92 protein-coding genes, 4 pseudogenes and 1 riboswitch (2 of these 97 only partly in view) are annotated in these 115,343 nt (G+C 37.4%); of the genes and pseudogenes, 20 read left to right on the top strand and 76 right to left on the bottom strand.

What is annotated here, in order from left to right:
- The 6 genes from BN6559_RS18375 to BN6559_RS18350 form a co-directional block, all read right to left on the bottom strand.
- Positions 1-194, bottom strand: partial view of an alpha/beta hydrolase gene (locus BN6559_RS18375; RefSeq protein ID WP_110956084.1) — the 5' portion only. 514 nt of this gene lie to the left of the window's left edge; 194 of the gene's 708 nt are visible here — the first part of the coding sequence; the start codon lies at positions 192-194; its stop codon lies off the left edge, out of view.
- 203 nt (positions 195-397) lie between these two features.
- Positions 398-1,072 (bottom strand): ABC transporter permease, encoded by a 675-nt coding sequence (locus BN6559_RS18370; RefSeq protein WP_110956083.1) that lies wholly within the window; start codon positions 1,070-1,072, stop codon positions 398-400.
- A gap of 20 nt (positions 1,073-1,092) precedes the next feature.
- Positions 1,093-1,839 (bottom strand): ABC transporter ATP-binding protein, encoded by a 747-nt coding sequence (locus BN6559_RS18365; protein WP_110956082.1) that lies wholly within the window; start codon positions 1,837-1,839, stop codon positions 1,093-1,095.
- Between the two features lie 20 nt (positions 1,840-1,859).
- Positions 1,860-2,765, bottom strand: a complete 906-nt coding sequence (locus BN6559_RS18360) for a glycine betaine ABC transporter substrate-binding protein (protein WP_199884143.1) — start codon at positions 2,763-2,765, stop codon at positions 1,860-1,862.
- 8 nt (positions 2,766-2,773) lie between these two features.
- Positions 2,774-3,430, bottom strand: coding sequence for an ABC transporter permease (locus tag BN6559_RS18355; protein ID WP_110956081.1), 657 nt, complete (start codon positions 3,428-3,430; stop codon positions 2,774-2,776).
- A gap of 208 nt (positions 3,431-3,638) precedes the next feature.
- The gene (locus BN6559_RS18350; RefSeq protein WP_110956080.1) at positions 3,639-4,007 is read right to left on the bottom strand and encodes a MerR family transcriptional regulator; all 369 of its coding nucleotides are present in this window, start codon (positions 4,005-4,007) and stop codon (positions 3,639-3,641) included.
- A 610-nt stretch (positions 4,008-4,617) separates the two neighbouring features.
- Between BN6559_RS18350 and BN6559_RS18340 the strand changes: the two genes are divergently transcribed.
- Positions 4,618-5,586 carry a DUF362 domain-containing protein gene (locus tag BN6559_RS18340; protein ID WP_110956468.1) on the top strand — a complete coding sequence of 323 codons (969 nt, stop codon included), beginning with the start codon at positions 4,618-4,620 and terminating at the stop codon, positions 5,584-5,586.
- A 185-nt stretch (positions 5,587-5,771) separates the two neighbouring features.
- Here the strand turns inward: BN6559_RS18340 and BN6559_RS18335 are convergent, their stop codons facing one another.
- The 19 genes and pseudogenes from BN6559_RS18335 to BN6559_RS18250 form a co-directional block, all read right to left on the bottom strand.
- Complete coding sequence (locus BN6559_RS18335) at positions 5,772-6,086, bottom strand: hypothetical protein (protein ID WP_110956078.1); 315 nt, start codon at positions 6,084-6,086, stop codon at positions 5,772-5,774.
- 113 nt (positions 6,087-6,199) lie between these two features.
- Positions 6,200-6,820 carry a DedA family protein gene (locus BN6559_RS18330; RefSeq protein WP_110956077.1) on the bottom strand — a complete coding sequence of 207 codons (621 nt, stop codon included), beginning with the start codon at positions 6,818-6,820 and terminating at the stop codon, positions 6,200-6,202.
- A gap of 54 nt (positions 6,821-6,874) precedes the next feature.
- Positions 6,875-7,307, bottom strand: a pseudogene (locus BN6559_RS18325) (EamA family transporter).
- Positions 7,308-7,337: 30 nt separating this feature from the next.
- On the bottom strand, positions 7,338-8,633 hold the full coding sequence (locus tag BN6559_RS18320) for a sensor histidine kinase (RefSeq protein ID WP_110956076.1): 1,296 nt from the start codon (positions 8,631-8,633) through the stop codon (positions 7,338-7,340).
- 126 nt (positions 8,634-8,759) lie between these two features.
- Positions 8,760-9,905 (bottom strand): phosphatase PAP2 family protein, encoded by a 1,146-nt coding sequence (locus BN6559_RS18315; protein WP_110956075.1) that lies wholly within the window; start codon positions 9,903-9,905, stop codon positions 8,760-8,762.
- 158 nt (positions 9,906-10,063) lie between these two features.
- Positions 10,064-10,756 carry a response regulator transcription factor gene (locus tag BN6559_RS18310; RefSeq protein WP_110956074.1) on the bottom strand — a complete coding sequence of 231 codons (693 nt, stop codon included), beginning with the start codon at positions 10,754-10,756 and terminating at the stop codon, positions 10,064-10,066.
- A 32-nt stretch (positions 10,757-10,788) separates the two neighbouring features.
- Positions 10,789-10,902 (bottom strand): annotated as a pseudogene (locus tag BN6559_RS19885) (DedA family protein); the annotation flags it as partial.
- A 69-nt stretch (positions 10,903-10,971) separates the two neighbouring features.
- A complete protein-coding gene (locus BN6559_RS18305) occupies positions 10,972-12,267 on the bottom strand; it encodes a sensor histidine kinase (protein WP_110956073.1) in 1,296 nt (431 codons plus the stop codon).
- Between the two features lie 307 nt (positions 12,268-12,574).
- Positions 12,575-14,227: an ArnT family glycosyltransferase gene (locus BN6559_RS18300; protein WP_110956072.1), complete on the bottom strand. Its 1,653-nt coding sequence runs from the start codon at positions 14,225-14,227 to the stop codon at positions 12,575-12,577.
- Positions 14,228-14,229: 2 nt separating this feature from the next.
- The gene (locus tag BN6559_RS18295) at positions 14,230-15,747 is read right to left on the bottom strand and encodes an ArnT family glycosyltransferase (protein WP_199884141.1); all 1,518 of its coding nucleotides are present in this window, start codon (positions 15,745-15,747) and stop codon (positions 14,230-14,232) included.
- A gap of 114 nt (positions 15,748-15,861) precedes the next feature.
- Positions 15,862-16,821 carry an NAD-dependent epimerase/dehydratase family protein gene (locus BN6559_RS18290; protein ID WP_199884140.1) on the bottom strand — a complete coding sequence of 320 codons (960 nt, stop codon included), beginning with the start codon at positions 16,819-16,821 and terminating at the stop codon, positions 15,862-15,864.
- 2 nt (positions 16,822-16,823) lie between these two features.
- Entirely contained in the window at positions 16,824-17,801 is a 978-nt protein-coding gene (locus BN6559_RS18285) for a glycosyltransferase family 2 protein (RefSeq protein ID WP_110956070.1), read from the bottom strand.
- Positions 17,802-18,007: 206 nt separating this feature from the next.
- A complete protein-coding gene (locus BN6559_RS18280) occupies positions 18,008-18,865 on the bottom strand; it encodes a ChbG/HpnK family deacetylase (RefSeq protein ID WP_110956069.1) in 858 nt (285 codons plus the stop codon).
- Between the two features lie 301 nt (positions 18,866-19,166).
- On the bottom strand, positions 19,167-19,631 hold the full coding sequence (locus tag BN6559_RS18275) for an HD domain-containing protein (RefSeq protein ID WP_199884139.1): 465 nt from the start codon (positions 19,629-19,631) through the stop codon (positions 19,167-19,169).
- Between the two features lie 2 nt (positions 19,632-19,633).
- Positions 19,634-20,872 carry an IS256 family transposase gene (locus BN6559_RS18270; protein ID WP_110954966.1) on the bottom strand — a complete coding sequence of 413 codons (1,239 nt, stop codon included), beginning with the start codon at positions 20,870-20,872 and terminating at the stop codon, positions 19,634-19,636.
- A gap of 328 nt (positions 20,873-21,200) precedes the next feature.
- Positions 21,201-21,665: a pyridoxamine 5'-phosphate oxidase family protein gene (locus BN6559_RS18265; RefSeq protein ID WP_110956067.1), complete on the bottom strand. Its 465-nt coding sequence runs from the start codon at positions 21,663-21,665 to the stop codon at positions 21,201-21,203.
- A gap of 106 nt (positions 21,666-21,771) precedes the next feature.
- On the bottom strand, positions 21,772-22,458 hold the full coding sequence (locus BN6559_RS18260; RefSeq protein ID WP_110956066.1) for a radical SAM protein: 687 nt from the start codon (positions 22,456-22,458) through the stop codon (positions 21,772-21,774).
- Between the two features lie 100 nt (positions 22,459-22,558).
- Positions 22,559-22,656, bottom strand: a riboswitch (guanidine-I (ykkC/yxkD leader).
- Between the two features lie 160 nt (positions 22,657-22,816).
- On the bottom strand, positions 22,817-23,599 hold the full coding sequence (locus tag BN6559_RS18255) for an enoyl-CoA hydratase/isomerase family protein (RefSeq protein WP_199884138.1): 783 nt from the start codon (positions 23,597-23,599) through the stop codon (positions 22,817-22,819).
- 183 nt (positions 23,600-23,782) lie between these two features.
- Positions 23,783-24,754 carry a hypothetical protein gene (locus BN6559_RS18250; protein WP_110956064.1) on the bottom strand — a complete coding sequence of 324 codons (972 nt, stop codon included), beginning with the start codon at positions 24,752-24,754 and terminating at the stop codon, positions 23,783-23,785.
- Positions 24,755-25,295: 541 nt separating this feature from the next.
- Between BN6559_RS18250 and BN6559_RS18245 the strand changes: the two genes are divergently transcribed.
- The 5 genes from BN6559_RS18245 (at position 25,296) to BN6559_RS18225 (ending at position 32,514) form a co-directional block, all read left to right on the top strand.
- The gene (locus tag BN6559_RS18245; protein ID WP_110956063.1) at positions 25,296-25,910 is read left to right on the top strand and encodes a TetR/AcrR family transcriptional regulator; all 615 of its coding nucleotides are present in this window, start codon (positions 25,296-25,298) and stop codon (positions 25,908-25,910) included.
- Between the two features lie 148 nt (positions 25,911-26,058).
- Entirely contained in the window at positions 26,059-27,180 is a 1,122-nt protein-coding gene (locus tag BN6559_RS18240) for an efflux RND transporter periplasmic adaptor subunit (protein ID WP_110956062.1), read from the top strand.
- Complete coding sequence (locus BN6559_RS18235; RefSeq protein WP_110956061.1) at positions 27,177-30,260, top strand: efflux RND transporter permease subunit; 3,084 nt, start codon at positions 27,177-27,179, stop codon at positions 30,258-30,260. The genes BN6559_RS18240 and BN6559_RS18235 overlap by 4 nt, the downstream gene beginning before the upstream one ends.
- Before the next feature lie 225 nt (positions 30,261-30,485).
- Entirely contained in the window at positions 30,486-31,949 is a 1,464-nt protein-coding gene (locus BN6559_RS18230; protein ID WP_110956060.1) for an AlkA N-terminal domain-containing protein, read from the top strand.
- Complete coding sequence (locus BN6559_RS18225; protein WP_456060911.1) at positions 31,918-32,514, top strand: methylated-DNA--[protein]-cysteine S-methyltransferase; 597 nt, start codon at positions 31,918-31,920, stop codon at positions 32,512-32,514. The genes BN6559_RS18230 and BN6559_RS18225 overlap by 32 nt, the downstream gene beginning before the upstream one ends.
- Before the next feature lie 157 nt (positions 32,515-32,671).
- Here the strand turns inward: BN6559_RS18225 and BN6559_RS18220 are convergent, their stop codons facing one another.
- From BN6559_RS18220 to BN6559_RS18205, 3 genes are all read right to left on the bottom strand, one after another.
- Complete coding sequence (locus BN6559_RS18220; protein WP_110956058.1) at positions 32,672-33,100, bottom strand: cupin domain-containing protein; 429 nt, start codon at positions 33,098-33,100, stop codon at positions 32,672-32,674.
- 534 nt (positions 33,101-33,634) lie between these two features.
- Positions 33,635-34,261 carry a GTP-binding protein gene (locus BN6559_RS18210; protein ID WP_110956057.1) on the bottom strand — a complete coding sequence of 209 codons (627 nt, stop codon included), beginning with the start codon at positions 34,259-34,261 and terminating at the stop codon, positions 33,635-33,637.
- Positions 34,245-35,240 carry a CobW family GTP-binding protein gene (locus BN6559_RS18205; RefSeq protein ID WP_110956056.1) on the bottom strand — a complete coding sequence of 332 codons (996 nt, stop codon included), beginning with the start codon at positions 35,238-35,240 and terminating at the stop codon, positions 34,245-34,247. Before BN6559_RS18205 ends, BN6559_RS18210 begins: the two co-directional genes overlap by 17 nt.
- Positions 35,241-35,651: 411 nt before the next feature.
- Between BN6559_RS18205 and splB the strand changes: the two genes are divergently transcribed.
- Positions 35,652-36,653, top strand: a complete 1,002-nt coding sequence (gene splB, locus BN6559_RS18200) for a spore photoproduct lyase (RefSeq protein ID WP_110956055.1) — start codon at positions 35,652-35,654, stop codon at positions 36,651-36,653.
- A gap of 123 nt (positions 36,654-36,776) precedes the next feature.
- Here splB and BN6559_RS18195 read toward each other — a convergent pair whose 3' ends face one another.
- Positions 36,777-37,568: a GGDEF domain-containing protein gene (locus tag BN6559_RS18195; protein WP_199884137.1), complete on the bottom strand. Its 792-nt coding sequence runs from the start codon at positions 37,566-37,568 to the stop codon at positions 36,777-36,779.
- Between the two features lie 401 nt (positions 37,569-37,969).
- Between BN6559_RS18195 and BN6559_RS18190 the strand changes: the two genes are divergently transcribed.
- Positions 37,970-38,176 (top strand): helix-turn-helix domain-containing protein, encoded by a 207-nt coding sequence (locus BN6559_RS18190; RefSeq protein WP_110956053.1) that lies wholly within the window; start codon positions 37,970-37,972, stop codon positions 38,174-38,176.
- 137 nt (positions 38,177-38,313) lie between these two features.
- Here BN6559_RS18190 and BN6559_RS18185 read toward each other — a convergent pair whose 3' ends face one another.
- Positions 38,314-39,153, bottom strand: coding sequence for a 4Fe-4S binding protein (locus BN6559_RS18185; RefSeq protein ID WP_199884136.1), 840 nt, complete (start codon positions 39,151-39,153; stop codon positions 38,314-38,316).
- Positions 39,154-39,290: 137 nt separating this feature from the next.
- Between BN6559_RS18185 and BN6559_RS18180 the strand changes: the two genes are divergently transcribed.
- Positions 39,291-40,190: a LysR family transcriptional regulator gene (locus BN6559_RS18180; protein ID WP_110956051.1), complete on the top strand. Its 900-nt coding sequence runs from the start codon at positions 39,291-39,293 to the stop codon at positions 40,188-40,190.
- An 18-nt stretch (positions 40,191-40,208) separates the two neighbouring features.
- Here BN6559_RS18180 and BN6559_RS18175 read toward each other — a convergent pair whose 3' ends face one another.
- From BN6559_RS18175 to BN6559_RS18165, 3 genes are all read right to left on the bottom strand, one after another.
- Positions 40,209-40,862 carry an NAD(P)H-binding protein gene (locus BN6559_RS18175; protein ID WP_110956050.1) on the bottom strand — a complete coding sequence of 218 codons (654 nt, stop codon included), beginning with the start codon at positions 40,860-40,862 and terminating at the stop codon, positions 40,209-40,211.
- 392 nt (positions 40,863-41,254) lie between these two features.
- Positions 41,255-41,455, bottom strand: coding sequence for a 2-hydroxymuconate tautomerase family protein (locus BN6559_RS18170; protein WP_110956049.1), 201 nt, complete (start codon positions 41,453-41,455; stop codon positions 41,255-41,257).
- Positions 41,456-41,465: 10 nt separating this feature from the next.
- Complete coding sequence (locus BN6559_RS18165) at positions 41,466-42,566, bottom strand: YbfB/YjiJ family MFS transporter (protein WP_199884135.1); 1,101 nt, start codon at positions 42,564-42,566, stop codon at positions 41,466-41,468.
- Positions 42,567-42,958: 392 nt separating this feature from the next.
- Here BN6559_RS18165 and BN6559_RS18160 point away from each other — a divergent pair, with 392 nt between their 5' ends.
- A complete protein-coding gene (locus BN6559_RS18160) occupies positions 42,959-43,825 on the top strand; it encodes a LysR family transcriptional regulator (RefSeq protein ID WP_110956048.1) in 867 nt (288 codons plus the stop codon).
- Positions 43,826-43,905: 80 nt separating this feature from the next.
- Here the strand turns inward: BN6559_RS18160 and BN6559_RS18155 are convergent, their stop codons facing one another.
- The 5 genes from BN6559_RS18155 to BN6559_RS18135 form a co-directional block, all read right to left on the bottom strand.
- Positions 43,906-46,569 (bottom strand): cation-translocating P-type ATPase, encoded by a 2,664-nt coding sequence (locus tag BN6559_RS18155; RefSeq protein ID WP_110956047.1) that lies wholly within the window; start codon positions 46,567-46,569, stop codon positions 43,906-43,908.
- A 185-nt stretch (positions 46,570-46,754) separates the two neighbouring features.
- A complete protein-coding gene (locus BN6559_RS18150; RefSeq protein WP_199884134.1) occupies positions 46,755-47,117 on the bottom strand; it encodes an MmcQ/YjbR family DNA-binding protein in 363 nt (120 codons plus the stop codon).
- Positions 47,118-47,440: 323 nt separating this feature from the next.
- The gene (locus tag BN6559_RS18145; RefSeq protein ID WP_110956046.1) at positions 47,441-48,166 is read right to left on the bottom strand and encodes an SAM-dependent methyltransferase; all 726 of its coding nucleotides are present in this window, start codon (positions 48,164-48,166) and stop codon (positions 47,441-47,443) included.
- A 133-nt stretch (positions 48,167-48,299) separates the two neighbouring features.
- Positions 48,300-48,575 carry a CD3324 family protein gene (locus BN6559_RS18140; protein WP_110956045.1) on the bottom strand — a complete coding sequence of 92 codons (276 nt, stop codon included), beginning with the start codon at positions 48,573-48,575 and terminating at the stop codon, positions 48,300-48,302.
- A gap of 355 nt (positions 48,576-48,930) precedes the next feature.
- A complete protein-coding gene (locus BN6559_RS18135) occupies positions 48,931-50,100 on the bottom strand; it encodes an SAM-dependent methyltransferase (RefSeq protein WP_110956044.1) in 1,170 nt (389 codons plus the stop codon).
- A 478-nt stretch (positions 50,101-50,578) separates the two neighbouring features.
- Here BN6559_RS18135 and ftsH point away from each other — a divergent pair, with 478 nt between their 5' ends.
- A complete protein-coding gene (gene ftsH, locus BN6559_RS18130) occupies positions 50,579-52,387 on the top strand; it encodes an ATP-dependent zinc metalloprotease FtsH (RefSeq protein ID WP_110956043.1) in 1,809 nt (602 codons plus the stop codon).
- Positions 52,388-52,947: 560 nt separating this feature from the next.
- On the opposite strand, the gene BN6559_RS18125 is transcribed toward ftsH, so the two are convergent.
- The 3 genes from BN6559_RS18125 to BN6559_RS18120 all read right to left on the bottom strand — a co-directional run bounded on the left by BN6559_RS18125 (position 52,948) and on the right by BN6559_RS18120 (position 56,760).
- Positions 52,948-54,027, bottom strand: coding sequence for a plasmid pRiA4b ORF-3 family protein (locus BN6559_RS18125; RefSeq protein WP_110956042.1), 1,080 nt, complete (start codon positions 54,025-54,027; stop codon positions 52,948-52,950).
- Positions 54,028-55,312: 1,285 nt separating this feature from the next.
- Entirely contained in the window at positions 55,313-55,486 is a 174-nt protein-coding gene (locus BN6559_RS19435; RefSeq protein WP_199884133.1) for a hypothetical protein, read from the bottom strand.
- A gap of 68 nt (positions 55,487-55,554) precedes the next feature.
- Entirely contained in the window at positions 55,555-56,760 is a 1,206-nt protein-coding gene (locus BN6559_RS18120; RefSeq protein ID WP_110956041.1) for an MFS transporter, read from the bottom strand.
- Positions 56,761-57,034: 274 nt separating this feature from the next.
- Here BN6559_RS18120 and BN6559_RS18115 point away from each other — a divergent pair, with 274 nt between their 5' ends.
- Positions 57,035-57,970, top strand: coding sequence for an AraC family transcriptional regulator (locus BN6559_RS18115; RefSeq protein ID WP_199884132.1), 936 nt, complete (start codon positions 57,035-57,037; stop codon positions 57,968-57,970).
- Between the two features lie 759 nt (positions 57,971-58,729).
- On the opposite strand, the gene BN6559_RS18105 is transcribed toward BN6559_RS18115, so the two are convergent.
- Positions 58,730-60,709, bottom strand: coding sequence for a methyl-accepting chemotaxis protein (locus tag BN6559_RS18105; protein WP_110956040.1), 1,980 nt, complete (start codon positions 60,707-60,709; stop codon positions 58,730-58,732).
- A 204-nt stretch (positions 60,710-60,913) separates the two neighbouring features.
- Here BN6559_RS18105 and BN6559_RS19845 point away from each other — a divergent pair, with 204 nt between their 5' ends.
- Positions 60,914-61,183: an AraC family transcriptional regulator N-terminal domain-containing protein gene (locus tag BN6559_RS19845; RefSeq protein ID WP_110956039.1), complete on the top strand. Its 270-nt coding sequence runs from the start codon at positions 60,914-60,916 to the stop codon at positions 61,181-61,183.
- A 94-nt stretch (positions 61,184-61,277) separates the two neighbouring features.
- A complete protein-coding gene (locus BN6559_RS19840) occupies positions 61,278-61,529 on the top strand; it encodes a helix-turn-helix domain-containing protein (protein ID WP_110956038.1) in 252 nt (83 codons plus the stop codon).
- Positions 61,530-62,164: 635 nt separating this feature from the next.
- On the opposite strand, the gene rhuM is transcribed toward BN6559_RS19840, so the two are convergent.
- A complete protein-coding gene (rhuM, locus tag BN6559_RS18090; RefSeq protein ID WP_110956037.1) occupies positions 62,165-62,494 on the bottom strand; it encodes a RhuM family protein in 330 nt (109 codons plus the stop codon).
- 135 nt (positions 62,495-62,629) lie between these two features.
- Positions 62,630-62,923 (bottom strand): DUF6809 family protein, encoded by a 294-nt coding sequence (locus tag BN6559_RS18085; RefSeq protein WP_110956036.1) that lies wholly within the window; start codon positions 62,921-62,923, stop codon positions 62,630-62,632.
- 1,019 nt (positions 62,924-63,942) lie between these two features.
- Between BN6559_RS18085 and BN6559_RS18080 the strand changes: the two genes are divergently transcribed.
- Positions 63,943-64,542 carry a hypothetical protein gene (locus BN6559_RS18080; protein ID WP_110956035.1) on the top strand — a complete coding sequence of 200 codons (600 nt, stop codon included), beginning with the start codon at positions 63,943-63,945 and terminating at the stop codon, positions 64,540-64,542.
- Positions 64,543-64,827: 285 nt separating this feature from the next.
- Here the strand turns inward: BN6559_RS18080 and BN6559_RS18075 are convergent, their stop codons facing one another.
- From BN6559_RS18075 to rlmD (BN6559_RS18055), 5 genes and pseudogenes are all read right to left on the bottom strand, one after another.
- On the bottom strand, positions 64,828-66,738 hold the full coding sequence (locus BN6559_RS18075) for a UvrD-helicase domain-containing protein (protein ID WP_110956034.1): 1,911 nt from the start codon (positions 66,736-66,738) through the stop codon (positions 64,828-64,830).
- 2 nt (positions 66,739-66,740) lie between these two features.
- Complete coding sequence (locus tag BN6559_RS18070; protein WP_110956033.1) at positions 66,741-68,765, bottom strand: ATP-dependent nuclease; 2,025 nt, start codon at positions 68,763-68,765, stop codon at positions 66,741-66,743.
- Positions 68,766-68,892: 127 nt separating this feature from the next.
- Positions 68,893-70,275: a hypothetical protein gene (locus BN6559_RS18065; protein WP_110956032.1), complete on the bottom strand. Its 1,383-nt coding sequence runs from the start codon at positions 70,273-70,275 to the stop codon at positions 68,893-68,895.
- Between the two features lie 11 nt (positions 70,276-70,286).
- Positions 70,287-73,520: an AAA domain-containing protein gene (locus BN6559_RS18060; RefSeq protein ID WP_110956031.1), complete on the bottom strand. Its 3,234-nt coding sequence runs from the start codon at positions 73,518-73,520 to the stop codon at positions 70,287-70,289.
- A gap of 738 nt (positions 73,521-74,258) precedes the next feature.
- A pseudogene (gene rlmD / locus BN6559_RS18055) lies at positions 74,259-74,699 on the bottom strand (23S rRNA (uracil(1939)-C(5))-methyltransferase RlmD); the annotation flags it as partial.
- A gap of 133 nt (positions 74,700-74,832) precedes the next feature.
- Here rlmD (BN6559_RS18055) and BN6559_RS18050 point away from each other — a divergent pair.
- Positions 74,833-76,296 (top strand): IS1182 family transposase, encoded by a 1,464-nt coding sequence (locus BN6559_RS18050; RefSeq protein ID WP_199884130.1) that lies wholly within the window; start codon positions 74,833-74,835, stop codon positions 76,294-76,296.
- A 74-nt stretch (positions 76,297-76,370) separates the two neighbouring features.
- Here the strand turns inward: BN6559_RS18050 and BN6559_RS18045 are convergent.
- From BN6559_RS18045 to BN6559_RS17990, 11 genes and pseudogenes are all read right to left on the bottom strand, one after another.
- Positions 76,371-77,608, bottom strand: a pseudogene (locus tag BN6559_RS18045) (IS256 family transposase).
- A 383-nt stretch (positions 77,609-77,991) separates the two neighbouring features.
- On the bottom strand, positions 77,992-79,710 hold the full coding sequence (locus BN6559_RS18040; protein WP_110956028.1) for a DUF262 domain-containing protein: 1,719 nt from the start codon (positions 79,708-79,710) through the stop codon (positions 77,992-77,994).
- A 323-nt stretch (positions 79,711-80,033) separates the two neighbouring features.
- A complete protein-coding gene (rlmD, locus tag BN6559_RS18030; RefSeq protein ID WP_110956027.1) occupies positions 80,034-81,401 on the bottom strand; it encodes a 23S rRNA (uracil(1939)-C(5))-methyltransferase RlmD in 1,368 nt (455 codons plus the stop codon).
- 385 nt (positions 81,402-81,786) lie between these two features.
- Entirely contained in the window at positions 81,787-82,857 is a 1,071-nt protein-coding gene (gene mobB / locus BN6559_RS18025; protein ID WP_110956026.1) for a molybdopterin-guanine dinucleotide biosynthesis protein B, read from the bottom strand.
- A gap of 24 nt (positions 82,858-82,881) precedes the next feature.
- Positions 82,882-83,847 (bottom strand): type I phosphomannose isomerase catalytic subunit, encoded by a 966-nt coding sequence (locus BN6559_RS18020; protein ID WP_110956025.1) that lies wholly within the window; start codon positions 83,845-83,847, stop codon positions 82,882-82,884.
- Between the two features lie 577 nt (positions 83,848-84,424).
- A complete protein-coding gene (gene gatB / locus BN6559_RS18015; RefSeq protein ID WP_110956024.1) occupies positions 84,425-85,867 on the bottom strand; it encodes an Asp-tRNA(Asn)/Glu-tRNA(Gln) amidotransferase subunit GatB in 1,443 nt (480 codons plus the stop codon).
- Positions 85,864-87,336 (bottom strand): Asp-tRNA(Asn)/Glu-tRNA(Gln) amidotransferase subunit GatA, encoded by a 1,473-nt coding sequence (gene gatA / locus BN6559_RS18010; protein ID WP_110956023.1) that lies wholly within the window; start codon positions 87,334-87,336, stop codon positions 85,864-85,866. Before gatA ends, gatB begins: the two co-directional genes overlap by 4 nt.
- 11 nt (positions 87,337-87,347) lie before the next feature.
- On the bottom strand, positions 87,348-87,638 hold the full coding sequence (gatC, locus tag BN6559_RS18005) for an Asp-tRNA(Asn)/Glu-tRNA(Gln) amidotransferase subunit GatC (RefSeq protein ID WP_110956022.1): 291 nt from the start codon (positions 87,636-87,638) through the stop codon (positions 87,348-87,350).
- A 136-nt stretch (positions 87,639-87,774) separates the two neighbouring features.
- The gene (gene ligA / locus BN6559_RS18000) at positions 87,775-89,811 is read right to left on the bottom strand and encodes an NAD-dependent DNA ligase LigA (protein WP_110956021.1); all 2,037 of its coding nucleotides are present in this window, start codon (positions 89,809-89,811) and stop codon (positions 87,775-87,777) included.
- Between the two features lie 61 nt (positions 89,812-89,872).
- The gene (gene pcrA, locus BN6559_RS17995) at positions 89,873-92,095 is read right to left on the bottom strand and encodes a DNA helicase PcrA (RefSeq protein ID WP_110956020.1); all 2,223 of its coding nucleotides are present in this window, start codon (positions 92,093-92,095) and stop codon (positions 89,873-89,875) included.
- Between the two features lie 144 nt (positions 92,096-92,239).
- Positions 92,240-93,877 carry a putative manganese-dependent inorganic diphosphatase gene (locus BN6559_RS17990; protein ID WP_110956019.1) on the bottom strand — a complete coding sequence of 546 codons (1,638 nt, stop codon included), beginning with the start codon at positions 93,875-93,877 and terminating at the stop codon, positions 92,240-92,242.
- Between the two features lie 229 nt (positions 93,878-94,106).
- On the opposite strand from BN6559_RS17990, the gene BN6559_RS17985 reads away from it, so the two are divergent.
- Complete coding sequence (locus BN6559_RS17985; protein ID WP_110956018.1) at positions 94,107-94,898, top strand: tRNA 2-thiocytidine biosynthesis TtcA family protein; 792 nt, start codon at positions 94,107-94,109, stop codon at positions 94,896-94,898.
- Between the two features lie 157 nt (positions 94,899-95,055).
- Positions 95,056-97,059 (top strand): methyl-accepting chemotaxis protein, encoded by a 2,004-nt coding sequence (locus tag BN6559_RS17980; protein WP_199884129.1) that lies wholly within the window; start codon positions 95,056-95,058, stop codon positions 97,057-97,059.
- A 33-nt stretch (positions 97,060-97,092) separates the two neighbouring features.
- Here the strand turns inward: BN6559_RS17980 and BN6559_RS17975 are convergent, their stop codons facing one another.
- The 4 genes from BN6559_RS17975 to BN6559_RS17960 form a co-directional block, all read right to left on the bottom strand.
- Complete coding sequence (locus BN6559_RS17975) at positions 97,093-98,367, bottom strand: divergent polysaccharide deacetylase family protein (RefSeq protein WP_110956016.1); 1,275 nt, start codon at positions 98,365-98,367, stop codon at positions 97,093-97,095.
- 100 nt (positions 98,368-98,467) lie between these two features.
- Positions 98,468-99,463 (bottom strand): asparaginase, encoded by a 996-nt coding sequence (locus BN6559_RS17970; RefSeq protein WP_110956463.1) that lies wholly within the window; start codon positions 99,461-99,463, stop codon positions 98,468-98,470.
- 349 nt (positions 99,464-99,812) lie between these two features.
- Complete coding sequence (locus BN6559_RS17965; protein WP_110956015.1) at positions 99,813-100,076, bottom strand: metal-sensing transcriptional repressor; 264 nt, start codon at positions 100,074-100,076, stop codon at positions 99,813-99,815.
- Positions 100,077-100,094: 18 nt separating this feature from the next.
- Positions 100,095-102,650 (bottom strand): heavy metal translocating P-type ATPase, encoded by a 2,556-nt coding sequence (locus BN6559_RS17960; RefSeq protein WP_110956014.1) that lies wholly within the window; start codon positions 102,648-102,650, stop codon positions 100,095-100,097.
- 197 nt (positions 102,651-102,847) lie between these two features.
- Here BN6559_RS17960 and BN6559_RS17955 point away from each other — a divergent pair, with 197 nt between their 5' ends.
- The gene (locus BN6559_RS17955) at positions 102,848-103,594 is read left to right on the top strand and encodes an IS3 family transposase (RefSeq protein WP_110956013.1); all 747 of its coding nucleotides are present in this window, start codon (positions 102,848-102,850) and stop codon (positions 103,592-103,594) included.
- Between the two features lie 187 nt (positions 103,595-103,781).
- On the opposite strand, the gene BN6559_RS17950 is transcribed toward BN6559_RS17955, so the two are convergent.
- From BN6559_RS17950 to hisG, 10 genes are all read right to left on the bottom strand, one after another.
- Positions 103,782-105,482, bottom strand: a complete 1,701-nt coding sequence (locus BN6559_RS17950; RefSeq protein ID WP_110956462.1) for a phosphoethanolamine transferase — start codon at positions 105,480-105,482, stop codon at positions 103,782-103,784.
- A gap of 201 nt (positions 105,483-105,683) precedes the next feature.
- Positions 105,684-106,421, bottom strand: a complete 738-nt coding sequence (locus tag BN6559_RS17945; RefSeq protein WP_110956012.1) for a SagB/ThcOx family dehydrogenase — start codon at positions 106,419-106,421, stop codon at positions 105,684-105,686.
- A gap of 14 nt (positions 106,422-106,435) precedes the next feature.
- Positions 106,436-107,119, bottom strand: coding sequence for a bifunctional phosphoribosyl-AMP cyclohydrolase/phosphoribosyl-ATP diphosphatase HisIE (gene hisIE, locus BN6559_RS17940; RefSeq protein ID WP_110956011.1), 684 nt, complete (start codon positions 107,117-107,119; stop codon positions 106,436-106,438).
- Entirely contained in the window at positions 107,116-107,874 is a 759-nt protein-coding gene (gene hisF, locus BN6559_RS17935) for an imidazole glycerol phosphate synthase subunit HisF (RefSeq protein ID WP_110956010.1), read from the bottom strand. Before hisF ends, hisIE begins: the two co-directional genes overlap by 4 nt.
- Positions 107,843-108,604: a 1-(5-phosphoribosyl)-5-[(5-phosphoribosylamino)methylideneamino]imidazole-4-carboxamide isomerase gene (hisA, locus tag BN6559_RS17930; protein ID WP_110956009.1), complete on the bottom strand. Its 762-nt coding sequence runs from the start codon at positions 108,602-108,604 to the stop codon at positions 107,843-107,845. Before hisA ends, hisF begins: the two co-directional genes overlap by 32 nt.
- Positions 108,605-108,628: 24 nt before the next feature.
- Positions 108,629-109,231: an imidazole glycerol phosphate synthase subunit HisH gene (gene hisH, locus BN6559_RS17925; protein ID WP_110956008.1), complete on the bottom strand. Its 603-nt coding sequence runs from the start codon at positions 109,229-109,231 to the stop codon at positions 108,629-108,631.
- A gap of 62 nt (positions 109,232-109,293) precedes the next feature.
- A complete protein-coding gene (hisB, locus tag BN6559_RS17920) occupies positions 109,294-109,881 on the bottom strand; it encodes an imidazoleglycerol-phosphate dehydratase HisB (RefSeq protein ID WP_110956007.1) in 588 nt (195 codons plus the stop codon).
- A gap of 5 nt (positions 109,882-109,886) precedes the next feature.
- Entirely contained in the window at positions 109,887-110,942 is a 1,056-nt protein-coding gene (gene hisC, locus BN6559_RS17915) for a histidinol-phosphate transaminase (protein ID WP_110956006.1), read from the bottom strand.
- Between the two features lie 4 nt (positions 110,943-110,946).
- Positions 110,947-112,284 carry a histidinol dehydrogenase gene (hisD, locus tag BN6559_RS17910; protein ID WP_110956005.1) on the bottom strand — a complete coding sequence of 446 codons (1,338 nt, stop codon included), beginning with the start codon at positions 112,282-112,284 and terminating at the stop codon, positions 110,947-110,949.
- A complete protein-coding gene (gene hisG, locus BN6559_RS17905; RefSeq protein ID WP_110956004.1) occupies positions 112,281-112,946 on the bottom strand; it encodes an ATP phosphoribosyltransferase in 666 nt (221 codons plus the stop codon). The genes hisD and hisG overlap by 4 nt, the downstream gene beginning before the upstream one ends.
- 184 nt (positions 112,947-113,130) lie before the next feature.
- Between hisG and BN6559_RS17900 the strand changes: the two genes are divergently transcribed.
- The gene (locus BN6559_RS17900) at positions 113,131-114,084 is read left to right on the top strand and encodes a D-2-hydroxyacid dehydrogenase (protein ID WP_110956003.1); all 954 of its coding nucleotides are present in this window, start codon (positions 113,131-113,133) and stop codon (positions 114,082-114,084) included.
- On the opposite strand, the gene BN6559_RS17895 is transcribed toward BN6559_RS17900, so the two are convergent.
- Both BN6559_RS17895 and hisZ read right to left on the bottom strand, forming a co-directional pair.
- The gene (locus BN6559_RS17895) at positions 114,081-114,605 is read right to left on the bottom strand and encodes an HD domain-containing protein (RefSeq protein WP_110956002.1); all 525 of its coding nucleotides are present in this window, start codon (positions 114,603-114,605) and stop codon (positions 114,081-114,083) included. The genes BN6559_RS17900 and BN6559_RS17895 overlap by 4 nt on opposite strands.
- Before the next feature lie 5 nt (positions 114,606-114,610).
- Positions 114,611-115,343 carry the 3' portion of an ATP phosphoribosyltransferase regulatory subunit gene (hisZ, locus tag BN6559_RS17890; protein WP_110956001.1) on the bottom strand. 452 nt of this gene lie beyond the right edge of the window, so only the last 733 of its 1,185 coding nucleotides appear in the window; the start codon falls outside the window, past its right edge; it ends in the stop codon at positions 114,611-114,613.

Raw genomic sequence — 115,343 nt, 5'->3', positions numbered from 1 at the left:
TTTCTATCACCATGCTGCGGCAAATCGAAACTAAGCACCTGATAGCCTAATGCAACAGCCTCTTCAGCGAGAATAACAATTGGGATATCTGACTTACTTGACATATTTCCATGTACGGCGATCATTACTTTTTCACTTTTTTCACCCCAAAGAAGTGCAGGTATATCTCCAATAAGCAAACTTTGTTTTATCATATTTCCTCCATCTGTTACAAAGGAAAAACCCTCCGTAAACAGCCTAAATATTTATCACTTATCATAAATTATTTTCCTCCTTTCTGCTGTATCGTGCATAAAACAATAAATCAAACTACGATTGACAACTTTTAATTTTATCATAATACAAAGATAAAATGGAAATATTCTCTATACGAAATTCAAATTATTGTTTGATTCTTTTATTTATCGGCTCCGAGAACAGGTTCCCCATTTTTCTTACAAACTTTATGCCAAATCATTTTTCGGCAACATAATTTTTCAACTTTGCTCAGAAACAAATTCATCCCAATCGCTAACGCTGCTGATAATATACTTCCCCACATAATTTTATTAATATTAAAACTCCGAAGACCATCAAATAAAATATTTCCTAACCCGCCCGCATTTATAAATGCAGCAATCGTCGCTATACCTATTGTTGAAATAATCGATAAACGTATTCCTGTAAATAAAGCATTTCGTGCTAGGGGAACCTGTATCTTAAGCAAAATCTGACGATCTGTCATTCCCATTCCTCTTGCAGCTTCAATTACAGAGGGATCTACTTCATGCAATCCTGAAACAAAATTACGCAATAATATATACTGGCTGTACATAACCATAACGATAATCGCTGTTATCTTTCCTAACCCCGTCAGCGGTATCAATATCGCAAAAAAAGCCAGACTTGGTATGGAATAGATAACCGAAAATAAATGTATAAATATTTTTTCTACAAACTTTGAATGTAAAGCAACTACTGTAAGAAAAGCAGCTAAAGGCAACGAAATCATCGTTGTAATTATAACGATTTCTAAGTGTTCCAATATAGCCATTCCTAATTTATCCGGATAATTTAACAAATACACCAACACTAGCATCACCTCACAAAACATTACCGTCTTTTTGACGAATCAATAAGTGATGATACAAAATCATCCGCTGGATCTCGCTTAATATTTTCAGGTGTGTCAATCTGACGTATTTTTCCTTCGTGCATAATCACCGTACGATCCCCCAATGCAAATGCCTCATGAATATCATGCGTAACCAGCACAAATGTATTATGTAATTTCTCATGAATACGTAAAAGTTCATTTTGTAGATTTATACGGGTAATTGCATCGACCGCACCAAAAGGTTCATCTAACAACATAATTTTAGGATCTGCAGCCATCGCTCTAGCAAGTCCGACCCTTTGCTGCTGTCCTCCTGATAACTGCACTGGATATCGCTGCATAAATATATCCGGTTTTAGTTCCACAAGTGATAACAGCTCTCTAACTCTATTCTCTATTTTCTCTTTATCCCATTTGAGAAGTTTTGGTACAGTGGCAATATTCTCGGCGATTGTCATATGGGGAAATAAGCCGACTTGCTGTATCACATACCCGATATGCCGTCTAAGATCAATCACATTTACAGTCGCAACATCTTCACCATATAGCTGAATTTCTCCTTCATTTGGTTCATATAAGCGGTTAATCATCTTCAAAAGTGTCGTCTTTCCACATCCGGATGACCCTAAAATCGTAACAAATTCACCTTCTTGTATCGATAAACTTACATGATCTACCGCATTATAACCAGCATTATTAAATTTTTTAACTACACTTTTAAATTCTATTGCCGTTTCAATCATATGATCCTCTTTTCAGTTATCTATTTTATCGAATCATAAAACTCTCTTGCTACCTTTTCAAATTCTTTCTTATCAACATCCACCTTTGCATTTAGTGCAGTAACCGTCTTTGTGTCCAATCGACTGTTTACCTTATTTAAAATCTCTGCAATATCAGGATGCTCTTTAATTACATTATCACGAACCACTGGAGCTAAATTATATGGCGGCCATACATGCTTATCATCCTCCAATAACTGGAATTTATCACTATTGACCAATTGTCCTTCTGTCGTATATGCAGGTCCAACATCGGCTTCCGCATTTTCAAGAACCTGATACTTTAGTCCATTGTCATATATTTTCGAAGACTTCCATTGAAACGTACCATATACTTTTTCCAGCGCAGGCATTCCATCTTCCCTTTGGTCAAACTCCCCCTGTGAGGCAAACCTAATTTCTTTCGCATACTTCTGTAAATCCGAGATCGTCACAATGCCAAACTTTCTAGCAACCTCTGTCCGAATCACCAAACCTTGCCCGTCATTTGCTTTTGCATATTGTAACCATATGAGATTAAACTGCTTTTGATATTCTTCTTTGACCGTCTGATAAACTACTTCCGGATCTGTCTTTAAATTTAATTTCAGTACAGATAACAACCCTGTTCCTGTATATTCCGGGTATAGATCTATTTCATTATGAATTAACGAGGTGTGAATGATCGAACCTGCAATATTTTGAACTCGTTTAACTTTATATCCAGCATTCTCCAATGCCAAAGCATACAATTCTCCTACTACCAAATTTTCCGTGAAATCTTTCGAACCTATACGGATTGTATTTATCTCACGCGCTTCGTTTGCACTATGATTCATTCCACATGCCGTTATAGACAAAAGTAGTACAGCCAATCCTACTGCAAACAACAATAGTTTTGATTTCAATGCACTCCCTACCTCCCTGCATACTTATACTTGCCCCATAATTTATCGATCATATCCAGTACTGTGCCTGCTGCAATCGATAACACCGCAACAGAAACTCCCCCGATCAAAAGCAGCTCTATTTTAAATAGACCTAACCCAGTAAAGATAATATCTCCCAACCCACCGGCTCCAATTTTCGATGCCAGTGTAGCACTTGCTATAATCTCAACCATCGCCGTCTTAATTCCTGTTAAAAGGAGCGGCATGGCCAAAGGAAAACGAACTTTGAACAATACCTGCCACTTTGTCATGCCCATTCCGTAAGCCGTTTCCAGTATGAAATCAGGAACTTCTCGTAATCCAGCAACGGTATTCATGAGAATTGGTGGTACTGCCAGTAATACCAACGCACACATTGCAGATTTAAAACCTACGCCCAAAACAGGCAATAGCATTACAAGAATAGCCAAACTCGGTATAATTCGCAGTACTTGAAAGATAGGAATCATTATTTTTTCGCACTTTCGATATTTATCGCAAATATACCCACAAAAAACTCCAACGATACTCGCAATCATCAGTGCCAGAAAGCTGATACTTATATGCCCCTTGACTAATACCAGATATGAAATGGTATTACTTCCAAAATAATTTATAATCTCTGTCCATACATTTTCATTCAAAATAAACTCCTTATACCTCTTGGATAAACTCCTTCTGCATTTATCTATATTCATTTAAGCAAAACTGTATAACAAAAATTCGCCCGGAAAACACTCTCCAGACGAATTTTTAATCTACTACTTTTATTATTTTAGTACTCTATTTTTAAAGCAACTTTCTTATTCACGCAGCTACTCGTTTTTCTTTATAAAAGGATCAACTTTCATTTTATAATCTTTCCGTAACTTCATTAAGATTCTCATAGCGTGCAATTTTAAAATCCAGTCTTTCTCTTATTGCTTTCATTTCTAAAATACGTTCATCAAGGCGTCGCCGTTCCTCTATTAAAAGTTGTTTTCTAGCTTCTTTTGTTTCATCACCTTTTTGTGAAAGCCTCACATATTCAATCAAAACTTCAACAGGCAAACCTGCGCTTCGCATACAACGAACAAATTCCACCCAACCACAACTGTGCTCGTCATAATCTCGAATACCACTTGATCTACGCGGAACAGGCGGAATAAGCCCCACCCGTTCATAATAACGCAAGGTATCTTGCGTCATACCATATTTTTCACTCACTTCTGAAATTGTCATTCTTCCTTCCTCCTATTGCACACTAATTGAACAAACCTATTTTTATTCCACCAAAGTAGACTATCCTTTTGCACATATTGTCATAAATTTAATCCTTTCTTTCTCTTACTGCTTAATATTCTGACTTTGACACTGTTTCACCTCTGTATTTGTGCCCTGGTCAACAATTTCTTGTGCCATGCGGGCATAATCTTCTCTAGATACACTATTATGAACCCCAATACAAACGAAACATATTAAAAAGTAGACCATCCCTATTAACAATAATGCAGTTACCATGCCCAATAATTTTCTCATAAAATCACCCTTAAACAAAAGCAATAATTTATGTCTCACTATAGAGGCTATCACTTAGAGTTAACTCTAAGTCAATACTTTTTTGAAACATTATGTACTATCTTTAGTTAACTGCCTCATATTTTACCATAAAACATTTAATTTAGGAAAATTATGCAAAACCTATTGACCTTGACTTAACTCAAAGTGTTAAACTTAAAGTTGAATAAATACTTCTCAAAATTAAATAAAAGGAGAAATTTTCATGGATTGGATTAACAACGCTTTAACACGTCGTAACTTTATTCGACTCGCAAGCGGTGCCGTCATCAGTATGACCGCCTTTACTACTGGTTGTTCAGCTGATAAGCTGAATCAAACTATGGGGAATGATAATCTGAATGGAAATAGAGGCAATTCTGGCAATGCAAAAGTTTTCTTTACAAACGACATGAGTGCTAAAGGTTTAATTAGCATCTACTCGCATATTAACCAAGGGATCACAGGAAATGTAGCAATTAAACTTCATACAGGTGAACCACATGGACCAAATCTTTTACCGATCGATCTTATTAAAGGTCTGCAGGCGACAATTCCCAATAGCACCATTGTAGAATGTAACGTACTCTATTCAAGCCCACGTCAAGTGACCGAAACGCACCGCAAAGTTATCAATACGAATGGATTCACTTTCTGTCCAGTAGATATTATGGATGCTGAAAAAGATATCATGTTATCAGTTCCAGTAATAAAAGAACGTATCAGCAAAGGACTCATAGAAAATCCTGAGAAACATATTACAGAAGTCCCTGTTGGCAGTCATCTGTTAAACTATGATTCTATGCTCGTTTATACACATTTCAAAGGACATGCTATGGGAGGATTCGGCGGCTCACTCAAAAACATTGGCATCGGAGTCGCTTCCAAAGAAGGAAAACATGTCATTCATGGTGATGGTTGGCCCATTGGCAAAGAATTTCTGGAGCGTATGGTTGAATCTGGCTTTGCTATAACAGATCATTTTGGCCAACATATTACCTATATTAACGTACTAAAAAATATGTCTGTTGACTGTGATTGCGATGCGCATGGTGCACCGCCAACTTGTAATGACATCGGAATTCTAGCCTCAACAGATATTCTTGCAATAGATCAGGCTTCTATTGACCTCGTTTACAAGCTACCCAAAGATCAACGCCATGATCTCGTAGAACGTATTGAATCACGCGAAGGATTACACCAGCTTGCATACATGGAATCACTCGGCATGGGATCAAGAAAATATGACTTAATTCAAATTTAAATTTTTATACCAAAAGGAAGTATCTCGCAAAACAGATACCTCCTTTTTGTTTATGTAAAAATTTTTGAAATAATATTTGCTCATAAAAATTGGGCTGTTATGAATTTCTTTGCTCATAACAGCCCAATTGCGATCACATTCACACTAAGTTTAGCAGTGTAAATAATTTATACAGAAATAACCTACTAGCTCGCTTTATCTAAAAGACCTCTATTTTGCATTTCTTCTCTGTACAGCTGATATGTACCTTCCTGAAGTTGTGCATAAGATTTATAAAAAATCCCAAAAAAGAGAATTGCCATCCACTTATTGTTATTCCGCTTCTTCTCTGCAATATTATAGAATTTAATCAATTGCTCATCAGTAACCTTACCTTTAGCAATTCTTGATTTAATCGCTTTTTGTGAAATTTTTCCTAACAAACGAACATATAAGCTAAAAATAAACATCACCACTGCGACAATAATAATGAGCAAAATAATTTGCTTCAATGTATCCATACCTATCCTCCTAGCTTATCTAAAATATGGTATATTTATACCATATTTTAGATAAGCAGTAAAGCAATTTAAGGCAATTAGGTATTAATATCTATAATAAAGAAATAAATTTTCTATAAATCCCCCTCCTCGTGTTCTTTCCGGCGTCGCCTATGTCGCATATACAGAATAAGAAGAACTACGGCAACTACTCCAAGAAACACAATGCTGAGTTCATGTCCAATCTGTGTTAGAAATCGCCAGCTCTCACCTAGCATCACACCTGCACCTAGCATTAATATTGTCCAAGGCAGCGATCCAAGAAAGGTATAAAAGATAAATTTCTTTAAATCCACATGCGCGAAACCTGCTGGCAGAGAAATAAAGGTGCGTACGATCGGCAGCATACGACTGAAAAATACTGCTTTTATCCCATATTTATCAAACCACCGTTGCGCAACATCGACATGAGATTTTTTCACTAATAAAAACTTACCATACCTGATAACAAAGGAATGCCCACCATAATGACCCACAGAATAAGCAAAAATTGATCCCGCCATTCCGCCAACCATACCAGCAACAAGTGCTCCTGTAAAATCCATCTGTCCTATAAATATCAGATACCCGGCAAACCCCAGAATGAGTTCACTTGGAATTGGAACACAAGCATTTTCAAGTCCCATTAAAGCAGCAACTGCTATATAACCCCATGCGTTAATAAAATTAATAAATATTTCTGTAAATTGTTCCATATGTTTATCCTTTCAATCGATTGCTTAATCACTTTATTCTGTACAGTTATTTCATCATCCCAACGCTACAAGTATCGCTCCAAGCGCAATCAAAGCTATGCCAAAGCCTCCTAAAACGCTGATTTTTTTCCCCTAATAAGATCACAGCAATAATCGTGGCAATTACAACACTTAACTTATCTATAGGTGCAACCTGCGATACATTACCAAATTTAAGAGCTAAAAAATAAAATAACCACGACAATGCGCCAGCAATGCCACTGAGCGCTATATACGTAATAGCTTTTCTATCAGCAATGATTTCGGGAATTTCCTTCAACGTTCCCTGGAAAACAACGACTAGAATCAAAAACGTCGCCATTATAACTGCTCTAATTGCTGTAGCAGCATTTGCATCGACTGATTGCAAACCAATTTTACCAAATACCGCCACAAGTGCCGCCGTGATAGCAGATAGCAACCCAAATACTAACCAAAGATTTTCCATATAAATCACCCCTATCAAGTACTATAATCATCAGATTGGCAAACGAATAATAAATGAACTACCTCGCCCCGAAGTACTTTCCACTTTTATTGTTCCACCATGAACATCTACAATCCACTTGGCAATAGATAATCCAAGCCCAGTACCACCTTCTTCACGCGATCTTGTCTTATCTACTCGGTAAAACCGTTCAAAAATCAATATTTTATCTTTCTCCGAAATTCCTTCTCCTGTATCATTTACAACAATTGTAACAAATGGTTTAGGACTCGTTGTTCGTGTAATCAGAACAGCAACTTCACCACCAGCAGGCGTATACTTAATTGCATTATCAATCAAAATCAAAAGTAGTTGGCTTATCCTTTCTCGATCAGCCATAATAAACACAACTTCTTCACTTTGCATTTTCAATTTAACTTCATTCACTGCCGCGAGTGGCTGCACTGAGCGAATAAGATCCTCCGCCATAGCAATCAGATCAAATTTTTCTTTTAGAATATTTTTTGTTCCCGCATCAGCACGTGCCAAAGTTAATAAATCTGTTACGAGTTTTGTCATTCTGCGAATCTCAACATTCATATCATCCAAAACTTGCGTAGAAAATGATGATAGCATTTGATCATCATCATTTCTCACTGCCTCCAAAGAAAGCTGGAGAACACTCAGGGGTGTACGCAATTCATGAGAAGCATCGGCGGCAAATTCACGCTGTCGAAAAAAAGCCTGTTTAATTGGTATGATCGCCTTTCCCGCTAATAAATGTCCAGCTAGAGCAGCAATAATTAAAAAAATTAAAGATACAAAAACCATGACAGCTAGTAACACTTTTAGCATTTGATAATAATCGCTAATATCTTCCCCCATAAAAACAGTGCCTAGTTCTTGATCTCCATCATATATCTTCATACTGCATAACATAACAACGACTCTATCGTCATTCGCAAGACGAAATTTTTTCAAGGCAACTTCTCCGTTAGCTTCCTTCCACTCATCTATAATACGCAACACACCACTTCGAATTGCATAAGCCGGCTCTTCAGCTGCAGCCATCTGTTGATCGGTATCAAAAACATAATAAAAAATCTTAGCACCATGATCATTACTCTCAGATTCCTTTGTCGGTAATTGAAAAAAAGCATCTTTTTCCTTGTATATCCCAACTTGTTCTCTAGCCTCTTCTTCTGTAAAGGATCGTAAATCATGCTTTTCTTCTTCATAAAGAACCCAAAGTAAACCTGCGGCACTCGTAATAATAAAAGCTATCATTAATAACATCATAACCATCGCATAACGCAGAGTTAATTGATTACGAATTTTTGCAAACATTTTTAACCTCCAACCTACAGCCAATATCCCTAAAACATTTATGCGGCAGTCAGCTCTTCAAATGCGTTAGTTTTCTCTGCGATAATTTTACGCCTCACAGTTCTGTCGATAGGGTGCTATGCAATTTTATTGTTTTAAGAGTAACTGCTCCCTCTTCTTTTCCCACCACATTACCAATGAAATAGAAAAACTTAACCAAGTCGCACCAGCAGCATATCCTGCTACGATATCACTAGGGTAATGAACCCCTAAGTAAATTCTGCTTATACCTATAGATGCTATAAGTATAACTGCCGCAACAGTCCCTACAATAATCCAGTGCCGCGATCGATTCCGAACAAGAAAAAAAGTCACCATTCCATAAAAACATAAAGATGTCATCGCATGGCCACTCGGAAAGCTAAACCCTGATGCAGCCACTATATGAAAAACTTCCGGTCGAGTACGTTCAAACGTATGTTTCAATATTTCATTTAAAACAGTTCCGCCTAGTAGACAAACAGCCAATCCTTTAAGCTCAATCCAACGTCGAAGAAACGCCAATACGGAAACTGTAATAAAAACTATACTTCCATAAAAGAAGCTGAAACCAAGGTTGGTTATTCTAATCATAATTAGATCTAACTCACTGGATGCAAAATAACGAATGCACCAAATAAATACGCTATCAAATACACCTGTCGATTGACGAAATATGGTTTGCCATGCCACTGCCATGAACAGACTTAACATCAATGCACTAAAAATAAGTGTTATTGCAATATAAAGGAATGGCCACTGATCTCTTATTTTCAATAGTCGGTCTTTAAAGCGTATAAAAAAAGGAAACCGACTTAGTATTCGAATAAACGTCCACAATAAATACGGTACCACAATAAGACCGCCAACAGAAAAAAGTATGACTCCAATAAGAACGACCGCCGTAAAAGAAAATTTTACAGGCGCAATAATCCATGGAGTCTTCGCCATGACATTCCCTGATTGATTTTTCAATTGCCCACCTAATATAATAATCTTCCCACGAATTTTCGCACTAGGCAAAACAGTCAAATCACCATCGACAATGATGACTTCCTCCGCAATTTCTCCTGCAACGACAGCATTAGCACTTGATACCAAAAGTCGTTCAATATACTGCTGTGGATTAATTTGAATATCTTGATGAGAAAAAACACTTGGTTGATCACGCTCTTTGCTATCGTCATCTGCAAGCGCCTGCATACTTGGCAAAAATATGAACACTAGGGCCATGATTAAGATTTTTATTCGCAAGAGCTCACCTCTTTTTCCTTACTACGATCATAATCATACCGCTCGACATATGAAAAACTTTCCACATAAATCACTCCATCATCTTACAACCTTTTTTACTATGACGTCAATGCGAGCAATTCAGAGTATGTGAACAATTTCATACAAAACATACTCCTTTATAAATTGTTACATAGATTTTGAACACTCAATTTATACCCAACCCCACGAACTGTCTGTATAATAACCACATTCTTAAAGGGCGTAAGTTTTCGCCTCAACAACCGGACGTAAGCATCCAAATTATTGGAAGATACTTCTGTTTCTAATCCCCATATTCGATCCAAAATAATTTCTCGAGGAATTACACTGTCCTGATTACGAACCAATAAATTAAGCAATTGAAACTCTCGACTAGTCAGTTGCACCTCAGTAGCTCCCTGTCTAATACAATGTGTCAGTCCATCAAAAATCAAATTACCAAATTGCATAATATCTTCTGTTAATTTTATATTACTGCGTCTAGCCAGAGCTCGAAGCCTAGCCAACAGCTCTGCAAACTCAAATGGCTTGACAATATAATCATCTGCACCAGTGTCTAAACCTAGCACTCGATCATCAACAGCATCTTTTGCAGTCAGCATTAAAACAGCCCCATTATAACCTTGTTTACGTAGCTGGTTGCAAACAGCAATGCCTGTTTGTCCTGGCATCATCCAATCTAAAATCACTACATCATAAGGATCGTAAAGCGCATATTCCAACGCCAAGTCTCCATTCACTACCCAATCAATTCGTATATCAGATTTCTCCAACATATGCTTGATCAACTTCCCCAGCTTAGTATCATCCTCGGCAAGCAACACTCTCATAAAGCCATCCTCCTTCCTCACTCTCTATAATATAGTGCTCCTGTAAAATCCATCTGACCTGTAAATATCAGATATCCAGAAATACCCAGAATAAATTCGCTTGGAATTGGTACACAAGCATTTTCAAGTCCCATTAATACCCCTATACGTCAATAAAATCAATGAAGGTTTCTGTAAGTGTCCCTATAAATCGCCTCGATCAAATATTATAATGATCAGATTGGCAAGCAAATAATAAATGAACTACCTCTCCCCAAAGTACTTTCCACTTTTATTGTTCCACCATGAACATCTACAATCCACTTGGCAATAGATAACCCAAGCCCAGTACCACCTTCTTCACGCGATCTTGACTTATCTACTCGGTAAAACCGTTCAAAAATCAATGTTTTATCTTTCTCCGAAATTCCTTCTCCTGTATCATTTACAACAATTGTAACAAATGGTTTAGGACTCGTTGTTCTTGTGATCAGAACAGTAACTTCACCACCAGCAGGAGTATACTTAATTGCATTATCAATCAAAATCAAAAGTAGTTGGTTTATCCTTTCTCGATCGGCCATAATAAACGCTACTTCTTCACCTTGCATTTTTAGTTTGACTTCATTCACTACTGCGAGTGGCTGTACTGAACGAATAAGAACCTCTGCCATAGCAATCAGATCAAATTTCTCTTTTAAAATATTCGTTGTGCCCGCATCCGCGCGTGCCAAAGTTAATAAGTCTGTTATGAGTTTTGTCATTCTGTGAATCTCACCATTCATATCCTCTAGAACTTGTGTAGAAAATGATGATAGCATCTGATCATCATCATTTCTCACTGCTTCCAAAGAAAGCTGGAGAACACTCAGAGGTGTACGCAATTCATGAGAAGCATCGGCGGTGAATTCACGCTGACGGGAAAAAGCCTGCTTAATCGGAGTCATTGCCTTCCTGGCCAACAAATGCTCGGCAAAAGCAGCGACGATCAGAAAAATAATTGAGACTAAAACCATAACGAAGAACAACATCTTTAATATTAGATATTCAACACTGACGTCTTCACCCATAAAAACGGCGCCTAGTTCTTGATCTCCATCATACATTTTTGTACTACACAACAGCACTACAGCTTGATCACCATTATCAAGACGAATTTTTCTAAAAGCAACGTCTCCGTCGTCTACATCCCAATCGCTTATAATACCTAATGCACCACTTCGAATTACATAGGCTGGCTCTTTAGCTGCAGTCATCTGTTGTTTGGTATCAAACACATAATAGAAAACATCCTCGTCATCCACGTTATTTTTAGTTTTCTTCGTCAACGACTCAAAATAAGTATCTTTTTCTTTGTACATTCTCACTTGCTCTCGGGCCTCTTCCTCCGCCAAAGAAAGTAGATCATGCTTTTCTTCTTGATACAATATCCAAAATACGCCTACCGAGCTCATGACAATAAAAGCCGCCATGAGCAGCATCATAACCGTCACATAATGCAAAGTTAATCGTTTACGGGTTTTCGTAAACATTTTTAAATCCCACCTTATAACCCAATCCCCTACTAAATTTCGTGTTGTATACTAACTTCTTCTCAATGATTATAAGCAAATTCTCTGATTGAAAGCAGCAATGCCAGTTTGTCCAGACAGCATCCAATCTAAATTTACTATATCATAAGGATTGTAAAGCGCATATTCCAATCCAAGTCTCCATTCAATACTCATTCAACGCAAACATTAGATTTCTCCGACACTGATCAACTTTCTCAGTTCAGTATCACCCTCGGCAAACAAGACTCTAATAAAGGCCTCTCCTGCCTCACGCTCTATAATATTATCATTTTATTATTGAATAATAAGACACACCCTCTATACGCTTTAGCAACTGATATCTATACGGATCTGCATTCAGCAGAAAATTTTCTCTTTGTTTATCAGGTACGACAACCAAACTATTAGAAGATTGCCATTGTTCTCCAAAATCAGTAAGTTCTTGTATTGGCATAGTATATTTGCTTGACCAGTCGAGTTCTTTTGACTGTGTTGAATCCACGACCTCCGACGAGGTGAGCTTAACTGCAATCTCGTCACTATAAAAAACTGCTGAAGTACTGTAAAACTGATACATTCCTATTTTTTCCGCACCAAGATAAATCATACTCTCTGCGATTTTTTTTCCTGAGCGATTTTCTGCTATAACAGGATATATAAAAACACAAAGTATAATATATATTCCCAGTTGCCACAAACAGATCAACTTGAAAATATCATCCGTGTTTTTTTTCCTCGCTTTCCACATACTAAATACCAAAAATGTTAACAAACTAATCATAACCATTTGAAAATTTGCCCCAGATAAATATCGGTAAGCGGCAAATACATAAACCACCCCAAGCAATAATACCGGAATTCCGATCCAATAGCAAATCGTCGCCACTCGCTCACTCTTTAGTATTTGCTCCAGGTGAACAGCAGTCAAAATTGCTATCGGAAAAAGAATGGGAAATGTATAAGTCAGATACTTGGTTGCCATCAGCGAATAAAAACCAAAGTAAGCAGCAATCCAAACAAAAAAGAATACATATAATGAAGAAGTTTGATGGAGCAATTTTTTTCCGCCCTGAATCAAAGATTTTATCGCTAAAGCAGACCAAGGCAACAAGCTGATTACAAATACAGCAAAATAATAATAGCTCACATTATCCTTAGGATGTTCGGAAACTGTTGCGCGAAGATAGTTATGCACACCGAAAAAAGTATCGATGAACGCAGTACCATGTAGGGCATACATAGTAACATACCACGGCAGAGCTACAACAGCAAATAAAAAGACTCCAGTTGGCAAAAACATTGCTTTGAGCTCTGCCCAATTACGCTGTGTCGCAATGAAAACAATGATTACCAAACCAGGCAGCAAAACACCAATCGGGCCCTTAGTCAATACAGCAAAAGCCATGCTAACATAAGCTGCAAGATACCACCACTTGCAACCATCCATTCTTACATATCCTAGATAAAAAAAGCCTAAAGCAGCGCAGTTAAATAAAAAAAACACCATATCCGTAATAATCAATTTTGCTAAAATCATATATTCAAAGGATGTTCCCATAATGATTACAGCTAAAATTGCTGTCTTCCGCGATGCAATTTTGCTCGTAAACCAATACAGCAGAACCAAACCTACAGAGGCAAAAAAAGCTGGCACTAACCGCGCTGCCCACGCGGAAAAACCAAAGAACTTAAAAGTTAAGGCTGTAAGCCAATAAAAAAATACAGGTTTATCAAACCATACATTACCATAAATTCTTGGTGATATCCAGTCCGCTGTCAATACCATCTCTTTCGCTGTCAACGCATAATTCGATTCTACCGGATCTGTAATAGGCATTGCCTGATTAAAAAACATATAAGCAAAAAACGAAAATAAAAATATACGCACATACATTTTGTTGGCACGCATAAACGAATTTACATTACTAAATACTTTCATTGTCATAGTCCCTTTCTGAGAGAATGTTCATTGTTTTCATAAAATAAAAGCATTACATCTTCTTGATCAACAAGTAGCCGAAGTTGACTCTGTATCGACGAGGGTAAACTTTCAAAGCTTGTCTTTTTCATAACAAAGTATGCTCTGCCTTTTTCACTAGAAAGAGCTGTTCTCAGCTGTTCCTCGCTAAATTCAAAACCTGCAATTCCCGTGTAATACATAAAGCCCGGTCGATAAAATTTTTCGATATATACTGGGGCTTGCCCACTGTATTGCTGTTGAAATTGATCAGCAAATGCTTTCACCGAAAAAGCAGGAGCAAGTATGGGCATACCCCACTTCATTAAAAACACTAGAAATATGATCATTCCTAATACCGTCGTAGTAAATACAGCACGGAAATTATGACGAAAGCTCTGAAATAGAACTAAAATCGCTACCCCACTTAAAATTATCGTTACCCCCTTGACAACGGATATCAAATTTACCGTTGTCCCTATTCCGGTAAATGACATGACAATACTCAAAACAGCAACAATGAGTCCCAAAAATCCTGCAAAAGAAATTAACGCCTTATATCGCTTTTCCGTCCATATTTTGTCAAAATAATAACCAATCAGTAATGCCAATGGAGGATATATTGGTAAGATATATGAAACGAGTTTTGTCTGTGATATCGAAAAAAATAAAAATATAACGAATATCCATATCTCTAAAAATATACAGACATTACGATACTGCCCCTTTTCTTTCATTGCTGAAAGAAAAGCCTGTACTAGACAGGCTGACCACGGGAAAAAACCTAGAAGTAATACAGGAATATAATAATACCAAACTGCACCAGACACGTGCTCTGGCTGCAAAAAACGAGTTACATTGTGAAAGCCCAAAAAAGTCTCAATAAACGTCATTCCATGAAGATAATACATTACGCCATACCAGGGCAAAGCAATCAAAGCAAAAACTACACTGCCACGAATAATTTTTATTGTCTTTATGCTATTGAAACTACCTGTTACCCCTAGATATAAACTAATAATTAGACCACAGAAAAAAATAGCGACCGGCCCTTTAGTCACGACTGCAAGTGCGGCTAATACGTACAGCAGATTATATTTTTGATGCAAAAACGATAACAAAGCCGCTGTCATAAAAAAGGTTAACGTCATATCAGTAACGGCTGCATTACCAAGATAAAAATATTCAAAACTAGTGACCAAAACCAATGCGCTAAGCAATCCAGCTCGTTCATTAAAAAGTTTTCGTCCTGATAAATAGACGAGAACAGCTCCACTTACAGCGAAAAAAGCCGATGGAACTCTAGCCGCAAACTCCCCTTGACCAAAAATAGAAAATGCCGCTGCCACGAGCCAATAATACATCGGAGGCTTATCATACCAAAACTCACCATAAATGCGCGGAGAAATAAAATCCTGAAATTGCAACATTTCTCTGGCCGTCTCAGCATATACAGGTTCATCAGGATCCAACAAGGGATGAATTCCCAAAAATGTAAACATGAGCATGCCACCTATACATAGAATCAATGAAATCGAGAGCCAAGTCTTTTTATTTTTCATTGTACCAATAGTCCCTTTCTATTCTATTTTCATTCTCATTACTCAAACGAAAATTTAGTGTTGATATGCTCTCAGCATCGAATAAAGACCTTCTTCTAACGTATACGTCGGATGCCAGTTCAGGTTACTAACTGCAGACTGATTATCTAATACCGAATGACGTATATCATTCTCACGCGGTGCCATGTTTGTCACTTCTGGCTGTTTTCCACAGACCCGGGATAACGTTTCAATCAGATCCCGAAGGCTAGTTTCTTGCACCGTGCTAATATTGCAACTCCGATTTGCTTCACGCGTAAATAATGCCTGATAATTTGCCATAGCAACATCCTTAACATAGATAAAATCCCGTGTCTGTTTTCCATCACCATATACAGTCAATCTCTGATCATGCATGAGTCTATTTAAAAATGTACTGATGACACCCCCTTCACCACTGTCACCTTGACGTTCTCCATAGACATTTGCATACCGCAGTGCGACATACTCTAACCCAAAGTTTTTCTGATATAAATTTAAATAATGTTCCCCAGTCAACTTACTCTCTGCATAGAAAGATACTGGATCCTTTTCACCTTCTTCAGTAATCGGCAATATTGGTGTATCACCATAAATAGCCGCACTTGATGCAAAAATGATCCTCTTTACGCCTGTCCATCGACTTGCTTCTAAAAGATTAACCAATCCACGAATATTTACATCACAGTCGTAATAAGGATTCTTTAAAGAATTTGAAACCATCGTTTGGGCAGCTTGATGAATAACATAATTAAACCCTGTGCACTCCATTAATTTTCTAAGATCTTTATCCCGGATATCCTTTTTTACAAAACTCGCTTTGGGATTGATATTTCTAAGAGATCCAGTACTCAAATTATCTAAAATAGTTACCTGTATATCAGATTGAACTAATAAATCTACAATGTGTGAGCCAATAAAGCCCGCGCCTCCTGTTACAAGAACTTTCATTTCACCTTCTCCTTCCATCATTACGCGCCCAAAAAATTCTGTCATATCTAATACTTCAAGCTATTTTCATCGTTATTTTTTTGAGAAATCACTTCAGTCCGACTATTCAGCTCAGACCGCACCCAATAGAGAGGTCTTTCCTTGACTTCCTCAAAAATACGACCGATATATTCACCAATGATACCCAAGCCCACCAATTGAATGCCCCCTAAGAGTAATATACTAGCGGCTATTGTAGCCCATCCTGGAACAGCATCGTTCGTAAACACTCTTGTATAAACTACATCCAAGGTTAATCCAAAACTTAAAATCCCGAAAATTAACCCTAGATAAAAAGCAAAGCGCAAAGGCAGCTTTGAATACGCTGTGATTCCGTCTAACGCAAAAGAAAACATTTTTTTAGGAGAAAATTTAGATCTGCCTGCAAAGCGCTCAGATGCCACAAATTCAATCTGCACTTGCCTATATCCCATGTCACCAATAATCCCCCGAATGAAACGAGCTTTTTCCTTAAAACAATGAAACGTCTGTACCACTTTCTTATCTATCAACCGAAAATCTGAGCCACCCGCTATAATATCAACACTGGACATAATATTGATTAAGCGATAAAACATAGCTGAAGTAAATTTCTTTAATCTAGAAACACCGATAGTATCAATTCGGACAGTCTGTACTATATCGAATCCTTCTTCCCATTTTTCCAGTAAATCTGGTAGTAATTCCGGCGGATGCTGCAAATCACCATCCATAGTAATTACTGCATCCCCTCTGGCATAATCAAGTCCGCAAGTTAATGCTACTTGGTGTCCAAAATTCCGGGCTAAAAAAATTGCTTTAACCTTTCCATCCTGTTGTGCCAATCGTTTAAGGATCATAGCAGTATCATCTTTTGAACCATCATCAATAAAAATCAGTTCGTATTCATACCTCAAAGAATCCATATATTTATTTACTTCCTGATAAAACATCTTCACATTCTCCTGTTCATTAAAAACAGGTACAACGATTGAGATCAGTTTCATTTTTTCTCTCCACCTTATCTACATGATTGCTAAACACATCAATTTCGACTTATTTTAATGAATCCAATCTCCCTTACAACGTATAAAAACCCGAATTTTTACAAACTTATCTATAAAAACAAACCATATGCTTGTCCCACAACATTTTTTTCTAACTGAGCTTAACAAGTTATTCTGAAAATACGATGAAAAAATCTACAGCCGATTTATTCACACCGCTTTTCCAAATCACCATAATTGATCATCTGTATTTCATTCCTTTTGATACAATCTAAAACTTTTTCATCTTTTAATGCCATCAGTTCTTCTCCCCAATGGTAGCTCCAAGGGAACAACTGCCCTAACGTAGCTGTTTCCTTCCCTGGATGTACCATGATTTCAGATATTCCATTTGGCAGCTCTTGCAAAATATGCGATAAAGATAATTGCGTCATAGCTCCACCTTCCAGCATTCCAAAAAAATGTTGTGGAAACACGAAACCCTCTCTTGCATAAACTCTTTGCGCCAAGAATGAACATCCAGTAAGAGCTGCTCTCGCAAAAAATCGATTTATATTATAGTCTCCCATTCCTATAAACCCTACAGGCTCCGCTGGTATTCTCATTCTGTCAACGCCAAACTCTCTGGCGACCCTGCAAATAATTTTTTGTATTCCCGGCAGGACATGCAAGTGTTGGTGGCTATCAATATGCGTTATTTTAATTCCTGTGCCCGCCACTTTCTGCATTTGGCATAAAAATTCCCATTCTATATGTTCGTTAGAGATTTGACCACTAACATATCTCTTAATAAATTGACTATAGTTAGGAAGAAAAGCTCCATCTTGTGTCAACAAGGTATGAATATCACTGCGTGCTACTGGATTTGCTCCAACCAGTGTTAAGTGCACACCAACACCAAGTTTTGAATGTTTCTCAATCAAATTAACGGCATGTTCAAAAGCGCCCCCGCCCGCCATAATTGATGTGCTTGTAACACAACCCGCAGTATAAGCCTCTACTATGCCTTCATTTATTAACTCATGCAATCCAAAATCATCTGCATTAATGATTAATTGCTTCATAAAATCACCTTCTCTTTAGTACAGAACATTGGTACGCTACTTTGGATAAGTCTAACGATTCAATCTGAAATTAAAATGAAAATCAAACTCTTTTCTACAAATAAAAAAACGCCAAGAATAAATTCTTGGCGTTTTTCCAATTGAGTTTCATCATATTATTAAATTTTATCGTCTCTCTATTCAAAAATCTAAAGTCTGCACGATTTTTAGAACTAGGCGGCTTTTCTTTTTTATTGAAATTCTTTGCCTCTTAAGAGTAGATGCAGGTTTTACCTCTTTATTATCAACCGAAGCTCCGATTTCAGACCTGTATGCTTTCTTCCTCGCAATCCCCTTTTATGCAAGATTGCAAATATAAGTCATCTAATAACTGCAGTCCAGCTTTGGTTTTAAATATTTTTTCCCGGATATTTCTTATCGAAGCGACGGGCATCTCATCTTCAAAAATATTAACGAGAAAATCTGCCTCAACCAAGATTTGATAATCTATGCTATCAATCGTATGATACGTGTGATGATGCGCAATCAACCAACAAATACGATCAATTGTAGCCCCATCAACCCCTATGTTCTCCAGCATTATCTTCGCCTCGGGCGGTCCTTCTATTTGTTGATAGTTTCCACTTGAGCTCTGATATTTTAGTTCACTATTTTTGATCCCAATATCATGAGTCAATGCAGCAATTTCGAGAATTTCTTGCTCAACATCATCCAGTTCTTCCTGGGCACCAATTAGTTTGGGAGTGTCAAGAATTTTGTGTAACAAGATTAAAAGTGTTGTTCATATTTTTGAAAAATCGGCTGAATCCTAGTATCAATTGAAAGTTGGTTTCGAACCATAGACCAATTGAGAACTGGGCGATCATGCCATTTTTTATAAAGTTCTGTAACTCGTAAATACAATACTTTCAATACGGCGTTTTCATTTGGAAACGCTCCTTTTTTTGTCACTTTTCGGAAACTTGAATTCACGCTTTCTATGGCATTTGTTGTGTACATAATCTTTCGCACTGCACTACCGTAATTAAAAAGCTGCTCTATATGTGAGAAATTCCGTTCCCATACGCTAACGGCTCCAGGATAGTTTGCCCACGCCACTTTAAATCGCTCAAATTCCGCAATTGCCGCTTTTAAACTTGAAGCTCCATATACTTTCTTTAACTGGGCTGTAAATCCCTTATAGTCCTTACTTGGAACATATTTTATAGAATTTCTTATTAAATGCACGATACATCTCTGTACATTTACGTCTTTAAATATTGCTTTAGCTCCATCTTCTAATCCGCTCAATCCATCCATACAGATGAATCCGATATCTTGTATTCCTCTAGCCTTGAGCTCATCGAAGATTTGCATCCAGGTATGCTTACTTTCATTTTCATTGATCCATAATCCTAAGATATCTTTATGACCATCCATGTTGTACCCAAGAATCGTATAAACTGCGCAACTCTTAACTTCATAATCTTTTCGAATTGTCACATACATGCAGTCGACAAAAACAAATGGATAGAATGCATTTAAGGGACGTTTTTGCCATTGATCGAGCTCTTCTAATATTTTATCTGTGATGATTGAAATTTGTTCATGAGATATTTCAAAACCATAGATATCTTCAATCGTTGCGGCTATATCTCGTTGACTGAGTCCACGCGCATACATCGCTAAAACTTTTTGCTCAATATCAGATACATTGGTTCTATGTTTGGGTATAATTTGTGGCTTAAAAGTCGCTTGACGATCACGCGGAACATCAATTGGAATAGAACCCAAAGAACTTTTAAGAGTTTTTTGTGAATACCCATTACGACGATTTGAGGATTCTTTTTCACCACGATCATTACTTGAATAACCAAGATGGTGATCTAATTCACCTTTTAGCATTGCTTGGAACATCGGTCCGAAAATATCTTTTAAGGCATTTTGCATATCTTCGACAGATTTTGGTTGATATTTTGCAATAATTTCTTGGGCAAGCTGTTCTTGTTCAGAGTTTTTTCTAGCCATTTTTTCGTCCTTTTCGTGTTTAATATTTTTTATTATCCAATATTAAAATAATCTGTGCAAGTTTTATACTTACACAGATTATTTTACACTCCCATTAGTTTTGCAAAACCATAGACTTTTAAAAAGTGGTTGAGCCTTTTAGGATCTCCTTGATAGTAAGAAACCATATCACTAAGAACAGCCTCAATACGATTCATGTTTACCTCCACACTTTATTCCTTTTCATTCACTATTATAATTCTTCTATTCATTTAACGAACATTTTTATAATTCCTATCAAACTGTGATAATCCTTCCTATCCTCCGCACCGCTGTATCACTTACATCACTATTTTCTACTCTTACCTGAAATATGTTCCATACTAATCTTTATAACTCTAGTAGCTTTACTTGCTTTTCGAATATATATTTTCCCTTCCTCAATATAATCTTTTGAATATTTATTTATGATTTCTGATAGAATCTTATCTTTTTCATTATCAAAAATCTCAATTGCTCTTCCAAATATAATGACACTTTCATACTTTGTACTAAATTTATCTGGTAAAGTTCGAGTTTGTCCAATTACACAAAAAGATACTTTATTATTTCTGACTATATTATCAAATTTCTGTCCAGCAGCAGCGCCATGAAAATAGATTGCATTATTCAAATATATATAACTTACCGGTACACCATAAGGATACCCATCATCACACATAGTTGATAAAATTCCATACGTATTATTTTCTAAAATTTGCTTAACTTCATCATCGTTTATTTTTCTGTCTTCTCTTCGCATTTCTCTAAACATAATAATTCCTCCACAATTTTATTCCTTCATTATCACTTTTGCATTATGAATAATTAATGTTTCACTGTACATCCAATTCATGAAAAATAAGCAACTCGAAAAATCGTTATGCATGAATATATTTTGAAATTTTCTCAAACTTTTCATCACTAATCCCAAGCTTTTTCTTGAATCTTTCATCTTCCATTCTTGCAACAATTATTTTATTGGGAGCTATTTTCCTTATAATATTTTTCATCTTAAAAATTGACTTGTCATCGTCGTTATAGCCTTTAATCAGAGTAACTTCAAAAATAAACTTTCCTCTATACTGCTGATTAAACGAACGCATATTTGAAATATATTCCGCTAGCGTATAGCCAGCAATCGGTCTTTGGATTTTTTGAAATTCTTCCTCAGTGATTACTTTTATCTCTCCGATAACTTCATCGCATTTATTCGCAATTTTTATATATTGTTCTCTACCTAATAAATACCCATTGGTAAGTAATCTTACAAGTACGCCTTTACTTTTAATAAAATCAATGATTTCACTAATTTTATCATGAATTAGAGCTTCACCTTTTGAATTAATGAAAACCAACTCTACGTTCGTATCTTCTATTCTCTTTTTCAACTCTGCTAGTGAATTATCTATATTATCAAATGACTTTTGAATATCAATCTTATGCTGCGATCTTCCTATTGGACAAAAGATACAATCAAAATTGCAATATTTTTCTGGAAGTATATTAACTTCCAATACCGTTCTTCCATCTTCAATATAAACATTTTTAAAAGTAAAATCAACCATTATATAAGCCTCCTAAACTTATTTCTTACGTATTTGTTATTAAATTTTCAAGGTTATTTTTTAAACAAATAAAAAAAGCCTAAGGAAATATTTTTAAAATATCTCCCAGGCTTTTATCCTTCCGTGTACACAGAAATTTCTATGCATTTTCTCTCGGACCAGCCAGCAATAAACTGCGGAACCCTAGAAAACTAAGTATATAGATTTCATAACTTACAAATCAAAATTATAAATATACTTTATCATAGCAATAGATGAAAATCAACTATAATACACATAAATAACATGTACTTTATGTATTATCTACATTACAAATATACTTAAGTCAAATTCCTAATTCTTTGTTCCTTTATGCAAATTACTTTCCCTGAAAAATCGGTGCACGTTTAGCTTTGAAAGCAGTTATCCCCTCTTGATGATCTGCAGTTTGCATGCAAATAGCTTGTAGATCCGCTTCATATTCCAAAGTACTTTCTAAATCGAGTTTATGACTACGATTGACCATAGATTTTATCATACTTAGAGCAATTGATGGACCATCTGACAATCGATTTGCAAATTCATAAACTGTATCTTTAAGCTCCGCATCACTAACAACTTTATTGACGATTCCTAAGCCATACGCAGTTTCGGCGTTAAGAATATCCGCTGTAAACATCAACTCTTTTGCCTTATGCATACCTACTACGCGTGGCAATAAATAAAGTCCACCGCAATCAGGCACTAATCCAACTTTAGCAAAACTCTGTGCAAAACGTGCAGACTGAGCACAAATCACTATATCACATGCTAGCGCTAAATTAAAACCTGCCCCAGCAGCAACACCATTGACCATGGCAATTACAGGTTTATCCATTTCCATAATGATTGATATAAGGTTTCCCGTTTTTTTTATAAAATCCCGGGCAGAAATTTGATCGGTAAGCGAGAGCAGGTAGTTTAAATCTCCGCCAGCACAAAAGGCCTTTCCTTGACCAGTTAATACCACGGCCTTAATCTCTTTGTCATCACTTGCCTGCGCAAGTGCCATTGTTATTCCGTCAATTAATTCTTGATTCATTGAATTCATTACTTCAGGACGATTAAGAATAATTGTAGCAATCTTTCCTTCCTTATCAAACAACACCGCATTTTCAGACATTATCATATTTCCTCCTCTAATCGTGAATATAAATAGAAATACTTTAATTCATATATAGATTTCCATACAAAGACAAAGACTCCTTTTAAAAATTTCTATTTATCAAAGGATTAAAAAATGAAGCAGACGCAAAAAGCACCTGCTTCATTTTTTAATCGTATACACTTATGTTTTGACTTCAATCTATAATGGTTTTATCGTAGGCTTAACGCTAGTTCCTTGCACCCCAGATGATTGATCTATAATAATTCTCGACATATGACTTGTTGGAATGAAAAGTGGCATACTTCCTGTTGCCACCTCTGAAAGCACAATAATACCGTATTCATTTCTATAAATATCGCCGGCAGCTTGATATGCCGGACCAATATTAATAGCTGCCTCTGTTCCGATCGTCAAATAATCACGTATTGCAGTCATCATATTCGTATCACAGCCCTTTGGCAAAGGAACAGGTGGAGCGAGATACGTGATAGAGTCCTCATAAACTGTGCCATCTCCTGTGTAAATAGCTGCTATTGACATAATCGGTATTACCTCAAATTGACTGCTGCCGTTTAATAAAATAAAAAGCCCCGCACCATCCGCAGCAGGTGATGTGTACAACTGAGAAGGAGTTCCTGTCACAACACTCAAATTTGTTGTATAAATACTCATTGTGCTGGCAGGATATAAGACAATCAATTGTTCAATCACATTAGCTAATTGAGCATTTCCAAAACATATAGAAGTGTATTCCATTCCATCGTTAAATCCGCTGGAAATCACTGAAAGAGACGCTTTTATTGGTACTAGCGACGAATAAAACACATTTGCCAGACTTGTGTTAACTAGAGATACCGAAACGGGAGGAACAGTTATATCTATAATCCCATTACCAGTAACCTCTCCGGTTTTTATAGGAGAATTTCCTTCAATAAAATCAGCTTGTGAGGATGAAAGAGCAAATCTAGGTCCACTTGTTGTTCCCGCTGTCTGTGTTACTACCGACCAAGTCATGATGTATCTACCTATTTCATTAAACGTTATGACACCCGTCGCGGTATCATAGCTTATATTTCCATTCGAAGACAGAATCGTATCGAAAACAACAGTTTCTTCCGCTATAACCATACCAGCAGCCGATCGATATATTTGCATATAAATATCACTCACTACCGTTCCTCCTTTACCGTGAATAAACGTATATAATATAGGAGTTTACCCTATATTATATACGTTTGCTTTTGAAGTCGTGACAATGTCTTCTGTATGACATAATAAGGCACATAGAAACAATCATCCACGCTTCCTTATTACTATACGTCAAAGGCTCAAATCATAGCATTTACTTGCAGTGGATTAGCAAATGGATTCGCTAGATAAATACTGAAGATATTAACAGAGAGAATCCTTAATTTAAGAATTATAACTGTATTCTATTATCAGATACTTAAATAATCGAATCATCTTAATGAAGCCTCACAAAAATAATGTTCTTTATGAGCGTTCTACTACCATACTTTTGTAAAACCTGCTGATTAGAACTTTACTATATCCTATGTCTTCTTTAAAATTAAAAAGGATTATCCTGAAATATAACTTTATCAAAGCACGAGCCCATTGTAGTCTATTCAAGTTAGAAAATTTTTACTTGACATTATTTTCTTATAGGATTTATAATTTGAATATAATTCAAATAATGAGGTACATGCAAATGGCTAGAACTCCGCAAGATCCACAAATCCGAATCAATGAAATTTTGGATACCGCCGATCATCTATTTTTCACTAAAGGTTATCAGACAACCACCATTAGCGACATCGCAAAAAAAATGAAGGTTGCACAAGGAATGCTGTATTACTACTTTAAATCAAAAGAAGAAATATTAGAAACACTACTTGACCGCCACGCCTCTTCCCTAATTTCAGAAATTCAAAATATAATTTCTCTTAACAATTCTCCATCAGAAAAAATATCCTTAACAATATCTAACGTACTGCGTAAAGCTAGTTATAAAGACGGATTACTTCTTAATATGCTGTATGACGACCAAAATTTGCATCTTAAGGTCAAACTATTTCGTCAACTCGAAATAACGCTCTCCCCTTGGTTGCTAAAAATCGTGGAAGAAGGAATCGCTAGTCGAACTTTTTACATAGAGCATCCTCCTACTGCTGTAATTTATATTCTAGTGATTATAGAATTCTTAAGCGAAGCGCTCTATAACAAAACTGCTGCTGATTTTCTGCCTTTTCGTTTAAAAATGGCGGAAGTACTGATTGAAAAAGCACTGGGTGCACAAGAAGATACAATCCATCTCACACTATAAAACAATAAGCAAAAAGACTAAAAAACTCCCGCCTCCAAACCTATTTTGGACCAGCGGTTTTTTTAGACAAATTAATTGAACATAATTCAATTAATTAAAAACATAAATAGTATATTATTCTAAATTTAGAAGGCAAAGGGGAAACATCATGAACTTACTACATTTCTTAGCAGAACTTCCTAAAAAGCAATTGTATTATATTTTAGCTGTCGTAATCGGCTTTTGTCTAATTGCAGGCGTTATCTTTCATGTGAATAATAAAACAAAAATCACCATTGAAGATCGCATCACTGTGCGCACACTTACGATTCACACAGCGGAAAACGCACAGGAATATACCTATGCCGGCGAAGTGCGTGGTCGCTTTGAAACTCAATTGGCATTCCAAGTGACAGGAAAAATTATCAAACGCAATGTAGAACTGGGCAGCAAAGTCAATGCAGGCGACACCTTAATGCAAATCGATGCCAAAGATATTCAACAAACAGTAAACAGTAATTCTGCCCAAATTGCTTCTGCCCAGTCACAGTTATCACTGGCAGAAAGCAATCTTACTCGCTATAGACAACTATTAGCCCAAGGCGCAATTAGTCAATCCATGTATGATCAATATGTAAATGCCTATAATGTAGCAGTTGCTGGTGTAAATCAAGCTTCATCACAATATACCCAAGGCGCTAACCAACTGGATTACACAGTCCTTAGAGCTGACAAGGCAGGAGTCGTATCCAGTATTACCGCCGAAACGGGACAAGTGGTTAGTGGCGGACAATCTGTTATTACGGTAGTCCAAGATGGCGAACAAGAAGTGGAGATCAATGTTCCAGAAAATCGAATCAAAGAACTGCATAATGCAGAGCAAATTAAAACGATCTTTTGGGCACTTCCGAATGTAACTGTAGACGGCAAAATAAGAGAAATTGCTCCTATGGCTGATCAAAATACGCGTACTTTTAAAGTGCGCATCAGTTTAATTAATCCACCACCAGAAGTAAAACTCGGTATGACAGCCTCCATTCAAGTAGCATACAGTTCTGCACAACAATCTGTGACGATTCCTCTAGCAGCCGTTTATCAAGATAGCACTACCCCTGCTGTTTGGATTGTAAAAGATGATGTGCTTACCTTACAGCCAATCACAACTGGTAAATTCGGCAATGGAACGATTGAAGTGCTCAGCGGTCTTAAGCAGGGTGATTGTATTGTAATTGCCGGCGTACATAAACTCAAAGAAGGTCAAAAAGTGAGAGCAGGCGGTGATTCCCTATGAAAAATTTCAACTTCGCTTCATGGGCACTACATCATAAACAATTTATTTATTTTTTCATCGCACTCTTTTTTATGACAGGCTTATTCTCTTATATGAACTTAGGGCGTATGGAAGATCCTGATTTCACCATTAAGCAAATGGTGGTTAGCGTAACTTGGCCGGGAGCCACCGCCCGTCAAATGGAAGAACAAGTCACCGACAAAGTAGAAAAGAAACTACAAGATTTACCCGGAATTGATCATTTAAACAGCTATTCTACCCCTGGACAAACGATTATTTACGTTAATTTAAAAGATACTGTACCTAAAAAAGAAATTCGTAGCAAATGGTTGGAAGCCCGCAATATGGTGAACGGCATGGCTGCCACTTTACCTACTGGGGTCCAAGCACCACAGTTTAACGACCGCTTTGATGAAGTTTATGGAATTGTCTATGCGCTTACCAGCGATGGCTATACATATGAAGAAATGCGAGAAAAAGCGGAAAAAATCCGTCGCGTTTTCTTGAACGTCCCTAGTGTAAAAAAAGTACAACTCTTAGGCACACAAACGGAAAACATTTATATTGAAATTGAAAATAACAAAATGGCTCAATTAGGAATTGACCCCGCACTAATTACCAGCACCTTACAGGCGCAAAATACTATGTCTGCCACTGGTATGCTGGAAACGGAAACAGATAACGTATACCTACGCATAACTGGAATGTTTGGACAACTAGAAGACCTTCGAACCACGCCTATTACAGCCAATGGACGAACATTTCGCCTAGGCGATATCGCCAAAATCACTCGTTCATATGCCGAACCAACAGATCCTAAATTTTTTTATAATGGGCAATCTGCCTTAGGGATTGCAATTGCCATGGAACCCGGGGAAAACATTCTCACTCTAGGAAGCAATTTAGATACAACCGTCGCAAAAATTAAGAAGGATCTACCAGCCGGGCTAGAGCTCAATCAGACCGTGAATCAACCTAAAATTGTCGAAAATTCGATTAATGAATTTGCAAAATCACTCTTAGAAGCGATTATCATTATATTCATTGTAAGTTTACTTAGTCTCGGCACACGTTCTGGCTTCGTCGTTGCCCTTTGCATTCCACTCGTTCTGGCTATCGTTTTTACGATTATGTATTTAATGAATATTGAATTGCATCGTGTATCGCTAGGCGCACTCATCATAGCTCTTGGCTTACTCGTCGACGATGCCATGATTGTTATTGAAATGATGGTTGTAAAATTGGAACAAGGACTAGATCGTTTGAGTGCCGCTGCCTATGCCTACAGCGCTACCGCTTTTCCTATGCTGACAGGAACGCTCATTACCTGTGCTGGTTTTATTCCTGTCGGGTTTGCCCAAGGCAGTGCCTCCGAATTTTGTGCTACTATTTTTTCAGTTATCACGATTGCCTTGATCACGTCTTGGGTTGTTGCCGCTATGGTAACGCCTCTTTTCGGCTACGTATTTATCAAAACTCCATTCAACGTAGCAGTTGATCAACATCACCAGATATACGACACAAAGTTATATCGCATATTTAAACAAACCTTAATTTATTGTCTAACCCATAGTAAAACTGTGCTAACCGTCACAGTCGTCTTATTTATTGCTTCTATCGGTCTATTGGGATCACTAAAAGAAGAATTCTTTCCTACCTCCACTCGGTCTGAGCTCATTGTACAGCTAAAATTACAAGATGGGGCTTCTCTAAAAAATACCGAAACAATTGCTAACGAGTTTGCCCAAAAACTAAAAAATGACACTTTGATCGATTACTATACCTACCATGTAGGTGAAGGAGCACCTCGTTTTGTCCTGACTTTTGATCCTACGTTCAATAAAACTAACTTCGCTGAATTTGTTATCGTGGCGAAAGATACTGACGCCCGTAACCAGCTACATACAAAACTAACGAAATTGTTAGATGAAGAGTTTCCTAGCGTACAAGTACACACAAAAGTAATCAGTACTGGTACCTCTGCCGATTATCCGGTTATGCTTCGCATAGAAGGCTATGAGCATGACAAAGTGCGCGAAATCGCTAAACAAGTCGAAGCGATCATAGCAGCTCGTCCCGACACCAGCAATGTCAACATGAACTGGAATGAAAAAAATAAAATTATGCATTTGTCAATTGATCAAGACAAAGCACGCAGTCTGGGTATTACTTCCCAAGCTTTAGCATCTACACTCCAAACCCAATTATCTGGGACGAGCATTACCGAATTTCGCGAAGCCGATAAAACCGTTCCATTAGTTTTTCGTTTTGATGCGGAGTCTAGAAATGACCTTTCGCAAATCAAAAACCTTTCGATTCACATCGGCAACGGTAAATATGTTCCACTCGATCAGATTGTTAAAATAAACTTCGAAGCTGAAGATGGACTCATTTATCGTCGCGATTTGACCCCAGCAATTACAGTGCGGGCAGAAACCAAAGCAGGTGTATCCGGTGATGATGTTACTCGACAAGTTTATGAAGATCTTCAAGAAGTACGCGATAATCTACCGCCTGGCTATAACATTAAATACGATGGGGCAACAGAAGAAAGCATCAAAGCTACGAAATTACTGCTTGCACCTATCCCAGCAATGATTATCATCATCATGATTCTTTTGATGTTACAGCTACAAAGTATCCCAAAAATGATCTTAACCTTATTCACAGCGCCGCTAGGTATCATTGGTGTTGCCGTTGGTCTCTTTTTAACGGGTAAACCTATGGGTTTTGTAGTACAACTTGGCATCTTAGCGTTATCCGGGATCATCATGCGTAACTCCGTGATTCTAATGGACCAAATTGATCAACATCTCGCTGCCGGTGAAAGCATATGGGATTCCATCATCAATGCTACAGTAACCCGTTTACGTCCTATTTTACTGACGGCAGCAGCCGCTATTTTAGCGATGATTCCTTTAGTCTCCAATCTATTTTGGGGGCCACTGGCTGTGGCTATTGGAGCTGGTCTGTTTGTCGCTACTGTATTAACGCTACTCGTTTTACCAGTTATGTATGCTGTCTTATATAAAGCAAAACCATCCGATGAAGCCACGCTCGATCTTATTTCATCAAACTAGAAACGATATGCCGTTGACAGCAGGACTATTAACTAAGGAGTGCTATGAATTAAAATAAACCAGAGCTTTTGAAGTCGTTCCATTTTCTTTCATACAACATTGTAAATAATTCAAATAAATTTACTAAAGTACCTTTTTTTTAAAAATACATGTCCGAAAACAACCAGATTTTTTTAGAAAAAATGTTATACTTAAGGAGAATGTAAAAAGGGGGCTATCCTAACGATGAAAATTGAAACGCAAGGCTGGTATTCAGCCTTCAAATCAAAAGATGCACGATTTGACGGACGGTTTTTTGTAGGCGTATCATCCACTGGAATTTATTGTCGCCCCATTTGCCGAGCAAAATTACCAAAAGCTGAAAATTGCACCTTCTACTCTACAGCTGCAGCAGCAGAACAAGCAGGATTCCGCCCTTGTCTTATCTGCCGCCCGGAACTTGCCCCTGGTACTTCGACCACCGATGCTACGAGGACACTTGTACATCGAGCAGCAAAACTCCTAGAAGAAAAGTGTGGAAGCGGACAGAATCTCAAAGAACTTGCCGAACATTTAGGATGCACAGATCGTCATTTACGCCGTGCATTTGCAAATGAATACAACGTATCGCCCGTGCAGTATTTACAAACCTGCAGATTGTTGCTTGCAAAAAATCTGCTTACAGATACAAACCTTTCGATACTTGAAGTTGCAATGACTGCTGGATTCGGCAGTTTACGACGATTCAATGCCCTATTCAAAGAAAAATATCGCCTTACCCCCACTGGCTTACGCCAACAAGCGCCAAGAAAAAAAAGTAAGGAAAATGATATAACGTTAGCCCTGAGTTACCGCCCTCCTTATCGCTGGCAGCAACTATTAGATTTTCTCACACAACGTGCTATTCCAGGTGTGGAAACAATAAAAAACGGCGAATATTTACGCTCTGTTCACTTCGTTACCGGTGAGCAGCAACAACATCTGTACGGTTGGATACGCGTGGGACATAAACCCACAAAAAATGCTTTAGCCGTCACTGTTTCTGCCACTCTTCTGCCTGTATTGCCGCAAGTATTGGCTAAAGTTCGTCATCTGTTTGATTTGCATTGTGATCCGGATGCAGTATATGAAGTTCTTGCATCTATGAATACAATTCGACCTGGCCTTTGTGTACAAGGTACACGCCTTCCAGGTTGTTTTGATTCATTTGAACTAGCGGTACGTGCAGTTTTAGGTCAGCAGATTACCGTTAAAGCCGCTAGTACCTTGGCTGCAAGAATAGTAAAGACCTATGGTACACCCATCCAAACCAATGTAGATGAACTAACACATACTTTCCCTTCACCTGCCTCTATCCTAGCTTTAGAGGGCTCCATTGCAAATCATCTAGGACCGCTGGGAATCACGACAGCGCGGGCAAATACAATTTTAAATTTGGCTCGTGCATTCGAACAAAATTCTATAGACTTGCATCTTTGCGCTCAACCGGAAATTGAGATGAAAAAGCTAATGGAAATTCCCGGTATCGGAGCCTGGACAGCGCATTATATAGCAATGCGAGCGATGGGATGGCCTGATGCTTTTTTGAATACAGATTATGGCATAAAAAAAGCGCTTATCCCTCACACGCCAAAAGAAATATTAGCGTTAGCGGAAGCGTGGCACCCTTGGAGAAGCTATGCGACAATCAATTTATGGAATTCTTTATAACGTATACACGAAGGAGGATATCATGTTTTATTCAACTCATTATCTCTCACCTGTCGGTTCACTCATGTTAGGTTGTGACGATAAAGACAACCTTATCGGTGTGTGGATGCAAGGTCAAAAATACTATGGTGGAACAGTAAATGAAGTCATGACGGAAAAAGATGATCTACCAATATTTAAGGCTGCAAAAAACTGGTTAGACAACTATTTTGCCGGTCAAAATCCCTCTATTACCGATCTGCCTCTAGCTCCCATAGGCGGAGAATTTCGCAGAGCAGTATGGAATGTTTTATGTGAAATTCCCTACGGTGAATATGTTACCTACGGCGATATCGCAAAGACGATAGCTTCAAACCTAGGAAGAAAAAACATGTCAAGCCAAGCAATCGGCGGTGCAGTAGGTCATAATCCAATTTCAATTATCATTCCCTGCCATCGTGTTGTAGGCGCAAATGGTAGTTTGACAGGATATGCAGGTGGTATACGCACGAAAATCAACCTACTTGAACATGAGGGCGCAGATCTATCTGGTTTATTTATCCCCACCAAAGGCACAGCCTTATAATATTCATGATCAGGAATATTTTGAAAAAAAGACCACTAACTTGGTGGTCTTTTATATTTTCCCCTAGAATACTATTGCAATCACACTCGTGTGAGGATCTTTCATTCATCTGTAAATCAATCTCCAACCGGATACCCTTGTGATTGTTTGAAGTAAATCATCTTCTATCCAAAATTTCAACGCAACCCAATTTTTTATATGCACCTTCATCAACAGCCTCCAGCCATTCATTTGAAGCACCCTCCGCCGGAACCTCCACCGCAAGATGGGCAAACCAGCTGTCTGATGCCGCACCATGCCAATGCTTGATCTCGGGAGAAATATTAACCACATCCCCCGGGTGCAGTTCCTGTGCTGGCTTACCCCATTCCTGATAATATCCTCGACCTGCAACTACCATCAAGATTTGTCCACCTTTATGGTGAATATGCCAATTATTTCGGCAGCCTGGTTCAAATGTAACATTCGCAATTGTAACCCCTGTAGTAGACAACATATTTAAATAGCTTTGACCGACAAAGTATTTTGCATATGTATCATTTTTTTCACCGATATCAAAAATCCCGTTGTAATTTTGTATGTTCATTACTAAATAACCTCCTTGTAAGAACCCATAATTTTACCGTCTACAGATGTCATCATATGACAAAAAATATAAGGTCTATCCATTTTTATTTTTTCTCCTTACTTGTAAGATTTTTAAAAATCGTGGCGTATTTATACACAGGTATCGGAAACCATTTATCAAAGTACATTTTTCTCTTCTAGATTGACTTAAATTCTATTGATTTATAAAGGTTCCGTTTAAAGCTCCCTTCAACTATACAACTTAGAGTTAACTTTAAGTCAATAACCTTTTCAATAATTTCTGAAAATCTACAAGGAGTTCAGATAGGTTATCTACAACAGGATCAACGTCTGAAATACTTTAGTACCTCTTCTGCTTGCAATATTATCCCCATATAATAAAAAAGGGGATGTGACAAAATGAGAAATCATTTTGTACACATCCTCTTTTTAATTCAATGAACAATACGGCTCTTTTGATTTACAACACTAAATAAAAAACAATATCACTATTCACAAAATCATCAAAAGACTAAAAATTGAGCAATTACTTTTATCCAGAGATTAGCAAGTAAATAATTAAATACACGATTACAGAGACAATCATGCATATGCTAAGCTCCATCTTTATTCTTCTTTGCTCCAAATTTACGATTTGATCGTGCCATTTAGCTATGTCATCCCCATTATTTTGATAAGCTCTTGGGTTAATTGATGCCAACCACTTACATATATCCCCATTCATATTATTAATCAAAAAGCCATCACTACTTACTGCGACTTGATAAAGAATATCTTTAAAAGATTCACCCATCAAATCATATTTTCGTCCATCAAAAACAGCCATTTTTGCCCCTAAGCAAATTTCTCTTTCTTTTACTAATTGCATTAAAACCTTAATTAGCACGTTCCCTGAAGCTAACCCATTCACCTCAAAAATTATCCTTTGAAAGGATTCCATTCTGACCATCCGTCGTATTATATCTGCTGAAAATCCTTTTTCACAATTCCATGAGTATGTTGTAATCCGTGAATTCATTTGAACAACTTGCGTGTTTCCCCACTCAGTTAAAACAACAAGAATTTTCTCATTTGGAAAAGCATTTTCAATCAGACTATTTATTAACGCAGTTTTTCCAGATCCAATAAACCCCTGAACAATATCAACAATTTTTGGCATTGGCTGAGCCCTTAACCAGTTCTAATAGTTTTTCAGAAAGCAAATTTTGTCCTATGAATACCGCCCGTCCAAACTTCAAGGGTTCTGTAGTATTACAATTCCATTTACCGTTAACATATTCAAAATGAATTCCATTTTTTTCTCCTGCAACAATTCCCTTTGCACGCAAAATCTTACCATATTGTCCTGTACTAATAGCGGCCAACACAATATTTAGAGATGAAATAGAAAAAACGCGTAACCCTTTCCATGAAAAATTATCAAATATATCCGCCGCTTCTGAATGGTGATTGCAAGTTCGGGAAGATACAGTTTTTTTTATAGTGAAACTAAGTTTTTTAGGTAAAATGTTATTTTCGTTCTTAATGATTTCTTCATATGGTTTCTCTTCTTGTAAAATTTCCTGGATATCTAGCTGTTCCCAAGAATTGCTTACGATTTTGGCCAATGAATTATGTTCCCGAATTAAATTTACAACCTCTTGAATTTTAGAAGATGAAATTTCTTGAGTTTTACTAAGGACTATGATTTTAGCATGATGAATTTGGTCTTTATAGAACTCGCCGAAATTTCTCAAATAATTTCGCACCTCATGTACGTCTACAACGGTTATCACATGATCTATAATTATCGTTTCCTTAAAACAGGGTTGCTGCACAACGTGCAATACTTCGGATAATTTTCCAATACCAGTTGGTTCAATCAAAATTCTCCCTGGCTTTATACTAGACATAGCCTGTTTCAAAACTTGTGTAAACTCACCTTTTAATGAGCAACATATACATCCAGAATAAATTTCTTTGATTTCGGCATTGTTATTCGACAGCAAGCTCCCGTCAATACCAGCCTTTCCATATTCATTTTCTAAGATGAATATTTTTTTGTTGTCCTTACATTCCTTTAACATTTTTAATATCAAAGTTGTTTTACCTGCTCCTAAAAACCCCGATACAATATCCAATGGTATCTTATGCCCCATTTTCCCCCTCCTAAAAACATAAGGTTAAATAGTAATAATATTATTAAATAATATTATTACTATTTAACCTTATGTCCAAAATGTGATAGTTATGACTAATAACAATCTACAGAATTTTACTAATTAAATTTAAGACTTTTCCTCACATCCCTCGCAATTAAACAATGCTTAGAAATGCAGAAAATACGAGTTTCAAGAAAAAATAAGGCCTACTTTTAAATCTAGAGTCATATTTAGAATAAGCAGCATTTAAAGCGTCACTTTTGTCATATTTGAGTTTTGAATCTAAAAAACTTCTTTTTCCTTTCTGGATAACTCGCAAAATATATGATCAAACTAACATAGACTAAGATAAAAAAGCAGAAACGCTCCACTTCCACTTTCTTTCTGTATAGTAAAGGTGATGTTATCATGTTTATTCCTAAGCAGGTCGTATTTGAAGAAAAAGCATTGAACTATCCAAAAGGTAAAGCCTTGCAAAAATTTTTCGAAGAAAAATCCATTCCTATTCACTATCAAAAAACTTCGCGCGTTACTTTAAACGGTGATCCACCAGCAAAATATCAACAGGGTAAAAACACATTGGTCATTGGAGTTAAAAAGATAAGTAAATTTCAGACATGCAAACCTTCCGCTCATTATCAACTTCCTTTAATTAGCGGGTGCATGGGCATGTGTGAATACTGTTATCTCAATACGCAGATGGGCAAACGTCCATATATTAAAATTTATGCAAATTCTGATGAAATACTTTCTAAGGCGGATGAATATATCGAGGCACGTTTACCAGAGATAACTATTTTTGAAGGCGCAGCTACTTCTGACCCACTGGCACTAGAGCCTTATACGCATGTACTTGAGGATGCAATACTTCATTTTGCTAAAACTAAGCAAGGTCGGTTTCGCTTCGTAAGCAAATATACGGATGTTGACAGCCTGCTACCGCTTGAACACAATAACCATACCGAAATTAGGCTAAGCCTAAATATCGAATCTATTATTAAATCCTATGAACATCGTACTTCTTCATTAAAGCAAAGAATAGCCGCACTTAAACGACTTGCCGAAGCTGGATATCCTACGGGAATTATTATCGCACCAGTATTTTGGAGTGAACAAAATAAGTCAGAATACCAATCCCTAATTGAACAAATCGGCAATTTATTAAACCGATTTCCTATTACGCTCGAAATAATCTCCCACCGTTATACTACAGCTGCTAAAAATAACATTCTTGAAATTTTTCCGGACACCGTTCTTCCAATGAACGAAGACGACCGAACCTTTAAATTCGGTCAATTTGGTTATGGAAAGTATGTTTATCCCAAAGAAACGCTTGCCGAATATAAAGAATTCTTTGCTCAAGAATTACGTAAGTATTTTGATGAGAAACAGATTTTATATATTATTTAACTGCATTGTCTAATTCATATGAATCCAAACCTAAATTATTGATGATTTGCCTCATTTAGCAAATAAAGAATGAATGATATCATATTCACTGCAAACACTACTTCGATTTACTTTTCAATAATATCAATTATTGCTTTCATGATATTGCACTGTATCATATAACGAGCATTTACTTATTTGTTGCGTTGAATGCTGTGTGATTTTTCCTTGAAAAGAAATGCAATTTCTCCCACTTCTTTTGGCGTGATATAAAGCCTTATCCGCTTGTTTATAAAGATCTATGACCAAATCTTGATTTTGAGGAATTCTTGTTGCAACACCTATGCTGACTGACAAAAACTCAAAAGGGCCATTATCTTTGACTGCTTTGATCTTTAAGTTGGCAATCGCTGCAGAAATTTGCTGCGCCATATTTAATATAGCAGTATCCTCGAGATCCGATAAAAAGATTAGAAATTCTTCACTGCCAATTCGTCCCACAATGTCGGTTTCTCTTTTACAACATCCTTTTATTCTTCCTGCAACCTGCTGCAATATGCAATCTCCTTCTAAATGCCCCAACGCATCATTATAACTTTTAAAGTAATCAATATCTATCATAAGTATCCCGACACGTTTATTATCTCGTTTTTGGCAGGCCCAAACTATTTTCAGTGCTTGTTCCAAACCATTACGATTGAGAAGCTGTGTCAGACTATCCGTAGCGACTTCAATTTTAAGTTGGTTTATTCTTTTTATATTGGCAATTGTAGACTGAATAAAAAACCTGCTAGTACTGCACGAAATTAAGAATACTCCTAAATTAGACAGGGTAAAAATCAAAAAACCTTTAGAAGGTATTTGGTTTAAAGAAAAAAAGACAAACAGGCTAATTTCTAACAACAGAAAAGAAATTACCGCTTGCCAAAAAGACATCACATATACCATCGCACAAATTAAAAGAAATATCGTGCAAACTATATATACCCGAAAAAAAACGAGTTCCATTCTAATTCCAGTAGAAAAGCGAGAGCTATTAACACAATACAAGTGAAAATCAGCATTTTTACCCGTTGCCGGTTATAGGCCGTTTTTGCATTGTTTACTTGTCTCATCATGTTATTTGTACTGTCTTCTATCATTCTTTAAACCTCCCCTGCACATAGTTTCTATCTTCAAATCAATTTTCTTCAGCATAGAAATTAACTCTAAGCCATTGATCGCTTAATTATTTAAAATATGTTCACCTGTTTTACTGTCATTTTATTATATGTACTATTTTTAATACATGTATAAATTATAAGACATAACCTATCATAAAATCAAGGGGGGATTTTGTGATAAGCTACGAACCATTTTGGAAAACACTCAAATTAAAAAATGTTACAACATACGCGCTGCGAGAAAAACATAATATAAGTCCTAATACTTTAACGCGCATGAAAAATAATAACTATCTTAGTCTGAGAACAATCGAAGATTTTTGTAAAATTTTAGATTGTCGTCTGGAAGATATCGTAGAGTACATTCCTGACAAAAATTAACTCACCGAATGAAAGAATTCTATTTCCATTCTTTTTCACTATCCACCAACATTTAATATAGAAAAAGGGATTGAGCCTTGTACATACAAAGTTCAATCCCTTTTCTTTAATAGCGCAATTTCATTATTAATTTAAGCTTATTTTCTTACCAAAGGAATTTTACTTTCACATGGAACACCAGTCTGACACTTTCCACACCCGTATCTAGGTGCAAATTTTTTAGCTGTCTTGTTTAAAAATTCAGAACAAGCAATATGATCTTTTCCCTTTATCAGTGAAATTGCCCCAGCAGGGCACTTTGCTGCACAAGCACCACATTGGGTACAATATTCGTACGTTCCCTGATAATTTCTTATATCAGATGTCAATTCTAAATCTGTAACCAAGCTGGTAAACCTCCCGGCCATACCTTTTGACGTAATAAATCCTTTTGAAAGTCCAAAAGTTCCTAGTCCACAAATGAAAGCAACATGCCGCTCTGACCAATTGCTGGTAAAAGATGCGTTTGGATGCTCTGACGCAGAATTGAAGGCAGATTTTGACCAAAATCTATCATCGAGCGATGGAACTATACTTTTATACCCTGCAGCCTGCAATATCGATTGCATATACATAATAAATTTATGAATAAATATATCCCCTTCAATACGAGCATGCAGCCATTCATCAGAAGGCCAAACTTTGTCTTTATTATTCGTAGTTTTAACGTCTCTGCTGAACGGGAAGAAAAAAGAAATCACGCTCTTAGCCCCTGGCAGCCATTGTTGCGGCAATAAAAAATGTTCACCAATCGCGGCGCTTTCTTTCAATTCAGCAAAGTAATGATCTGTAGCTAAGCCAACACCAAAAATCGGCGTTTCAAACATTTTCAAACCAGCTACCCGCGGTGTAATGGCAATTTTTTCTGCCACATAATTATATTCTGATGCTTCCACAAATTTTTCCGCACTGGCACAAATATCTGTCTTATTCATCATATCACCCTATTTTCTATATTTTAATTATTCGCGTTTGCAAAGATACTGTATATAAACTATACTGAATTATAATATATAAGTAAAATCGATAGTTATAATGAAATTGATTATAAATTATAATATCAGGTAGTGTAACAATGGATATTAAGCATCTAAAAACTTTTCTCATCGTACATAAGACAGGCAGCTTCAGTAAAGCTGCCAAACTCCTCAGATATGCTCAACCAACAGTTACTATGCATATTCAAATATTAGAAGATGAATTTAAGATAAAACTTTTTGAAAGGCTAGGCCATACAATTAAAATAACTAGTGAAGGAGAACAGTTACTCTATTACGCGGAAAAGATAATGACGTTTTCCAATGAAGCTAGTTCAATCTTTGCCGAAAAGAAAAATATAACAGGAAAAATTACAATAGGAGCCAATCAATCGTTTGGCGTTGCCCAACTACCAAGTATATTAGAATCGTTTATTGAAAAATATCCACAGGCAGATATTCGCTTAAAATTTGGCACGGTTCAAGAAATCCGTGAGCAAATACAAGAAAATGTAGTGGATGTAGCCTTCTTCCTAACAAAAAAAATACATTATCCCGATTTAATCATAGAAACATTATGTTCAGAATCAAGTGTAGTCGTTGTTGCTCCCAGTCATTCCTTCCGTCAAAAAAAGACCGTTGATTTTCATGATTTCCAAAGCGAAAATCTGATCATTACGCAGGCAAATTGCCTATATAGAGCTACGATTGACGAACTGTTACAAAAATCCGGAGTACAGCCGCGTTCCATTATTGAAATTAACAATGTACAGGCCATCAAACAATTGGTTATGAGTGGCTTGGGAATTACTATTTTGCCACGTACTACCGTGGAATATGAACTAACGCAAAATCACTTAGAAGAAGTTCCTTGGGAAGGCCCACCCATAAAGGTTTTTACTCAGATTGCATATCATAAAGATAAATGGATTTCGCCTAGCATTTTAAATTTTTTGGAAGAAACACGCAAAACCTATGCGGCAAAATCTATCTTGTAAATGATGCGCACTTTCGTTTTACTTGTTACCTTTGGCACATTCCCAAATAGCTTTGTTTTTTAGTGTGAAAATACCATTTTCTTTTGTTTTGGCGGAATTTATCATGGCTTGCGCCAATACTTCTGTCGGTAGAGACCTTTGCGAACGAAACAATCCCATTTTATTCAAAAACTGTATAACTTTCATCCCGATAATTTCATTTCTTCTATCACTATTTTTTCGGACTAACATAGGCGGTTTAAAAATTGACAACTTGGGAAACCTTAAACTCTTCACAGCTTCTTCCAACTGTCCTTTCATTCTTGGGTAATAGAAGAAAGCACTCGGCGAAGCATAACCAGAAGATACTAATACATAATGATTCACACTATTTTCGCGCGCCAATTTAGCAAACTGGTATTGATAGTCATAATCAATTTTCCATTGATTCGCTTTACTGCCTGCAACTTTAAGGGTAGTCCCCAAACATGAGAACAAAACATCACCTTTCACTAAACTTCCCCATTGTTCTGGTTTGTCAAAATCAATAACATTTATCCTTAACTTTTTATGTTCAAGCCCTGGGTCTCGCCTAACAAAAATATCTACCGAATGAAAAAAATTATCTTTTAACAATAAATCCAGCAAATCTTTACCTGTCGCTCCCGTCGCCCCTACTAATACTGCGTGCATTTTCTCTCCTCCTTCACAACGTATACTGATATACTATCCCACTTAGTTATCTATTATAAAATAGCTTACATTCGCATCTCTATAGCTTACTTGATTTTTATACAAAATAATGAGTCCTTATCTCAAATTTATATTCAAGAAACTAGAAACAGAAACCTGCTAATAAAAACCATTGATTTTTATTAGCAGGTTTCTGTACTCATTTATGATCTATCATAAATACTTATTCTTTCATAGACGATCGAAAATTTAGAATAACCATTACAGTTTTAAAAATGTTTTGATTATAGAGTTGATAAAAACTTTATGTTACCTGTTCACCAATTCATCAGTACTAGCAGTAACTGCAACACTTAAAGGTACAAATTTAATACGATCTCCAAATTCGAGTATTATGATCTCTTTCTTATCATGGTAACGGGTTCCCCACCGATTCCCCAATTGTCAGTATCGACCTCATCAATCACGACAACCGTAGTTTTTGGATTTTTTCCTAGCACATCTACCAAGAGTTGCGTCGCGCCCTGAATCAATTGCGCTTTTTGTTCAGTCGTTGCGCCTTCCTTGGTAATCTTTATGTTTACGTATGGCATTCATTTTCACCTACTTTCTTCTTATTTTTAATGTCATCAACACGAATAATGCAAGTATTAAAATCATAACAGCAAAAATACTAGGCGCTAAAATATTGAACTGATTTTGAAGATATGCAGCGACAATAGGTCCTATAATTTGTCCCAAAGCATATACCGTTGTTAATTCTCCAATCGCTTGCATTTGGGCTTTAGGTTGCAATTGTTGCGCCAAAGTTATAGAAAGACTGGTTATGCCCATAAAAGTTCCGCCAAATAACGCACCTCCAATTAATGTACTGAGTTGATTTGGCAAAATAACTGGCAGTAGGATTCCCATCGCTTGCAGAGCAAAAGCCAGTATAAGGCTTACTTTTATATTTGTTTTTTTAGCAAGCAGTGCCCAAAGATAGGTCGATGGAATTGCTGCCAAGCCAATGAGCACCCAACTTTGATTGGCAATATGGCTAAGCTCGGGCATTGAATTTATCATTTGCACAATAAATGTGGCTGTTATGATATATCCGATCCCCTCTAGTCCGTAACTCAGCAGAAGAACATACCACTGATAATCTCTTATAAAGCAATTGCGAGATTGTGATTTTCCTGTCTCTCCAGTTTTATCGTATATCACTTTCGATAACGTATACCACGCAACGATGCCAAATAAACTGCCTCCCAGTGCCAATCCATACCATGAAATCGTCCAATCGCCAAAAGCATCAAAAATCGGAACAAAGATCCCAGTAAATGCAATTCCGATACCAACCCCGCTATATAGATACCCTGCCCAATCATTTCGCCCTTGCCCTAAAGTAACACTCGAAGCAACAACGAATAAAATTGCGCTAAGAAATCCAGCAAACAGTCTTAGAAATGCCCAAAGGAAATTATTTAATGTCAATGGCATAGCAACCAGTAAGAGCAAACTGACAAGGATTCCTCCACCTAAGCAAACTCTTAAATGACGTCTTATCCACTCAGTTCTTGAAATATAAGCACCAAGCAAGTACCCCAAATAATTCATCGAAGCCATGACCGCAATATCCCATTCAGTTACACCAATATCCCTTTGCATTAACGGAATAATGGGTGTAAATCCAAATCTTGAAATTCCCATTGCTAAACTCAAGGTACAAATTCCACCCACAAGAATAGCAAGATTATAACCCGTCTTCGATTTGTCCGCCCCCTTTTCGCGAAAATATAAACTTTTTGTATAATTTTACATAAAAACATCCATCAGCAGAAGCGAATAATATCTATGATAGCTATCGTATTTATCTATAGGCATATCTATGTCCACCTTTACACAATTTATAACTACACGAATTAAAGCACATTGTCGAAGCTAAACTTAGCATAACACTCGTACCACAGTTTTACATACGCTCAGCTATCTAGAAGATAGTGCTTATCTCGCTAGTCACAATATTATTTATATGTTATGATAGTTCCATTACAATAAACGATTACCCTTATGAATAGAGAACGTTTTTAACTATAGGTAGAGGTGAAATAAAAATGGATTTAGACGATATAAAAGTATTTCGTGAAGTAGCATTACGCGGTTCCATGACACAAGCAGCCGAAGCGCTGGGATATGCACAATCCAGTGTAACTGCGCGCATCCGAAAGCTGGAAGCAGAATTAAAAGTAGATTTGTTTTACCGCAATGCAAAGGGGGTTCAAATTACACCTTCAGGTCAAATCTTCAAAGAACAAGGACTAAAGATTTCTCGACTCATCGAAGAGTTACATCATCAATTACGCCCAACTGAAATTCCCAGTGGTCTATTACGTATCGGCGCCATGGAAACAACAGCCGCGATTCGGCTACCCTCGTTGTTAAAAAAATATCATTCCTTATATGATAAGGTTGAACTTTCACTGCAAACAGGCTCCACTGAATATTTAATGAATCAAGTTCTAAATTACAAACTTGATCTGGCTTTTGTCGCATCAACTGTCAACCACCCTGAAATCATCGAAACGGAAAGCTTCGATGAAGAAATGGTTCTGATTACCGAAAAAAAAGAAAATACCCAAGATATCTTGGATATTTTAAAAAATAGGACAATCTTGGTTTTTCGATCCGGCTGTTCTTACCGCTCATTGCTTGAGCGATATTTGCAGGAGAGTACCTTGATACCGTTAAGGCAGTTTGAATTTGGTTCTTTGGAAGCTATTATCGGTGGTGTGTCTGCGGGTATCGGCATCTCCCTATTGCCTAAATCAGTTATAGAAGATAAACTGCGGTCAGGCACCCTATCCGCTTATGAATTACCACCCCATCTTCGGAAGTGTACAACCATGCTGATCCGAAGAAAAGATATCATTCCAACGGCGGCAATAACCAAGTTTGTAGATTTAATAAAAGCTGAATGTTAAACAAACTCCACAAATATGAAATAGCCTTTTCTCTTAGCGCCCTATGAAACAAAGAACCATCCTTTTTAGAAACGAGAATTTTAACTCTCACTTTCATTTTTTCCACGCATAAACAGTTTGGAGAATTCCTTCAATACGAATGGAACTAAACTAAACAGGATTACCAATCCCCAGTCTCCTGCAGAAAGCATTTGTACTTTAAACGCACTTGCAAGGAATGGCACTGATATAACTACAAATTGTAATATAAACCCGATTACAATGGCAGCGATCAAGAATCTATTAGAGAACAGTCCAATTTGGAAAATTGACTTGGTAGAGTTTCTCATCGCTAAGGAAAAGAATAATTGGGAGCCGGCAAGAACTACAAAGGCCATCGTCCTAGCATAGGTTAATACTTCTTCCGGTATATTTCTTGATCCCAAACTATAACCATATTCCTGTAAGCCAAAATAGAACGCAGCAAGCGTAAGACTGCCAATTAGGACTCCGCCAAGTACCGCTCTAAATCCGGCACCGTGTGCAAAAAATCCTTCTTTGGGATTACGCGGCTTTTTCCTCATAACATCTTCATCGCCAGGATCTACACCCAAAGCAATCGCCGGCAAGGTATCGGTAATTAAGTTAATCCATAATAGCTGTGTAGCTATGAGCGGTATAGGCCAGTAAAAGAGTACAGCAATAAATATAGCAATCACTTCGCCCAAGTTGCAGGAAAGCAGAAATATGACTGACTTCTTTATATTGTTATAAATGTTCCGCCCCTCTTCTATCGCATGAACAATCGTAGTAAAGTTGTCATCCGTAAGAATCATATCACTGGCGCCCTTAGAAACATCCGTACCTGTAATCCCCATGGCAACACCGATATCAGCATTCTTTAAGGAAGGCGCATCATTAACTCCATCGCCAGTCATCGAAACAACATTTCCATGAATCTGATAAGCTTTAACAATCTTAACCTTATGCTCCGGCGATACTCTGGCAAATACTCGATAATCGTTAATTCGGCTTATAAATTCCTCATCCGATAATTCATCTAATTCGGCACCGGTTATACTTTGTTCTAAAGATGTCGCAATTCCCAATTCCTTCGCTATAGCTACTGCTGTATTCTTATGATCTCCGGTTATCATGATCGGCGTAATACCGGCACGCTTAGCTTTCATTATAGAATCCTTAACTTCCAGTCTAGGAGGATCAATCATTCCAACTATCCCAATAACAGTTAAGTCCGTTTCCATTTCATCTGGATGAATCATAGAATCGCTGTTTTTAAACGCTGTGCCTAGCACCCGCAGTGCACTATCAGACATTTCTTCAGCAATCCGCAAGTAGTTTTTTTTCATCTCTTCCGTTAAAGGAACAACCCTACCATTTACTAAAGCAGTCGATGATATTTTTAAAATATTATCAATCGCGCCTTTTGTGTGAATCCGATAGGCACTTTCTTCCTCATTTAGCGTAGACATTAATTTTCTGTCGGAATCAAAAGGATTTTCGCCAACTCGTGTGTACGCGGCATGCAGCGTTTTTCTGGTCAGGTTATATTTATCACCAAGTACGATTAAAGCAACTTCCGTGGGGTCACCTGTACTTTCTTCATTCTCATAAGTTGCATCCGAACACAGTACAAAGGATTTGATCAACGCCTGTTCGTCTTGCGTGGGCTCCAATCCCTTACCTTCAGCAGGGACATCTTTTAAATTATCTAACGTATAAAGTTTCACAACCGTCATCTTGTTCTGCGTAAGCGTTCCTGTTTTATCTGAACAGATGATGTTTACAGAACCAAGTGACTCAACAGCCGGCAGCTTTTTTACAATCGCATTGATTTTGGACATTCTGGTAACGCCAAGTGCAAGAACAATGGCAACGATCGCGGGAAGTCCTTCTGGAATCGCAGCAACAGCTAAACTAATCGCTGTTATGAACATCTCAAATAAATCTCTCTTCTGGAACAGGGCTATGACAAAGATTAGCGCACATATCCCCATAGCGATTAAGCCTAACGCTTTTCCCAGCTCACCAAGCCTCTTTTGCAACGGCGTCATTTCCTCAATTTCTTCATCAAGTATCGTCGCAATTTTACCTATTTCCGTATCCATCGCGGTTGCTATAACAACCCCTTCACCTCGGCCATAAGTGACCAGCGTCGACATAAATGCCATATTGGTTTTATCGCCAATTGGTGTTTTTGGGTCTTCGTGTACATCATTTGCGTTCTTTTCTGACGGGACGGATTCGCCTGTAAGCGATGATTCTTCTATTTTCAAATTGGCACTATCTATCAGTCTAAGATCTGCGGATACAAATCTGCCAGCGTCAAGAATGACAATATCACCAGGGACAATTTCTTCAGAATTGATTTCCTTTACTTCACCATCACGTCTTACAAGTGCTCTCGGTGTAGTCATTTCCTGCAGGGCTTCTATAGCCTTTTCCGCTTTGTACTCTTGAAAAACACCGATAACAGCATTTAAAACGACTACTAAAAGAATAATAATTGCGTCTACATATTCGCCAATATACACAGTTATAACTGCTGCCCCCAACAGAACATAAATTAACATATCCTGAAGCTGGGCAAAAAATAGAGCTATCAAACTTTTCTTCGGTTTGCCCTTCAGCTTATTTTCCCCATATTTCACAAGTCTTGCTTGCGCTTCTTCCGTAGTCAACCCAACAGTCGGATTGACATTATATTCATTAAGAGCTTGTTCCTGTGATTTTGCAAACCACATGCGCATCATTCCTTTCAATTGATATATACATACAAATGGCTAAGCCCAAATACATAAGGCTTAGCTTGATCATACTAATGCAAAGTAGTTTACCCACGATCATGAGGGTTATGTATAATGCAAGCTTCGACTCACGAGAATGTTTCCAGCGATTTAACTACCGATTTTTCACATCATTAGATCAATTACTTTGATCCCTGGGTCAGTTTATAGCTTATATCAATTAAATTGTAGATTTCGTTTTTAGGAAAAGAGCTTTCCAAAACAATGGACAACCAATGTTCCTTGTTCATATGATATGCAGGTAAAATTCCTTCTTCATTCCTGAGAAATTCTCTCATGTCTGGATCGCATTTCACGTTTAATATGTCTATCATCTCCTCCTCGCCTAAACCAATTTTAGATTTTGGAATATTCATAATAAGACCATACCACTTCCCAGATACTTCGTGTTGGAGCACAGCATAATTGGGCTGTTTCATCCATTTATAAATCGGTGTAGTATTAAATTTATATTTTACATAGGAAAAAATATCTTTTCTATTCATTATAATAACCACACAACCCCTTTTTCTCCATATAACTCTATTGTATTGGAGAATGTTCTAAAAATACCAAAACAAATAAACGTAATGATTTTTATTGTCTTAAAAAATTCCTATTAAGTAACTATAATTATTTATATATTTCCCTAAAAAAACAAAATTCCCTTTCATAATTTTCTATTTACCGCTAAAATTTCTCTATAAAAATCGCCTAGAAATAGAATTTCTAAGCGATTTCTCGGCTTCATTTTATGGAAATATTTTGGATTTTATTTTCTTCAACAAACTACCTAAACAAGCAGAACCGTGAGCTTAGCCCTCGCCATTCAAATAACTTTAGCAATCAACTGAACAAGATTAAAATACTTTCCGCCCTCAGCCTCCATCATTTTGATGTCCTCGGTGACAACGGGATGATAACCGGTCTGCCATTCTTTCCACGCCTGTTGACAGCAAACCATTTCGCGGCTGTCCAGCATTTCAATACCTACGGTATTCTCCCACAAATCTTTCCACCAATCAAGCGAGTGCAGGGTTCTTTCCATCTCGCTATTCCAAAACGGTCGCATATCATCGGGAACGTTTTTCCCAAATTCATACTTTAAGCCGGGAATCGCCACGGCAATATAACCGCCTTTTTTCACAAAAGGAATCAGCGACGGGAGCATTTCCGCTGTATCACCGAAATAATGGTAAGCATCCACAGTAAACAACAGGTCAAAATATCCGTTTGCAAAAGGCAATCCTTTGGTCGCATCTACTGAAATTGGAACAGCTTTATTATCAATCCCGATGGATTTAAAGCGCTCATAATTTTCAGTCGGTGAAATCCACAAATCGGCAGCGAAAACTTTCGCGCCGTATTTTTGTGTCAACAAGAGTGTAGAGAGACCACACCCACAACCAAGATCAAGTATACACATATTTTCATCGATATTTAAGTACGACGCCAATTCCTCTGCTACCCGCATAGCATTAGGCCCCATCATGGCAGTTTTCAAAAATTCCATATTACTCTGACTGGAAACAAATTGATCTGTAAAAGTATACATAAGCTTCTTCCTCCGCTAATTCTTTATCTTGTTATTATAAATCCATTGTATTAGTTCTATTATTACAATGCACCCTACAAGATAATTCAGAAACAAAAAAGCGACACAGCAAAATTACCATGTCGCTTCCACTTTAGCGCTGACTTTTTAATTCAGCCAATATTTTATAAATAGTTTTTGGGGATAAATAATTGCAGCTTGCAAGATCCTCAACCGAAATTCCGTCTTGATGCTGGGAAAAAATCCACTCGTTGCGTTCCTGAAGATATTGCCTGCTGTTTTTTACTTCACCCCACTGTTTTTTATTTTCTGTCTTGCGTGGAATATAAATATATTCACCATCAATATATTGCTGCATTTTTTCTAACAAATCGGCTGGAAATACACGAATTGCGTTCTTGTAGCCCATTATGCGCCTCCTAAAATTGTACTTTTAGGATGGAGCAAAGGCTATCTCACATCATGTTTGTTATGCGATAGCCTCTGCTCCGCATAACACCGAATCCAAATAATATAGAATGATAAGTCATTCTCCCTTCTAAAATATTTTATTTTTTTGCAAAACCTTCAAAATAAATCACTAGACCTCCTCTTTGCGTCTATAAACTTTCGAGGAACAGTCTGCCTTGTGTTTATCTTCACCTTATATATAGCTCACTTTCGTCAGATGAATTTATATCAATATTTTATCATATTTATTCATTTAAAGAATATTTAAATGAAGCTCACATAACTTGCCGCCACTTTGTCTTTTATTTGCGTATTTATGATTTATGGTACATGTAAGAATTCGTTAAAGGCAGTTCATTATTTAACCCTTTTGTAAAGAGCAATTGATAAACATCAAGACCCGATGTCCGAAAGGCAGCAGCACAACCTTGTAAATAAAGTGACCACATGCGAATGAAACGTTCATCAAACATTTCACGAATCGTATCTAAGCGTCTTGAAAAATTATCATACCACGCATCTAACGTCTTCGCATAATGCATACGTAAACTTTCTGCATGTATTAGATGAAAATCATATTGCGGCAATAGCCAGATGGTTTCACGCAGCGATGGTGCGTAACCTTCAGGGAAAATATATTTTTCCATCCATGTATTCGTAGCATCCTCAAACATCCCAGTAATACTATGTAGCAAAGATATGCCCCCGGGCACCAAGAGCTCGTTGACCTTATTCATATAGCAGCCCAAATTTCCTTTTCCGACATGCTCAAACATGCCTACGCTTACAATCTTTTCAAATTGATATTGTGTAGAATCCAGTTCTTGATAATTCATCAATTTAACTTGCAACTGATCTTCCAAGCCTAATTTTTTTATCCGTTCAGTTACTGCAGCAAATTGTTCGGTACTCAATGTAATACCTGTAGCCTTCACATTATATTGCTGTGCGGCTTTGATAATCAGCCAACCCCAGCCACAACCAATATCTAATAATCTTTCACCAGGCTTAAGGTTCAATTTTTTAAGAATATGATCGATTTTTTGCAATTGAGCCTGTTCCAAGGAATCCTCTGGTGTCTTAAAATATGCGCAGGAATAACTCATTGTCTTGTCGAGCCAAAGTGAAAAAAAATCATTCCCCAAATCATAATGATGATGAATATTTTGCTTCTGCATTCTACAATTATTCGCATTGCTTTTAACGTGATGATGCTCTTTTAATTGCTCTGGCTTTGTGTTAAGTGCAATCACATGCATAATATCATCCATCGATCCTTCGAAATCGATAATTCCATTCATATAAGCTTCCCCCATAGCTAAAATCACATCTGTACTATTAAATTTTAAGGGAGGCTCTTTATGAAAAATTATTTTAAAAGATGGAGAAGCATCACCATAGCTTTCTTCCTCTCCATCCCAAAATCGAATGGAAAATCCACCTTTTTTCCACTGTTTTAAAGTTAGTTTTAAAGCCATTTTCATTAGCACCGCTATCAGTCCTCTCCATTCGTATCAACAACAAGGTTAGAAATTAGTTTACGCCTGTTATTAAAACTATATTCAAAAGAAAATCTATCTCCACTTTCGCTGTTCATTTTAATCATTTCGATTATGAATGTCGTAAAATGTAAAATAAAGATTTCTCCATGCTCAAATTATACACAAAATAGACATATTCGTAAAATTCATGAAACGAATCTATGATATTCGTTTCATCTATATGTAAATTTGGAATAAAATTACGTGTTGAAGCAAATACAAAGCACAAAATACTGTCTTCTTTAGCCATTTTATTCATTGCTTTCAATTGAATTATGAAAACCGGATCTGTCGTACGTTATCGTATTATTTTTTATCGCATTGCTAATAATAATCCAAGGTAATCTATCGTTAGTAACCATTGATCAAGATTTGATTTAATCAACAGAACGCTTTCAATTTATACTTTTCAGGAGGCATTATGAATAACAAACGTACTTTTTCTGCAGGTTATTTTTTATTAGCCCTAATACTCACTTGGATTTTCAATGATTATATATATAAACCACTTGTCATTCGCGAAATGGAAGTCGGATATAATGTATTTATTCAAAACTTGAATGAAGATAAAATCTCAGAGGTTGTTTTGTCAGGTGATCGTATTATCTATACTTTAAAAGCCACTGAAGATCAAAAGGAAAATTTGGCTAATGTAGTCCCGGTAAATGACCCCGATTTAATTGATCGGCTTATTGCAGCGGGAGTTTCTTTCTCGGCGCAGCAGCAAACCCAAAGCTTGCTTTCATCGATACTTGGCTGGATTCTACCTTTACTTCCCTTACTTGTACTCTGGTATTTTCTTTTTAAACGAATGGGCGGTGCAGGCTCCAATGCTATGTCTTTAGGGCAAAGTAAAGCCAAGGAAATTCAAGGCGAAATGATCGGCATAAAATTTAAGGATGTAGGCGGCGTCGGTGAAGCTGAGATTGAACTTCGTGAAATTATAGAGTACTTAGTAAATCCTGAGAAATTTACCCATATGGGTGCAAAACTTCCCAAAGGCGTTCTGCTTGCAGGGCCTCCAGGTACTGGCAAAACTTTGCTTGCCAAAGCTACTGCGGGTGAAGCAGGCGTTCCTTTTTTCTTTTTAACAGGCTCAAGTTTTGTTGAAATGTTTGTTGGCGTGGGTGCTGCAAGAGTCCGCGATTTATTCGAACAAGCGCAGAAAAAGGCTCCCTGCATTATCTTTATTGATGAAATCGATGCAATTGGGCAGGCGCGGACAAGCATCGGTCGGGTCGGCGGCAATAGCGAACAAGAAAATACGTTGAATCAACTACTTGCCGAAATGGATGGCTTTAAATCTAACTCTGGCGTCGTAATTATGGCCGCTACAAATCGGCCTGAAATTCTCGATCCGGCGTTAATACGTCCAGGCCGTTTTGATCGTCAAATTCAAGTAACATTGCCTACTGAACCAGGCCGACTTGAAATACTAACCATCCATACGAGAGAGATGCCGCTTGATTCTGATATCAGCCTAGAACGTCTAGCCAAAATTACCGCAGGCTTCTCGGGAGCAGAGCTGGCTAATATAGCGAACGAGGCATCATTGCTTGCAATACGCCGTGCTTCAAAAACAATCACAATGCATGATTTTGATTTGGCGATTGAACGTATTGTGGCAGGTCTTCAACGGAAAATACCGCTTTCCGAAGATATCCGTAAAAAAGTAGCCTATCACGAAGTAGGGCATGCCCTTACTGCCTACTATCTGCCCGGAACAGATCCGGTTCATAAAATTAGTATTATCCCAACGGTCAAAGGTGCTCTAGGCTATACCATGCAAATGCCTGAAGAAGACCGTTATCTGATCGGTGAAAATGTACTTCGATCTCGAATGGCTGTAATGCTTGGCGGTCGGGCGGCAGAACTTATCATATTTAAAGAAGCCACCACAGGTGCTTCTAATGATTTAGAACGAGCAACCGAAATGGCGCGACGTATGGTTACCGAATTTGGGATGTCCAAAAAACTTGGTCCGGTCAGACTTGCATCATCTACAGGCTCTTACTTACAAAGCGGGGTAAGCTCTAGAAATGACTTAAGCACCGTAACAGTTGCCTCGATTGATGAAGAAATTGGCGATCTCTTAACACAAGCACAAGAAACAGCTACGAAAATCTTAACCGATCATTTAGAAGTACTGCATCATATTTCACAATTTCTCCAAGATAAAGAAGTCATATCTGGGGATGAACTTGCTGATATTGTAAAATCGATGCAATAAACTAAATCTAGGAGAGCATTGTTCGTAATACATTCAGCGAACAACACGCTCCTAGATTTAATTAGCAAAATTTTTGTATATTTCTATAGCCTAAATTTCTTATTTAATTTTTGGGATATCTCTAGCATATATTCAAAATTTTATTTTGATTGTTAATTCCTTGTACGGTGCACAGCATGACGTCTCTATGTCATACTAAGTCGCTCCCTAGATATTATATTTCGGCATTGACAGTATAAAATATATGTTTTATGATAAACATATAGAAGGTGCTACCGATAAACGGTTAGTTCCCATTATACGATTAAAAGATTAACCGCAAAGTTGGTAGCTGGGCGGTTAATCTTTTTTTATGGTAAAAACCAAGATGATAAAAAGTAACAACGTTAAATTTACATCATTCATGGCATCACCCCCATTCCTCCAAAAGCATGGACACTGAATGGGAACTAACCGCCTATCGTTATCGTAGCACCTGTCCTGATTATAACAAAATTTCCTTTTATCTACAATAAAAAACACTCGCAAAAAGCTAGAGTTGGTACCCAGTCTATAAGATGCTAAAATAAATATTTTAGTCTACGGTTAACTGACTCTATATCAAACCTCTTATACGGCTGACTTTCTGCCCATAATTTCATATGTTCATATTCTTCACGAGTAGGATCGTTCATAACTTCTACAAACTCTTCATACCCGCCTTCCCCTCCAACATCCTCTGGCGGCGCATCTCCTTTTCCGTCTAAGCAATATGCATAAATTTTATCGTAGTCAAAAATTACATTCTCAACTTTTATGTTATGCTCCCAACCATCGCCAAAGTCATACCTATAATTAATAACCTTATATCTAGGCAGATACTCCTCTATTTTTATATTATTCCCAAGAAGCATCGGGGTAGTTCCCTGATATTCAAAGTCTTCTTCATTTTCTACTATATGAACAAAAGGTTTATCGCCATCCAAAATAATAAAATCATGCAAGTGATACTCTTTCCAATCAAAAATTACTTGCATCACCTTATGTAATTCGCTAAAAGTAAAATTTAACGGTACCACTACTTTACGCCATACGTTAAAATTCTCCAAATTCATCATCACTTTTAATTCCAAAGCCCTGCATTTTATTGCAGGAAAATGAAAGATATCACTCAATTGCTCATAAAAAAGTTCATGTGGATGCTTGTACTCGCCATCACAATCAATAAGAGTAAATCGATTTGCCTTTTTTGAGACCAAAAACTGCACTACATGCTCTTCTATATAAAGATCACGAAAGATTTCAGCTGCTTCACAGCCTTTATTTAATCTTGCAACCATAGTTCTGTTTTGGGTCTTGGAAAATAAAATCTCACTAGACTTGTCCAAGTACTGCTCTATGGCTTCCGGGTTCATACCATCATTTAAAAACATTTGCCTCATCGCCGATATGATGAGCTCTTTTATATTTTTTAACTCCTTTGCCTTTACTCCATAGAGAATGACATGATATCGACAAGCATCATTTACAAAGACAATTGTTTTCTTTCTATTTACTCGTAATATATTGGCATGCCAAGAAAAAAGAGGATTTTCAACCTGAAGTAAAGTTGGCTTAATTCCTAATTCCTCCTGCAATTTTTTTGTACAGCTTATAATCATACTTGATCACCTCATTAGTGTACAGCTTATTTTATATCTACTAACTTTTCCTGTATTGCTTTTATATCATCTTCGTCTTCTGTTATAGCCGCCCTTTCTCCATACATTTTACATATTAAAGAATCATAACTTTCCATATTAAATAAAACCACCAAGTGGTTTAATGTGGCATCTTACTATAGATGACTCGATTATCTAAATTATACCAAAAAACCACCTAAGAAGCATCTCAGGTGGTTCAAATCTATAAACTCTTATTGCAAACAAAATCACTTTATCTTTAACTCCGTGTCGATGCCCAAGTTAATGTTTCCAGAAGCAGATGAACTACATCGAAAAAACCTTGTCGATAATGTATGTCCATTCCACTGATTAACATACAATTATATTTATCATCAAGCTGGATCAAAGTTTGCTGCAGCTCCGCAGGTAATGCACTTTGTAGTTTTTCCTCATATGCAAGGACTTTTTTATTCCTGTGGTACTTTTACAAAAAAGTAAATCTCCCCAAGCGTCCAAACTAAGGCGTAAACTTTTTTACTTACTTTTATTGGGGGGCTAACCGCTTATCGGTAAGACCTCTACATATATTTACTATACCCATAGCATCAATAAATATCAATATTAATTTCAAAAATGTAACTTCTGTAAATTTGTTTGATGGTTTTAAAGTCACAGCAAGTATTTTCAGGATTATCTGAATTACCTTTTAAGATGCAAATTTGTAGACAAAAGAACCGTCACTCAGTCTATTTAATTTTTTGGATATATCTACCATATATCCAAAATTTTATTTTGATGGTTCATTCCTTGTACGGTGTACAGCATGACGTCTCTATGTCATACTAAGTCGCTCCCTAGATATTATATTTCGGCATTGACAGTATAAATTATATGTTTTATGATAAACATATAGAAGGTGCTACCGATAAACGGTTAGCTCCCGTTATAGGATTAAAAGATTAACCGCTATGTTTGGTTGCAGGGCGGTTAATCTTTTTTTATGGTAAAAACCAAGATGATAAAAAGTAACAACGTTAAATTTACATCATTCATGGCATCACCCCCATTCCTCCAAAAGCATGGACATTGAATGGGAACTAACCGCCTATCGTTATCGTAGCACCTGTCCTGATTATAACAAAATTTCCTTTTATCTACAATAAAAAATACTTGCAGAAATGGTTTCTATAATTCAGCTTAGGTATTTGTGATAATTTTACCTCTGCATCCTAGGTAATTTAAATTTATAAACTCTTTTTGTAATCATAGTCTTCTATATAAATTACTCAACATCAGAAGGTATTGGCTTTAAACTTTGTTCAACAAGTTCCTGTGCCATACGAGCATACTCCTCTTTAGATATATTGTTATCACTTGCTATGCCAAACAGCCAAAACAGTGAATAAACTATACTCCCCCAAAAAATAATAGCAACTATGCTACATATTCTTTTCACAAAATCATTCTTCTTTCTAAATTATATTTTATCAATCATTTCAAAAAGAATTTCCAATTTTCAACCTATTAATTTGGAGCTATAGCAGAGTGTTTGTTTCCCAAAAAGTGCGTTAATGCTGTGATAATTTGAAAACCAACTCCAAGGATACAAACTCCTGTCCACCCTGACAGCCCCCAAAAATATGATCCTAAAAACGAACCTATTGCTCCACCAATAAAATAAAATGCCATATAAACACCATTATTTCGACTGCGCAGAGCGGCATCCAGTGTATTAATTTTTGCCTGATTGGCTATTTGGGCGGTTTGGACACCTATACTTAACAGAATAATTCCCAAAACAAGTCCCCACATTTGATATCCTATCATCCAGAAACACATAACCCCCACCATGGAAAGACTAATCCCTATTGTTAACGTGAAATAATCCCCCTTTTTGTCTACAACCCGTCCTGCTACAGAGGCAGCTAAAGCACCAACTGCACCAATAAGTCCAAGCATTCCGGCCATTTGCGCGCCTAAATTATACACAGGAGATTTCAATAGAAAGGAAAGCGTCGTCCAGAAAGCGCTGAAAGACGCAAACATCATCGCACCGATCAAAGAAGAACTTCTTAATATAGATTGATTGCGCAGGATACTCCCCAAAGATGCAATCAATTTACCATAACTCATAGCTGCGTTAGGAGCGGACTGGGGTAGGTAAAAATAGAAAATAATAATTAGTATTCCTATCATTACAGCAGCGATCAGATAGACCACTTGCCAGCCATAATATGTTCCAATAACTCCACTAAAAGTGCGTGACAGCTGCATTCCAATTAACACGCCGGACATTACAGTACCAATTACGCGACCTCTGGAAGCGGGATTTGCCAAATGCGCTGCTAATGTTACAAGTACCATTTGGGCAATAGACGTGATGCCAACAAATAAAGAACCAATGGTGAACCATATAATATTTGTGGCAAACGAAAGCTCCAGTAATGCTGCCATCGAGCAAAGGAGCATAACGATAATTAATGAACGCTGGTTTACTATGTCACCCAACGGCACAATAAAAATCAATCCAATTGCAAAACCAATTTGAATAATCGTTGCCGGAATTCCGATAACGGTCGACGAGACATGAAAATAGGTCGAAAGATTGGATAGCAAAGGTTGCGCATAATATAAATTTGCTGCACAAATTGCGCTAGCAATTGACATCAAAAGAATCAAGAATTGATTTAGTTCTATTTTTTCAGAAGGTTTCTTTTTTATTTGGTTCATTTTAATCCTCCAATATATCTAACCCATATCCCTATGTATTTGTTTTTCTTACTTTGTTCCAAAAAACCACTCCTTTTCTCTATCTACTATTGCATGTTAATATCAAATCTCTTAGCTACCACTAAGCGACTTGATATCATTATAGCCTGTTAATTGCAATATATGGTATACTATTTATATCAACTTCTTGCCTAATACTATCATTTAGATTAAGTATTTTCTGAGTATACTGTTCAAATATAATAAAAACAGGATCTGATAAAGGAGCTAATTAATGTCGGATTATATAGAGTTAACACCCCTGAAAGATACAAGTACAAAACAACATGAACTAGCCAGACTTATTAAGCATTTTACTGGTAGTGATGGAGACCTTGAAACTAAAATTCCAGCCCTTCATCTCATTTGTGATTCAAATATTGCAAGGCCTATATGTCATATTCAAAAACCTTCCTTATGTATAGTCGCTCAGGGAGAAAAGATCGTGATGCTTGGTTCGGAAAGTTATCGTTATGGCGTCTCTGATTATCTTGCTGTATCTGTAGGTGTACCAATTACCGGAAGAGTGACCATGGCATCGCGTGAATTTCCCTATTTGGCACTCCGGCTGGATTTAGACCAAAATCTTATTTTTGACATTATGAAAGAAACCGATCTTCTGCCAAATAAAATAAAAAGATCCAGCCGCAGTTTGTTTTTGGGCAAAATGCCTTTTAATCTTCTTGATGCAGTAGTAAGGCTTGTTCAACTCCTGGAAAACCCAAAAGATATCCCTATACTCGCCCCATTAATCATCCGTGAGATTCTCTATAGAGTTCTCTGTGATGAACAGGGGGATTCTTTGAAATTAATTGCTATGGCAGACAGCAATTTCTGTCGTATTGCAAAAGTAACCAAGTATATTTTAAAAAATTACGACAAGAATTTGCGTATTGATGACATGGCTGTGATTGCAAATATGAGTTCTGCGTCATTGCATCGTCATTTTAAGGACATAACTGCCCTGAGTCCACTACAGTACCAAAAGCAAATCCGACTACAGGAAGCAAGACGTTTATTACTGTCGGAATCATTTGAAGCTGCAACTGTCGCATATCAAGTTGGTTATGACAGTCCTTCTCAGTTCAGCAGAGAATATTTACGAATGTTCGGATTACCTCCCATTGCTGATATTAAACGGTTTCAGCTAGCTTTATCGCATAATACTTAATATGGTCTTTCTATAACATTGATAATGTTTTTTACTTTTTAAAATCGAGTAGGGCAACCCATTTCTAGGTTGCCCTCTAATCAAACTGCAAGTGCCCTACTAAGACATCCAGCTTACTAATTGTAGTTTTATAACAAATGATAAATAGGAATAGATCGTTTATGAAATGCTCTTGACCTTAACTAGATTGATGGACAAATTCAAAGTGACGGCTTCACTTCTCTTTTAAAGGAGTCGAATTCGCCCCCCTTAAAACTATTATTATATAAAAAGTCCCATAAGCCTAAAAATTCTATTGTGTCTTTACTTCGCATTCAATTCTTGATAACGGCTTTAGGTTAATTACTTTTGTATCGGGCGATATCAGTTAGGGATATAAATTCATCTTGAAAATTTTCTGTATATACCGCAATATCCATACCTTTGGTATGAATTATTTCCTTTAGTTATTATAAACTGTTCGGAAATTCCGAACAGTTTATAATAAATTGACGCTTACTTTCTTCTTATCTCTTTGTCGGCTTGGCATGATAATCTAGGTTTATCAAGACGAAAAAAAAACGTCATCTTATATACAAAATATAATGTTGAGATAATCAGTTTTCGCTAATTACCTCAACATTTATTATAGAACCATTATTTGTTTTAGACAAAAAGAACGGATTTTGCTATCTCCTGCTATATTGATATAGTTATTTTAATTTGTTTAAAAATTGAAGCCTGCCGTAGTAATATGCGGCAGGCCTCTTTCATTCTCAGCTAAACTTTAAATCGATTCACTTCATTTTGCAATTCTTGTGCTAAATTTGCTAAAGACTGACTGGCTGTAGACATTTCGTGAACGGAAGCGGATTGTTCTTCCGTGGCAGCAGATACACTTTGTGCCTCTGCTGAGGTAGATCTGCTAACCTGATGAATATTTTTAGTGGATTCATCAATCTTCATAATTCCATTGACGATTTTCCCAACAGAATCCTGCGCTAATTTTGCCTTCTCATTTACCAATACAACCATTTCATTAATTTCTTTAAAGATGCTTCCGGCATGAGTCACGATTTCGGTACCGCGTTTTACTTCATCGGTACCACTTTGCATCACATCGACCGCTTGCGCTGTATCCTCCTGAATCTTGTGAATAAGCTCTGCGATATGTTTTGCCGCTTCTTGTGACTGTTCAGCAAGCTTCCTTACTTCTTCTGCTACAACAGCAAAGCCTTTTCCTTGCTCTCCGGCCCGTGCGGCTTCAATTGCTGCGTTTAACGCTAATAAATTTGTTTGTCCTGCAATCCCAGAAATCGTATCTACAATAGTACCAATTTCTTTCGAACGCTCCCCTAGCGATTCAACTACGTTTGCCGATAATCCTACAACAGATTCGATACTAACCATTTGTTTCTCTGCACTTAAAATAGCTTGATTTCCTGACTCGGCTTTTTCCGCAGCATCAGCAGCCTTCACAAATACTTGATCCGAGTTACTGATCAATTCACGAATATTTTCATTTATACCTGCAACTTCTTTTGTTACAGTATCAATTGCGGCTACCTGATGATCAGCACCTTCTGCCACATTTGTAATGGAAACAGCAACTTGTTGTGTTACCTGAGATGACTGTTCGGAGCTTGCAGTTAATTCTTCACTGGCAGCAGCGACTTGTTCCGCAGAATGGCTGACTTGTTTAAGCAAGGTTCTTAATGTTGTCCGCATTTTAAGAAGAGAATTGCCCAATCTGCCGATTTCATCCTTACTTGTAATTTGATATTTTTCATTTTCTCTAAAATCACCTTGAGCAAGTTGCTCTGAAAGCTTGGTCATACCTTGCATTGCACTTGTAATCTTTAAAATAACCCATAAGATAATTCCACAAAGCAGTAGAGCAATTATACCTGTAGCCAGAGCAAAGATCTCCGCCATTGTACGCGTTGCCGCAAACATTTCGTCATAGTCCATTGAAAGGCCAAGAATCCATCCACTATTGCCGACCGGAACTCCACCTGTAATTTTTTCAGCTCCTTCAAATTGCGTGATTTCTACTACAGTATCACCCGTTGAAACGCGTTCAAAGAATCCGGCAAAAGCAGCATTGGCCACATCTTTTATATTATCTTCACTCTTGAATTTTGGATGTATAATATAAGACCCATCCCGTGCAACTAAAAATACATAGCCGGACTCTCCTACTTTAAGACTTTGCACCTTTTTCAAAAGTTCCGTCAAATTTACATCATTACAAACTGCACCTTTCAATTTTCCATCAATGCCCATAATGCGTTGCCCAATACTTACGACCGTATTGCCATCTGCACTTTTATATACTTCCGTATAAAAAGGTTTGTCCTCTTTACTGCTGCCCTTATACCAGTCACGCTGACGAACATCAAATCCAGCCGGAACGGTGTAATCCTCACTGTTTACATAGGCACCGTCTTCCAAACCAACAAAGACGCTTAGCGTCGTTTTATTTGCACCATCTTTGGTTAGATGTGCCAAATTACGAATCTCATCTAACGTTAAATTTTGTTTTCCAATCATGACAGCTAAATGTTTGACTTGGCTTTCCTCTTGCTTTAATTCGTTATTAAGCTGTTCACTATAGGCAAGCATCATGTTTCGATTCGTTTCCATAACTTGTTCTTCCAACTGTTGTTTTGAAGCATAATAACCGTATAAACTCAACAAGCTCACTAAAAATATAACCGGAATCAAAATCAACAGTAGCATTTTAGTTTTTAAATTCACAATATTCTCCCCTTCCTATTTTATACAATATTTAAAGTTTTTTTACGATATATTCTTTTACTGGATAGGTTACACTAAGTGACTTGATGTCATTTTACTCTCTTTATTGCAATATACGATATACTATTTATATCAACTTCTTGCCTAATACTATCATTTAGATTAAGCATTATCTGAGTATATTGCAATGAACTAGCCAGACTTATTAAGCGTTTTTCTGGTAGTGATGAAGACCATGAAACGAAAATTTCATACCTTCATCTTATTTGTGATTCAAATATTGCAGTGCCTATATGTCATATTCAAAAACCGTCCTTATGTATAGTTGCTCAAGGAGAAAAGATCGTGATGCTCGGTTCGGAAAGTTATCGGTATAGCGTTTCTGATTATCTTGCTCAAATCAATAAAAAGTTAGCAAGAATGAACTCTTTTTTCATGTTTTTTTACTTTCACCCATTAGGTGAAAAAAGATAAGGCGTATAAAACTTAAATTTATTGGCATTGTAGCGAATTTTTAAATTTACGTGAATAGACAAACAGACCCGTCACCTTTGGCTTAATTGCAAATATGAGTTCTGCATCATTGCATCGTCATTTTAAGGACATTACTGCCCTAAGCCCACTACAGTATCAAAAGCAAATCCGACTACAGGAAGCAAGACGTTTATTACTGTCGGAATCATTTGAATACGCAACTGCCGGATATAAAGTCGGTTATGACAGTCCTTCACAATTCAGCAGGGAGTCTTTACGAATGTTCGGATTACCTCCCATTGCTGATATTAAACGGTTTCAGCTAGCTTTATCGCATAATACTTAAAATGGTCTTTTTATAATATTGGTAATGTTTTTTACTATTTAAAATAAATTAGGACAACCCATTTCTAGGTTGCCCTCTAATCAAACTGCAAGTGCCCTACTAAGGCATACAGCCTACAAATTGTAGTTTTATAACGAATGATAATAAATAGGAACAGATTGTGTATGAAATGCGATTGACCTTGACCAGATTTAATGAACAAATCCAAAGTTCCGGCTTCGCTTGTCTATGTAAGTTTCGGAACCGCTTCTTTCACTACCGACTCTTAAGGTGATCGGCAACAATGGCGCCCTTATTTTATTCTGATTCCGCTCCCTAAATATTATATTTCGTTATTGACAGAATAAATTATATGTTTTATGATAAACATATAAAAGGTGCTACCGATAAACGGTTAGCTCCCGTTATACGATTAGAAGATTAACCGCACATGTTGAGAGCAGGGCGGTTAATCTTTTTTTATGGCAAAAACCAAGATGATAAAAAATAACAGAGTTAAATTTGTATCATTCATGGCATCACCCCCATTCCTCCGTAAAACACGGATACCGAACGGAAACTAACCGCCTATCGTTATCGTAGCACCTGTCCTGATTATAACAAACTTTCCTTTTATCGACAATAAAAAAATACTCTCAAGAATGGTTCCTATAATTCAACTCAGGTACATGCATCTTATGTTGAATTGTCCTTAGAAGCATTCTGTTTCTCCATCTGGCAGTTAGTGGATGCAGTCTATTCCTTGCATTCCACCTTTTTCTTGGCAGTCTTATCGACTTCTTTAATTGTTTGCAGCTATGCTTCTTCAATCGCTCCGTTGCCCAGCAACGAAACTGCGTAGCAACCTGTGATCTTACTCGATACCCCAAAGAAATAATCATGTCAAGGTTATAGTAAGCCATATTATAAGTCTTTCCGTTAGTATCAACTGTTCGGAAATTCCGAACAGTTGAATGCTTTTTCATCGACTTAACCTCCTTTAAAAATCTAACGATTTACTTTGTTTATCTCACTCATTCACAGTATTTCACATTGATAGAACAGAGCCTGTTCTTCAGATAGACTGGCTATTCTGGTAGCAATGAGGTTTTTCTTTATCATTAACTCCGTGTCGGTGCCCAAGTTAAGGTCTCCAGCATTAGATGAACTGCATCGGAAAAACCTTGTCGATAGTGTACGTCCATTCCACTGATGAGCATACAGTTATATTCATCATCAAGCTGGATCAAAGTTTGTTGCAGCTCCACAGGTAATGCATTTTGGAGTTTTTTCTGATATGCAAGGACTTTTTGATTGGCATGATAGTATTCACTAGAATATTTATCTAAATCTAACTCCTTCAAATTTTCATGTTCCATCGTCGCAGCCAAGAAATCAAACACACTCTTCCTCATAATAACGATCCCTCCAACTATATTTTAGTTTTCAATTATGATGAAAGCTAAGTCTCGAGCTTCGTTGATCGTTCATTCTGTCCATTGGTTTTTGTGGCGAAGATGACGCCTCGCCACGCGTTTTTGAGGTTGCCTAAATTCAGCCTTTTGCGACCTTGTTTTCCTAATACCAATTTATATCTCCCCCATCCTCATTCTGTAGGAGATTTCTTCTATCTGCCTGTTCAGATAGAAGAAATCAATCTACAGTTTGTCTCAGGGGAAATCAAAAAAGCGCATGCGAGGGTTTATCCAACCTACACATGCGCTTTGCTATATCATGATTGCATGCAGACGCTAAGCTTCCTGCCAAAACTCCAATCGTATTATACCGAACATACCATCTCCCTTGTCACCAAAGAAAAAGCACGGTATAATAAATTGTCGTCGTAGACAGCTAGCTGTTACGTGTAGGTGCTGATCCACCTGCTCGTGCCTAAGAGTGTACCACCACTCCTAGGACACGGCGACTTTTTTAATTTCCACCTATTTCTAATTATATTACACTTTTTAGGGATTGCAAGTAAAAATAGGATGAAACATGATTTTTTTGTAGAATCATGTTTTTTGTTGTGGGTTTTTAAATTTATCATCAGCATGATAATCCCTTTTGGTTAGGATAATATAAAAGATACCCTATCGAGGAAAACTGGATTGGAGAATACGTAGGTAATACATTTTTTGCATATGAGGAAATTCTTATTTTGACCAACTACACTATAATTTTTCCAAGTGCTACTATCAAACAGCAGGCAATCAATTTTCTCCCTAAAAAAGTGTGAAGCCTATGAATGAGACAAACACAACCTTGTTGCTTTTTATTATTTTCGTGATACCTCTACAAAAAAAGTAAAGCGCCCCAATAATTCAAAATAATACAAAAAGAACTATCACTCAGTCTATAAATTGTTGAATCACCATATTTTTATGGTATAATATTTTTAAATACATATAATTATATAATAACATGGAAGGTAGGTATGAATATGAAACGTATTTTTGATAGCGAAAAAGGTATTGATATGCTCATTAACGAATATACACGAAAATCAGGCGTAAAAATCGGAAAGTTGTTCAACAATGCCATTTATCACTGGTTTTTTCCAACGGCAGAGCCTCTACGATTAGAAGCTAGTTTTATCCTACAACAGGAAGAAGCTGGGCAGCTCGACCAATGGACGATAAAGCAAAGCATATCCCGAGGTGTTACGTGGCTAGGTAAATACCCAGTTGAAAATTGTACTATTCTAAGGAGCATTCTTTTACATTTCACTTGTACACCTTGGTCAGTAACACAAGAAGATAATCGAAACGACTATGTAAGAGAAATGTTCAGTCAGGCAGAAGCCAAATTAAAAGAATGTGACTCAAATTACAATTATTGTAATACATGTCTGGGCAACTTTGGAGAAGATATTTGCGACCATTGGGACAAGGTTTGGAATGAAAAAATTATGTATGATGTTATCTCTTATATCGCTTTTGGAGAAGAAGTTCAAAAAGAGTTTACATGGTATGAGGCAATCTCTATCTTGCAAGAAATTGAAATTGTGGCAAACGAAAAATATGGTGTAAAATAAGACATATATATTTTTTCAAATTGATTTTTGGGCCAAAGAACTGTACCCTAATACCGACGATTTCAGTGGATTGATACAAGACTGAGGTCAAAAGAGAAAATTAGAAAATCTATTATAATCAGTCTGACACTGCTTTAAACTGAATAGGCGCTAGCTGAGCACAACATGACTCTAAAAGGACGATTCTGGTGATTCACAGCTTAATTGTTTAAGCAAAAACTAATCATTAGAACCGTCCTTTTATTTCTTGATATTAGCCTCTTAGCAACGAAATGGTTGAATCATTCATACCTGACTATCCCCTCTATATTCAACTACTTCTACACCAGCACTCGTTAACAGATCATACAGCGTTCCAATGCTTTGATGCTCTTGTTGAGTATTTCCTCGCCGCGTCTGCCTGCGATCACAAAACGTGAAATAAACTTTCTTCTTAGCCCTAGATAAAGCAACAAAAAATGCACATGTATCTTCATGGGTTTGCGTACGAAAACTCCAGAAAGCGCCATCTTCCAGGCCAATAAATACGACTATATCGTATTCAAGACCTTTGCTTTTATGGATTGTCATAATTGGAATAGTATTTTTCCCAACGAAATTGTCTATTGTCTGCGCCCATTCACATGAAACACGGTAACCATCAGAGAGAATTACAGAAGCCTTATTAAGTAGGTTTTCGTACCAGCGATCTCTTTTATATTGTGGAAATTGGCTCTTAATAGCACTCTCACCCATGAAACTGACAATCAGACTTAATATATACCGTATCACTGCGGAAGAACAGGTTTCCATTGTAATATTGCCGAGTTCATCCCTAAGTGTCTGAAGAAAAGCAGCCAACTGTATCTCAATCTCTATACTTTTTCCTGTCTTTTCCTCATGTTGGCAACCACGAAGTTCTAATAATAAATCAACAGTCGCCTGCCAGTCTGCGGGCATGCGTTCCGTGGTCACCAGTCTTAAAAACTGCAAAATGATCTGGATCAAAGGTTCTGCTAACAAGTCTTGCATATCAGACTCTACCCGGGATTTTTGACCGACAAGACTTAATTGATTAATTACTTCTCTTGCATAAACATCGACCTGTTGCTTTGCTAAAATCACTATTTTTCTTGGGTCTACATGATCAAGAGATATCCATTCATAAATCTGCCTGGCTAGCACCTCTGCTTCCTGTATATGACTATCAAACAAATAAATTTCACATATCCCATCATTTGCTTCCCACCCCTCAGCCGCTACGGCTGGAACTGCTTCAGGGTCAAGATGTTGAAAAAGTGCTGCTTGAATATTCACTAGCACAGGTGCAGATCGATGATTTTTTATTAAGTCTAACCTTTGAGCTTGAAAGTCATTACAGTACGTTGAGAATACATTAGGTAAGGCTCCCGCCCACCCCATAATTCTTTGTTTGGTATCACCAACAGCCGTAAAAACCGCCTGTGAATTATGGAAGGCAGTTTTTAATAAGTCATATTGAATGTATGTAGTATCCTGAAATTCGTCCAAAAATACATGGCTATACGTCATTTGCAATGCCTTAACAAGCAAAGGATTTTGCGTTAGCAGATACTCAGCTAAACGGCTGATCATTGGGAAAGTTAACCGTGAGGAATCAGGACTACGCAGCCACTTTTGCCATATTTCCCTTATAGCCCACTGCTCTAAAGTAGTGTTATTATTCAACGGCAGCTTTCTAACGCAAATATTATTTAATACCCTTTGAGCTTGTATTTCATAGATATTACGACCAGACCAAGTAGGCGGTAAAACGAGCTCGTGAATTGCTTCTTGCATCTGATCTCTGGTTGGAAAAATGATCTCGTAATTTCTTGAAGGTTTATAGTCTATTGGCAGTGCATTTAAAAACTTATCAAGTAATGACTTTGCAAAAGCGTCAAAGGTATAGGAATCGAAACGCTGTGCCAGCGCCTTACCGCAGCGCTTTTCAACCCGCTCTGCCAAATTAGTGGCCGCATCTTTTTTAAAACTGATTGCCAGAATTCGTTTTGGTGGTTTGCAGGTATTCGTCTGAAGTAAAAAACAAGCTCGTTGGGCAAGCAGTTCCGTCTTCCCGGCCCCCGGGCCAGCAACCACTACCGCATTAAAATTACTACGAACAGCGGCCTCCGCATTCGGCTCAAGAATAATACCATCGGATGGAATCCAGCTTTCGGGACTTATTGGCGTTGACATTTTTAACGCCTCCCAAGTTTATTGACGACAGTATTCATTAATGCCGTAATAGGTTCAGGCAGATTGCATTCTAGCGACCAGTCCTCTATTTCTTTTAACGCAAGCAAATGAGTTACTGGCTTCCCACGACCAAGGAACAAGTAATTATACCAAATAAACAGTTCCTTATCTTCCGCACTGTATGTATAACCAGTACATTTTTCATTCTTCAAAGTTGCCTTTATCGCCGTGTTTATTTTCTCTAAAAATGCCGGTTCTGTCCTGTTAGGAATTCTAGGACCGGTCCCTTCCGTAGCACTCTGATAGATTGTCGGAAATGTTGAAAGCATCATAAAATCAATATCCAAGGGCGTTGAGAAAAATACCCCATATTTCCGTAACCATTTTACAAACTTATCCATTAATTCTAAACGTTCTGGGTCCAATGGCCATAAATGCATTCCTTCTAAGTCTTCATTCGTAAAAGCAATTGTACTCCCATCTTCAAATTCAGTATTAGTCAACTCTGTTATGGGAACACCAACTTCATTGAGTTGCTTTATCGCATACTTAATCCGGCCCCATCCACCTCCATCTCTTTCCCTATCCAGGTCAAGAATTGTGAGATGCGGAATGTTAAGCTGACTTAAAAGACGCCAGAAATGGTTAACATGCCGTCCCCCTAACGGTACTATTGAAATAAAACTTCGGTCGATAGGAGTGTTCATAACTTCAAGAGTCTTTGCCAGAATTAATTCTTCACTATCTCCTTCGCCTAAAATTACAAGCTTCGCGAAATACAACTCCGGATACGCTTTGACTGCCTCTTTAATATATTTGAACGCTTCTGATATAGCTGGAGGGAGTGTGATGGTTTTAACACAAGTTCGCATTTGCGGATTCAACATTCGGAAATAGAGAATATTTTCAGGTTCCACGCGTTGTAACACTGCAGGCGTATGTGACGATATGATCACTTGTGCATTAGACTGGCTGGAAACATTTTTTAGCAAGCCAATCACCCGGCCAAGAAGATGAGGGGCCAAATGGTTTTCCGGCTCTTCAAGAGCCATGATCGTTAATACAGGTATGGAGGTACAGTCAATTTCAATCCCTGATTCGGCTGTCATACTTGTATAATCAGCTTCTAATTTCAACAAAGCTGAAACTAGCGCAATATAAAACAAGGAACGTAGACCATCACCCAATTGATCAATTGTATAGCTTTTTTCCTCAGGAGTAGGCCGAAAGTAAACTTCAACCCTCTTTAATACTTTTTCTAACTCCGTTGCCGAGAAACCAAGCCCTGCATCCGAGTATTTGATATCATCGTGAAACTCTTTCCACTGAGCTTTTATTAAATTTTCGACAGTTTGAACCCCAGGCTGACTGGTAAAGAGTCCATTGACTTCTTCACTTTTTGCTTTTAGTGTATCGGTAAGATCAGAAGTCCATTTTACTGCCTTAAAAAAACGATATAAAATTGTGCCTGAGTCATGTTTTAACTGAGTTCGCGGATCACGCATGGCAGGAACATAAAAGGCTTGGATTAGCGAGCGCTGATGAGGTTTGACCGGTATTCTATTCTCATCAGTAATAGTCTCACCTTCAGCAACCGTAATGAATTCAAGTTTAGGATCAATATCACCGTCAGGCGTGTTGCCTCGCTGCCAAGTTGCCGAAAGCCTGATCCTAACATATGGGGCTTGTCCTTGTCCGTTAACAACCATTTGATGAAATAATTGAGGAATGCATCCCATTCCTGATCCAGCTGTATTTTGCAATTCAGCAAATTCTATTACTGCTTCAAGATAAAGTGCAGCCTCAGTAAGATCTTCCGGATTGACTCCAGGCGGAACATGAAAATCGGCACGCACGAGTTCGCGGTCTTTTGCATATACACCAAAAAGTTTTATTAGTGCCTGCATAGCTGTGGTCTTTCCTGCGCTATTATTGCCAATAAGGATAGACATATCTTTCAAAGGAATAATGGTTTCTTCTTCTCCAAAGGACCGAAAATTAGACACCTTGAGCTTCGTAATTTGCATTTACATACACCTCTAACTTTCTACTGCTCTTCTTACTTTAAAAATAGCCCTAAACAACAATGATTAGCACAATCCCTTACCACCACTAAACGGATTATCCGCTATGGCTTATACCTAACCTTTATCTCTAGAACTTTTTTTGATGATTGTTTATATTGTTTGTGGGCTGCAATATTTTCTTAAGATCATACTCTTCTTGAATTTCCTCTACCCAAGGTTTTAATTTACTTTTATCAAAATCAACAATAGGAACTTTATAGCATATCGGCTTTTCAAACATATAAACAATTTCTTCTTTTACCTCTATTATTAAAGCTTGATCAAAGCATATGATAGTTTTATCAACACTATCACTTGGAATAATGAATAGATTCTTATTTGGTTTTTTACCCAAAAAGTGTTTTATAGTTTCCATTGCATGAAATTCTTTTTTATCATATAAGATGACTACTTTTTTCTTTTCCGAAATTCTTTCTATTTCACTAAAAACTTCAGGATTTAACATGCTATTTATTCTATTAGTATAAATAAACAAACGATCAAATCTAAATTCATCACTATGAGTGAAATAATCAATATACTCTTTATCAACCAATGCGTAACGTCTATTCCCAAATAAACTAAGATCAACGTCGGCTACATTAGCTTTATCATACAACTCGGCCTTTACCTTTTTCGCCACATCATTAAGTGCTTGATCTAACTGACTCGGATAAGCTGATAGTTTCTTTACAAAATCTCGGCTTTTTTCAAAGAAATTTTCTAAACATGGATGAATTTCACCTTTGAGTTGCCTATATAAACAGTTTGAGTATGTATCATTAGCATCTGTCGTAAATTGAATTTGAAGCTCCACTGAATCATCACTTTTATAAAGAACTACTTCATTTGCAAGATATACTAACTTCCGATATGAAATATCTACTATTTTATACAGCTCTTTCGTAATTCCCTTTCTTCCATACGCGCTGTCGTTTTCTTGCTGTACTTGATACACTTGATTAATAGAAGAATAATTCGTATCTAAAAATGATTTATTAACAGCAATCTCTTCTGCTAAACATACCGATGATTTTCCAGCACTTGCTGTTTTAACATTGCTACCATCACTAATCTCTCCTGTAATCAGATTCACCATTACTTTGTTTAAATTTTTCCTTTTTATTTCGATTAATTTTTTAGATTTTAATACTTCTTTTCCTTTTTTGGTGATTCCTAAAATATTTGCAGATACACTAATATAGTCTCCTGAAACCATATCCACAACAGCTTCCTTTACCGTATCAAAAGAAACACCAAGAATACGAGCAATCGAACTTATTTCTTTCACTTCTATTTCAACTAACTTAAGAATTGTTTCAAAAAATAGGTTTAGTTCCGAAATATCATGAATTAAACATTCTATTCCAATTTCCATATGGGGAATTAAAATTTCTTGTGTTTTGATGCAAAAAAAACCATTAACTTCCTTAGGTATTTGACTCTTAATTGTATTTAATATTTTCTCCACAGCCACACCCCCTAAATTTCTGAGATTCTACATGAGTCATTTTCCATAATATAATTAATAATTTCCGGAAATTTATTTTGAGAAATTTTACTATTATTTAGAAACTTATGATCACCAACTATAATGAGCAACGATTGGGCCCTAGAAAATGCTACATTAAGCCTTGCTTCTGATTTAAGAAAACCAATTTTATATGGATTTTCGCTACTTCTTACAGTTGAATAAATAATAATTTCTTTTTGGCTCCCTTGAAAAGCATCTACTGTATCGACTTCAATATGTAAGTTTTGGTACCTTTGCTGCTTGATCATATTAGCTAATGCATACTTTTGTGCACTATACGCAGTAATTACAGCTACTTTAGCAGTTTTATTTAGTGATCTGTCCAAATAAGCCAATTTTTCTTTTATTATCATTACTTCTAAATCATTTCGATAAGTCTGCCTCGGTTCAACCCCTTGTCTTTTTTCAAATTTTTCTTTCGATGGCCTAGTAGATGTACTTAACCACTCAATCGCAATATCAGAATATTCAGGAATACCCGTTAACCTTTTTTCTCTTTCCACACCATTTTGAATATCATTATCATAAAAAATTTTACTAATTAAAGCACCAATAATTGGATGCATTCGATACTGTACGGTTAATCTATGTTTATTTTCTTCCGGAAATATTTCATACAGCCTTTCAAACATTCCCATTGATAAAGTTTGTATGTCAAGGACATCTTTATTTTTATTAATAATATCAGTATCTAAAACAGGCGGAAGTTGTTTGTGATCTCCAACCATAATAATTTTATCTGCTTTATTAAAAGATACTGCTAGCTCAGGGAACGTGGCTTTAGCAGCTTCATCAATAATCAGATAATCAAATTCCGCATTTTTTATAACTCTATTCGATATAAACCCTGTACAGGTTCCAGCAATAATAGTTGTGGTTTTTATAATATATAAATCCACTTCTTCACATTGAGGTAATTGTTCCATCCATTGTCGCTGTATTTCTAAAGTTTGTCTTAACTTTTCTTTTGTTATTGTTTGAGTCTTACTTTTCAGGTTGGTAATAATCTCTTTATCAATTTTTTCACTTTCAAAATCTACAATCTGCATTTTCTCGTATTCCGCATAATACGCATCGAATTCTTCTTCACTAATCTGCAAATTATTGCATATATCAGCAGAAACTTCTATACACTTTTTTCTAACATTATTTATCCATTTTTCTTTCACATAGTTTATTCCATACTCTTCTCGAATATCTTCATTTAATTTTTCATCTCGTCCAATTCTTATAAGGTTGGGGCGTGTATTAGATTGTTCTATTAAATCATCGAGCATTTTATCAACAGCAGGATGTGATTGTGATACTAATAATATTTTTTTCTCTGGAAGCTCCGGATTTCTATCATTTTCATGTAATATCTGTCGAATAATTTCAATAATAACATTAGTTTTACCAGTTCCAGGAGGTCCTTGAATAAGCGAAAGCGATTCTGAATTTAAGACTTTCTTTACAGAAGCCCGCTGAGACATATCCAATCTATCATTGAAAAATTTAAAATTATCTTCAAGAATTTTAACACCTGGATTTTCCACACCAGAAATAATCCTTTTTAGATTAAATGGACACGAATAATCTTCTTTTTCAATCGTATCAAGGGCATCCATTTGCCGTTGTACATTTGCCATATCCTTCCTGTAATCTAAACATATGGAACCTTTATAGGGCAGCCGCGGTTGCTTTTTATCAAAGCGTATTTTAAGTACTACGTGATCTCGATCAAAATAATCATCTTCATAATGACCAATAACCTGCAGGCTAACTTTCTTTTTTCCTCTAGAAGGTTTTTCATATACAAATAAATGTTCTTTAGTTAATGGTTCGTCTCCTAAAAATACACTTTTACTCAATGAAAATGTTAATATCCCGTCCTTCGAAATAACCGATTCATACGAAAATCTTATTATGTTTTTTTCTATACTTTTTTTTGTTAAATCAAGAAGTTCTCTCCATGCACCATATTTTGATCTATATTCAGAGTCAACATTATTCTTCGACATATATTCATCATAATAGTCGTCGATAATATTTTTCACTTCAATGTTGTTATTTCTACTTTGACGATGAATCCATTTCGGATCAACAACTTGAACTTTCGCTGTAATTTCTGCAAATTTATTTTTTTTGCTTTCTCTTTGAATTGGGACAAGCTTTCTAAAAGCGCATACATTAAATGCATTTAAATCGGCATTATAAATACATTCCATTAAATAGTTTAACCCTAAAAATTGGTATATATCATTATTGTTTTTAAATGCATAAAGTTCAGTAAAATTTTGACTGATATACTCCGTGTCTGTAAATCTAGCACGTTGCGGGAGCAAATTCTGCTTTTTCAAATAACTAAATTTTTCAGAATCCATTGTAATATTAATCTGTTGATTTATATCTAAAAATCTGCTAAATAAATTTGAAAGGTCACTTTTTAAATCAAAAATATCTTTATACCGTTCTTCTGGATTTTCAAAAACTATTTTTTTAAGAACAGACTTTAAATCGATATCAATTCCAGATGTTTTATCTAACACATTTTGAAAATCACTTGCAAGTGGAGGCTCATTTCCAGTAAATAAATAATACGCGACAGCACCAATTGAGTATAAGTCGCTTTTTTCTGTAGCATTTTCACTATGTAAATGAACTTCTGGAGCTGAATATAGATTTGTGCCCATTTTATAAACTGTCGAACAACTTACCATTTCTTTAATCTTACATATTCCAAAATCGATTACCTTAACTTCTTTTTGATCCGTTATCATAATATTATTAGGATTGATATCCCTATGAATTATTCCATTTGAATGAGCTACTTCAATAGCAGTCAAAAGCTGATTAAGAATATTAAACTTATCTTTAGAAGATAACTTTATTAAATTTGTTTTAAATAAAGTTTCACCAAAAATACGTTCTAAAAATATACATCCTACCCTTTCATTTGTAGTCCTTACTTTCATATTTTTATGTGAGAGTATTTTTACAATCTTGGAACAATTATTCAATTTATATAAAGCTTGAACTTCTCTTGTAAATATAGCTTGATATAGCGGTTGATCTATACCAAATATTGTCTTCCTCACGAAATAATTTTCTGCATTTTCTTCCTGCATTAAATCTACTCTTGAATTTGTTTCTCCTCTATCACTAAGCACTCTTATTAGTTTTAAAGAATCATAATTAGCCATAGTACTCCCCCATATCCAACTAGTTCACATCATCTTATTTATTCAAATATATTGTAAGCTCAATAACATCTCAAAAAACTATTTTTTATAGAAATACAAAAGCAATCCTTAACAACATAATTTTAAAAATCTATTTTGATTCTCCAAAACGCCTATCCGAATTTTGAGTTCATTATCATCCTTGCAAAATCTACTTTTAAATAAAGTTCCTTTTTTCCAACAAATTAAATTTCTTTATCTCGCTTCTTTTGTTTTTGTACATGATAAAAATCACTTAATCAGCTTCTGTTGGTGTTTCAAATCCACTATCAGCCAGCTATCTAATCACATAGAAGATAATTATTTGTAAAACCCGATAACCGTTCCAATATCAATCATTGAATTATAATAGTTTGAGCTAATTGAGGGCTTTTATAACAAAATCACTCTTACCTATTCCTCCACCACAAACGATAATGATTAAAGCATATTTTCTTTTTCATTCATATTGTCACAATTTGTTTAAAATCTCAGGCATCTTATTTTTATTTTGTATATATACAAAGTAACGACGTTATTATATAAATTTTTTATATTAAAAAAGTATAATCCACCTATAAAATTCCATACAAAGACAGAAATTCCTTTAAAAGTCCTATATTTTCCTTAAAAGGATATTAGCTAAAACAAAAAATCCGCCTAGAAATATATCTATAGGCGAATTCTTAACTTACTTCTATGAAATTATTACTACTTTTCCTATTTCTTTTCTAACAACGCCACACACTCAATATGACTTGTCTCACTAAACATATCGACTGGCTGTATCTCTTTAGCTACATATCCAAATTCCGCTAATATCGCGATATCTCTTGCCAGTGATGCTGGGTTGCAGGATACGTAGACGATGTGTCTTGGGGTCATGTGGGCGAAGTTTTCTAAGACGGCTTTGTCACAGCCGGCGCGGGGTGGGTCTACGACGATGACATCGGGGTGAATGCCTAGTTTATATAGTTCGGGCATTACGTCGGTTGCATCGCCTACGAGGAACTCGGTGTTGGTTACATTATTGTTTTCGGCATTTTTATTGGCATCTTTAATTGCGGCTTCGATGATTTCGATACCGTATACTTTTTTCGCTTTCTTTGCTAAGAATAGGGTAATCATACCTGTCCCACAATAGGTGTCGATTACGGTTTCTTTTGTCCATTAATTGTAGACAAAAGGAACTGCACTGCACACCGTCAGACTGTGTGAAAAGTCGTATAAATAAATACACAAAACAACAAATATGATAAAATATAGATATAAATTTGCAAAAGAAGGTGGATTTATGAACTATATAAAAGGTCAAGATAGAATACAAGGACTACTATTCCCCGAAAGTTTAGATGATTATATTGGAGAAGATAATGCCGTTCGAGTAATAGAAGCATATGTAGAACAACTCGATATGGTCAAACTTAACTTTAAGAAAGCAATTTGTTCTGCCACGGGAAGACCACCATACAATCCTAAAGACCTTCTGAAACTTTATATCTATGGATACCTTAATCGAGTACGCTCATCTAGAAGACTTGAACATGAATCCATAAGAAATATTGAAGTCATATGGCTTTTAAAGAAATTAAAGCCTGATTTTAAAACAATCGCAGATTTTAGAAAAGATAATAAAAAAGCCTTAAAATTGATCTTTAGAGAGTTTAATAAACTCTGTGATAATTGGGGTTTATTTGGCAAAGAACTCGTTGCGATTGATGGAACAAAAATTCGTGCTTGTAATTCAAAACGAAACAACTTTAACAGCAAAAAGCTCGAAAAAAATATAAAATATATTGATGAAAAAATAGAGAAGTATTTACAAGAATTAGACGAAACAGATCTAGCTGAAACTTGTGATAAAAAACCTACAGATCAAGAAATAAAGAAAAAAGTTCAAGAACTTAAGAATCGCAAAGAAAAATATGAAAGTTACCAAGATAAATTACATAAAACCGGCAACAATGAAATTTCCACCACTGATCCCGATGCACGACTTATGTGCAATAACAATAATAATGTAGATGTAAGTTACAATGTACAGACAACAGTAGATGCAAAACACAAATTAGTTGCAGATTTTAAAACAACACAGCATCCAAATGATTTAGGAGAACTAGATAATATGTCGCTCAGAGCAAAAAAGTTATTTGGTGGAAAGGATTTTGAAGTTTTAGCCGACAAAGGCTATTATAAAGCGAGTGACTTAAAAAAATGCGTAGAAAAAGGAATAACCCCTTATGTAGCTAAGCAAACCTACTCCAATGGGACGGGCGATAAAGAATTTTACACGGACAAATTTCAATATGATAAAGAGCAGAATATCTATATTTGCCCAGCAGGTAAAGAACTTTATTTAGGAAGAAAACGTACACAAAAAGATAAAGGTGTTTATGGGTACGAATACAAAAATTATGAAGCCTGCCAAAACTGTGAATACAAGGAACGATGTACAAAAAGTAAAAAAGGGCGAACACTCTGTCGCCATGTTGACCAAGATTTTTTAGATACAATAAATTTAGGAATGGAATTAAACAAAGAAAAATACAAACAAAGGCAAATGATTGTAGAACATCCATTTGGCACGATAAAAAGAAGCTGGGGAGCCTACTATTTTCTCACGAAAAGAAAGGCTTCAGTCAGTGCAGAGATCTCTTTGACTTTTTTAGCGTATAACTTAAAACGAGTAATGAATATACTTGGAATTGGGGAATTATTGAAAATGTTAAAAGAAAAGCAGCAAATAGTACTAGAATAAAGGTACTGTTTGCTGCTTTTGTTATACCATTTAAAGGGAAATAAAGGGAGTGTCAAGAATTTTGTGTAACAAGATTAAAAGTGTTGTTCATATTTTTGAAAAATCGGCTGAATCCTAGTATCAATTGAAAGTTGGTTTCGAACCATAGACCAATTGAGAACTGGGCGATCATGCCATTTTTATAAAGTTCTGTAACTCGTAAATACAATACTTTCAGTATGGCGTTTTCATTTGGAAACGCTCCTTTTTTTGTCACTTTTCGGAAACTTGAATTCACGCTTTCTATGGCATTTGTTGTGTACATAATCTTTCGCACTGCACTACCGTAATTAAAAAGCTGCTCTATATGTGAGAAATTCCGTTCCCATACGCTAACGGCTCCAGGATAGTTTGCCCACGCCACTTTAAATCGCTCAAATTCCGCAATTGCCGCTTTTAAACTTGAAGCTCCATATACTTTCTTTAACTGGGCTGTAAATCCCTTATAGTCCTTACTTGGAACATATTTTATAGAATTTCTTATTAAATGCACGATACATCTCTGTACATTTACGTCTTTAAATATTGCTTTAGCTCCATCTTCTAATCCGCTCAATCCATCCATACAGATGAATCCGATATCTTGTATTCCTCTAGCCTTGAGCTCATCGAAGATTTGCATCCAGGTATGCTTACTTTCATTTTCATTGATCCATAATCCTAAGATATCTTTATGACCATCCATGTTGTACCCAAGAATCGTATAAACTGCGCAACTCTTAACTTCATAATCTTTTCGAATTGTCACGTACATGCAGTCGACAAAAACAAATGGATAGAATGGATTTAAGGGACGTTTTTGCCATTGATCGAGCTCTTCTAATATTTTATCTGTGATGATTGAAATTTGTTCATGAGATATTTCAAAACCATAGATATCTTCAATCGTTGCGGCTATATCTCGTTGACTGAGTCCACGCGCATACATCGCTAAAACTTTTTGCTCAATGTCAGATACATTGGTTTTATGTTTGGGTATAATTTGTGGCTTAAAAGTCGCTTGACGATCACGCGGAACATCAATTGGAATAGAACCCAAAGAACTTTTAAGAGTTTTTTGTGAATACCCATTACGACGATTTGAGGATTCTTTTTCACCACGATCATTACTTGAATAACCAAGATGGTGATCTAATTCACCTTTTAGCATTGCTTGGAACATCGGTCCGAAAATATCTTTTAAGGCATTTTGCATATCTTCGACAGATTTTGGTTGATATTTTGCAATAATTTCTTGGGCAAGCTGTTCTTGTTCAGAGTTTTTTCTAGCCATTTTTTCGTCCTTTTCGTGTTTAATATTTTTTATTATCCAATATTAAAATAATCTGTGCAAGTTTTATACTTACACAGATTATTTTACACTCCCGAAATAAAGGCTTTGATGATGGAAAATCTGGTATTTCGACTTTAGGAAAATAAGTGGTAATTGTGTTTTCACACAGTCTGCCGTCACTCAGTCTCTAAAGAACATTCGTGTTTCACCTAAATCATTGGCGACCTTTCCATAACGTTCAACCGCTGCATTATAATTGTCGATTGCATTTTTTCTTAACTTTGCATTAAACATGTGATTACCTTCCCTCATAGCTTATTACCGTAGTAGAGTTTTAATCTCCTTTGCTCGAGCCAAACTTAAGAGCCTTACCTATATACCATTTAAAGCAATATTGCTTTAAATGCATCGCTCATTAATTTTTGTCGCTTATCTATAAAATCTTCAAAGTGAGATAGTTCAAAAGAAGAATCACTCGGCATATATTTAGCATTCTCACTATTAGCTATAACCTTAATCCAATCTACTAAAGGTGTCGCATTTTTCCTCTCATTCTCGCGCCCTTCTAATAATTGTAGATTCGCCAATGTATTTCTTCTGCGCCTCCATTCATCTTTTCTAACATCATCAATAACTGAGCCATCAGGAAGCTTAAGGCTTGCAATCTTACTTTCTTCAAAACCAGCATATGGATGCATGTGATCTTGATGAAACCCTTTCTGGCTGTATTTTAAATTTGGATAAAGTAAGGATAATAACATAAACGTATATGCACCAATTTCATATGTATCAAACATTGCATCTATTTCTTCAGAGGTATAGCGCAATGTTCTTTCACCGGTAAAGCGTACATTTAGCAAATTACCCATCTTAAACGAATCTTTTGGAGCTGCTTTCAAAGCTTCTCGTATACTTGTAAGGGCTGAGTTTGTAGCAGCACCAAACACCTGTCTTACCTGCGATATAACTATATACTTTCTTAACTCAGACTTACTTTCATCATCAAAATTTCCACTTTTAAAACGATAATAAACCATTGGCGATATAGCCACATAGGATATAATATTTTCTGAATTAAATCCAAATTCATTAAGTAAATCTACTGTGTCCTTAATAGCTTTACGAATGTTTTCCCAATTGATTTTTATCTTCAATACGCTTTCCTTCTTGAATGTCTCAACTTTAAGAGTAACGGACATATCAAGGACATATAGGCATGTACGCATAATAAAATCATTGGAAAACTTATACCCTTCACCAATCTTATTAATTTCTGCAAGTAGTTTATCTATTTCATCTCTAGCTTTGTCCCAATGCGAAACAATGGTAGAGAACAACAAATCACTCTTCGATAAAACTGTACCACCAGAATTAACACGAACGAATATATCGAGTACACTGTCGATAGAGTCTGTTTGAACTTCAAAATAGTTAATTATTTCGTCACCAACAAGTCTGGTATGCAATAAAGATATATTTTTCATTGCAACTTTATCCGAAGCCCAGCCGTTTGGAATAATTAAATCTGTTACAAGCTCATCCTGAGAATACTTTAATATATCTTTAACCAAATACCATAGCTTATCATCTTTTTGCTTTTTAGCTTCTTCTCGTGTCAGAAATTTAAACTCGTAAGAAATATCTTCTTCATCAGTTCTCTGACTATGTAGGTCTAAATACAATTCTTTTATAGGGAATGCATCATCATTTTTCCAACGTTTGTTTGGTAACTTCCTACTCATACTACCTTGCAAAGCTATATATAGCGAGGTTAATCTCTGCTGACCATCAAGAACAGCCCATATTGGTTCCTCATTACTTCCAATAGGAAATGGCTGTGGAGCAGATGGATTTTTATAGACATCTCTTTCATGAAAATCCTTTATAAACTCGTACATTGAATACTCTTTTTTATTAATGATTGACTTTCTAACCTTCCAGAAAAGAAAGGTTCCTATCGGATAGCCAAGCATGATAGAATCCATTAACCGTGTTATTTGATCATCATCCCATACATATTTTCTTTGTATTGCCGGAAGATAAATCTTGCGACTATTTATTTCTTCGATTACAGCTCTTATATTTTTCTTCTCATATGCCATAAGTTTCTCTCCAATTTCCCTTTATTTTGTTTTTTCTTTCCGTAGTTCTTCGGGAAGTAATCCTTCCCAAGTTGCCAAACATACTGATCAATTAACTTCAAGTTATATTTATCTAAGCCATAACAAGGTGATGGTTCTGTTTGTCTAAAATTTTATACTAAACAAAATATATCTTAATCTATAATTTTCCATACAAAGACAAAAACTCCTTCAAAAGTCCTATATTTTTCTTAGAAGCATACTATTTAAAATAAAAAATTCGCCTAGAAACATATCTCTAGGCGATTTCTTCACTTACTTCTATGAAATTATTACTACATTTCCTACTTCTTCTCCAACAACGCCACACACTCCACATGACTTGTCTCACTGAACATATCAACTGGTTGTATCTCTTTCGCAACATACCCAAATTCCGCCAATATCGCGATATCTCTTGCCAGTGATGCTGGGTTGCAGGATACGTAGACGATGCGTCTTGGGGTCATGTGGGCGAAGTTTTCTAGGACGGCTTTGTCACAGCCGGCGCGGGGTGGGTCTACGACGATGACGTCGGGGTGAATGCCTAGTTTGTATAGCTCGGGCATCACATCGGTTGCATCGCCTACGAGGAACTCGGTGTTGGTTACATTGTTATTTTCAGCATTTTTATTGGCATCTTTAATTGCGGCTTCGATGATTTCGATACCGTATACTTTTTTCGCTTTCTTTGCTAAGAATAGGGTAATCGTACCTGTCCCACAATAGGTGTCGATTACGGTTTCTTTGCCCGTGAGCTGTGCATATTCTACAGCTTTGTTATAAAGGACTTCAGCTTGTTTCGTATTGACTTGGAAGAAAGAACGTGCGGATATGTTAAACGTAAAGTCGCCCAATTTATCCGTGATCGTTAGTTCACCCCAAAGTTTTAAGGTTCTTTTCCCCATGATTATGTTTGTATTCTTCATGTTGATATTTTGCATGATACTAACGAGTCCTGGGATATTGTTACGTAATTCAGCGATGATTTTCTCTTGTTTAGGTAAAACGTCCGTGCTAGTCACTAAAACGACCATAACTTCGCCATTGGTACCAACACGGCCAATGACATGACGCAGGACACCGCGGCCGGTTTTTTCATCGTACGTACTGATATTTAATCTTTTCACCACACCACGAACTGCATTGGCAATGGTATTGTTGGCTTCGTTTTGAATCAAGCAATTTTTTGTATCGATAATCGCATGTGTTCCTTGTGCGTAACAACCAATTATGACATCATTCTCTTTTCTGGCAATCGGGAACTGCATCTTATTACGATAATTCCAAGGATTTTCTGCACCAAGGGTTGGATGAATCACAACGTTTTCCTGCTTGCCAATGCGCTCTATTGCATCAACAACTTGTTGATGTTTTACTTTCAATTGAGCTTCATAATTTAAATGCTGGATTTGGCAACCACCACATTGATGGTAAATCTCACATTTTGGTTCTACACGATCCGGACTCGCTTTTACTATATTCAGCATTTTTCCTTTTGCATAACTTTTCTTTACTTCCGTGATCACAACTTCTACTTGTTCCCCGACTAACGCAAAAGGAATAAACACCGTAAAATCTTTATATTTACCAACACCCTCACAACTATGCCCCATGCTAACGATGTCCACAACGTATTTTTGCCCTCTAATCACTGGTATTTCAATTTTCAATCTAGCCTCTCCAATCGTATGTTAAAAGTTTCTGCTTTTCATAAATTATTATTATATCACTTATTATGTAATAGTTCGACTGAAATATTATGATTCTCGCAAAATAAATGAAAATGCGGTAGTTTTTATTTTCGTCGTCCCCGGCCTTTTCCGGAAAAATACGTTCCGAAGGATGAAAAATGACTGGCTTACGTTAAGAAATTCGCTTGTCTGAGCGAAGCGAGTTTGCGAATTTTAGTAAGTCAGTCATTTTTCAAGTATTTTGGAGGTGTGAGGCCTAGACTTTTTCGCCCTTTTGTGGCGATGACAAAAGGGCACCTGTGTATCTATGACTATACTAAGCTGTTTAGCAATAAAATCTTAATGTAATCCTACAGCCCTATTTTCATAATATCTCTACAATAAATCTTGCAACCTCTTGCGATGCATTCAACGGCAATCGAATTTTATCCGCAGAGAACTCCATCTGATCGGTAATCACTGCCACTAATTCCGATTGCTTGCTAATCAAAGACTCCGTTACCCCAGCTCTTGCTATTTCTAACACCGGGAATATTCCCTTGCTCCGACTTTCGATAAGAATCAAATCGACATTCTGTATAAGGGCGATCACGTTTTCCAAGCTTTCTTTTTCTTTCGTCTGTTGAATGATTGCATACTTATCTGGTGAGACAATGGCGATTGCTTCTGCGCCCGCCTTCGTAAACTGCCACGTATCCTTGCCTTCCTTGTCCATCTCAAAACCATGACCGTCACTTTTCACAACAGCAACGCGAAATCCTAATGTTTTGAGTTCTGGAATCAGCTTTGTAATAAATGTAGTTTTTCCCGTACCGGATTGACTGGCTACAATGGATACAAGCGGTATTCTACGTTTTCGATTGGCAGCTTTCGCTTGTGCAATCAGAAATTCTTTTGGTGTATTCACATTAAAGAAGTTTTCTTCTGCATCATTGAATGCTACAAATTTCGTAGCTACCCGCTCTAACAATTTCATGATCTTACGTTCCTGATCGATTAAAAGTAGTTTTTCGATTGGTTTGATACAGTCTTTACTATAAATCGCCATGAGCGGCTGATGTTTTCCATCCTTCATCGGCACAATTGCTTGATAGTCTTGCTTGCTATACTGCTCCAGTTCTTTAACTAAGGAAAAATCAATAAATGGCATATCACAAGGGATGACCAAGTTATATTGTGACTGGTTATAGATCAAGCCAGCATGGATACCGGAAAGCGGCCCCATCTGACTGTAAATATCAGAAATGACTTCTACATCTAAGAATTCAAACTTCTCTGGTTGATTCGTTACGATAACAATCTCATGAAATTTTGCTTGTTTTGCTTTTTCTAAAATATGTTCAATAAATGTTTTTTCCTGCCACTCCAAAAAAGCCTTGTCGCGCCCCATACGACTGCTTTTCCCACCGGCAAGGATAATCAAACCAAAATTCATATGATAACAACTCCCCAATGCATCCTATACCATACTAAAAATAATTTCTGCTTTACCTGTAAGTTTATATTCACCCATATTGGCAGGAATAAACATACTTTCGCCTTTTGTTAATGTATAGGATTGATCTAAATATTCCAAAGTTAAATCGCCATCTAAAACAAGAATAGACTGAAATGAACTTTCATCGGCAAGCAAGCTGCATTGTTTCTTTATTTTTAAATGATACACCGTGAAATATTCGCATTTCGCCAATAACGCCATATCGTAGTCAGCAAAGAAATGCATTTCTGCCATTGCTTCGGTGGGTTTGGTTGGCGGCATCAGCTTTGTTACCTCCATCGCCTTGTCTACATGAAGCTGACGCGGTTTTCCATCGGTGCCAACTCTGCCATAGTCATAAATGCGATAGGTTGTATTCGAATTTTGCTGAATTTCGGCAATCACGATGCCTTTGCCTATCGCATGCAATGTCCCCGCATCGATAAAGAACACATCGCCTTTTTTTACCGGCACTTCATTACATACTTCGAGTAAGGTATTGCTTTCAATTCTTTGTTTAAATTCTTCTTTGGAAATTTGCTCTTTAAAGCCATAGAGTAGGCTTGCACCTTCTACGCAGTCAACGATATACCACATTTCCGTTTTGCCGTATTCGCCCTCTACTTTTAGCGCATATTCATTTTCCGGATGCACTTGTACGGATAAATTATCTGCCGCATCAATGAGCTTGATTAAGATTGGGAAGTAAGAAAAGTGTAAACCATTATTTCCCAGGACATGCTTTCCTACTTTTTCTATGTACTCTGGCAATGACATGCCTTGATATTCGCCATTGAGTATCACACTGGAACCAGCTTTATGACAGGAGAGTTCCCAGCTTTCTGCCACTTTTTCTAAGTCTGTTTGCTTATGAAACTCATGTTTTAATTTATTGCCACCCCAGAGATAATCTTTTAATGGGGCTTGTAGTTTTAATGGATATAGCATCTTAGCCTCCTGTAAAGTACGACTTTAATTTACATTTATTATAGCACAGAAGATGGTAACCATAAATGTTTGAGAAATACGTTGTCATTTAAAAATCTATTTGGAAATTCGAATGTTACTGCAAATACGAAGTGATGCTTTTGTCATTGCCACAAAAGTATCAAAAAGTCTAGGCCTAAATCCTACAAAATACTTGAAAACTGACCGACTTACTAAAATCCTTAACTCGCTTCGCTCAGACAAACGGATTTCTTAACGTAAGTCGGTCAGTTTTCATCCTTCGGAACGTATTTTTCCGGAAAAGGCCGAAGGCAACGACGAAAGGGACTGTTGCAATTTTATTGCAACAGTCCCTAAGTTATAAACAAAATATCTTATCGTTAGCCCTTCGTACCACTTATAAACTAGCACGAAGATTGGTCGCCGGTTGGTGAGAAGTATGCAGATGCAAGGCGCAGGAAGGGGCTGCGAAGGAGTCGTACTCGTGTACGTCGACGAGCAGCACCTTCCTGCAACGCCGCAAATGCGTGCTTATCGCCAGCCAGCGGCCGATCTGTCCCTATTATGCATTATGGCGTCATGCATCCAACTTATCTTTAAGCATCTGATTAACCATAGCTGGGTTTGCTTTCCCCTTGCTTTGTTTCATGATTTGTCCTACCAAGAAACCGATGGATTTTGCATTGCCAGCTTTATAATCTTCCACTGGTTTTGGATTCGCAGCGATCACGCTGTCTACGATGCCTTCAATTTCTTTCGTATCGGTAATTTGGACTAATCCTTTTTCTTTTACGATTTTTTCTGGAGCATCGCCAGTTTTCCACATTTCTTCAAATACAGTTTTTGCAATTTTACTGGAGATCGTACCTTTGCTGATTAAGTTAACCAATTCAGCTAATCTTTCAGCTGTTACTGGGCTCTCTTCAATGGATTTACCTTCACCATTCAAGTTTTTCGCTAAGTCGCCCATGATCCAGTTCGCAACTAATTTTGCATCGGCTTTTTGTGCAATCGCAGCATCAAAGTATTCCGCCATTTGACGTGTTGTCGTAATGATCGCCGCATCATATTCAGATAAGCCGCAATCTGTCATGAGGCGTTTTTTACGAGCATCGGGAAGTTCTGGTAACGCTGCCCGAATTGCTTCGATCTGTTCATCGGAAGTGATGATTGGTACAAGATCCGGTTCAGGTAAATAGCGATAGTCATTGGCTTCTTCTTTTGTACGCATCGAAACCGTCATACCTTTTGCTTCATCCCAAGTACGCGTTTCTTGGATAATACGACCGCCATCATCAAGGATTTCTGTTTGGCGATCAATTTCATAAGCAAGTGCGCTTTCAATCATCTTGAACGAGTTGAGGTTTTTCATTTCGGCTTTCGTTCCCAGTTTGGTCGTACCAGTTTTTCTTAGTGATACGTTAACGTCAGCACGAAGATTACCTTCTTCCATTTTACAATGAGAAACATCAATATATTCTAAGATGGATTTGATTTTTTCCATATAAGCGCGTGCTTCTTCAGGGCCAGACATATCCGGTTCGGAAACAATTTCGATTAATGGCACGCCTGTGCGGTTGTAGTCAACGCATGCAGAGGAAGAATCGTTAATAGTTGTCCCTGAATGAACCAATTTACCAGCATCTTCTTCCATGTGGATTCTGGTGATGCGGATACGCTTGGTTTGACCGTTCACTTCAATATCTAAATACCCATGTTCTGCAATCGGTAAATCGAATTGAGAAGTTTGGAAATTTTTGGGTAGATCCGGATAGTAATAATTTTTACGATCAAATTTACTAAATTTATTAATTTTGCAATTGAGTGCAAGACCTGCTTTAATTGCAAATTCAACTACTTTTTCATTAATTACCGGCAATACGCCCGGCAATCCTAAACAAACCGGGCATACATGGGTGTTTTGCTCGCCGCCGAACTTGGTCGGGCAGCCACAAAATATTTTTGTATTGGTTTTTAATTCACTATGGACTTCAAGTCCAACGACTGTTTCGTAACTCATGCTTTAGCCTCCCGCAATGGTGCAATGCTCTTGTGAAACTCATTGTTTTGTTCAAATGTATAAGCAGTGCGGATTAGAGTCTCTTCATCTAGTGGTTTCCCGATAATCTGCAAACCAATTGGCATACCATCATCGCTAAAGCCACATGGTACAGAAATCCCCGGTACACCTGATAAATTCACAGGAACCGTGCAAACATCTTGTAAATACATTTTCATTGGATCGCTTACCATATCGCCAATTTTATAGGCTGGCGTTGGCGCGATTGGCGTAACAAGTACGTCTACTTTTTCAAAAGCTTTATCAAAATCTTGCTTCACCAAAGTACGAACTCTTAATGCTTGCAGATAATACGCATCATAGTAGCCAGCACTTAATGCATAAGTACCAAGCATAATACGACGTTTTACTTCTTGTCCAAATTTTTCACTGCGTGTTTTCTTAAACATGTCGACTATATCGGTTCCCTCTACACGTGCACCATAGCTCACACCATCATAACGTGCGAGATTGGAACTTGCTTCTGCTGTCGCAATTAAATAGTAAGCGGATATCGCATATTCTGTATGCGGCATAGAAACTTCTACAATTTCTGCCCCCAGATCTTCTAATTGCTTGATTGCCGCGCGCACTGCTTTTTCTACGTCCGCGTCCATACCCGCAACAAAGTATTCTTTTGGCAGGCCAATTTTTAAACCTTTTACATCTTTCTTTAAAGATTTTGTATAGTCTGGTACTTCAGCATCAATGGAAGTAGAGTCGTTTTTATCATAACCGGCGATGATATTCATTACATGTGCACAGTCCGTCACATCGCGGGTGATCGGCCCAATTTGATCTAGGGATGATGCAAAGGCAACAAGACCAAAACGAGAAACGCGGCCATAGGTAGGTTTCAACCCAACAAGACCACAGAAAGACGCTGGTTGGCGAATCGATCCGCCCGTATCAGAACCAAGTGACCATATTGCAGTCCCCGCAGCAACTGCAGCAGCGGAACCACCACTGGAACCACCTGGTACGCAATCAAGATTCCAAGGATTGCGCGTAGGATAAAAAGCAGAATTCTCCGTAGAACCGCCCATGGCGAATTCATCAAGATTCGCTTTACCGAGGATTACGGGACTTGCAGCATTTAATTTTTCAACAACCGTAGCATTGTAAGGTGGTACAAAATTTTCTAGCATTTTAGATGCACAAGTCGTTTTAACGCCTTTTGTACAAATATTATCTTTTACAGCCCCAGGAATCCCTTCTAAGAAGGAAATTTCTTCACCGCGGGCAATTTTTTCATCGACAGCTTTTGCTTTTTCAAGCGCGGCTTCTCTTGTTTGTGTTATGTAAGCGTTCACTTCACCTTCCACTTCGTCCATACGAGCAAAAAGGTCATTTGTGAGTTCTACCGCTGTAATTTCTTTATTCATTAACATGTCATGAAGCACATGTGCTGGTTTGTTAAATAACTTCACTGGTGTTCCTCCTAACCTTCCATAATTTTTGGCACTTTAAAGTAACCATTTTCTTGTTCCGGTGCATTGGATAATGCCAATTCACGATCAAGGGAAGGTTTTACTTCGTCGGCACGGAAAACATTTTTTAATGGTAATACGTGAGCAGTTGGCTGAACACCCTCCGTATTCAGACTCGTCAAAACATCTGCATATTCTAAAAATGCATTTAACTGTCCAGTATACGTTTCTACTTCTGATTCTGGAATTTCAAGGCGTGACAACAATGCCACATTTTCAACGTCTTTACGTGTAATTTTCATTTTTTCACCATCCAGTTTTACTCTATACTTTGCCTTAAACAAGGCAATCTGTACTATGACAATTTTACCCTTTATTTTATCATATTCATAACCTTGTGTAAAATTTGCGTCTTAAAGCATGGATCGTTGCTTTTGATTATTGCTCTTGTGGCAACAATGCTTTAAATTGTTCTTCATCGAGAACCGCGATACCAAGTTTTTCTGCTTTTTCTAATTTGCTGCCCGCTTCTTCACCGGCCAATACGTAGGTTGTTTTCTTACTGACGGAGCCTGCGACTTTACCACCCAAAGATTCTATGATATCCGAGGCTTGTTTCCGCGTCAGCGTTGGCAATGTACCCGTTAGTACAAATGTCATTTCAGCAAAAATCTGCTCTTTCGCATTCTCTTTTTTATCTTCCGTTAATTTAACACCGACTTGACGCAGCTCTTCGATTAAGGACAAATGCGCTCGTTCTGTAAAATACGCAGCAATACTTTGCGCAATTTTATCACCGATATCGTCCAGTTCGATCAGTGTTTCCATATCGCATTCTTTCAACGTATCAACATCCCCAAAATATCTCGCTAAAGTCGTCGCGGCTTTAATCCCAACGAAACGAATTCCAAGGCCAAATAGAACACGCCCAAGGCCTGCTTGTTTACTTCGCTCAATAGAACTGAGCAAATTATTGGCGGATTTTTCGCCCATCCGTTCTAGTTGCACAAGCTGTTCCTTGGTCAAGCGATACAAATCAGCAACATTCGTAAGCAGCTTTGCTTCTAATAGGCTGGTAATCACAGCAGGCCCCAGCCCTTCGATATTCATTGCATCACGCGACACAAAATGAATTAATCCTTCCCGAATCAATGCCGGGCAAGTGGCATTCGTACAACGATAAGCCGCTTCAGATTCAATTCGTTTTGCAAGACTGCCGCATTCAGGGCAGGTAGACGGCATAACAAACGGCTCTTCTTTGCCGGTACGTTTTTCAGTTAATACGCTGATGACTTCGGGAATAATTTCGCCGGCTTTATGAATGACTACGGTATCACCAATGCGGATATCTTTTTCCTTGATGTAATCCTCATTATGCAGCGTCGCTCTGCTAATCGTCGATCCTGCAAGCAATACAGGTGTCAGATCGGCAGTCGGAGTAAGTACGCCGGTACGCCCAACGCGAACCGCAATATTTTCAATGACGGTTGTTGTTTGCTCCGGCGGAAATTTATAGGCAATTGCCCAGCGCGGATCTTTCGCTGTAGCGCCTAAAATTTCTTGTTTCTCTATACTGTTAACCTTCAGTACCATACCATCAATGGCAAAAGATAAATCATGACGTTTATCCGCCCAGCTCGCACAATAGGCAACGGCTGCATCCACATCCGTAAATTTTTTATATAAGGTATTGACCTTAAACCCCAGCGCTTGCAAAAATTCCAGCGTTTCCATATGTGTCGTAATCGCTGCACCTTCGTGCGCACCAATTCCATATAAAATTGCATCTAAAGAACGTTTTGCCGCCTGTTTCGGATCAAGCTGCCGAAGCGAGCCGGCTGCTGCATTTCTAGGATTGGCAAATAAAGGTTCACCCATTTCTTCACGCTCTTCATTTAACCGCAAAAATTCTTTATTCGGCATATAAACTTCACCGCGCACTTCAAGAAAGGACGGAATGCCAAACGAATTTTCCTTTAGTTCTAATGGAATGGATTTGATCGTTCTAATGTTGGCTGTAACATCTTCGCCGACGGTACCATCCCCCCGTGTCGCCGCACTGATCAGAATACCATTTTCATAGACAAGATTGATTGCAAGGCCGTCGATTTTATGCTCTACGACATATTCAATTTCTTCATTGGTTTCTAACCCGTTCTGTACACGTTGATGAAAGGCAAATAACTCTGCACCGGAAAAAACATTGCCAAGGCTGCGCATCGGGGTAAAGTGCGTTACTTTTTTAAATCCGGCTGCCGGCGGTGCCCCAACACGTTGTGTAGGGGACTGCGGTGTAACGAGTTCCGGATACTTCGCCTCAAGATCCTTTAGCCGATTAAATAAAGCATCATACGCATAATCTTCAATCTCAGGGTTATCAAGCACATGATAACGATGCATATGATATTTAATTTTTTCACGCAAGATCGCAATTTCATCTTCTGCTGCACGCTGGTCTGCCATTTTATCGCTCATACATATCTCCTTCATGTAGATAGAATGGACGCATTATTTCGCCCGCTTTTATCCAATATATTTATGCCTTTGTAATCGGTGCATATTTTTGCATCAGCGATTTAATACCTTGATCAGGGAATGCGATTTGCAATTCGACTTCTTCACCGCTTCCTTTTACCGATACCACTGTGCCAATGCCCCATTTTCCATGTTTCGCTTTGTCGCCAGCACGCCAAGAGACGTTGTTATCTGGTTTAATCACTGGTCCTGCCGTTCTGATTTGCGGTGCTGTCTGCATCTGGTTCGTTGGTCTGAAACTACTGCTATAGCCAATTTGATTGTTATTGGAATTGGTAAATCCATAACTATTGGCCCGAACGACAAGCCGTTCCAAATATGGATCAGGAATTTCACTTAAAAACCGAGATTGCGGATAGCAAAGTGTTTTTCCATAAATCGTCCGCATTTTTGCATTTGTTAAATAGAGTTTCCGTCGTGCACGCGTAATCCCCACATAACATGTCCGACGTTCTTCTTCAATTTCGGTTTCGTTCATTAACGTTCTCGAATGCGGGAATAACCCTTCTTCCATGCCGGCGATAAACACGATCGGGAATTCCAACCCTTTCGCCGAGTGAAGTGTCATCATTGTGACACGGTCATCTTCAAGTTCTGCATTATCTATATCAGAAACAAGTGCAACATTGCTTAAGAAATTTTCTAAGTTTGGCACTTCACCACTTTTTGCAAAATCCTTAGCTACACTCAATAATTCTTTTAAGTTTTCAATCCGCGTTTCATTTTCCGGCTTCTTTTCCTCTTCTAATTCTGCTAAATAACCAGAATCCTGCATGACTTTCTCAATCAATTCCTTCACGGAAAGATTATTTTGGTACGCCATCATCGTAAAAATAAATTCACCGAATAATTCCAAAGGTTTTTTAACTCGATTGGTCAGCCCCGGTACAAGTTCCGGATTCGATACGACGTCAAATAAGGACATATCGTTTTGCAGAGCAAAATCATTGAGTTTGCCAATTGTCGCATCGCCAAGACCGCGTTTTGGTACGTTAATGATACGCATTAAACTTACGGTATCAGCCGGGTTAAAGATCACGCGTAGATAGGCAAGGATATCCTTGATTTCTTTGCGATCGTAGAACTTTAATCCGCCTACCATCGTATAGGGAATGCCAGCACGCATGAAACCTTCTTCCAATACGCGGGACTGCGAATTTGTCCGATATAAAACAGCAACATCGCCATAGGAAACATTGAAAATAGTTTTCTGTTTTAAAATTGTCGTAGCAATAAATTGTGCTTCATCACGTTCATCGTTCGCCAAATAGCAGGTGATTTTTTCACCGGTCGTATTTTCCGTCCACAATTCTTTCGGTTTGCGGTCAATATTATTTTCAATGACTGCGTTTGCTGCCGCTAAAATATTTTTCGTTGAACGATAATTTTGCTCTAATTTAATGACTGCCGACTCTGGATAGTCATTTTCAAAGTCCATGATATTTCTAATATCGGCACCCCGCCAGCCATAAATACTCTGATCGGCATCACCGACGACACAAAGATTCCGATACTTTGCTGCCAGCAATTTGGCTAATAAATATTGCGCTGTATTCGTATCTTGATATTCATCAATTAATATGTACTTAAATCGTGTTTGATATTTTTGTAAAATATCTTCGTGCTCTTGCAAGAGCACAACCGTAATCATCAATAAGTCATCAAAATCAAGGGCATTATTGCTGTGTAATTTTTTTTGATAAAGTTTATAGACTTCGGCAATCTTCTCCATAAAGAAGGAATCGGCATCATGTTCAAATTCCCGTACGCCTTTTAAAGAATTTTTCGCGTTGGAAATTGCGGATTGAATACCACTTGGCGTATATTGTTTCTCATCTAAATTCAATTCTTTTAAGCAAGATTTGATGACGGTTTGTGAATCACTAGAATCATAAATAATAAAATTGCGTTTATAACCATCGATCGCCTCAATTTCACGTCGTAAAAACCGCGCACAAAAAGAGTGAAACGTACTAAGCCAAACATCGTTCGCCTTACTGCCAATCAGGCGATCTACACGTTCACGCATTTCGGCCGCAGCCTTGTTCGTAAATGTAATCGCTAAAATATTATACGGTGCCACATCGTGATCTAATAGATTGGCAATTTTACAAGTGAGTACTTTGGTTTTGCCTGATCCAGCACCTGCCATAATGAGTAAAGGTCCTTTAGTATGTTCTACAGCCTGCTTCTGTGCGGCATTTAGTCCTTCAAAAATATTCAATGTTCTCCTCCATATTCTTTCTCTCCTCACAGTGATTTATTTCTATACTGTATACCATGAGGAATACTTAACCTCTGAAAACTAAAAAGCCTCCAGAGGTTAAGAAAATCTATTGATTTTTTTAATTTATACATGTTGATAAAATTATTTTTCTGCAGCTTCAACCATTGGCGGGATAATCTGTTTTTTCCGGGACATTACCCCTGGTAAACTGATTAGATGTTCATCATCTGATTTACCAAATGCCTCAACTATAATTGATTTTGGTTTACCTGTAAACAACAATTCTGTGCCTTCAGCAATGATGTCAGTGATCATCAGTAAGCTCATATCATAGCCTTCATTTTTACAGATACTTTCCATACACGCTAGAAGCTGATCCTTCAAAACAAGTACTTCTGCTGTATCCATAACGGATATCTGACTGACAATCATCCGATATTCGCCGATTTGAAATTCTTTCAAATCATTTTTCGCAATTTCAACCGGTGTCATTGTACCGACATCAGAACCGGCTTTAAGCACAGCCATTCCATGCTCCATGATATCAACACTCGCAATGCGGGCTAATTTTTCCGCTGCTTCTCGATCCACCGGTGTACAAGTTGGCGACTTAAACAGTACGGTATCGGAAATGATTGCCGATAATAAAAGCCCCGCAATGTTGGCTGGAATTTCTACATTCCGCTGCCAATACATATTGGCAATAATTGTTGCAGTACAACCGACCGGTTCTTGGCGAGTAAAGATCGGCTCACTGGTTTGAATCCCACCTAAACGGTGATGATCAATGATTTCAAGAATTTTTGCTTCTTCGATGCCCTCTACCGCTTGTGTTCGTTCATTGTGATCCACTAAGATGACTCTTTCACGTTCAGGAATAATCAATTGATCACGGCTTACGACACCGACGAGTCTGCCCTTTTCCACAACCGGATAATTTCTAAATTGAGTGGATTCCATAACTTCTTTGATATCACTCAATAAATCGGTCGGTTTAAAGCTTGTAATACTTTTTTGCATAATCATGCTGACCGGAATACATTGATTTACCAATCTTGCACATGTATAAGTATCATGCGGAGAACTAATAATGAGTAAGTTTCTTTCTTCCGCCAGCGTTAAAACATTACCAGGAACTTCACTCGCTCCTGTTACAATAAGGCAAGCAATCTTTTGATCCAAACAGGTAAGCATCGACCCGTCATTCCGATCCCCGATTAATACAACGTCACCTGTTTTGACAATTTCACGAATTGTAGCTTCACTGCCCGCTGCGATTCTAACATTTCCGGTGATTTTTTTATCTAAATTGCCTGCATTGAGTACTTCTCCATCAATGACATCGACAATAGCACTTAAAGTAACTTCAGCTTCTGCTAAGTTTTGCATACTTAATTCATTAAAATAACGTTTTGCTAAATCACTTACTGTCACAATCCCGGTCAGTTTTTTATTCTTCCCTACAACCGGTACAGATTTAACATTATTCCCACGCATTACTTCTCCTAAGGTGCGCAGTGTATCAGTTTCTTTGACCACTACCTTGCAGTCTAAAATTACATCTTTTACACGTGGGTATAAATCTGTAATCAGTTTTGGCGTCTCGATTTTAAATGTTTCCAACACATATTTCGTTTCTGAATTAATCTTCCCCGCTCTTGCAGGTTCGACGTTCTCGCCTAATGCTCTTTTTAAATACGCATATCCAATGGCAGAACAGATAGAATCTGTATCAGGATTGCGATGACCAATTGTATAAATGGGTTTACTTCCTTTCATATGTACCTCCAAGTTGTTAATCAGTTATTTATAAAATTATATAAAAACTTTCCAAGTAACATCATAAAATGCGTTTACTTATCATTATACGACATTTCGGCTTACTTAGAAAAGACCAATCATTATATTATTGTCAAAAAATTTATAAATTTAAACATTTGTCACTTTTATTTTATATCTGTCATGCTCTATAATAAAAATAAATTCCATTAGATAGTCGAGGTGCTTTATGAAGATCCACTTACCACAAACACATTTTAGCCGTTTAATGCGGGCAATTGTAGAATTCAATTTGATCGAAGAAGGCGATAACATCCTGATTGGTTTATCCGGCGGCAAAGATAGCACTTTCTTGACGTATGCGCTCGCTGTTATGCGTGACCGTTTGCCAAAAAACTTTACACTTGCCGCGATTACCATAGATCCAATGTTTACTGAGGATTTTGACAGTACACCAATCGCTGAATTTTGTAAGAAATTATCGATCCCGTTCTATACACAAGCCGTTGACATTGCCGGCACAATCGAGGAGCAAAATGGAAAAGATCCTTGTTTTACTTGTGCTTTTTTCCGCCGCGGCGCGATCAATCGCTTTGCGAAAGAACATGGCTTCAACAAAATTGCTTATGCACATCATAATGATGATGCCGTCGAGACTTTTTTAATGAGCCTGCTCTATTCTGGTCAACTAAAAACATTTCTACCAAAAACATATCTTGACCGCACAGATTTAACTGTCATTCGACCGCTGGTATATTTTAGAGAGGAAGAAGTCCGTGATACGATCTCCATTCATGGCTTCAGTCCTATTGATAGCCCGTGTCCGATCAATGGCAAAACCAAACGGCAAGAAGTCAAAGAACTGATTGCCACATTAAGCAAAGAGAATCCAATGCTATATTCACACTTAGCCGCCGGCATGCGCGATAACGCCGTTATCGAACTTTGGCCGGACACACAAAATCGTGAACAGATGAAAGAAAAATATACTACATTTATGTATCCCCAGAAAAATTTATAAAAACAGTATAAAAGCTCTATTGAAAAATTATCTTTTATCATATTTAAAAGGATATTGTAGTTATTTCTAGAACAATGAGTAAAATATAAATTATTTTTAAATACATATACAAATTACAGCCTATACACCATATTTCATTCTGAAGGGATTGAGTAATTTGAACAAACTATTTCTATTCATGCAAACACTAGATCGTAAAACCAAACTAAAAACAAAACTTACTTTCGGATTTGCTGCCATAGCACTCATTCCATTGTTCATCATCATTATTTTTAATGGGATTTTATCTTACAACGCTGAAATTGAAGCTACACATACACTAAATCAAACAGCCGCTGTAAATGCTGCCAAAGAAATTGATGATATGTTACTCAATAGAATTAATCTGCTGCATTCCATGGCAAAACTTCAAAAGATGCAGGAAATGAAGCCAGATGAAATCATTCCTCTATTGCAATCTTTTAAAACGAGTTTCCCGGATATCAGCAATATGTTTGTCTGTGATATCAATGGACAGCAAATTGCCAGAGATGCCGGAGAAAACCAAAACGTCAGCGACCGTTCTTATATCAAACCGATCTTATCCGGTGCAAAAGCAATATCGGTAAGTGACGTGGTTTCTTCTAAATACTCCAATAAATCAATTTTCATCCTATCCGTTCCGATCAAGAACAGTCAAGATAAAGTGATTGGCTCACTCTCGGCAACCATGGATTTAAGCCTTTTAAAGTTTATCGTCTCATCGTCTACACAAAATCAACTAAGTCAGGCATTTTTAGCTGATTCACAGGGCAATTTGATTATGCACTCAAACGAGGAAACCGCGAAATCACTAACAAATATAAGCAGTCTAGCCCCCGTTTCAAACGCAATGATTAAAAACACAGGCGCGGTTCGTTATACCACGGCTGAAGGCAGTGATATGATCGCCGGCTATGCACCGATCAATCAATCCAACTGGTCATTTGTCGTAGAAACAGATAAAAATAACGCCATTTCCAATTCACGTAAACAGTTGACTTTTTCACTCTTTACTTGTCTCGTCACTGCAATTTTTGTTGTACTGATTGCTTTTGGTTTAACAAAAATATTAACCAAACCGATTAAGGGCTTAGCAAAGCAAACTAAACTGGTTGCAAACGGAGATTTAACCCAAACAATTACAGTGCATGCGGAAGATGAAATCGGCGAATTAAGCCATGCCTATAATAATATGATTCAACAATTAAAACTTTTAACGACCAAAATTCAATCCAGCGCCGAGAAAGTAAACGCAGCGAGTGATGGTCTCACCTTAAGCAGTGAAGAAGTAGCGCAAGGTGTAGCGAATGCAGCAGAAGCAATCTCTCTGGTAGCGGCAAACGCACAATCACAAATGACACATGTAGATAACACAAATCAATTAATCAACAATATTTCTGCACATATTCATAATGTAACAGAAAATGTGAAGTCTGTATCAACGCAGACTGCTGCTGCAACGCAAACGATTGCCAACGGAAATATCTCGATTGAAAAAGCCATTGCGCAAATGAATAACATCCAGTCTACGGTAACCGGATCTACCAAGCGCGCAAACCAATTAGGAGAAAAATCGATCCGTATTGGACAGATCATTGATACGATCTCTAACATTGCGTCACAGACCAACTTACTCGCTTTAAATGCTGCTATAGAAGCAGCCAGAGCCGGCGAACAAGGACGCGGATTTTCAGTGGTTGCTGAAGAGGTACGCAAACTGGCTGAACAATCACAAGAAGCCGCACATGAAATTACAGGGCTTATCAATGATATTCAAACTGAAACTGACACTGTGGTCTCTGGTATGAAAGAGGAAACACTGCAAGCCGAAATCGGTACGCAAGTCGTAAACGAAGCAGGCGTTGCATTCCAAGATATCGCAAAAGTAATTGCTGCCACTACGGAAAAAATCATTGAAATCTCAAAGAAGGTTGAAGACATTGAATCCGAACGGACAAAAATCGTTACTGCAATCAATGAGATTGAGCATATGAGTAAGCAAAACTCTGAACAAACCCAAAGCATTTCAGCAACTACAGAAGAACAATCTGCAACGATGCAGGAAATCTCCGCATCGAGCAATGAATTATCCAAACTGGCACAAGCGCTAATCGAAGAAGTAAATAAATTTAAAGTTTAAATAAAAAATCCACCGAAGATTTCGGTGGATTTTTTACTTTAATAATGCAGATGCAAAAACCAATTCAATCCCCTGTTCCTCAAGTTCAGGAATGGATTCGCGAATCGCTTGCGCCGTATTTAAACGCGCATGACCGATCGTAATCGCGCTGCCACTTTTCAAAGCAATCTGCGCAGCTTGGCGTATTTGCTTTTTTATTGCAGCGACATCATTTTGATTATCTAAAAAAATTTCATTTTCACCTGTCTTTATACCCATCGACTTTGCCACATCATATGCAACGGAGCTTCCAATCGTTTTACTATCGATAAAAAATAATCTTTTGTTCATAAGCTCACGCAGCACGACCTGCATGACACGTTGATTAGACGTCGCCTTCGATCCCTGATGATTATTTACGCCGATGATATGCGGTACCGCTTCCGTTAGTTCATCAACCATAGCTTTAATCTCAGCATCGGTCATTTTAACCTCAATTGTTTTCTCTTCTACTTTCGCAGAATCACTAAGCGCTTCCATCGGTAAATGCAAGATAATCTGTCTGCCGCTTTTATAACCACGATTTGCAGCCTCTATGCTATAGGTTTGATTTGGCAAAACTGCGAAGGTCAGAGGACGTTCAATCATTTCATATGCGGCAATCGGCTCCTTGGCATAACCAAAATCGTCAATTACAAATGCCAATTTTGCTTTTTTGGCTCTCGTATCTTTAGAAACAAGCGGTTGATCAGTCAGCGATTTCTCTTCTAACACATATAATGTATCTGAAATAATCGTTACCTTGTCGCCGTCAAGTTCATCCTCTATCCCAATATCCAAACGTATAGCCGTATGATTGTTATATTGATCCGTTTGTGTCTGTAGTATTTTCGCACCAATTTCATTTAACCTTTTTCCAAGACGTGCTTTTAACTCATCTACAGCTCCGTTTGCAACCGAAACCGGAATTTTACGTGTATGCCATGAAATGGATCCTTCTATATTTTTTCGTTTTACTGTTTTATCCATTTGTACTGTATCAAGTGTCGTTGCTCCCTTTTCCTGTATTACTTGATCAACAGTCCCATGTATTTGTTTTGTTTTCTCAGTAAAATTAATATTCGTACCTGCTCCAGTTTTCTCCACTACATAATTCGGTATTTTTTCCATCGATTTATCTTGCTGTTTATTTTGAACACCAAATACATACCCCACAACAAATAAAAGACCAATTCCCAACAAAATCCATACTCGTTTTTTACTCTTTTGTTTCTTATCTGGATTTTTCTGTCTTTTGGGTGTTACTTTTTTATTTCTTCCTTTATTCATCCTACATCAACACCCCTATATATCAATTTAAATTGCGGAAAAGCGAAAAATTTTTCCTGCTGAAAATCTATCACGGCAGTACGAATAAGTCGGCTATATATCAATACATATCAAACATACGCTGTATGACCTCTGCATCCTTTGTTTTCGTTAATGCTAGAGCCAAGAGGATACGCGCTTTTTGCGGATTTAGCGTATCTGCTTTTATAAAATTAAATTCTTCCCATTTTTGATTCGAACGAGTCACACGTCCGCTGCCACTGCGTGAACTTCGTACAACAACGATCCCTTCTTTTGCTGCATCCAGTAAACCTTCCTCGGCATTGCAATGAATGCTGCCATTGCCCATCCCAGCATAGACAATTCCCTTTACACCAGCATTGATCAGTGCATCAATCAAAAACCGATTCTGATTCGCATGGGCATATACGATTTCTACTCTTGGCAAATTCGTAAGATTTTCTAAAGAGAATTCACTCTTTATCGTATGATTTCGCATTGGCGTACGATAAAAAATGGGCTGCCCATTGCTGATACAACCTAAGATTCCAAACGCAGGCGATTGAAAAGTATGTACACTGGAAGTATTGGTTTTCGTCACATCGCGCGCACCGTGTATTTCATCGTTGATTGCAACTAATACACCTTTCCCCGCTGATTCTTTACAAATTGCAACTTTAACTGCATTGAGCAAATTCAACGGACCATCTGCACTGATAGCCGTTGCCGGGCGCATCGCACCAACAAGAACAACTGGCTTCGCATGTTTTACAACTAAATTTAACAAATATGCCGTTTCTTCCAATGTATCCGTCCCATGCGTAATAACGATACCATCTATTGATGCATCTCTAAGTAAAGTATTCACTTTCTCAGCTAATTGAAACCAGATTTCGTCCGTCATATTACAACTATCTATATCACAAATTTGTTCGCCTTGTACATCTGCATATAAATTAATCTGTGGAACTGCCTCAAGTAAAGTCTCTATTTTCAATGCGCCAGCTTGATAACTTGTCATGTCCGTATCATTTGCCGCACTTCCGGCAATCGTTCCACCCGTTGCTAAAATCAGTATTTTTGGTAATTTATGCATAACTAAACAACCTCTTTCATAAAAATACAAAGTTTTTCTCATTTTACTATGATTCATAAATGAACGCAAATAAAAAGACTCCAAGCAAACTATGGACAGATAGGCAGCGGGTCGGGGATAAGCACGCATCTGCGTCGTTACAGCAAGGTGCTGCTCGCCCTAGTACAGAAGTACGACTCCTTCACACCGCCTTACTGCGCCTAGCATCTGAGCACTTCTCACCAACCGGCAACCTATCTTCGTACTAGTTTATAAGTGGTACGAATTTCGTTATTTTCTAAATTATTAGCATAAATATATGATTTGTCTAGAATCTGAAAAATCCACCGATTAAATCGGTGGATTTTCATTATTTTGATAGTTTATCCATAATCATGAGGACTTCTGCGATCTTTTCTTCTTCTTTGCCTTCTTCGAAGGACTGTTTCACGCAGTTTTCCAAATGTCCATGAATAATCTCTTTATTCACAGAGTTGAGCAAAGATCGTGTAGCTAAGATCTGGTTAAACACATCAATGCAATATCGATCTTCTTCTACCATTTTTATAATACCGTCAATTTGACCTCGTGCCGTCTTTAAAAGACGACTTACTTTTTTACGATCAGCTTTCATAGACGCTCCTCCAAATAACTATTGAATAGAGACTACTTGATAGTCGGCATCCACAATCGTCTGTTTTAATACTTCATCCGAAATATCTTCGGAAAGCACCAAAGTCGCTGATTTCTTTTCTAAATCTACCGTAACTTGTTCTACGCCATTGAGTTCGCCTAAAATTGTTTCTACATTTTTTTTGCAATGATTACACATCATACCTTCAATGATAATAACTTTTTTCATTTTTTCTACTTCCTTTTCTTTTTCATTTATTTCTATATAACCACTTGTTTGCAGAGTTTTCTCTTTTAGTTTATAAGGTTGAAATAACTTCAATCTCAGTGCATTTGACACCACACTAACAGAGCTCAAACTCATTGCAGCTGCAGCAAACATAGGATTTAACTTCCATCCCAAGATTGTGTAAAAAATACCGACAGCCAGTGGAATCCCGATTACATTATAGAAAAATGCCCAAAATAAATTCATTTTGATATTTTTTATAACAGCTTTACTCAGTTCAATTGCCGTAAATACATCAAGCAAATCACTTTTCATTAATACAATGTCAGCAGATTCGATTGCAATATCAGTCCCTGAACCGATCGCGATACCCACATCAGCCCTTGCCAATGCCGGAGCATCGTTGATCCCATCACCAACCATAGCGACTTTTTTACCTTGCTCTTGTAAATTACGAATTGCCATTTCTTTATCCTGCGGTAAGACTTCAGCAATGACACTTGAAACGTTCACTTGTTTCTGAATTGCTTCTGCAGTGCGCTGATGGTCGCCGGTCAGCATAACCACTTCTATCCCATGATCTACTAAACGCTGAATTGCTTCCTTGCTGGTCGGTTTCACTGTGTCAGCCACAGCAATAATCCCCAATACTGCACCCGCATCATTTGCAAAGTAAAGCGGCGTTTTTCCATCTGCGGCTAAAGCATCACCACTTTGTACAAATCCATCTAATATCACTTGATTTTTTTGCATAAATTTTGCATTTCCTGCAAAGTATTTTACGCCATCTATCTCACCTTGAATACCTTGCCCTGATACGGCTTGAAAATCATCAACACTTAAAATTTCAGTGCCCTTGGTCTCCCCATATTCTACAATTGCAACCGACAATGGATGTTCTGACTGTTTCTCCAGCGAAGCCGCAACCTGCAATAATTTTTCTTCACTGATATTTGAAGTACAAACGACATCGGTTACCTTTGGCTTTCCTTCTGTAATTGTTCCTGTCTTATCTAAAACTACCGTATCTACATTATGGGTGATCTCCAGACTCTCTGCTGATTTAATTAAGATCCCGTGCTCCGCGCCTTTCCCTGTACCAACCATGATCGCAACGGGTGTTGCCAAGCCGAGCGCACACGGACAAGAAATAACTAAAACGGCAATTCCTATTGACAATGCAAAATCAAAGCTCGCACCTAACAAAAACCAAACGATCGCTGCAAGCAGTGCGATGGAAATAACCACTGGCACAAAAATCCCACTGATCTTATCCGCTAATTTTGCAATCGGCGCTTTGCTCGAGCTTGCATCTTCGACGAGTTGAATAATCTGTGCAAGCGTTGTATCGTTTCCAACTTTCGTAGCCTTTACTTCTAATGCACCAATTTTATTCATCGTTGCTGCAATTACAGCATCCCCTTTTTTCTTTTCTACAGGAATACTTTCTCCAGTAATTGCAGACTGATCAATAAAAGAGCTCCCCTTGATCACCAGACCATCTACCGGAATATTCTGTCCCGGTTTTACAAGTACAATATCTCCAACGATCACTTCATCTACGGAAACTTCGACTTCTTGGTTATCCCGTAAAACAGTTGCCGTTTTAGGCGCAAGATTCATCAGCTTAGTAATTGCTTCAGAAGTTTTTCCTTTTGATTTCGTTTCTAATAGTTTTCCAAAAGTGATCAGGGTCAATATCATTGCCGCTGATTCAAAATACAAATCCATTCTGTAACGATCTACTAACGCCGTATCACCATGTCCTAAACCATACCCTATAGAATAAATAGCAAAAATACCATATATAAGCGCTGCTGACGATCCAATTGCAATAAGCGCATCCATATTCGGTGTCCCTTTAAACAAGGTCTTAAAGCCATTGGAAAAATACTTACGATTCACATATACAATCGGGAGTGTTAATAAAAATTGTGTGAACACAAAACCGAGTGCATTTTCTGTTCCATGAAAAAATGCCGGAGATGGTAATGAAAACATATGTGCCATCGCGATATACATTAATGGAATCGAAAAAGCGACCGACAAAAAGAAACGGAATTTCATTTGTGCGATTTCTGTTTGTACCTGATTCTGTGCATCTTTCCCTTTATTATCCTTGTTTACAGCACCCGGGGCATTTACAGTCGCACCATAACCGGCCGCAATAACTGCACCGCAGATCTGTTTTTCAGTTACTAAATCTTCATTATAAGAAACTTGCATATGATTCGCAAGTAAGTTTACGGTCACTTCTTCTACGCCTTGCAATTTACGTACACTTTTTTCTACGTGCGCAGAACACGCCGAACATGTCATGCCCGTAATATCAAATTTCGTCTTCAAATTTTTTGCTCCTTTCAAAATTCAAAAGTATGCGTAATTTGTTTGCTAGCTAGCATATCCCAAAACACGATTCCGCATTCTACCACCCCACCAGGGTGGTGTATATTTATATGATAATCATTCCCATGAAAATTGTCAATAGAAAATATAAATACCCTGACACATCCATATTTAGTATTACCATCTTGTTTTAAAAAATTAAAGGGCTTTTTCATCCTTCGGAGCGTGTTTTTACGGAAAGGCCAGATACGCAAAGACTAAGGGGATGCCGCATTTTTNTGAACCGTTGGCATCATGAGCATATAAATGATAAACGTATTCTGCGCATTGACCGTAAATTACACATCCAGTCAAATATTAAACACCGGCAAAACTGTTGTACTCGCCGGGCACCTGATCCAGCTTACACAGCAGAAAACATTCTAAACCGGCAATTCCATGCTGATGCACCAAATGAAAAGTGGCTGACTGATGTGACGGAATTTAAATATTGTATAGGTCCGATTATCCATAAGCTCTACCTGAGTGCTATATTGGATTTATATGATCGCCGGATTGTGTCATATGTACTAAGCGACCACAACAATAACAAGTTGGTCTTTAACACTTTTGATGAAGCTGTAAAAAACAATCCACAGGCACATCCATTATTTCACAGTGACCGTGGATTTCAGTATACCAGCCGCAGTTTTCATAGCAGACTGATAGAACATGAGATGACACAAAGTATGTCTCGAGTTGGTCATTGCATAGATAATGGACCGATGGAAGGATTTTGGGGCGTATTGAAGCGTGAAATGTATTATGGTCATAAATTTGCAAGGAAACAAGACCTGATGCATGCAATTAGCAGCTATATTCACTATTACAATTTTGAACGTTTGCAGCGTCGATTAAATGTGATGACTCCCTACGAATATTATGAACATTATAGCGCTGCATAAAAAATAGCCCATCCTTACGATGAGCTACAAAAAATTCTTATATTTTTTGACTGCCCTCTTGACGGGGTGCACACCATTTAATGCAGCATCCCCCTTCATCATTTTCCCGAAAAAATAAGTTCATTTATAAACTAGTAGACAGATAGGTAGCCGACCCGCTGCCTATCTGTCCTTATTCTATCTAAATTTAAGATTCAGATTGTTTCTTTACACCATTTTTAATTTCTAAATCGTAATCTTTATTATTAAAAATGCGTTTTCTCGTTGGATCGAATTGGTCGTTTACAATACTGCGTGCAGGATCGTAATCAGCCGTCTTAATTTCCATAAGATCCAGCACAGTATGAATCATATCATCTGTCATATATGGTCTGCTTAAAGCGTTTTCAATACTTGCAATTTTATCTGGGTACTTTTCCTTAAACTTATCAGAAGCCCACATAATCATAGGAATCTCAATCATATGCCGATTTGGATTTTCTTCTATATGCCCTGAGAAATTGGATTCATCATAAACCGCTTCTCCATGATCTGATACATAAATGACAAGTGTTTCATCATCTTTAAACCGATTGATGATTTCATTGACAACGTAATCATTGTAATAAATCGCATTATCATATTGTGCAACAATCGTTTTTTTCTCATCATTCACATCTAGCGGTATATCATCTTTATTAAATTTAGAAAACGCGTAAGGAAAGCGATTATAATATAATCCATGTGCTCCCATTAAATGAATGACAAAGAAATTTTTATCTTCACGTTCTTGCAGGGAACGATCTATCAATGGAAATAACTCTCCATCCACTACCCCATAATCTTCACGTGAATCCCGAATTCGTGTAAATTCATGTTTTTTACTATGCTGTGCAAAAATCTGCGCAACATTGCCCCATATACCAGAACTTTCTTGGTTAGACAGCCAAAATGTTTTATATCCGGCAGCATTCATAAGGTCTACGACATTATTATATTCATACCAATCTTTATCCGATTCAAAATTGCAAAATGTAAGCAGTTTGCTTAATACTGCAATGGTCGTTGAATGTGGACTAATTACATCTTTAAACGTGTACAGATTATTTTCATCCTGTAATTTCTGTAAATTTGGCGTATTTGGCAAATTATAACCATACAGCCCCATATGATTGCGGTTTGTAGATTCACCTAAAATGAATACAACATTTTTAATTTTACTATTGTTCTCTGTCAGCTCGATTTTATCATTTAATCTAGAGGTTAAATTATTATAAGCTTCAATATTTTTCATTGCGACCTGCGCAGATGCATACGCTCTTTGGATCGGTAGATATTGATGATCTGTAAAAAACTCACCATAAACAGATACCATACGAATCATATAAATAAAGCCCAACGCCAAGACCCCAATGACAACTTTGTTGGGTTTCGTATGATTTATTTTGCCCAATCTAAAACTTTTCTTTTTTAGGAAATAAAGAATTGCCAAAATTCCAAAAACGCCAATACATTCTTTAACGCCAACATACATTTCAAAAAATTCTACAGCTTCTCTATAATTCGTCTCGAAAATAGAATTAATAATCCCTGTTCCAATTAAAATACTATAATTGTACATTGCAAAAAATTCTACAATAAAGATAACGCCTGTAATCGCCAAGATTACAGCTTTGACCATATTTTTCAAAACAGGATTATACAAAATCTGTACAAAAGCTGCAACACCGAACGCCGCAAAAAATAAGCTAAACCCATAACTAATCATGACTTCTATTTTATCTTCGGCAATCAAAGACCATGCCATCGTCGTAAAATTCAGTAAAAACAAAGTAATGATAAACCCCATGTTTTCATGAAAAATATTCTGAACTGCGCTCGCAAGTTTTTGTAACTTCATTTTAATCATATAGCTATACACAAATTCACCCACTATCAATAATATACGAAATATAAAATCACACTTTAACATATAAATATTATCTTAAAATGTGCATTTCGGCAATATGAAAATGAAAAAATTTTAATAAAATGCAAGCAAAGCAACAGTTATGGTAAAAATAACAAAAACCAGCATCGCTTTTAAAAACGATTTCTGGTTTTTTAGGAATTATTTACCTACACTCGCAGCATAAATTGCAAATTGATCTTCACCATCTATTTTTAAACATTGGTTGACTTTTTCATCATCGAAATGTGCAATTGCACAAGTTCCATAATGAATTGTCTGCGCTGCCAGATATAAATTTTGACAAACATGTCCGGCATCCAAATGTAAATAGCGATACGCTCGCGCACCATAAGCATATGTCATACGCTCTGCCATAGCCGTCCATATGAAAGAAACCGAACTTGTCGGAATCATTTTCTGATTCATAAAAGCTGCTGTCAGTTGGTCTTTTATACCTTCTGTTACATCAACCGCTATCAATGCATGTTCAAGCGCTAAAAAGCGATACAAGCCAGCCTCTACTCCGTCTACCTGATTGATCAGCAAATAGGTTTCAAACGCATGTCGCGCTCCCGCCGACGGCACGTTGCGCAACGTTGATTTGCCTGTCGGTGCTACCATTTTTACACCTTGTGTACACCATAGCAAATAGGATAGATCTTTAAGTGAAAGATTGGTTTGATGATATTGACGAACACTCGTCCGCAGCTCTATCAATTCTAAAAAATTGACTTGTTTATCTTCTAATAAGTCTGGCTCCGGCAAATGAATCCGTTTTATCGAATCATCCGCTGACAGTTCAATCGGCGGCTGCGGCAGTCCTTTTGCCCGATCAGTTGGCGATAGAATATCACATCTGGTTTTTTCCATAAACTCTATTCCAATAGATTTTCCCATTAAACACGCCCCATTTATTCTTGTTTTGTAAATTGGTGATACGCACCACCACTTCTGCGATTTTGCAATTCTCCAAGCAATTCGCTCGGCGATATATTATGAAAAGCTAATAATACTAAACAATGATACCAAAGATCACTCATTTCGTAAAGAATTTCTTCTTTGCTCATGTTTTTTGAAGCGATAATCGTCTCTGCCGCTTCCTCACCTATTTTCTTTAAGATTTTATCCTGCCCCTGCTCAAATAAAAAGTTGGTGTAGGAGCCTTCCTTAGGATGAAGTTTACGATCATTTATTACATTATAAAGATCATGCAGAATGGTCGATACAGAATTTTTATATACTTGATTTGTATCAAATAGTGCAGCCATGTGACTTTCAAATTCGCCAAGTCTGCGATTAAAGCAAGAATATGTCCCTGTATGGCAGGCTGCGCCTTTTTGCTCAACCTTGACTAACAACGTGTCACAATCACAATCATACGAAATTTCTTTCACAATCTGAATGTTACCCGAAGTCTCGCCTTTTTGCCATAAACCTTTACGACTGCGACTATAAAACCAAGTTAATCCGGTTTCCACCGTTTTTTCCAAAGATTCTTTGTTCATATAAGCAAGCATCAGCACTTGTCCTGCTTCATCCTGAATGATTGCCGGCACTAAACCGTGTTCATCAAATTGAATCGTATCGAAATTCATATTCTAACCCCCAAACCGCGACATTTTAAATATTCTTTTACCTGCCGAACCGTAAATTTTCCATAATGAAAAACAGATGCGGCAAGCACAGCATCCGCCTTGCCACTCGTTAATACTTCGTAAAAATGCTCCAATTCTCCTGCACCACCAGAGGCAATGACGGGGACATGCACTGCTTCTGATACTGTACGTGTAAGTAAAATATCATAACCATCTTTTGTACCATCACAGTCCATACTCGTTAAAAGAATTTCCCCTGCACCTAAGTGAACAGCTTCTTTTACCCATTCTATACAATCAATACCCGTCGGTGTTCGTCCGCCATTGATATATACTTCCCATTTCTGCTCACCGCATCGCCGTGTATCAACAGCAAGTACGACACATTGACGGCCAAATTTTTCGGCACCTTCAGCAATTAAACTAGGATTCTTGACGGCAGCTGTGTTCAAAGATATCTTGTCTGCCCCAACTTTTAATAGCTTGCGAATATCTTCGACACTACGAATTCCCCCACCCACTGTAAAGGGAATAAACACCTGCGAAGCACAATCTGCAACAACCTCTACAATCGTTTTACGTTGTTCATTAGAAGCAGTAATATCGAGCAAAATGAGTTCGTCAGCAAGTTCTCTATCATAAACTGCTGCAAGTTCTGCTGGATCTCCCGCATCACGCAGACCAACAAAATTTGTTCCCTTTACTACACGGCCATCTTTTACATCAAGGCATGGAATAATTCTTTTTGTATACATCTTTATTCCCCTTTGCCACTTTTAATGCTTCTCTTAGATCAAGAGAATTCGTATAAATTGCTTTTCCTACAATTACACCTTCTACACCATCGGATTCCACTTTTTTGAGGTCAAGGATGTCTTGTATCGACCGCACCCCACCAGAAGCAATGACTTTAACACCACTGATCTTGGCAACGTTTGCCGTCTCTTCAGTATTCACACCACGCAATGTACCATCACGAGAAATATCAGTATATACAATGCGTGTCACACCAACTGCCGCCATTTTTTTTGCAAGTTTCTCTGCTTCTATTCCCCCGGAAACGGCCCAGCCGTCTACAGCTACAACTCCATCTCTCGCGTCAATGCCAACCACAACTTTATCCTGAAATTTTTCACAAGCCTCTTTTACCAGTGCTGGATTTTGCACGGCAACCGAACCTAAAATCACACGATTCACGCCTAACTTGAGCACGTTTTCAATATCTTGCATCGTCCGAATTCCCCCGCCCAATTGAATGGGAATTTGCACATTTTCAAGAATTGCCTGAATCGCTGGCAAATTCACAGATTTCTTCGCAACTGCCCCATCCAAGTCAACGATATGCAAAAATTCAGCGCCAAGCATTGCCCATTTTTTCGCCATAACCGTTGGATCATCAGCGAAAATAGTTTCTTGATCAAAACGCCCTTCTGTCAACCGTACACATTTACCATCACGAATATCTATTGCAGGAAAAATAATCATCGAACAAACTCCTTACTATCATAATTAAAGACGAATAAAATTTTCTAAAATTTTAAGCCCTACACAACTCGATTTTTCTGGATGGAATTGCATTGCTTGCACATTTTTTTTGCCAACCGCCGCAGTTATTTTTTCTCCATACACGGTAAAAGCAGTTACAATATCTGGTTCACTCGGCACCGCATGAAAACTATGCACAAAATAAACATATGGATTTTGCGGCAGACAATCTAGTAATGGAGTTTTTCTTTCCATTTGCAGTTGGTTCCAGCCCATATGTGGAATCTTAAAACCCGGAGCCGTTATTTTCTTTACCATTCCCTTCAAAATACCCAAACCTTTTATGCCCGGAGCCTCTTCACTCCCCTCAAACAGCACTTGCAACCCCAGACAAATACCTAAAAACGGCTTACCGGCGTCTGCTGATTCCATAATGATTGGTATCAATCCCGATGTCTCTAAATTTTTCATACAGTCGCCAAAAGCACCCACGCCTGGTAAAACGACCTTATCTGCCCTGGCAATGCACGCTGCATCACGTGTAACAACAACATCCGCACCAAGTTTTACAAAAGCTTTCTCTACACTAAATAGATTTCCCATCCCATAATCTATAATTGCAATCATTGCTTATCCTCCCATAAAGACAGACCTGTTTCAAATATTGTTAGACGAAATCACACAAAAAATCATAGCATTCCCTTCGTTGACATGACGCCTTTAATACGCGGATCTTTTTCGCAAGCCTCACCTAAAGCTCTTCCAAGCGCTTTAAATATTGCCTCTACAATATGATGTGAATTCTTGCCATGCAAAAGTTTTACATGCAAGGTAATGCCAGCATGATTTACAAACGCGCGTAAAAATTCTTCTGTCAGTTCACTATCGTACGTCCCGATCATCGGTGTTAATGGTTGCTTAACATCATAAATCAGATATGCACGTCCACTCAAATCTAAAGATACCATAGCTAAAGCTTCATCCATTGGTACGAAACTAGTGCCATAACGTTTTATTCCCTGTTTATCGCCAACTGCTTCTTGAAAGGCCTGCCCTAAACAAATTCCTATATCCTCCACGGTATGATGCCCATCAATTTGCAAATCACCTGTACAACTGACGACCATATCAAACAAACCATGTCTACTTAGGAGAATTAACATATGATCAAAAAATCCAATCCCAGTAGCAATCTGTGAACTTCCTTCACCATCAAGATTGACCTTTACCTTAATATCTGTTTCAGCTGTTTTTCGTGCTATTTCTGCCTCTCGCATGATGCCTAGCCCCTTTCAATAAAGTCTTTTAGCACCTTAACCCAAGTATCATTTTCTTCACGAGTTCCCACTGTAATACGCAAACAATTTTCCAGACGCGGCGCATCGCCAAAACTCCTGATACCGATTTTCAAATTTTCTAAGTGTGCATTTAATGCAGCAGCATTTGCATATTTGATTAAGATGAAATTCGTATCTGAAGGATATACTGTAATCCCTGCTAATTTCGACAACTGCTCTGCCATGCGTTTACGTTCCGCAACATACATCTGGATACGTGGTACAAATTCATCACGCATTTGATATACAATTGCCGCAGTTGCCAGGGTCAAGGTATTGATATGATATGGCATACAAGATTTGCTTACCATTTGTATGATTTCTTCATTTGCCAACATATAGCCAATACGCGCTGCCGCCAATCCGTACGCCTTTGAAAAAGTACGAGCAATGATGATATTTGGATATTTTTCAAGTAACTGAACGGCTGATATTCCATGAAACTCCACATAAGCCTCATCAATCGCTAACGGACAATCTGTATTCTTGGCAATCCTTTCAATGTCCATTAATGGAATCGCATTCCCGGTTGGATTATTAGGCGTACATAAAACCACTAATTTTGCCTGATTTTCTTTGGCTGCTGTTATGATTTTTTCTGGATCTAACGTATAATCTTCTTCCAATTCTACGGGGATCGCAATGGCTTCACTTAGGTGTGCATAAATTTTATACATAGAAAAAGATGGTACTGGAAACACTATACTTCGATCAGGTCCTCCAAAAGCAAAAAATAATTTCTCTAAAATTTCACTGGAACCATTGCCGAGTAAAATATTTTGCGGTTTCACCTGGAAATTTTGTGCAAGAAGATCTTTTAAATCATCACTTTCAGTATCGGGATACCGATTAAAAGCGATGCTTGCCAATCGGTTTACTACACGTTCTTCTACCAATGGCGGCAAATTTAAATTACTTTCATTCGCATTTAATTTGATGTTCCAATCTTGTTCTGATACATCATAGGTTGGCAATTCATTTAATCCTACTCTATATTTCATTTACTTAACCTCTCATTCTAATTGCATTTGCATGTGCTTGTAGTCCTTCGGCCTCCGCCATGCGTATAATATCTTCTTTAACCGCAGCTAGAGCCGGTGCAGTATAAGAAATAATACTCGTACGTTTCATAAACGTTTCCACATTTAATACCGAATAAAAACGTGCTGTACCGCCTGTTGGTAAAACATGATTCGGCCCAGCAAAATAATCGCCCAAAGGCTCCGGAGAATATGGACCTAAAAAAACAGCGCCGGCATGACGAATATAGGGTAACAAAGAAAATGGCTCCGCTGTCAAAATTTCTAAATGCTCTGGAGCAGAAATATTCGCCAGTTGTATTGCTTGCATAAGATCTTTTGCTACAATAATAATTCCATTATGATCTAAAGAAGTACGCGCAATGTCTTGTCGCGGCAATTTCGCAAGTTGCTTTTCTACTGCACTTTCCACCGCTTTTGCAAGCGCCAAGCTATCCGTAATCACAATACTTGTAGCGAGCGGATCATGTTCAGCCTGACTTAGCATATCAGCTGCGACATAATCTACATTCGCCGTTTGATCCGCCACAATTAAAATCTCACTTGGTCCGGCAAGCATATCGATATCACAATGACCATATACGGCTTTCTTCGCAAGTGTTACAAAAATATTCCCCGGGCCAGTAATCTTATCTACTTTTGGCACTGTCTCAGTCCCAAAAGCCAATGCCGCAATTGCCTGTGCACCGCCTATTTTTAAAACTTTTGATACCCCAGCTTCACGGGCTGCCATTAAAACGTATGGATTGACTTTGCCGGCAGCGTCTGGAGGAACTGCCATCACAATCTCTTTTACGCCCGCAACAGCTGCCGGAACCGCATTCATAATCACAGATGACGGATACGCCGCCGTACCACCGGGTACATAAATGCCTACTCTGTCCAAAGGAATACAAGATTGTCCCAGCATTGCTCCATGCTCACGATACGTCAGCCAAGATTTTGGCTTTTGTTCAACATGATATTTCCGAACATTATTCGCAGCTTTTTTTATAGAAGTCATTACATCTATATCCACCAATTTTTCGGCTTCTGCGAATTCTTCTGCTGTAACGAAGAATGATGTATTGTTGAAATCCACACCATCCACTAATTTTGTGTATCGAATGATCGCAGCATCGCCCTCTTTACGAACAGCTTGCACAATTTCGTTGACAATTTCAGCAGCAGACAAATCTTTACCAAATAAAATTTTATTTTTTTCTCTCACACGATCACTTAATGCAACTTCATCAAAAGCCGGCTTTTGGAGCAATTTTGCTATTTCATCCTCTGTGAAGAATGCAGTATCCACCAATCTCATTTTGTCCCCTCGCTTTCCACAATCAATCGTAAATCTTCCACCATTTGATGAATGCGATCAAATTTCATTTTAAAGCTGACTCGATTTGCAATAAAGCGTGCAGTTGCATCTGAAATTTGCGCAATTTCAATTAGATTATTTTCTTTTAATGTACGACCAGTTTCTACGATATCTACAATAATTTCAGCAAGTCCGACCATCGGTCCAAGTTCAATTGATCCATTGAGTTTAATAAATTCCATTTGAATTCCTTTACTCTGGAAAAAACGCTCTGCGATCTTAGGAAATTTTGTAGCTACACGCATATGCGCATAATCACTTAATTTTTCCTTCAACAATGCTTTGGGCACGGCAACCATCAATCGGCAAAATCCATATTTCAAATCTGACAGCTCATATACATTTTTACCTTCTTCTAATAAAATATCTTTGCCTATAATGCCAATATCTGCAGCACCATATTCAACATAAGTCGGTAAATCCACTGTTTTTGTTATAATAAATTTTATCTTTTTTTCTTCATTTACAATGACTAATTTACGTGATTTCTCGCTTAAACCTTCAGCCGTGTATCCAATCTTGGCTAAAATATCTGCTGATGGCTGAAATAATTTTCCCTTAGGCAAGGCAACGGTTAAGTAATCCATATCATTCGAAGTCATGAGAAACCTCCTATAAAATTCATCACTTTAACTATTTAAAGTGATGATATGTTACTATATTAGCATTCATCAATAGATTCGTCAACCTATTTGTAGGGATTTTCAGCTATATGTAGAATAGTATATAGTGCGTAATAAAAAACCATTGCGCATGAAAAACAATAGATAAAGGGAGATATTCATCATGCCTTCACTAAATATCCTTGTAGTGCAGCGATTAAGCGATAAGCAAAAGAACCTGATCCAAGAAGCTGGGCTGGATATCAACGTAACAGAATGTAACAAATATGAAGCCATCAATTATATTGAAGATACGGATATATTAATTACTTGGGGACAGCATGACATCCGCGATTTACTGCCAAAAGCCAAGCGCCTTAAATGGGTGCATGCACTCAGCGCTGGTGTAGATCAATTACTTTCACCAGAACTCGTAAGCTCTGATATTATCCTGACGAACTCACGCGGTATTCATGGAATACCAATGGCAGAACACGTTTTAGCTATGATGTTGACTTTCACACGAAATCTACAGCGAATTTATGAGAATCAAAAATCAAAAATTTGGCAGCATCAGGTATCTTTAGAAGAACTTTATGATAAGACGATTGCAATCGTCGGTCTTGGAAGTATCGGCCGCGAAATTGCCAAACGTGCGAAATGTCTCGGAATGAAAGTCATTGCTACGAAACGCACAATGACGCAGGAAATTTTTGTTGACAAACTCTACACGATGGATCAATTGCCACATTTATTATCGTCTGCCGACTTTGTTGTCGTGACCTTACCGCTGACACAGGAAACGAAAGAATTGTTTTCGATTGAAACTTTTCGGAATATGAAAAAATCAGCTTACTTTATCAATGTTGCCCGCGGCGCAATCGTAAATGAAGCTGATTTAATTACAGCCCTGCAAACCGGAATCATCAAAGGAGCTGCTCTGGATGTATTTGCACAAGAACCGCTTCCGGAAGATTCTCCGCTTTGGACTCTAGATAATCTTATGATTACACCACATATTGCAGCAAATTCACCATATTATCTTGACCGGGCAATTAAATTATTTATCGAAAATCTCAATAAATTTAATAATGATTCAGAAATGCTTAATATCATTAATAAACAAGCTGGATATTAATTTGCATCATCTGCGTCACGTAAGATCACAAGCTCCAACGGATCATCATCTGTTGGAGCTTCATGATGTTTGGAAACAAGTTCTGCTAGATCCATTAAACCAATGGCTTTAAGTTTCTCTTTACTAATCTTTGGATGATAAAAATAGATATAGAACGCATGCCGCAGATTGTCTATTTTGTTTCCCTTGCCATGCTTCCCCCATTTTTCTGACCAATGGGGGGCAAATTTATATGCCACTACCGTTATAATTTTATCTAAAGTGCTCACGTCTCCACGTACTTTCCCTACATCATGCAATAAAGACAGTTTGATTAACTTTTCTCTATTAAGATCAGGGATTTTTTTTGCGAATTGAATTGCCGTATAAGCAACATTGAGCGCATGCCTTTGATCAGGCAGATTCATTGACCAGAATAATTTTTGTTCATTTTCTTCTAAATGCTTTTGAATAAACTGTTTGTCTTCTGTATAGATTTCAGCAGTCATTGCTGAAACAACTTGCCTTATTCGTTTTAGCATTTTATTTATCCTATATATATCAACGTTTGATACCCTTTGGCATGTTGATATTTTTCGGCTTCATCTTTTTGTTGTGCCCACAATGCCACTTCTACCGACTTGCCTTCAGCCCGCATTTTTTTTGCCTTTTTAATAGCTTCCAATTCGTGACCTGCCTGCCAAGCAATATAAAGATCTTTTTTGATCGTCGCTTTTGGAAGCTGTTGACGTTCTAGTGCCAGCATAACTCTTTCAATGCCCAGTGCGAATCCAGTAGCAGGACAAGCAGTTCCGAAGTCGGATAACATATGATCATATCGGCCGCCGCCGCATAAAGGGAACCCTAGACCCGGCGTATAAACTTCAAAGACCATCCCTGTGTAATAATTAAAGTCACGAATCACACCTAAATCAAAATTTACATAGGACTCAAGTTCATAGCCTTTTAATACTTCATAAATTTCTGTTAAATGATCTAAAGCCCGTTTACTTTGTTCATTGCAAACCATCGAATAAGCTTGTTTCAACATGTCTTCTTTTCCATGTAATAACGGAATGCGTTTTAAAAGTTCTTTCGCCTGACTTGTTAACGCTGTCTGATCCAGCATTGCTCCAAGCCCAACCAAATCACGCGTTACCATAGCTTGTTTGATTGCTTGCTGCTTTTCTGCAGCTATATTAAGTTCTTCCATGACGCCATGAATGAATTCTACCTGTCCCAAACTGACCTGAAAATTTTTAAGACCGGCTTGTAAAAGC

Origin of the sequence: Massilibacillus massiliensis, assembly GCF_900086705.1 — a bacterium.
GTDB classification, from domain to species: Bacteria; Bacillota; Negativicutes; order FLKF01; family FLKF01; genus Massilibacillus; species Massilibacillus massiliensis.
Note: the sequence above shows the minus strand (reverse complement) of the source record. Positions and strands in the feature narration are given on the sequence as shown.

Bases quoted from the DNA above. Each gene is read 5' to 3' on its own strand.
- BN6559_RS18365 (WP_110956082.1), bottom strand. From the start codon at position 1,839: ATGATTGAAACGGCAATAGAATTTAAAAGTGTAGTTAAAAAATTTAAT.
- BN6559_RS18350 (WP_110956080.1), bottom strand. From the start codon at position 4,007: ATGACAATTTCAGAAGTGAGTGAAAAATATGGTATGACGCAAGATACC.
- BN6559_RS18340 (WP_110956468.1), top strand. From the start codon at position 4,618: ATGACCGCCTTTACTACTGGTTGTTCAGCTGATAAGCTGAATCAAACT.
- BN6559_RS18335 (WP_110956078.1), bottom strand. From the start codon at position 6,086: ATGGATACATTGAAGCAAATTATTTTGCTCATTATTATTGTCGCAGTG.
- BN6559_RS18330 (WP_110956077.1), bottom strand. From the start codon at position 6,820: ATGGAACAATTTACAGAAATATTTATTAATTTTATTAACGCATGGGGT.
- BN6559_RS18320 (WP_110956076.1), bottom strand. From the start codon at position 8,633: ATGTTTGCAAAAATTCGTAATCAATTAACTCTGCGTTATGCGATGGTT.
- BN6559_RS18310 (WP_110956074.1), bottom strand. From the start codon at position 10,756: ATGAGAGTGTTGCTTGCCGAGGATGATACTAAGCTGGGGAAGTTGATC.
- BN6559_RS18305 (WP_110956073.1), bottom strand. From the start codon at position 12,267: ATGTTTACGAAAACCCGTAAACGATTAACTTTGCATTATGTGACGGTT.
- BN6559_RS18300 (WP_110956072.1), bottom strand. From the start codon at position 14,227: ATGAAAGTATTTAGTAATGTAAATTCGTTTATGCGTGCCAACAAAATG.
- BN6559_RS18295 (WP_199884141.1), bottom strand. From the start codon at position 15,747: ATGTTTACATTTTTGGGAATTCATCCCTTGTTGGATCCTGATGAACCT.
- BN6559_RS18290 (WP_199884140.1), bottom strand. From the start codon at position 16,821: ATGACAGAATTTTTTGGGCGCGTAATGATGGAAGGAGAAGGTGAAATG.
- BN6559_RS18285 (WP_110956070.1), bottom strand. From the start codon at position 17,801: ATGAAACTGATCTCAATCGTTGTACCTGTTTTTAATGAACAGGAGAAT.
- BN6559_RS18280 (WP_110956069.1), bottom strand. From the start codon at position 18,865: ATGAAGCAATTAATCATTAATGCAGATGATTTTGGATTGCATGAGTTA.
- BN6559_RS18270 (WP_110954966.1), bottom strand. From the start codon at position 20,872: ATGGCTAGAAAAAACTCTGAACAAGAACAGCTTGCCCAAGAAATTATT.
- BN6559_RS18265 (WP_110956067.1), bottom strand. From the start codon at position 21,665: ATGTTTAGAGAAATGCGAAGAGAAGACAGAAAAATAAACGATGATGAA.
- BN6559_RS18260 (WP_110956066.1), bottom strand. From the start codon at position 22,458: ATGGTTGATTTTACTTTTAAAAATGTTTATATTGAAGATGGAAGAACG.
- BN6559_RS18255 (WP_199884138.1), bottom strand. From the start codon at position 23,599: ATGTCTGAAAATGCGGTGTTGTTTGATAAGGAAGGAAAGATTGCTACA.
- BN6559_RS18245 (WP_110956063.1), top strand. From the start codon at position 25,296: ATGGCTAGAACTCCGCAAGATCCACAAATCCGAATCAATGAAATTTTG.
- BN6559_RS18240 (WP_110956062.1), top strand. From the start codon at position 26,059: ATGAACTTACTACATTTCTTAGCAGAACTTCCTAAAAAGCAATTGTAT.
- BN6559_RS18235 (WP_110956061.1), top strand. From the start codon at position 27,177: ATGAAAAATTTCAACTTCGCTTCATGGGCACTACATCATAAACAATTT.
- BN6559_RS18230 (WP_110956060.1), top strand. From the start codon at position 30,486: ATGAAAATTGAAACGCAAGGCTGGTATTCAGCCTTCAAATCAAAAGAT.
- BN6559_RS18225 (WP_456060911.1), top strand. From the start codon at position 31,918: ATGCGACAATCAATTTATGGAATTCTTTATAACGTATACACGAAGGAG.
- BN6559_RS18220 (WP_110956058.1), bottom strand. From the start codon at position 33,100: ATGAACATACAAAATTACAACGGGATTTTTGATATCGGTGAAAAAAAT.
- BN6559_RS18210 (WP_110956057.1), bottom strand. From the start codon at position 34,261: ATGCCAAAAATTGTTGATATTGTTCAGGGGTTTATTGGATCTGGAAAA.
- BN6559_RS18205 (WP_110956056.1), bottom strand. From the start codon at position 35,240: ATGGGGCATAAGATACCATTGGATATTGTATCGGGGTTTTTAGGAGCA.
- splB (WP_110956055.1), top strand. From the start codon at position 35,652: ATGTTTATTCCTAAGCAGGTCGTATTTGAAGAAAAAGCATTGAACTAT.
- BN6559_RS18195 (WP_199884137.1), bottom strand. From the start codon at position 37,568: ATGTCTTTTTGGCAAGCGGTAATTTCTTTTCTGTTGTTAGAAATTAGC.
- BN6559_RS18185 (WP_199884136.1), bottom strand. From the start codon at position 39,153: ATGATGAATAAGACAGATATTTGTGCCAGTGCGGAAAAATTTGTGGAA.
- BN6559_RS18180 (WP_110956051.1), top strand. From the start codon at position 39,291: ATGGATATTAAGCATCTAAAAACTTTTCTCATCGTACATAAGACAGGC.
- BN6559_RS18175 (WP_110956050.1), bottom strand. From the start codon at position 40,862: ATGCACGCAGTATTAGTAGGGGCGACGGGAGCGACAGGTAAAGATTTG.
- BN6559_RS18170 (WP_110956049.1), bottom strand. From the start codon at position 41,455: ATGCCATACGTAAACATAAAGATTACCAAGGAAGGCGCAACGACTGAA.
- BN6559_RS18160 (WP_110956048.1), top strand. From the start codon at position 42,959: ATGGATTTAGACGATATAAAAGTATTTCGTGAAGTAGCATTACGCGGT.
- BN6559_RS18155 (WP_110956047.1), bottom strand. From the start codon at position 46,569: ATGTGGTTTGCAAAATCACAGGAACAAGCTCTTAATGAATATAATGTC.
- BN6559_RS18150 (WP_199884134.1), bottom strand. From the start codon at position 47,117: ATGAATAGAAAAGATATTTTTTCCTATGTAAAATATAAATTTAATACT.
- BN6559_RS18145 (WP_110956046.1), bottom strand. From the start codon at position 48,166: ATGTATACTTTTACAGATCAATTTGTTTCCAGTCAGAGTAATATGGAA.
- BN6559_RS18140 (WP_110956045.1), bottom strand. From the start codon at position 48,575: ATGGGCTACAAGAACGCAATTCGTGTATTTCCAGCCGATTTGTTAGAA.
- BN6559_RS18135 (WP_110956044.1), bottom strand. From the start codon at position 50,100: ATGAAAATGGCTTTAAAACTAACTTTAAAACAGTGGAAAAAAGGTGGA.
- ftsH (WP_110956043.1), top strand. From the start codon at position 50,579: ATGAATAACAAACGTACTTTTTCTGCAGGTTATTTTTTATTAGCCCTA.
- BN6559_RS18125 (WP_110956042.1), bottom strand. From the start codon at position 54,027: ATGATTATAAGCTGTACAAAAAAATTGCAGGAGGAATTAGGAATTAAG.
- BN6559_RS18120 (WP_110956041.1), bottom strand. From the start codon at position 56,760: ATGAACCAAATAAAAAAGAAACCTTCTGAAAAAATAGAACTAAATCAA.
- BN6559_RS18115 (WP_199884132.1), top strand. From the start codon at position 57,035: ATGTCGGATTATATAGAGTTAACACCCCTGAAAGATACAAGTACAAAA.
- BN6559_RS19840 (WP_110956038.1), top strand. From the start codon at position 61,278: ATGAGTTCTGCATCATTGCATCGTCATTTTAAGGACATTACTGCCCTA.
- rhuM (WP_110956037.1), bottom strand. From the start codon at position 62,494: ATGAAAAAGCATTCAACTGTTCGGAATTTCCGAACAGTTGATACTAAC.
- BN6559_RS18085 (WP_110956036.1), bottom strand. From the start codon at position 62,923: ATGAGGAAGAGTGTGTTTGATTTCTTGGCTGCGACGATGGAACATGAA.
- BN6559_RS18080 (WP_110956035.1), top strand. From the start codon at position 63,943: ATGAATATGAAACGTATTTTTGATAGCGAAAAAGGTATTGATATGCTC.
- BN6559_RS18075 (WP_110956034.1), bottom strand. From the start codon at position 66,738: ATGTCAACGCCAATAAGTCCCGAAAGCTGGATTCCATCCGATGGTATT.
- BN6559_RS18070 (WP_110956033.1), bottom strand. From the start codon at position 68,765: ATGCAAATTACGAAGCTCAAGGTGTCTAATTTTCGGTCCTTTGGAGAA.
- BN6559_RS18060 (WP_110956031.1), bottom strand. From the start codon at position 73,520: ATGGCTAATTATGATTCTTTAAAACTAATAAGAGTGCTTAGTGATAGA.
- BN6559_RS18050 (WP_199884130.1), top strand. From the start codon at position 74,833: ATGAACTATATAAAAGGTCAAGATAGAATACAAGGACTACTATTCCCC.
- BN6559_RS18040 (WP_110956028.1), bottom strand. From the start codon at position 79,710: ATGGCATATGAGAAGAAAAATATAAGAGCTGTAATCGAAGAAATAAAT.
- mobB (WP_110956026.1), bottom strand. From the start codon at position 82,857: ATGAATTTTGGTTTGATTATCCTTGCCGGTGGGAAAAGCAGTCGTATG.
- BN6559_RS18020 (WP_110956025.1), bottom strand. From the start codon at position 83,847: ATGCTATATCCATTAAAACTACAAGCCCCATTAAAAGATTATCTCTGG.
- gatB (WP_110956024.1), bottom strand. From the start codon at position 85,867: ATGAGTTACGAAACAGTCGTTGGACTTGAAGTCCATAGTGAATTAAAA.
- gatC (WP_110956022.1), bottom strand. From the start codon at position 87,638: ATGAAAATTACACGTAAAGACGTTGAAAATGTGGCATTGTTGTCACGC.
- ligA (WP_110956021.1), bottom strand. From the start codon at position 89,811: ATGAGCGATAAAATGGCAGACCAGCGTGCAGCAGAAGATGAAATTGCG.
- BN6559_RS17990 (WP_110956019.1), bottom strand. From the start codon at position 93,877: ATGAAAGGAAGTAAACCCATTTATACAATTGGTCATCGCAATCCTGAT.
- BN6559_RS17985 (WP_110956018.1), top strand. From the start codon at position 94,107: ATGAAGATCCACTTACCACAAACACATTTTAGCCGTTTAATGCGGGCA.
- BN6559_RS17975 (WP_110956016.1), bottom strand. From the start codon at position 98,367: ATGAATAAAGGAAGAAATAAAAAAGTAACACCCAAAAGACAGAAAAAT.
- BN6559_RS17970 (WP_110956463.1), bottom strand. From the start codon at position 99,463: ATGCATAAATTACCAAAAATACTGATTTTAGCAACGGGTGGAACGATT.
- BN6559_RS17965 (WP_110956015.1), bottom strand. From the start codon at position 100,076: ATGAAAGCTGATCGTAAAAAAGTAAGTCGTCTTTTAAAGACGGCACGA.
- BN6559_RS17950 (WP_110956462.1), bottom strand. From the start codon at position 105,482: ATGATTAAAATGAAGTTACAAAAACTTGCGAGCGCAGTTCAGAATATT.
- BN6559_RS17945 (WP_110956012.1), bottom strand. From the start codon at position 106,421: ATGGGAAAATCTATTGGAATAGAGTTTATGGAAAAAACCAGATGTGAT.
- hisIE (WP_110956011.1), bottom strand. From the start codon at position 107,119: ATGAATTTCGATACGATTCAATTTGATGAACACGGTTTAGTGCCGGCA.
- hisF (WP_110956010.1), bottom strand. From the start codon at position 107,874: ATGTATACAAAAAGAATTATTCCATGCCTTGATGTAAAAGATGGCCGT.
- hisA (WP_110956009.1), bottom strand. From the start codon at position 108,604: ATGATTATTTTTCCTGCAATAGATATTCGTGATGGTAAATGTGTACGG.
- hisH (WP_110956008.1), bottom strand. From the start codon at position 109,231: ATGATTGCAATTATAGATTATGGGATGGGAAATCTATTTAGTGTAGAG.
- hisB (WP_110956007.1), bottom strand. From the start codon at position 109,881: ATGCGAGAGGCAGAAATAGCACGAAAAACAGCTGAAACAGATATTAAG.
- hisC (WP_110956006.1), bottom strand. From the start codon at position 110,942: ATGAAATATAGAGTAGGATTAAATGAATTGCCAACCTATGATGTATCA.
- hisD (WP_110956005.1), bottom strand. From the start codon at position 112,284: ATGAGATTGGTGGATACTGCATTCTTCACAGAGGATGAAATAGCAAAA.
- hisG (WP_110956004.1), bottom strand. From the start codon at position 112,946: ATGACTTCGAATGATATGGATTACTTAACCGTTGCCTTGCCTAAGGGA.
- BN6559_RS17900 (WP_110956003.1), top strand. From the start codon at position 113,131: ATGCCTTCACTAAATATCCTTGTAGTGCAGCGATTAAGCGATAAGCAA.
- BN6559_RS17895 (WP_110956002.1), bottom strand. From the start codon at position 114,605: ATGCTAAAACGAATAAGGCAAGTTGTTTCAGCAATGACTGCTGAAATC.